This window comes from Candidatus Nanosyncoccus alces (genome assembly GCF_004138395.1).
Taxonomy (GTDB): Bacteria; Patescibacteriota; Saccharimonadia; order Saccharimonadales; family Saccharimonadaceae; genus Nanosyncoccus; species Nanosyncoccus alces.
Genome location: NZ_PRLM01000002.1, coordinates 1 through 114,544, shown reverse-complemented (window position 1 = coordinate 114,544; position 114,544 = coordinate 1). Strand labels below are relative to the sequence as shown.

Annotated in this window: 109 protein-coding genes, 6 tRNA genes and 3 pseudogenes; 44 read left to right on the top strand and 74 right to left on the bottom strand. The window is 43.1% G+C overall.

Annotated features, from left to right (window positions below; genetic code table 11):
* Positions 1-118 precede the first annotated feature (118 nt).
* Both G3RUM_RS01510 and G3RUM_RS01505 read right to left on the bottom strand, forming a co-directional pair.
* Positions 119-2,326, bottom strand: a complete 2,208-nt coding sequence (locus G3RUM_RS01510) for a hypothetical protein (RefSeq protein WP_129734699.1) — start codon at positions 2,324-2,326, stop codon at positions 119-121.
* Positions 2,327-2,432: 106 nt separating this feature from the next.
* Positions 2,433-3,248, bottom strand: coding sequence for a prepilin peptidase (locus G3RUM_RS01505; RefSeq protein WP_129734697.1), 816 nt, complete (start codon positions 3,246-3,248; stop codon positions 2,433-2,435).
* A 78-nt stretch (positions 3,249-3,326) separates the two neighbouring features.
* Here G3RUM_RS01505 and G3RUM_RS01500 point away from each other — a divergent pair, with 78 nt between their 5' ends.
* On the top strand, positions 3,327-3,899 hold the full coding sequence (locus G3RUM_RS01500; RefSeq protein ID WP_129734695.1) for a type II secretion system protein: 573 nt from the start codon (positions 3,327-3,329) through the stop codon (positions 3,897-3,899).
* 290 nt (positions 3,900-4,189) lie between these two features.
* Here the strand turns inward: G3RUM_RS01500 and G3RUM_RS01495 are convergent, their stop codons facing one another.
* The 21 genes from G3RUM_RS01495 to G3RUM_RS01395 all read right to left on the bottom strand — a co-directional run bounded on the left by G3RUM_RS01495 (position 4,190) and on the right by G3RUM_RS01395 (position 26,828).
* Entirely contained in the window at positions 4,190-4,855 is a 666-nt protein-coding gene (locus G3RUM_RS01495) for a type II secretion system protein (protein ID WP_129734693.1), read from the bottom strand.
* Positions 4,856-5,147: 292 nt separating this feature from the next.
* Positions 5,148-6,353, bottom strand: a complete 1,206-nt coding sequence (locus tag G3RUM_RS01490) for a type II secretion system F family protein (RefSeq protein ID WP_129734691.1) — start codon at positions 6,351-6,353, stop codon at positions 5,148-5,150.
* Position 6,354: 1 nt separating this feature from the next.
* Positions 6,355-7,437: a type IV pilus twitching motility protein PilT gene (locus tag G3RUM_RS01485; protein ID WP_129734689.1), complete on the bottom strand. Its 1,083-nt coding sequence runs from the start codon at positions 7,435-7,437 to the stop codon at positions 6,355-6,357.
* 21 nt (positions 7,438-7,458) lie between these two features.
* Complete coding sequence (locus G3RUM_RS01480; RefSeq protein ID WP_129734687.1) at positions 7,459-9,222, bottom strand: GspE/PulE family protein; 1,764 nt, start codon at positions 9,220-9,222, stop codon at positions 7,459-7,461.
* Positions 9,222-9,509, bottom strand: coding sequence for a hypothetical protein (locus tag G3RUM_RS01475; RefSeq protein ID WP_129734685.1), 288 nt, complete (start codon positions 9,507-9,509; stop codon positions 9,222-9,224). Before G3RUM_RS01475 ends, G3RUM_RS01480 begins: the two co-directional genes overlap by 1 nt.
* Positions 9,510-10,379: a hypothetical protein gene (locus G3RUM_RS01470; protein WP_129734683.1), complete on the bottom strand. Its 870-nt coding sequence runs from the start codon at positions 10,377-10,379 to the stop codon at positions 9,510-9,512.
* Between the two features lies 1 nt (position 10,380).
* Entirely contained in the window at positions 10,381-11,541 is a 1,161-nt protein-coding gene (locus G3RUM_RS01465) for a hypothetical protein (protein ID WP_129734681.1), read from the bottom strand.
* A complete protein-coding gene (gene pilM / locus G3RUM_RS01460; RefSeq protein WP_129734679.1) occupies positions 11,541-12,587 on the bottom strand; it encodes a type IV pilus assembly protein PilM in 1,047 nt (348 codons plus the stop codon). Before pilM ends, G3RUM_RS01465 begins: the two co-directional genes overlap by 1 nt.
* Before the next feature lie 25 nt (positions 12,588-12,612).
* Positions 12,613-13,287: an SAM-dependent methyltransferase gene (locus tag G3RUM_RS01455; protein ID WP_129734677.1), complete on the bottom strand. Its 675-nt coding sequence runs from the start codon at positions 13,285-13,287 to the stop codon at positions 12,613-12,615.
* Positions 13,262-13,822 carry an elongation factor P gene (gene efp, locus G3RUM_RS01450; RefSeq protein ID WP_129734675.1) on the bottom strand — a complete coding sequence of 187 codons (561 nt, stop codon included), beginning with the start codon at positions 13,820-13,822 and terminating at the stop codon, positions 13,262-13,264. Before efp ends, G3RUM_RS01455 begins: the two co-directional genes overlap by 26 nt.
* A gap of 9 nt (positions 13,823-13,831) precedes the next feature.
* Entirely contained in the window at positions 13,832-14,029 is a 198-nt protein-coding gene (rpsR, locus tag G3RUM_RS01445; RefSeq protein WP_129734673.1) for a 30S ribosomal protein S18, read from the bottom strand.
* A gap of 24 nt (positions 14,030-14,053) precedes the next feature.
* Positions 14,054-14,509 (bottom strand): single-stranded DNA-binding protein, encoded by a 456-nt coding sequence (locus G3RUM_RS01440; protein ID WP_129734671.1) that lies wholly within the window; start codon positions 14,507-14,509, stop codon positions 14,054-14,056.
* A 6-nt stretch (positions 14,510-14,515) separates the two neighbouring features.
* Complete coding sequence (gene rpsF, locus G3RUM_RS01435; protein WP_129734669.1) at positions 14,516-14,878, bottom strand: 30S ribosomal protein S6; 363 nt, start codon at positions 14,876-14,878, stop codon at positions 14,516-14,518.
* A 168-nt stretch (positions 14,879-15,046) separates the two neighbouring features.
* Positions 15,047-15,835: a hypothetical protein gene (locus tag G3RUM_RS01430; protein ID WP_129734667.1), complete on the bottom strand. Its 789-nt coding sequence runs from the start codon at positions 15,833-15,835 to the stop codon at positions 15,047-15,049.
* 2 nt (positions 15,836-15,837) lie between these two features.
* Positions 15,838-18,840 carry a hypothetical protein gene (locus G3RUM_RS01425; RefSeq protein ID WP_129734665.1) on the bottom strand — a complete coding sequence of 1,001 codons (3,003 nt, stop codon included), beginning with the start codon at positions 18,838-18,840 and terminating at the stop codon, positions 15,838-15,840.
* A complete protein-coding gene (locus G3RUM_RS01420; protein WP_129734663.1) occupies positions 18,818-19,537 on the bottom strand; it encodes a hypothetical protein in 720 nt (239 codons plus the stop codon). Before G3RUM_RS01420 ends, G3RUM_RS01425 begins: the two co-directional genes overlap by 23 nt.
* A gap of 64 nt (positions 19,538-19,601) precedes the next feature.
* Positions 19,602-20,159 carry a hypothetical protein gene (locus G3RUM_RS01415; protein ID WP_129734661.1) on the bottom strand — a complete coding sequence of 186 codons (558 nt, stop codon included), beginning with the start codon at positions 20,157-20,159 and terminating at the stop codon, positions 19,602-19,604.
* 8 nt (positions 20,160-20,167) lie between these two features.
* Positions 20,168-20,653: a hypothetical protein gene (locus G3RUM_RS01410; protein ID WP_129734659.1), complete on the bottom strand. Its 486-nt coding sequence runs from the start codon at positions 20,651-20,653 to the stop codon at positions 20,168-20,170.
* Positions 20,653-23,790 (bottom strand): hypothetical protein, encoded by a 3,138-nt coding sequence (locus G3RUM_RS01405; RefSeq protein ID WP_129734657.1) that lies wholly within the window; start codon positions 23,788-23,790, stop codon positions 20,653-20,655. Before G3RUM_RS01405 ends, G3RUM_RS01410 begins: the two co-directional genes overlap by 1 nt.
* Complete coding sequence (locus G3RUM_RS01400; protein ID WP_129734655.1) at positions 23,781-24,515, bottom strand: hypothetical protein; 735 nt, start codon at positions 24,513-24,515, stop codon at positions 23,781-23,783. Before G3RUM_RS01400 ends, G3RUM_RS01405 begins: the two co-directional genes overlap by 10 nt.
* Positions 24,516-24,632: 117 nt before the next feature.
* Complete coding sequence (locus G3RUM_RS01395) at positions 24,633-26,828, bottom strand: FtsK/SpoIIIE family DNA translocase (protein ID WP_164998330.1); 2,196 nt, start codon at positions 26,826-26,828, stop codon at positions 24,633-24,635.
* Between the two features lie 153 nt (positions 26,829-26,981).
* Here G3RUM_RS01395 and G3RUM_RS01390 point away from each other — a divergent pair, with 153 nt between their 5' ends.
* The 4 genes from G3RUM_RS01390 (at position 26,982) to tsaD (ending at position 29,988) form a co-directional block, all read left to right on the top strand.
* The gene (locus G3RUM_RS01390; RefSeq protein ID WP_164998329.1) at positions 26,982-28,304 is read left to right on the top strand and encodes a PP2C family protein-serine/threonine phosphatase; all 1,323 of its coding nucleotides are present in this window, start codon (positions 26,982-26,984) and stop codon (positions 28,302-28,304) included.
* A gap of 52 nt (positions 28,305-28,356) precedes the next feature.
* A tRNA-Gln gene (locus G3RUM_RS01385) sits at positions 28,357-28,431 on the top strand.
* Positions 28,432-28,506: 75 nt separating this feature from the next.
* A complete protein-coding gene (locus tag G3RUM_RS01380) occupies positions 28,507-28,938 on the top strand; it encodes a 23S rRNA (pseudouridine(1915)-N(3))-methyltransferase RlmH (protein ID WP_129734649.1) in 432 nt (143 codons plus the stop codon).
* Between the two features lie 27 nt (positions 28,939-28,965).
* Positions 28,966-29,988 carry a tRNA (adenosine(37)-N6)-threonylcarbamoyltransferase complex transferase subunit TsaD gene (tsaD, locus tag G3RUM_RS01375; protein WP_129734647.1) on the top strand — a complete coding sequence of 341 codons (1,023 nt, stop codon included), beginning with the start codon at positions 28,966-28,968 and terminating at the stop codon, positions 29,986-29,988.
* Positions 29,989-30,024: 36 nt separating this feature from the next.
* Here the strand turns inward: tsaD and G3RUM_RS01370 are convergent, their stop codons facing one another.
* The 4 genes from G3RUM_RS01370 to G3RUM_RS01355 form a co-directional block, all read right to left on the bottom strand.
* Positions 30,025-30,555 (bottom strand): hypothetical protein, encoded by a 531-nt coding sequence (locus tag G3RUM_RS01370; RefSeq protein WP_129734645.1) that lies wholly within the window; start codon positions 30,553-30,555, stop codon positions 30,025-30,027.
* Between the two features lie 112 nt (positions 30,556-30,667).
* Positions 30,668-32,953: an HAD-IC family P-type ATPase gene (locus G3RUM_RS01365; protein WP_129734643.1), complete on the bottom strand. Its 2,286-nt coding sequence runs from the start codon at positions 32,951-32,953 to the stop codon at positions 30,668-30,670.
* 8 nt (positions 32,954-32,961) lie between these two features.
* Complete coding sequence (locus tag G3RUM_RS01360) at positions 32,962-34,035, bottom strand: lipid II:glycine glycyltransferase FemX (RefSeq protein WP_129734641.1); 1,074 nt, start codon at positions 34,033-34,035, stop codon at positions 32,962-32,964.
* A 77-nt stretch (positions 34,036-34,112) separates the two neighbouring features.
* The gene (locus G3RUM_RS01355; protein WP_164998328.1) at positions 34,113-35,045 is read right to left on the bottom strand and encodes a lipid II:glycine glycyltransferase FemX; all 933 of its coding nucleotides are present in this window, start codon (positions 35,043-35,045) and stop codon (positions 34,113-34,115) included.
* A gap of 428 nt (positions 35,046-35,473) precedes the next feature.
* Between G3RUM_RS01355 and G3RUM_RS01350 the strand changes: the two genes are divergently transcribed.
* Both G3RUM_RS01350 and G3RUM_RS01345 read left to right on the top strand, forming a co-directional pair.
* Positions 35,474-35,680 (top strand): hypothetical protein, encoded by a 207-nt coding sequence (locus G3RUM_RS01350; RefSeq protein ID WP_129734637.1) that lies wholly within the window; start codon positions 35,474-35,476, stop codon positions 35,678-35,680.
* 87 nt (positions 35,681-35,767) lie between these two features.
* Positions 35,768-36,043 (top strand): hypothetical protein, encoded by a 276-nt coding sequence (locus G3RUM_RS01345; protein ID WP_129734635.1) that lies wholly within the window; start codon positions 35,768-35,770, stop codon positions 36,041-36,043.
* 65 nt (positions 36,044-36,108) lie between these two features.
* On the opposite strand, the gene G3RUM_RS03865 is transcribed toward G3RUM_RS01345, so the two are convergent.
* Together G3RUM_RS03865 and G3RUM_RS03860 are read right to left on the bottom strand one after the other, a co-directional pair.
* Positions 36,109-36,537, bottom strand: a complete 429-nt coding sequence (locus G3RUM_RS03865) for a hypothetical protein (protein WP_206660889.1) — start codon at positions 36,535-36,537, stop codon at positions 36,109-36,111.
* Positions 36,538-36,567: 30 nt separating this feature from the next.
* Positions 36,568-36,954, bottom strand: coding sequence for a BRO-N domain-containing protein (locus G3RUM_RS03860; RefSeq protein ID WP_206660888.1), 387 nt, complete (start codon positions 36,952-36,954; stop codon positions 36,568-36,570).
* Positions 36,955-37,154: 200 nt separating this feature from the next.
* Here G3RUM_RS03860 and G3RUM_RS01335 point away from each other — a divergent pair, with 200 nt between their 5' ends.
* Positions 37,155-37,961: a hypothetical protein gene (locus G3RUM_RS01335; RefSeq protein WP_129734633.1), complete on the top strand. Its 807-nt coding sequence runs from the start codon at positions 37,155-37,157 to the stop codon at positions 37,959-37,961.
* Positions 37,962-38,017: 56 nt separating this feature from the next.
* Here G3RUM_RS01335 and G3RUM_RS01330 read toward each other — a convergent pair whose 3' ends face one another.
* A complete protein-coding gene (locus G3RUM_RS01330) occupies positions 38,018-40,819 on the bottom strand; it encodes a valine--tRNA ligase (protein WP_129734631.1) in 2,802 nt (933 codons plus the stop codon).
* 202 nt (positions 40,820-41,021) lie between these two features.
* Here G3RUM_RS01330 and G3RUM_RS03800 point away from each other — a divergent pair, with 202 nt between their 5' ends.
* Positions 41,022-41,159, top strand: coding sequence for a hypothetical protein (locus tag G3RUM_RS03800; RefSeq protein ID WP_164998327.1), 138 nt, complete (start codon positions 41,022-41,024; stop codon positions 41,157-41,159).
* A gap of 60 nt (positions 41,160-41,219) precedes the next feature.
* Here the strand turns inward: G3RUM_RS03800 and G3RUM_RS01325 are convergent, their stop codons facing one another.
* From G3RUM_RS01325 to G3RUM_RS01305, 5 genes are all read right to left on the bottom strand, one after another.
* Positions 41,220-41,663, bottom strand: a complete 444-nt coding sequence (locus G3RUM_RS01325; RefSeq protein WP_129734629.1) for a TM2 domain-containing protein — start codon at positions 41,661-41,663, stop codon at positions 41,220-41,222.
* Positions 41,664-41,707: 44 nt separating this feature from the next.
* On the bottom strand, positions 41,708-42,082 hold the full coding sequence (locus G3RUM_RS01320) for an HIT family protein (RefSeq protein WP_129734627.1): 375 nt from the start codon (positions 42,080-42,082) through the stop codon (positions 41,708-41,710).
* Positions 42,075-42,554, bottom strand: a complete 480-nt coding sequence (locus G3RUM_RS01315) for a phosphatase PAP2 family protein (protein WP_129734625.1) — start codon at positions 42,552-42,554, stop codon at positions 42,075-42,077. The genes G3RUM_RS01320 and G3RUM_RS01315 overlap by 8 nt, the downstream gene beginning before the upstream one ends.
* Before the next feature lie 92 nt (positions 42,555-42,646).
* Positions 42,647-42,723, bottom strand: a tRNA-Arg gene (locus G3RUM_RS01310).
* Between the two features lie 142 nt (positions 42,724-42,865).
* On the bottom strand, positions 42,866-43,432 hold the full coding sequence (locus tag G3RUM_RS01305; protein WP_129734623.1) for a DUF6512 family protein: 567 nt from the start codon (positions 43,430-43,432) through the stop codon (positions 42,866-42,868).
* An 82-nt stretch (positions 43,433-43,514) separates the two neighbouring features.
* Between G3RUM_RS01305 and G3RUM_RS01300 the strand changes: the two genes are divergently transcribed.
* Positions 43,515-43,604 (top strand) — tRNA-Ser (locus G3RUM_RS01300).
* A gap of 100 nt (positions 43,605-43,704) precedes the next feature.
* A complete protein-coding gene (locus G3RUM_RS01295) occupies positions 43,705-44,814 on the top strand; it encodes a Fic family protein (protein ID WP_129734621.1) in 1,110 nt (369 codons plus the stop codon).
* A 139-nt stretch (positions 44,815-44,953) separates the two neighbouring features.
* Here G3RUM_RS01295 and G3RUM_RS01290 read toward each other — a convergent pair whose 3' ends face one another.
* The 4 genes from G3RUM_RS01290 to G3RUM_RS01275 form a co-directional block, all read right to left on the bottom strand.
* Positions 44,954-45,799 carry a hypothetical protein gene (locus G3RUM_RS01290; protein WP_129734619.1) on the bottom strand — a complete coding sequence of 282 codons (846 nt, stop codon included), beginning with the start codon at positions 45,797-45,799 and terminating at the stop codon, positions 44,954-44,956.
* Positions 45,800-45,882: 83 nt separating this feature from the next.
* On the bottom strand, positions 45,883-46,470 hold the full coding sequence (locus G3RUM_RS01285) for a hypothetical protein (protein WP_129734617.1): 588 nt from the start codon (positions 46,468-46,470) through the stop codon (positions 45,883-45,885).
* A gap of 108 nt (positions 46,471-46,578) precedes the next feature.
* Positions 46,579-49,920, bottom strand: coding sequence for a TrbL/VirB6 family protein (locus tag G3RUM_RS01280; protein WP_129734615.1), 3,342 nt, complete (start codon positions 49,918-49,920; stop codon positions 46,579-46,581).
* Positions 49,910-51,016, bottom strand: coding sequence for a hypothetical protein (locus G3RUM_RS01275; protein WP_129734613.1), 1,107 nt, complete (start codon positions 51,014-51,016; stop codon positions 49,910-49,912). The genes G3RUM_RS01280 and G3RUM_RS01275 overlap by 11 nt, the downstream gene beginning before the upstream one ends.
* An 83-nt stretch (positions 51,017-51,099) precedes the next feature.
* On the opposite strand from G3RUM_RS01275, the gene G3RUM_RS01270 reads away from it, so the two are divergent.
* Positions 51,100-51,846: a Mur ligase family protein gene (locus G3RUM_RS01270; protein WP_129734611.1), complete on the top strand. Its 747-nt coding sequence runs from the start codon at positions 51,100-51,102 to the stop codon at positions 51,844-51,846.
* On the opposite strand, the gene G3RUM_RS01265 is transcribed toward G3RUM_RS01270, so the two are convergent.
* The 5 genes from G3RUM_RS01265 to G3RUM_RS01245 form a co-directional block, all read right to left on the bottom strand.
* Positions 51,830-53,074 carry a UDP-N-acetylmuramoyl-L-alanyl-D-glutamate--2,6-diaminopimelate ligase gene (locus tag G3RUM_RS01265; protein WP_129734609.1) on the bottom strand — a complete coding sequence of 415 codons (1,245 nt, stop codon included), beginning with the start codon at positions 53,072-53,074 and terminating at the stop codon, positions 51,830-51,832. The genes G3RUM_RS01270 and G3RUM_RS01265 overlap by 17 nt on opposite strands.
* Positions 53,075-53,090: 16 nt before the next feature.
* Positions 53,091-54,323, bottom strand: a complete 1,233-nt coding sequence (locus tag G3RUM_RS01260) for an ABC transporter permease (RefSeq protein WP_129734607.1) — start codon at positions 54,321-54,323, stop codon at positions 53,091-53,093.
* Positions 54,323-55,141: an ABC transporter ATP-binding protein gene (locus G3RUM_RS01255; RefSeq protein ID WP_129734605.1), complete on the bottom strand. Its 819-nt coding sequence runs from the start codon at positions 55,139-55,141 to the stop codon at positions 54,323-54,325. Before G3RUM_RS01255 ends, G3RUM_RS01260 begins: the two co-directional genes overlap by 1 nt.
* A 19-nt stretch (positions 55,142-55,160) precedes the next feature.
* A tRNA-Ser gene (locus G3RUM_RS01250) sits at positions 55,161-55,250 on the bottom strand.
* Between the two features lie 29 nt (positions 55,251-55,279).
* Entirely contained in the window at positions 55,280-56,479 is a 1,200-nt protein-coding gene (locus G3RUM_RS01245) for a class I SAM-dependent RNA methyltransferase (RefSeq protein ID WP_129734603.1), read from the bottom strand.
* A gap of 61 nt (positions 56,480-56,540) precedes the next feature.
* On the opposite strand from G3RUM_RS01245, the gene G3RUM_RS01240 reads away from it, so the two are divergent.
* The gene (locus G3RUM_RS01240) at positions 56,541-58,778 is read left to right on the top strand and encodes a hypothetical protein (protein ID WP_129734601.1); all 2,238 of its coding nucleotides are present in this window, start codon (positions 56,541-56,543) and stop codon (positions 58,776-58,778) included.
* A gap of 1 nt (position 58,779) precedes the next feature.
* Here G3RUM_RS01240 and recF read toward each other — a convergent pair whose 3' ends face one another.
* The 3 genes from recF to dnaA all read right to left on the bottom strand — a co-directional run bounded on the left by recF (position 58,780) and on the right by dnaA (position 62,509).
* The gene (gene recF, locus G3RUM_RS01235; protein WP_129734599.1) at positions 58,780-59,787 is read right to left on the bottom strand and encodes a DNA replication/repair protein RecF; all 1,008 of its coding nucleotides are present in this window, start codon (positions 59,785-59,787) and stop codon (positions 58,780-58,782) included.
* A complete protein-coding gene (gene dnaN, locus G3RUM_RS01230) occupies positions 59,784-60,887 on the bottom strand; it encodes a DNA polymerase III subunit beta (RefSeq protein ID WP_129734598.1) in 1,104 nt (367 codons plus the stop codon). Before dnaN ends, recF begins: the two co-directional genes overlap by 4 nt.
* A gap of 263 nt (positions 60,888-61,150) precedes the next feature.
* The gene (dnaA, locus tag G3RUM_RS01225; RefSeq protein ID WP_129734597.1) at positions 61,151-62,509 is read right to left on the bottom strand and encodes a chromosomal replication initiator protein DnaA; all 1,359 of its coding nucleotides are present in this window, start codon (positions 62,507-62,509) and stop codon (positions 61,151-61,153) included.
* Positions 62,510-62,736: 227 nt separating this feature from the next.
* Here dnaA and rpmH point away from each other — a divergent pair, with 227 nt between their 5' ends.
* Genes rpmH through G3RUM_RS01205 form a run of 4 tightly spaced genes read left to right on the top strand, consistent with a single transcriptional unit; the run spans position 62,737 to position 64,804 of the window.
* Positions 62,737-62,874, top strand: coding sequence for a 50S ribosomal protein L34 (gene rpmH, locus G3RUM_RS01220; RefSeq protein ID WP_129734596.1), 138 nt, complete (start codon positions 62,737-62,739; stop codon positions 62,872-62,874).
* Positions 62,875-63,234 (top strand): ribonuclease P protein component, encoded by a 360-nt coding sequence (gene rnpA, locus G3RUM_RS01215; RefSeq protein ID WP_129734595.1) that lies wholly within the window; start codon positions 62,875-62,877, stop codon positions 63,232-63,234.
* Positions 63,227-64,336 (top strand): YidC/Oxa1 family membrane protein insertase, encoded by a 1,110-nt coding sequence (locus tag G3RUM_RS01210; RefSeq protein WP_129734594.1) that lies wholly within the window; start codon positions 63,227-63,229, stop codon positions 64,334-64,336. The genes rnpA and G3RUM_RS01210 overlap by 8 nt, the downstream gene beginning before the upstream one ends.
* A gap of 3 nt (positions 64,337-64,339) precedes the next feature.
* Positions 64,340-64,804, top strand: a complete 465-nt coding sequence (locus G3RUM_RS01205; RefSeq protein WP_129734593.1) for a Jag family protein — start codon at positions 64,340-64,342, stop codon at positions 64,802-64,804.
* 156 nt (positions 64,805-64,960) lie between these two features.
* Here the strand turns inward: G3RUM_RS01205 and G3RUM_RS01200 are convergent, their stop codons facing one another.
* The gene (locus G3RUM_RS01200) at positions 64,961-66,616 is read right to left on the bottom strand and encodes an LCP family protein (RefSeq protein WP_129734592.1); all 1,656 of its coding nucleotides are present in this window, start codon (positions 66,614-66,616) and stop codon (positions 64,961-64,963) included.
* A 19-nt stretch (positions 66,617-66,635) separates the two neighbouring features.
* Here G3RUM_RS01200 and G3RUM_RS01195 point away from each other — a divergent pair, with 19 nt between their 5' ends.
* The 3 genes from G3RUM_RS01195 to G3RUM_RS01185 all read left to right on the top strand — a co-directional run bounded on the left by G3RUM_RS01195 (position 66,636) and on the right by G3RUM_RS01185 (position 69,560).
* The gene (locus G3RUM_RS01195) at positions 66,636-66,962 is read left to right on the top strand and encodes a LexA family protein (protein ID WP_129734591.1); all 327 of its coding nucleotides are present in this window, start codon (positions 66,636-66,638) and stop codon (positions 66,960-66,962) included.
* Positions 66,963-67,074: 112 nt separating this feature from the next.
* Positions 67,075-67,623 (top strand): hypothetical protein, encoded by a 549-nt coding sequence (locus G3RUM_RS01190; RefSeq protein WP_129734590.1) that lies wholly within the window; start codon positions 67,075-67,077, stop codon positions 67,621-67,623.
* Entirely contained in the window at positions 67,620-69,560 is a 1,941-nt protein-coding gene (locus G3RUM_RS01185) for a LasA N-terminal domain-containing protein (protein WP_129734589.1), read from the top strand. Before G3RUM_RS01190 ends, G3RUM_RS01185 begins: the two co-directional genes overlap by 4 nt.
* Before the next feature lie 125 nt (positions 69,561-69,685).
* Here G3RUM_RS01185 and G3RUM_RS01180 read toward each other — a convergent pair whose 3' ends face one another.
* Positions 69,686-71,071 carry a glycosyltransferase gene (locus tag G3RUM_RS01180; protein ID WP_129734587.1) on the bottom strand — a complete coding sequence of 462 codons (1,386 nt, stop codon included), beginning with the start codon at positions 71,069-71,071 and terminating at the stop codon, positions 69,686-69,688.
* 117 nt (positions 71,072-71,188) lie between these two features.
* Here G3RUM_RS01180 and wecB point away from each other — a divergent pair, with 117 nt between their 5' ends.
* Together wecB and G3RUM_RS01170 are read left to right on the top strand one after the other, a co-directional pair.
* Positions 71,189-72,298, top strand: coding sequence for a non-hydrolyzing UDP-N-acetylglucosamine 2-epimerase (gene wecB / locus G3RUM_RS01175; RefSeq protein ID WP_129734585.1), 1,110 nt, complete (start codon positions 71,189-71,191; stop codon positions 72,296-72,298).
* On the top strand, positions 72,282-73,625 hold the full coding sequence (locus G3RUM_RS01170; protein ID WP_164998326.1) for a glycosyltransferase: 1,344 nt from the start codon (positions 72,282-72,284) through the stop codon (positions 73,623-73,625). Before wecB ends, G3RUM_RS01170 begins: the two co-directional genes overlap by 17 nt.
* A gap of 30 nt (positions 73,626-73,655) precedes the next feature.
* Here G3RUM_RS01170 and G3RUM_RS01165 read toward each other — a convergent pair.
* From G3RUM_RS01165 to G3RUM_RS01150, 4 genes and pseudogenes are all read right to left on the bottom strand, one after another.
* Positions 73,656-74,420: pseudogene (locus G3RUM_RS01165) on the bottom strand (ABC transporter ATP-binding protein); the annotation flags it as partial.
* Positions 74,420-75,229, bottom strand: coding sequence for an ABC transporter permease (locus G3RUM_RS01160; RefSeq protein WP_129734579.1), 810 nt, complete (start codon positions 75,227-75,229; stop codon positions 74,420-74,422). The pseudogene G3RUM_RS01165 and the gene G3RUM_RS01160, both read right to left, overlap by 1 nt.
* A 36-nt stretch (positions 75,230-75,265) precedes the next feature.
* Entirely contained in the window at positions 75,266-76,099 is an 834-nt protein-coding gene (locus G3RUM_RS01155; RefSeq protein ID WP_129734577.1) for a glycosyltransferase family 2 protein, read from the bottom strand.
* Between the two features lie 7 nt (positions 76,100-76,106).
* Positions 76,107-77,066 carry a glycosyltransferase family 2 protein gene (locus tag G3RUM_RS01150; RefSeq protein WP_129734575.1) on the bottom strand — a complete coding sequence of 320 codons (960 nt, stop codon included), beginning with the start codon at positions 77,064-77,066 and terminating at the stop codon, positions 76,107-76,109.
* Positions 77,067-77,135: 69 nt separating this feature from the next.
* On the opposite strand from G3RUM_RS01150, the gene G3RUM_RS01145 reads away from it, so the two are divergent.
* Positions 77,136-78,503 (top strand): DUF6056 family protein, encoded by a 1,368-nt coding sequence (locus G3RUM_RS01145; RefSeq protein ID WP_129734573.1) that lies wholly within the window; start codon positions 77,136-77,138, stop codon positions 78,501-78,503.
* 4 nt (positions 78,504-78,507) lie between these two features.
* On the opposite strand, the gene galE is transcribed toward G3RUM_RS01145, so the two are convergent.
* Positions 78,508-79,503 (bottom strand): UDP-glucose 4-epimerase GalE, encoded by a 996-nt coding sequence (gene galE, locus G3RUM_RS01140; RefSeq protein ID WP_129734572.1) that lies wholly within the window; start codon positions 79,501-79,503, stop codon positions 78,508-78,510.
* The gene (locus tag G3RUM_RS01135) at positions 79,500-80,027 is read right to left on the bottom strand and encodes a GtrA family protein (protein ID WP_129734570.1); all 528 of its coding nucleotides are present in this window, start codon (positions 80,025-80,027) and stop codon (positions 79,500-79,502) included. The genes galE and G3RUM_RS01135 overlap by 4 nt, the downstream gene beginning before the upstream one ends.
* A gap of 78 nt (positions 80,028-80,105) precedes the next feature.
* On the opposite strand from G3RUM_RS01135, the gene uvrA reads away from it, so the two are divergent.
* The 6 genes from uvrA to groL all read left to right on the top strand — a co-directional run bounded on the left by uvrA (position 80,106) and on the right by groL (position 87,416).
* Complete coding sequence (gene uvrA / locus G3RUM_RS01130; RefSeq protein WP_129734568.1) at positions 80,106-83,036, top strand: excinuclease ABC subunit UvrA; 2,931 nt, start codon at positions 80,106-80,108, stop codon at positions 83,034-83,036.
* 19 nt (positions 83,037-83,055) lie between these two features.
* Entirely contained in the window at positions 83,056-84,252 is a 1,197-nt protein-coding gene (locus tag G3RUM_RS01125) for a hypothetical protein (protein ID WP_129734566.1), read from the top strand.
* Positions 84,239-84,853, top strand: a complete 615-nt coding sequence (locus G3RUM_RS01120) for a TylF/MycF/NovP-related O-methyltransferase (protein ID WP_129734564.1) — start codon at positions 84,239-84,241, stop codon at positions 84,851-84,853. Before G3RUM_RS01125 ends, G3RUM_RS01120 begins: the two co-directional genes overlap by 14 nt.
* A gap of 4 nt (positions 84,854-84,857) precedes the next feature.
* Positions 84,858-85,424, top strand: coding sequence for a hypothetical protein (locus G3RUM_RS01115; RefSeq protein ID WP_129734562.1), 567 nt, complete (start codon positions 84,858-84,860; stop codon positions 85,422-85,424).
* A gap of 72 nt (positions 85,425-85,496) precedes the next feature.
* Complete coding sequence (locus tag G3RUM_RS01110; protein ID WP_129734561.1) at positions 85,497-85,751, top strand: GroES family chaperonin; 255 nt, start codon at positions 85,497-85,499, stop codon at positions 85,749-85,751.
* Positions 85,752-85,799: 48 nt separating this feature from the next.
* Positions 85,800-87,416 (top strand): chaperonin GroEL, encoded by a 1,617-nt coding sequence (gene groL / locus G3RUM_RS01105; RefSeq protein WP_129734559.1) that lies wholly within the window; start codon positions 85,800-85,802, stop codon positions 87,414-87,416.
* A gap of 44 nt (positions 87,417-87,460) precedes the next feature.
* Here the strand turns inward: groL and G3RUM_RS01100 are convergent, their stop codons facing one another.
* Both G3RUM_RS01100 and G3RUM_RS01095 read right to left on the bottom strand, forming a co-directional pair.
* Positions 87,461-88,057, bottom strand: a complete 597-nt coding sequence (locus tag G3RUM_RS01100) for a hypothetical protein (protein ID WP_129734557.1) — start codon at positions 88,055-88,057, stop codon at positions 87,461-87,463.
* A 48-nt stretch (positions 88,058-88,105) separates the two neighbouring features.
* Positions 88,106-88,573: a hypothetical protein gene (locus G3RUM_RS01095; protein WP_129734555.1), complete on the bottom strand. Its 468-nt coding sequence runs from the start codon at positions 88,571-88,573 to the stop codon at positions 88,106-88,108.
* A gap of 120 nt (positions 88,574-88,693) precedes the next feature.
* On the opposite strand from G3RUM_RS01095, the gene G3RUM_RS01090 reads away from it, so the two are divergent.
* A tRNA-Ser gene (locus G3RUM_RS01090) sits at positions 88,694-88,786 on the top strand.
* A gap of 29 nt (positions 88,787-88,815) precedes the next feature.
* Positions 88,816-89,244, top strand: a complete 429-nt coding sequence (locus G3RUM_RS01085; RefSeq protein WP_195157057.1) for a pilin — start codon at positions 88,816-88,818, stop codon at positions 89,242-89,244.
* Here G3RUM_RS01085 and G3RUM_RS01080 read toward each other — a convergent pair.
* Positions 89,221-89,913 carry a ComF family protein gene (locus tag G3RUM_RS01080; protein WP_129734552.1) on the bottom strand — a complete coding sequence of 231 codons (693 nt, stop codon included), beginning with the start codon at positions 89,911-89,913 and terminating at the stop codon, positions 89,221-89,223. The two genes, G3RUM_RS01085 and G3RUM_RS01080, sit on opposite strands and share 24 nt — an antisense overlap.
* Before the next feature lie 65 nt (positions 89,914-89,978).
* Here G3RUM_RS01080 and G3RUM_RS01075 point away from each other — a divergent pair, with 65 nt between their 5' ends.
* Entirely contained in the window at positions 89,979-90,488 is a 510-nt protein-coding gene (locus G3RUM_RS01075) for an Hsp20/alpha crystallin family protein (protein ID WP_129734550.1), read from the top strand.
* 109 nt (positions 90,489-90,597) lie between these two features.
* Here the strand turns inward: G3RUM_RS01075 and G3RUM_RS01070 are convergent, their stop codons facing one another.
* The 4 genes from G3RUM_RS01070 to G3RUM_RS01055 are packed head-to-tail and all read right to left on the bottom strand — an operon-like array spanning position 90,598 to position 92,562.
* Positions 90,598-90,960, bottom strand: a complete 363-nt coding sequence (locus G3RUM_RS01070) for an Mbov_0395 family pilin-like conjugal transfer protein (protein WP_129734548.1) — start codon at positions 90,958-90,960, stop codon at positions 90,598-90,600.
* Between the two features lie 21 nt (positions 90,961-90,981).
* Positions 90,982-91,278 carry an Mbov_0395 family pilin-like conjugal transfer protein gene (locus tag G3RUM_RS01065; protein WP_129734546.1) on the bottom strand — a complete coding sequence of 99 codons (297 nt, stop codon included), beginning with the start codon at positions 91,276-91,278 and terminating at the stop codon, positions 90,982-90,984.
* 35 nt (positions 91,279-91,313) lie between these two features.
* Complete coding sequence (locus G3RUM_RS01060; protein WP_129734544.1) at positions 91,314-91,781, bottom strand: Mbov_0395 family pilin-like conjugal transfer protein; 468 nt, start codon at positions 91,779-91,781, stop codon at positions 91,314-91,316.
* A gap of 13 nt (positions 91,782-91,794) precedes the next feature.
* Positions 91,795-92,562, bottom strand: a complete 768-nt coding sequence (locus G3RUM_RS01055) for a pilin (RefSeq protein ID WP_129734542.1) — start codon at positions 92,560-92,562, stop codon at positions 91,795-91,797.
* Positions 92,563-92,805: 243 nt separating this feature from the next.
* Between G3RUM_RS01055 and G3RUM_RS01050 the strand changes: the two genes are divergently transcribed.
* The 4 genes from G3RUM_RS01050 (at position 92,806) to G3RUM_RS01035 (ending at position 99,861) form a co-directional block, all read left to right on the top strand.
* On the top strand, positions 92,806-96,132 hold the full coding sequence (locus G3RUM_RS01050; RefSeq protein WP_129734540.1) for an O-antigen polymerase: 3,327 nt from the start codon (positions 92,806-92,808) through the stop codon (positions 96,130-96,132).
* A gap of 95 nt (positions 96,133-96,227) precedes the next feature.
* Positions 96,228-97,148: a PrgI family protein gene (locus G3RUM_RS01045; protein ID WP_129734538.1), complete on the top strand. Its 921-nt coding sequence runs from the start codon at positions 96,228-96,230 to the stop codon at positions 97,146-97,148.
* A 3-nt stretch (positions 97,149-97,151) separates the two neighbouring features.
* Complete coding sequence (locus G3RUM_RS03855; RefSeq protein WP_206660887.1) at positions 97,152-98,042, top strand: TraC-like domain-containing protein; 891 nt, start codon at positions 97,152-97,154, stop codon at positions 98,040-98,042.
* A complete protein-coding gene (locus tag G3RUM_RS01035) occupies positions 98,035-99,861 on the top strand; it encodes a VirB4-like conjugal transfer ATPase, CD1110 family (RefSeq protein ID WP_129734536.1) in 1,827 nt (608 codons plus the stop codon). Before G3RUM_RS03855 ends, G3RUM_RS01035 begins: the two co-directional genes overlap by 8 nt.
* A 128-nt stretch (positions 99,862-99,989) precedes the next feature.
* Here G3RUM_RS01035 and G3RUM_RS01030 read toward each other — a convergent pair.
* A pseudogene (locus G3RUM_RS01030) lies at positions 99,990-100,808 on the bottom strand (DnaJ C-terminal domain-containing protein); the annotation flags it as partial.
* Between the two features lie 155 nt (positions 100,809-100,963).
* On the opposite strand from G3RUM_RS01030, the gene G3RUM_RS01025 reads away from it, so the two are divergent.
* From G3RUM_RS01025 to G3RUM_RS00995, 7 genes are all read left to right on the top strand, one after another.
* Positions 100,964-101,158 (top strand): hypothetical protein, encoded by a 195-nt coding sequence (locus tag G3RUM_RS01025; protein ID WP_129734532.1) that lies wholly within the window; start codon positions 100,964-100,966, stop codon positions 101,156-101,158.
* A 118-nt stretch (positions 101,159-101,276) separates the two neighbouring features.
* A complete protein-coding gene (gene rny, locus G3RUM_RS01020; RefSeq protein WP_129734530.1) occupies positions 101,277-102,794 on the top strand; it encodes a ribonuclease Y in 1,518 nt (505 codons plus the stop codon).
* Positions 102,795-102,849: 55 nt separating this feature from the next.
* Positions 102,850-103,557 carry a DNA alkylation repair protein gene (locus G3RUM_RS01015; protein WP_129734528.1) on the top strand — a complete coding sequence of 236 codons (708 nt, stop codon included), beginning with the start codon at positions 102,850-102,852 and terminating at the stop codon, positions 103,555-103,557.
* A gap of 54 nt (positions 103,558-103,611) precedes the next feature.
* On the top strand, positions 103,612-104,094 hold the full coding sequence (locus tag G3RUM_RS01010; protein ID WP_129734526.1) for a hypothetical protein: 483 nt from the start codon (positions 103,612-103,614) through the stop codon (positions 104,092-104,094).
* Positions 104,087-104,347 (top strand): DUF1653 domain-containing protein, encoded by a 261-nt coding sequence (locus G3RUM_RS01005; protein WP_129734524.1) that lies wholly within the window; start codon positions 104,087-104,089, stop codon positions 104,345-104,347. The genes G3RUM_RS01010 and G3RUM_RS01005 overlap by 8 nt, the downstream gene beginning before the upstream one ends.
* Before the next feature lie 3 nt (positions 104,348-104,350).
* On the top strand, positions 104,351-104,674 hold the full coding sequence (locus G3RUM_RS01000; protein ID WP_129734522.1) for an MGMT family protein: 324 nt from the start codon (positions 104,351-104,353) through the stop codon (positions 104,672-104,674).
* Positions 104,675-104,771: 97 nt separating this feature from the next.
* Positions 104,772-104,848, top strand: a tRNA-Lys gene (locus G3RUM_RS00995).
* Positions 104,849-105,414: 566 nt separating this feature from the next.
* Here G3RUM_RS00995 and G3RUM_RS03910 read toward each other — a convergent pair.
* Positions 105,415-106,389: pseudogene (locus G3RUM_RS03910) on the bottom strand (recombinase family protein); the annotation flags it as partial.
* A 64-nt stretch (positions 106,390-106,453) separates the two neighbouring features.
* Positions 106,454-106,609 (bottom strand): hypothetical protein, encoded by a 156-nt coding sequence (locus tag G3RUM_RS03795; protein ID WP_164998325.1) that lies wholly within the window; start codon positions 106,607-106,609, stop codon positions 106,454-106,456.
* A gap of 313 nt (positions 106,610-106,922) precedes the next feature.
* Here G3RUM_RS03795 and G3RUM_RS00980 point away from each other — a divergent pair, with 313 nt between their 5' ends.
* On the top strand, positions 106,923-107,219 hold the full coding sequence (locus G3RUM_RS00980; protein ID WP_129734519.1) for a hypothetical protein: 297 nt from the start codon (positions 106,923-106,925) through the stop codon (positions 107,217-107,219).
* Between the two features lie 11 nt (positions 107,220-107,230).
* On the opposite strand, the gene G3RUM_RS00975 is transcribed toward G3RUM_RS00980, so the two are convergent.
* The 9 genes from G3RUM_RS00975 to G3RUM_RS03905 form a co-directional block, all read right to left on the bottom strand.
* Entirely contained in the window at positions 107,231-107,563 is a 333-nt protein-coding gene (locus G3RUM_RS00975; RefSeq protein WP_129734517.1) for a hypothetical protein, read from the bottom strand.
* Positions 107,553-109,670, bottom strand: coding sequence for a hypothetical protein (locus G3RUM_RS00970; RefSeq protein WP_129734515.1), 2,118 nt, complete (start codon positions 109,668-109,670; stop codon positions 107,553-107,555). The genes G3RUM_RS00975 and G3RUM_RS00970 overlap by 11 nt, the downstream gene beginning before the upstream one ends.
* On the bottom strand, positions 109,670-110,440 hold the full coding sequence (locus tag G3RUM_RS00965) for a TRM11 family SAM-dependent methyltransferase (protein WP_129734513.1): 771 nt from the start codon (positions 110,438-110,440) through the stop codon (positions 109,670-109,672). The genes G3RUM_RS00970 and G3RUM_RS00965 overlap by 1 nt, the downstream gene beginning before the upstream one ends.
* Before the next feature lie 5 nt (positions 110,441-110,445).
* A complete protein-coding gene (locus G3RUM_RS00960; protein WP_129734511.1) occupies positions 110,446-111,300 on the bottom strand; it encodes a type II restriction endonuclease in 855 nt (284 codons plus the stop codon).
* Positions 111,301-111,313: 13 nt separating this feature from the next.
* Positions 111,314-112,378, bottom strand: coding sequence for a DNA adenine methylase (locus tag G3RUM_RS00955; protein WP_129734509.1), 1,065 nt, complete (start codon positions 112,376-112,378; stop codon positions 111,314-111,316).
* Positions 112,379-112,541: 163 nt separating this feature from the next.
* Positions 112,542-112,874, bottom strand: coding sequence for a hypothetical protein (locus tag G3RUM_RS00950; protein ID WP_206660886.1), 333 nt, complete (start codon positions 112,872-112,874; stop codon positions 112,542-112,544).
* A gap of 172 nt (positions 112,875-113,046) precedes the next feature.
* The gene (locus G3RUM_RS00945) at positions 113,047-113,688 is read right to left on the bottom strand and encodes a CatB-related O-acetyltransferase (RefSeq protein ID WP_129734505.1); all 642 of its coding nucleotides are present in this window, start codon (positions 113,686-113,688) and stop codon (positions 113,047-113,049) included.
* Positions 113,689-114,014: 326 nt separating this feature from the next.
* Positions 114,015-114,389 (bottom strand): MmcQ/YjbR family DNA-binding protein, encoded by a 375-nt coding sequence (locus G3RUM_RS00940; RefSeq protein WP_129734503.1) that lies wholly within the window; start codon positions 114,387-114,389, stop codon positions 114,015-114,017.
* Between the two features lie 2 nt (positions 114,390-114,391).
* A partial coding sequence (locus G3RUM_RS03905) for a cyclophilin-like fold protein (RefSeq protein WP_206660890.1) occupies positions 114,392-114,544 on the bottom strand: 153 nt, incomplete at its 5' end.

Sequence of the window (114,544 nt, the reverse complement as noted above, 5' to 3'; positions counted from 1 at the left end):
GTTTATTATGATATTGCTATCGCTCATAAACGAAACCTCTCTTTTTATAACCTTTCTCTATTGTTTAGATTGTTGTATAACCTTTATGGTTTGATTTTACTGAAAATGCTTATGCTTGTCAAGACTTTTGCGCGGACTCTTCCTCCTCTTCGTCGTCATCTTTTTTACGTTTGAAGAGAATGATAAAGAAGAAGAATGAGAATAATGATAGTGCTAAACATGGCAAAATGATTTTTAGTATATCCCAAATTCCATTACTGCTGTTGTCCCTACTAGTGACACCGAGCGGATCGGTTTTTTCAAGAGAATCGGAATTGTTGGTGCTGCTGGTATTATTTGATTGACCGGATGTCGTAGCTACTTCTTCCGTGTCGTTGTTGTCTGTTGGGGTAGGATCTACATTTGTAACGGTATTAACCCTGACAGTATTGTTGCTGTACGTGACGCTTTGGACTTCATATATTACTGCGTTGTCGCCCGTTGAAGAGTTGTCGGCAATATTGGATGAATTATCCTCTGAAGGTGCATCGGACGGATTGTCCGTAGGATTATCGACAGGTTCATCCGTGGGATCGTCAGAAGGAACCGGGTCGATAGGGTCATCTGGATTATCTGGATCGTCAACAGGGTCTACTGGAGGTACATAGGAAGGATCTGTAATGTAGGCTTCGTGGAGGTCTAAGTCCTCTTCTACTGTGATTACGGAGTCTCCAGCATAGCAAGTGTTTATATCTGTGGAGTCTTTGCACCATAGATGAAGGTAACCTTCTTCTGGTTCACTGAGAGCTGGAAGGGTGGTTTCTTCACCAACTGGCACTTCCCTTTCCTCTAACAAAACATTAGCTTGGTCGTAGAATGAAATTTTGTTAGTTCTAACGTAATTTGGATCTTCGATATAAGACTCGTGCAAACTCAAATCTGCTTCTACTACGATAGTAGCGCCGCCAGCATGGCATGTGTTTATGTCTGTACTATCTTCGCACCATAAGTGCAAGTAACCTTCTTCTGGTGCGGTAAGGTTTGGTAATATAGTTTCTTCGCCAACTGGGACATCTCTTTCTTCAACTATCTCACCGGCTTGATTATAGAAAGAAATTTTATTGGTCCTAACGTAAGATGGATCCTTGAAGAAAGCTTCGTGAAGACTTAGATTATCATCTCCCACGACAATGCTAGAATCACCCTCGTAACAAGTGGTGAGATCCACAGTGTCTGCACACCACAGGTGGAGATAGCCTTCTTCTGGCTCACTCAAAGTGGGGAGAGTGATTTCCTCGCCGACTGGGGCTTCTTTTTTGTCTACTAGACTATTGTTTTGGTCATAGAACGAGATTGTGCTAGTTTTGACGTAAGTTGGATCGACAATGTAATTTTCGTATAAACTGAGGTCGTCCTCTTCTACGATGATAGATGCCCCACCGCCGTAACAAGTACTATCGTCGCTAGCGTCTTCGCACCATACATGTAGGTAGCCTTCTTCTGGTTCGCTAAGGTTTGGCAGAGCAAGAGCGCCGCCTACGAGAGCTTCTTTTTCGTCTACTAATTCGCCGTCTTGATCGTAGAAATAGACTTTGGTAGTGTTAGTTTCGGTGAGTTTATAACTTGTAGTAAGGTTAGCAGTTTCACCACCAGAAACATTGCCGTTCCACGACCATGCTGCGGCCGTATCTACCTTGTCTGCTACGGTGTAGGCAGAGACGGTGCCATCCGTGTATTTATTGGCGGCTCTGTTTTTGTAATCTCCTAACCAAGAAGTGTTGACGCTTGGAGTAAAGTCGATAAACACTTTAGCACCATAATCTTCTGAATTGGTGGCGTCGTCTTGAGTTACCACTAGCCCGGAATGATCCTTTTTGTAGATTGCGGCGTAGTCGTTGGAACCTAGCTGAACATCTGCAGTCATGGCTACACGGTAAGTATGTTCGCCGTTGCTTTCGGGGTTGTAGATGTGGAGGTGCACATCTAAGCCATTATTAGTAGTTTCAGAAATCAAAGTGAGCTGCACGCCTTTATTAGTCACGGTGGTGCCGTTGCTAACCCGTTGCACGGAACGATTGACGCCGTCTACTTCGAAATCTACTGTGTAACCGCCGTTTTTATAGGTAGTTTGAAAATTGTAAGTGTTGCTACCATTGATTTTGCCACGAACATCAAAAGCGCTAGTGACGTTAGCGATATAGTGGTATTCGGTAGTACTACCAACGAAATAGGCTAGTCCGTCAATGGTGACAGCCGAAGATTTGCCCGGTACCAAGAATACCAGCCCGACTGCAAGTATTGACGCGATGATTTTTTTGCTCAATGAAATATGTTTTCGTTTTTTCACGTAATTACCTCTCTGTATGACCATGTAATATATATAATATAGCATAAGTTTTATAAAAATGTGGAATTTTTATAAAACTAGAGCTGGGAGAGGTAATTTTGGCGATTTACATGCCGATGGCGTAGTAGAAAAAGTCAGCAAAAGTGAGAGTGATTATAAACGCGATAACCATAAAAGGGCCAAAATAGATGCGTTTATTTTTGGATTTTTTGACGACCGGGGCCATAACGAGACAAGCTAAGACGTTGGCGATAAATAGAGTTATAATAGAAAGCCACGGGCTAGCGAGCGCGAGACCTAGTGCGGTGCCAAGCAACCAATCGCCATCTCCTACCCACTTGCCATTGGAGACAAGATAAAGAATTAGATAAATCCCTCCGAGAATTGCCGCAGAAGCTAGGGGCTCGAGAATATTTTGTGGCGAAAAGGCAGAAACGGAGAGACTAGCCCATTCTTTCAGAAATGATATCAGTATGGCACAAATAATAGATAGCACCAAGTATTTAGTTGGGAGTTCTCCGTAAGAACCGTCATAAATAGCCAAAAAGCCTAGGCTTATTGTAAGCGCTAGCGTGGTAATGAATATAGCCCATTCCATGATGTTTGCGGTTACTGGATCTATAGTAGTGCCCAATGCGAGAAAGGCTAGCGCCAGTCCTAATTCGGAAAGGATTTCAGCAAAGCCGATTTTTTTCTTGCATTTGCGACACTTGCCGCACAGGAATATCCAGGAAATAATCGGGATATTATCGTACCATTTTAGTTGATAGTCGCAGTGCAGACAGACGGAGCGAGCATTGAATTTTTGCTTGGTCTTCCCCTTTGCGGTTTGTTTGAGATGCAGGCGACGAGCTTGACAACAAAGAAACGAGCCGAAGCAAGCGCCGAGGATAAAGAGTAAAGTTAAAAATAGAATTTGCATGACCTTATTGTAACACTTTATTATGACGCAGGGTTGCGTTTCATGAAAAATAATCTATAATTAAGCGTAAGGAGAATTATGAAAAAGGGTGAATTAAAGAAAAAAACTGGTTTTACGATTATTGAAGTATCCTTAGTACTGGCTATTGCCGGGTTGATATTTTTGATGGTGTTTATTGCCCTGCCGCAATTGCAACGACAACAGAGAGACTCCAGGCGACGGGACGATATTTTGAGCTTCCTCGAAACGGTGAAGAAATATCAGACGAATAATCGGGGGGCGTTACCGTCCTTGTCTGGACTATCGAGCACCAGGGTTATGTGGGATAGAATTATTACGGACGAAAGTGATGAAGACTATAGCGAATGGGAAGGATTTTATGCTGATTACTTGGGTGATCGTTTTGTAGATCCGGATGGAGAACATTATAAATTGTACGTATTAAATTGTAGCGCAACGAGGGCGGGGCAAAATTGCAGTAATAGCGAATTGTCTGGCTTAAGCGACTCGTCATTCCCTAATGATTATCAGCTATACGTAGTGTTGCAGGCTGAGTGTAGCGGAGAGAGTGCCGTAAAGACTTCTAACCCACGGAAGATCGCAACACTGTATAGGCTTGAAGGAGCTGGGGTCTACTGCGCAAATACATAGGTCTGGTTGGGGGTTGAATGTTTTTGGTGCCCGTGCTATACAGTGGTGCAGGAAGCGGGATTGGCGTAGTTTAAAAACGTGGTAAGGAGAAAGGAGGTTGGAATGGAAGTTAATGTTGAAGAAATAAAAATCAATATTAAACTGAAAGTTGCTCCTCAAAAGAAGAGCAACTAAAACAACCTTAAGTTGATCCTACCATACGCATGCGCAGAAGTCAATCTTGCTTCCTTTTCCGCATACAAAATACTCCCGACAATTGGGAGTATTTTGTTGGATTAGCTCGGCTAATTCTACTGATCGTCGATACAGTAAACACCTGCACCTTCAAGACGATACATCACTGCAAAGTGACGAGACGTGTCCGGAACAACATACTCACCATCACATTTGCCTCCAGGAATTACAAATACAATATGAGCCTTATAGTCAGCGCCTACTGTAAAGCCCTTAGTGCTATCTTTTGTTATTATTGCCGCATTTGCGCTTGGAACACTTGTTTCCGCTTGAGCTATAGTCTTACCACCTATATTTCCAGAAATGTACATACTGTAAAATACGCCATCTGGATCTTGGAAAGTATTTGTAGTGGAATCCGTACCAGCGTTGAGGTATCTTCTGACGAACTCCCTAGCTACGTCTGGGTTTTCTGAACCGCCAGAATTACTTTCTGCGGTACAATTGGTCGTAAAGCCTCCGTCTTTACATGCAGCCCAGTAGCTCGGCCCTTGAGGTAAAGCCGTGGTATTATTACCGGCAGACATGTTATTTGTCTGATACTGCACCAATGAGGTATCTACTCTAGACATATCATTACGTCTTTGAGTATCACGCTGCGAGCGCTGCAAGGCTGGAAGCGCTACGAATACCATCAAGAAAATCAAACCCGCGATAGCCAACACGAGCACGACTTCGATGATGGTGAAGCCTTTTTTAGAGTTAGTATTTTGTTTTGCCATGTTAAATCCTTTCTAGATTTTTAAGCTTTACATCGCACAACAGTGGTTGAGCGATGTAACCTTTATTTCATGATAGCAAATAATTTTCAAAAAGCAATAGCTTTTTAAGGTATTTTTAATGATTTTATAGGTTCTGTTTTGCGCTAAAATGTTTTCGCTTTTTTAGTCAATTTTTTTGATTCATCTCTGTTGGAATGTCTTAAAACCACTGCTCTGCGACATTTGTTTTGTTCCCTACCCTAATAAAAAACTCCCTTTCACGGGAGTTTAAGCACAGAGCCAGCTTGATGAATTATGTAGCGACTGAGTTCACAAGTGAGTAAATTGGAAGCAGAGTACCGCCCACCACTACACCGATTAAACCGGCCATGATCACCATAAGGATTGGTTCGATCATGGTGGAGATGCTATTGATTTGCTCATCCAATTCGTTTTCATAAACTTGGGCAGCTTTGCCAAGCATTTCGTCGATTTTACCAGATTGTTCACCGATAGAAGACATTTGCGGCACAAGTGGCAACATATATTCGCGATCTTTTAGAGCTTCGGAGAGAGGTTTGCCGCCTTTGATGGTTTCGAGCGACTTGCTGTATTCTTCTTCTACTACTACGTTGTTAACTGCACCAATAGCAATTGTAATAGAATCCAACATTGGCACGCCGGTGGCAAGCATCATCTCGGCAGTACGAGCAAACCGCGAAACGTAAAGCTTACGGAAGAGTCCGCCAAAGATTGGGACGTGAATTTTGAAAGAGTCCATGACCTTGCGACCGATTGGTGTTTTTTTGACGAAATAAAAGATTCCGCCGCCGATGGCGCCAAGTACAATAAGGACTAACCACCAAAAGTTACCAAAGAAGTCTGTCATATTAACAAGGAACTGAGTAAGACCCGGTAGTTCTTCCCCCATGTCTTCGTAGAGATTCTTGACCTGCGGAACCACGGCAATCATCATGAAAGCAAGCACAGCAATAATCACCACCAAAATGATAGCCGGGTAGACTAACGCACCTTTAATTTTGCTCATCATGGCGGCGTCTTTTTCTTCCTGATCAGCTAAGCGTTTGAGCGCAAGATCAAGAGTACCGGAAGTTTCGCCAGCACGAATCAAAGCCAGGTAAACACCATTAAAGACGTCTTGGTGATTAGCGAAAGCATCATAAAGGCTCTTCCCTGATTCTACGTTAGTCAGAATCTCCTCGGCAATGGCTTTCATGCCTCTACCTTGAGTCTGGTCGATTACGGTACGTAGTGAAGTAGCAAGTGGCAACCCGGCGCCAATCAAAGTAGAAAGCTGGCGAGTAAAAGTGATTCGGTCCTTATTAGTGACGCGACTTTTGCCACCGAGAAGCCCTTCGCCTTCCTCGACTACAGATTGAGGGACGTAGCCTTGGTCAATCAAAAGCCGTCCGGCGGTTTGTTCGTTTTCGGCCTGGATATTGCCTTTGACGACTTTGCCAGTTTCTTTCTCCTTGGCTTTGTACTTAAAGCGCTTCATTTTAGCCCTTGACTAACCTATTTAGTTCGTTAATGTCTACGGCATATTCGCGGGCAGAATCATAAGAGATAACACCGGTTTGGATAAGTTTGGCGAGAGTACGATCCATAGTCTGCATACCTTGATCGGCGCCAGTCTGAATAGCGGTATCGATTTGGTGAGTTTTGCCGTCACGGATAAGAGTGCGAATCGCAGAGTTAGCTACCATAATTTCGGCAGCTACCACACGACCGCCGCCGATGGCCGGGACAAGCCTCTGAGCACAAATCGCCATTAAAATATTAGAGAGCTGAGAACGGATTTGTGGTTGCTGGTGGGCCGGGAAGACGTCAATCATACGGTCGATAGACTGGGCAGCCGAGTTGGTGTGAAGCGTAGCAAACACCAAGTGGCCAGTTTCGGCGATAGTGATGGCGGCTTGGATGGTCTCGAGATCACGCATCTCGCCGATAAGCACTACATCAGGATCCTCACGGAGGACCGAGCGAAGTGCTGCGGCGAAGCTGAAAGTGTCGTAGTGGACTTCGCGTTGAGCGATAACACTACGTTGGGATTTGTGAGTAAATTCGATCGGGTCCTCAATGGTAATGATGTGGGTAGATTTTTCGCGGTTGATTTTATCTACTAAAGCAGCTAGTGTAGTAGACTTACCTGAGCCAGTCGGGCCCGTAACAAGGACTAGGCCGCGTGGGAACTCTGCAAAAGTTTCAACGATGGCAGGCATACCGAGTTCATTGATTCCCTGAATTTTATTGGGAATTAAGCGGAAAGCGGCGGCGAGTTTGCCACGTTCGTGGAAGGCGTTAACGCGAAAACGGGCGATATCACCAAAAGCAAAAGAATAGTCGAATTCTTTATCCTTTAAGAGGATTTTTTGCTGGTCTTCATCGAGAGTGGCGAAGATTAGGTTGCGGACCATCTCTTCATTAAGAGCAGTAGTGCCAGCTACGGGGGCTAAAACACCATCGACACGCAAAATTGGTGGTAAGCCATATTGCAAATGCAAATCTGAAGCATTGCGTCGGACGCATTCTTCAAGTAAAGTTTCTATTTTGACTATGTTTTGCTGCCCACTGTTTTCCATAATGATATTATACCATAAGTATTACGATAAATCACTCGCAACGCGATTAACTTCTTCCATAGTAGTAATCCCAGATAAAGCCTTGAGGAAGCCGTCCTGGCGCATGGTGACAGTTCCCTTTGATTTAGCCAGACGCATAATTTCGTTGGCGGTAGCGTGGGAGATGATTAATTTTTGAATGTCTTCATCTACATCGATGGTCTCATACAAACCCGCACGACCAGCATAACCACCTGGCGTTTCTTTGGAGTCCATACCGTGGGCCAACATGTAAAACTCGTCACTACGGATAGGAAGGCCAGGGTAGCCCAAATCTTCACTGACGTCTGCGACAGATTCTTTGTCCTTAGGTAAGAGATCGCCGACAACAGAATTAATGGCTTTAGTTTCAATCTCGGAGGATTTATACATTTCGCGCTTTTCAGTAACGCGGCGTACCAAACGCTGGCCGATAACTACGTTTAATGTAGAAGCAAGGAGGAAAGGTTCGATGCCCATATCCAAGAGACGCGGCAAAATACCGGCAGCAGAGTTGGTGTGAAGCGTAGAAAATACGAGGTGGCCAGTAAGGGCGGCCTGCACAGCAAGCGAAGCAGTCTCGGAGTCACGAATCTCACCGACCATTACTACGTCTGGGTCCTGACGCAAAATAGAACGCAAACCAGAAGCAAAAGTTAGTCCAGCGTCAACGTTAACCTGGATTTGGTTGATGCCGTCCATTTTGTACTCCACTGGGTCTTCCAAGGTAACAATATTAATAGCTTCAGATTTGATTTTTTGGATGAGCGCATAGAGGGTGGTAGACTTACCAGAACCCGTTGGGCCTGAAGTCAGAATCATGCCGTTTGGCTTTTTAATGCCTTCGAGTACTGAACGAAGCGCCCGACCGGACATGCCCATTTTTTCGATTTCCATGCTAACGCCTTTTTTGTCGAGAAGACGGATCACCACTTGCTCACCCCAAGTAACTGGCGAAATTGCAATACGGAGGTCGATCTCTTGGTCATCGACTAAAACCGTGAACTGGCCGTCCTGAGGAATGCGGTGCTCATCAATTTTGAGGTTAGAAAGAATTTTGATACGTGATACCAAGGCCGGAGCAACAGTCTTGGGGAGCTCCATGATTTTTCTTAATACGCCATCAATACGGCACCGGATGATAAGTGAGTTTTCGAGCGGTTCGATATGGATATCTGAAGCTTTAGTCTTAGCGGCATAGCTCAAAATAGTAGTGAGAGCCTTAGAAATCGGCGAATCTTGGACGATGGTCTTGACATTACTTTGGGCCTCGGCAGCGGCTTCTTCCCCGGTCTCGCGCACTGCCTCTTTGACGCCAGAAAAGTCACCGTGATATTGTTCGAGGGCCTCGCGGATGCCACGTTCAGAAGACATCCAAACTCGAATTGGCTGATTAACTAAAGTCGAAAGATAATCGGTAGCCTGGACGTTAGTAACGTCAACCATGGCAACATTTAACATGCCGTCTTTTTCACCGAGCGGAACAGCCATAACGCGGGTCGAGGCTTCCATGGGAATCTTTGATAAAATATCTTGATCAATGTCGATATTTTTGAGCTCAACATAAGGAACGCCGATAATGAGAGCCGTAGCGTGTGATACCATATCGTCGCTGATGATTTTGCGACGAGTGAGCTCAGAAAGAGTCGGCTTATTTTCGCGGATTGATTCTTCTTTGACGGCTTGGACTAAATTTGGGTCTGCTAAACCTTCACTTAATAAAAGATTAATAATCTTTTCTTCGGCTTCTTTGGTAAGCAGGGCCATTAGTTTGTCTCCTGCGTGTTCGTCCCCGAGCTAGTCTCTGTTTCATCTATACACATGCCGGTAGCATCATATTCGGTACACTCACCAACGTAAACCTCTACCGTCGGGTTGAGGGCACGATAATTAAAAACTTCTGGATTAGGATTTACAACTTCTGCAGTAACGGTAGTATCAACCGTTTTGTAAGTGACTTCTTCGATAGGGCCAATAAACAAGTTAGTCACGAAAAAGGCAATCAAAACACCAGCAATTGCAGCTACTATAGATGTAAACAAGTCTGTTTTCATTTATTTATCCTCCGCCTTTAATGTTTGTGTGGTTTCAGTAACGGTAGACTCATCCATATAATAAGCTGTGGCTTGCGCTTGCAGGGTGAGTGTATTATTGCTGCCCCATTCGATAGTAGCGCGCTCAATATCAAATTCGCGGATGGAGCGTTCAATATTATCAAGAACGTTCATGGTAGTACTAGTATCTGCTTCTACTGATAGACTGACTGATATAGTATTGAGCCCCGGAGCGAGAGTGGAGGTGCTGCTAGAGCCGCTCGGGCTGAGAGACTCTGGCTGCCAACCGGATTCGATAAATAATTTGTTCAAACTAGCGAGTAAAGCCTCTTCGTTACGGAAGGCCGGGAGGGCGTCTGGGATAACGCGAAGAGCAGAACAGCTTTTAATGAGCTGACTAGCAGCGGATAGTTCGGTAGCACCGCTGGCGTTATTGTAAATTTTGTTAAGATCTGCGTAGGTGTAGTTTTTGCCAGTTTCCGGATTAATACATGAAGAGCTGGCTTCTTTTGGCACGGAATTGAGAGCGTCGCTAGCAGCAAGATTTTCGAGAATGTTGGCGCGAAGTGTGCCAGGGATTTCGGAAGTCTCGATGCTGTCAGGATCGCATTTTTTTAGTTCATCATCGGAGTAAACGTCTCCCTTTGGGCTTTTACAGATACCTGTGTTTTTGATGATGTTGGAATATGAGACGATTGCTTCATCCTCGGCCATGATAACTCGAGTATTGAAAGAGATTTGCTGAATAAAATGAATAACGAGAGAAATCGCTACGCCAAGGACGACAGCGGCGCCTAACACCGAAAGCAACATGTATTGTTGCGCTTCTGAGATTTTTGCACGTTTGCCAATTGCTACTTCTTTGGCCATTTTAGTTTTCTCCATTCACGTTGTTAGTGTTGGTGCTACAGACAGTGTCACCCTCCGCACAGTCTCTAGCGCGTTCACCGAACATAGCTTGAATCTGGACATAAGAATCGGTCACATTATGACGACCGGACGGTGCAATCGCGAGGACGTGTGAGTTGGTGAAATTATAAACTTCTGGAGCTAGCGAGATTACGGCCGAAAAGCGCAAGACTAGTTCGTCGCCGGCACCACGACCGTTTGATGAATCCGAGACGGCGATACCATCAATGCCGCCAGGGACCAAAAGACAAGATTCGTTAGATTCGATCCATTTCGGGTTAGCGCTATTTTGGCTAGCATTCCCGGTATAAGTAATACAGGAGCTTTCGAAGTGTTCCACGCCAGAGATTTGACCGTCTAGACTCATGTAAGGTTGCCCGGCGACTTCGGTTTGTTTGTACCAATCATTGTATTGTGGGGTGCGCCAAATTCGAACTACCTGCTCACCGTTATAGTCTTCGGTATTATAGTCACCAGTCTTGGTGTTGGTAGATGGGTTACAGCCTTCGGCATTGATAGTCCAAAAAGCGTAAATTCCTCTGCTAGAGTCGGTGAAAGTAGCACCATCTTGACCAGATTCAATCATACAATAAGCCGGGATGATTGCGCCGTTTTTATCGACATAGTTACCATAGTCATAGCGCATGTATTGCATGCTCTTTTTGAAAGAGTCTAGGACATTGTAGTCAATGAAAGGCTCTTTGCCGGCATTAGCTTGAGCATCAAACGAGAAAGTAGGTTGATCACCAGAAAGACTAACATTTAATTCTGAAACTGTGATGGTATCAGCGCCAGTCGGAATGAGAGCGGACAATATATTGAAGGTGCGCGAAAGGACTTTTTTGTTGTTAGTTAACGTGTTGATGTTGCCAAGCTGGTCCTTGATAGTCAGAAAATCATCTAGATCGCTATAAGAGTTAAGTTTAGTAGAAAGGCTCTCGAGCGTAGATTTTTTGCTGTCTAATGCTAGCTGCTGCCCACCCATAATCAGGCCAACAATAGTAGTAACGCCGATGCTAGCAGCAGCTACAACAATACAGAGGAAAAAGATAAAATTCCTAAGTTTTAGGGTTTTGATCATTTCGCTTTTGATATCTGGGACAAGGTTGATTTCGCGAGCCATTAGTCGTTGCTCCTTTCCGATAAGCCGATCGCGACGGCAAATTCACTAGAAACGTTAGCTAAGGTGCGTTGCTGGTTGGAAGTAGTACGGACAAATTGCCAAGGGTTGCCGCGCATGGTGGGAACGTTGGTTTTGGCTTCAATATATTCGGGGAAAAGCGGAATCATACTGGCATAGCTGGAAAGTACGATGCCACCAACTCTACCGTTGATATACTTAGTCTGGAAGAAACGGACAGATTTGGCAAGTTCTGCAGCATAATTGTCGAGGTGGGTGCCTAAGATCTTGAAGACCTGACCTTCGACTTGGTTCTCATCTAAACCGAATTTGAGGATAAACTGTCTGGCTTGGTCAACGCGCACGTTGAGGCCGTTGGCTACGGCACGGATTAATACATCTACACCACCGGGGATAGAACGCACTAGGCGAGGTTTGTCCTTGTACATAATAACGATGTCGGTAGAGCCTTCGCCGAGATCCACCACCATGGTAGCATCGATAGCACCAGGTGTGGTGAGTGCCCTAGCTAAGGCAAGTGGTTCTGGCTCCATGGCTACGATGTTTAGACCGGTTTTTTCGATCATTTCCATGGTCGACTCAGCGTATTCTTTAGCAACGGATGAGACTAAGACTTCGGTCTTGGCTGGATCGTTGGGACTGGGGCCGAGGATGACATAGTCTGCCTTAGCGTCGCTCATGGCCATCGGAACATATTTGTCGATTTCATACTTGAAAGACTTGGCAAGTTCCTTTTCGGGTAAGGTCTCCGTCTCAACAATAGAGGTAAAAGTTTTGCTAGCAGGAAGACCGAGAGCAATGTTCTTGGTTTTGATACCAGCCTGATTGACAGCACCAAGAATAGCCTCGCCGAGACGTTTTTTGCCTAAGTCAGAAGAATCTTGCGTAAGCTGTTGAGTGATCGGAACATAAGCATATTTCTGAAGAGTCCAACCGTGTTGGCCACTACCAGAAAGTTGCACGATTCGCATCGAATTTGTCCCAATATCTAGGGAGAAAAAGTCGCCCACGCCATGCAATAAGTTCATATCTATTATTATATGCTTATGCTATTTATTTTGCAAGCTTTAAATAATAAAATCTTTCCAAGTTGCCATTTTTGCCGGCCAAGTCGTTGTCGCGTTTTTTGACAACGATAAAGCCGTGGGTCTTGAGCCAAAATTCGAAATTTTTAATGATTGCGCGACGCAATTTTTCGTTTTTGACGACACCCTTATTTAGTTGGTCTGGGCGAGCCTCGAACTGAGGCTTCAGCATTACTAGGAAATCCGTATTGCTACTGGATAGGTGCTTTTTAGCGTAATCGAGGATCTTTGTTAAGCTTAAGAAGGATACGTCTGCGACAATTAAATCTACATTATCGATAACCAAAGAATGGGCAGCAACTGCAGCGTGTCCTCCGGACACGCTCCGGGCCGCTCTGGCCAAGTCTTTATGTTCCGCAGAACACATTGCAGTTGCTGCTGATTCTTTGGTTGTCACATTGAAGATGTCGGTTTTTTCGTGTAATTCTATTCTGGGGTCGTAGCGGAGAGGGGATTTCATTTGATTAGTTCCCTTTTCCACTGCTATGACTTTTTTGGCGCCGTGTTCCAAAGCTATCTCGGTAAAGCCACCAGTAGAAGAACCGATGTCTAAAACTATTTTGTCTTTAAAATCAAAATTGAAGGCGCACACGGCACCTTCAATTTTGTAGTATCCTCTATTTTTTTCGTTCGCGATAGGCATAAGTATCTGTATCCACCGAAACAATATCGCCTTCTTTGATGAAAGCTGGAACTTTGATAACAACACCGGTCTCTAGAGTAGCATCCTTCATGACCGAGCTAGTGGTATCACCTTTGACCGCATTCTCAGTGTAAGTAACGACAAGCCAAATGTTTTTAGGCAGAACCAAGTTGATTGGTGTGCCATTGTAAAATTGGATTTCCATTTCGTCGCCGTCTTTCATGAAATCTTTGGAATCGCCAACCATATCGGCACTAAGCTCGTATTGTTCGAAACTTTCCGGGTCCATGAAGTAAAACTTTTCATCATCACGGTAGAGATATTGAACTTTGCGAGTAGTAACTTCGGCCGGTTCGATTTTTTCTTGGCCCTTAAAAGTCTTGGGGAGAAGCGCACCGGTAATGAGGTTTTTAACCTTAACATTAACGATGGAGCCGCCGCGGCCCATAACTTTTTGAGAATACTCAACTACTTTATACGGTTGGCCGTCTAAAGTAATCAAAGTGTTTTTCTTTAGATCTGTTGGTCCGTACATTTTATCTCCTTAGTTATTTGAAACAAATGGCAAGAGAGCCAAGTGGCGTGCACGCTTGATAGCGGTTGCAAGTTGGCGTTGTTGCTTGCTTGATAAGCCGGTTTTGGAAATCGGCTCGATGCGACCATAAGCATCGACGTAGCGTTGCAAAGTTTTGACATCGCGATAATCGAAATACAAATTTGGATCGTTTTTTACCCTTCTCATAAAATCTCCTTCGCTTTAAGTTTATTAGAATGGGACATCACTGAGGTCGATTTCGCCGTCAGGAATGTCGTCAGGGATATCGCTAGGCGCAGAAGCGTCTGCCGCACTAGAAGTCCCAAAGTTATTAGAACCGTTGCCACCGTTGTCGCGTGCGCCGGTGAAGTTGAAGTCTTCGACAACAATTTCGACACGAGAGCGCTTGCTACCGGTGGTTTTGTCTTCCCAGCTGCGTTGGTCAAGACGGCCGGAAACTAGGACGCCGGTGCCCTTCTTGGCATATTGGCTAATCATTTCGCCGAGCTTGCCCCAAGCTGAACAATCAATAAAGGAAACGTCCTCCTTTTGTTCCCCACTTGCATCACGATAGGTACGGTTAACTGCTACCGAAAAGCTACAGACGCTAGCACCGTTTGGTGTGCTACGAAGCTCTGGATCACGAGTAAGGTTACCTGTGATGATTGCTTTAGAAAACCCACGCATAATAAATTATTCTCCTTTTTCTTCAGTTGTTGCTTTATCCTCTTCGGGATTTTTGGCGTTGCGGCGAGCTTCGAGCTTAGCCTTACGCTCATCTACGCGGACGAGGAGGTAACGCAAAACTTCGTCGGTAATGTTAAGCACAGACGATATTTTGGCGGGAGCCTCAGCCGGCAGAGCCACGTCGAAGTAATAATAAATGGCAAAATCTTGGCCATTGATAGAATAAGCGAGGCGCTTCTTGCCGTCGTTTTCCTCTTTGTTGATTTTGCCGCCGTTTTGTTCGATAATCTTTTTCACCTTATCGAGGGCGGGGTCGAGATTCATCTCTAAATCAGGATGAAACAAGACCGAGAGTTCGTAGTCTTTCATAAAACTCCTTTGGTTAAAGCAAACGCTGCTCTTGCCCTGCTTGGACAGTTGGCTCGTTTGCTGAGCTAATATTATGGGGTGATTATAGCATAGATTGGGGCAGTTGACAAGGGGTGGAAGGTTTTCTGATTGACTTTGTAACTAGCTAGATTTTGTTCGATGAAAAAGCTACTGCAATGGATAGAAATATTTGATTTCTTCGGGGTTCATAACGTTGTAAGTAAAAATATCTGGGGGAATACCAAGGGAATCTATGGCATCTTTGACCTGTCGGATATATGCTTCTTTTGTACTAGCGGCTAGTTCGTCAAAAGTGTAAGGAGAGATCTCTATTTGATTGAAACCGCGTTCATAGGTGTAAATGGGGGCAAAATCGTTAAACTCGAAATAGGAAATAAGATTTGATACTAATTCGTACCGGCCATTGAGACCAAAGTCGTCTTGGCAATTAAAATCTGGGTATAAAATTTCTTGTGAATCTTCAAGACAGAATATTCTGTAGAACTTAGAGTAATCTATATATTGGTTGGGTTCTTCGCTCGAATATTCGCTGTAAAACCAATATGATTGTTCAATCTCGGGAATATCTACAATTGCGCTAAAATAATTGAGATTTTGTTTTTCAAAATACACCGTTTTAATGCTATTCTCGCGGATGGTAGCATTAACAGACGTGGAGATGTCTTCGCCTGGGGAATTTCTAAGAATTAGATCGAACAAAGTTGCCTCTATAAGTTTAACGTTCTCGGGATAATTTTCTGAAACTACAGAAGCAAAATTATCAATTGTAGCGACTGGGATGCGGTCGGGATCATCGTCAGTAATTTCGTCTGGTTTGTATAACCCAGAAATGGAAATTACAAGAAAGATAATAAAAATGATCTGAATAACGATAAAGATAGTGGTAGGCATATTAAGGCGAATCTTGTAGTCTGACTGGTTCTGGCCTTCTTCCATTATTAACTCCCTATGATTTCCTTTAATGATTTATTACCTAGGTGGCTTTCATTCGGAGTAAAATGGTCGCCAGGATAAGCGAGAATACCTACACCATTAGAGAAATATGATGGCGAACGTGTCATCACGCGGGCATCCCACTGACAATATGCCGCCTCTATGGTAAGGATATTGCCATCGTCCGTTTCACCGACGACTACACCAGTGTGAGACCAAGCACTACTCCCTGCACCACCAAAGATGCTATAAGGCGTTGGATCGTTGCCTGTTTCCCAGCCGACGCTAGGCAAGCCGGTATCAGCTATGTAAGACCCGTCGCCTATTATACTGGATGTGACTCCCTCTTCGGATGCGTCTGTAAACGCCGACACAAACCAATAGCTGAATGAGACACAGTTGACTTTAGCGCAACTTGATGGGATTACCCCATCAATGAAGTTTGATGCTGTAGCTTCATTGTTATAATAATCAGCAACCTTTTGAGCTTGATCTTCGGTTAGGCCGTCCATACTGACAGAACTATTTGAGCTCGAATTATTGCAAAAGTCGTCATCACAACTATTTTTGCCGTTGTTGCCTCCCTTTATTGCAGTAAATATATTGAAATTTAAAGCATTTGCCATATCGTCAAGAGAAGCCTTCTGATGGACTTCACCCATGCCAGAATTTGCTTGAGTGACTATATCATTGTCATCTATGTCAAAGAGTCCAATGACGTGACCTGCCGTACAACCACCGGACGCATAGATAAAGCCTGGGTAACATCCTTTGCCAGTGAAATGAATCATGTAGCCTTTTTTGAGGTAATCGCGCATTTTGGTTTTTACGTCTTCGACGCCTGACGTATTTACAACTTCAACGTCGAAACCGTAGTGCTCTCCTACTATAGGATCAAGTGTAGCTATGCTCACTGAATCATAATATTGGTTGCCTAAAAGATCAGCGATATCGTCCGGATAAATATCCCGGCCAGTGGCCACGGTAGCAAGCATCGCCATGGATGCTGCACCACAACCGCTACCACAGATATTATCGCTACTATAAGGATAGCTTGACCAGCTCTCGCCGCATTGGTTATATTGTGGATATTCTCCTTCATATGTAGTACATTTATCTTCGCAATTAGAATCCACTATTCTGTAGACCTGGAACGGCACATCTACACATTGGAATGCAGTCTTCCCGCCCCATTCAGTGCACCATTCATTTTCCAGACTTCCGATGCGACCATAATGGATTCCTTTATTTGCAGCGGCAACTTCGCTGTTGCCTAAATATATAAACGTATAGTTATATCCGACTCCTTCTACTGCTGATACTAAGATGTCTCCTGCTTTGAGATCAGATTCCTTTTTGGCCGTAATTTTCTCCCATTTGTCGGAGTTGTTTAGATATTCAACAAAACCAACTTCTTTTTCTGTATTTTTGCTTGTTAATTTTGCATCTTTGTCTGCACCGGATGATAAAATTACGGTTTTTACAAATGTCAAGCAGTCATCCGTTCCATCAGTCCCCACATTTTTCGAAGCCTCCGAAAAATTGGTCGTCGGATTGGATTTCGCCTTTTCTGCATCGTTCTTTGACCACGCTAAATCCTTGGCTTTTTTCGCGATAGTATCGCCGTCTATACACTCAAAATTAGATAGCGCATCCGATATCACTCCCACCCATTTCTCGTATCCTGGAGAATTGTTTGGGTGTATACCGTCATCAAAATATGATGCATTATAAACGGTAGTCCAGTCTGCAAGGCTAATATTGTTATTTGAATCAGCAAGGGCTTTTAAACGCTCGTTACTTTTAGTGTAGCTGTCTTTTGGTATTTTTGAGGTGACTACCACTGCTTTAGTATTCGTTTTCTTCAAAAGGTTTTCAAAATTGGTTATATCTTCATCTTCCCAACCCCAGTTGGTGCCGCAAGCGAAGACCAGGTATGGGCGCAGATCGCCTTTGTCAATGATTTTTTCAAGAATATCTAGACATGAAGGACCACCATCATCGTGCGAAACTGATTTATTGCTCCTAATATAAGAAGATTCATCACCTATGCTTGGACCTACATCCACTCCAGGGAAAGTCTTAGATATATAATCGTTATAGGCAAGGACAGAATACGAATCACCAATCCAAGTGATATCGTCTCCAGATACTTTTTGATCGGAACTGGAGCTAGAAGAAGACGAGGAAGATGAGGAGGTTGATCCGCTGTAATTACCAAATTTTTGTACAATTGCTTGTCCTTCTGATGAGTCTATGTATGCTTGCAAAGCATCTATGGAATCTTTCATTCCTTCAATAGAAGCATATCCCGCTCCGTTAGGGTCTCCTTGCACCCATAGTGGCCCTAGTTTTTCTAGATATTCTTTTGGGTCTGAAATTCCGCGAGTTGGAGAGTACCAATCACTAGACAGGGTTTCTCCATATTGAACAAAACCTTCACCTAAATTTTTCCCTTGTATAGTTGAGGCACCGCAATAGCTGCTATGGTTCGCATCGCAACCATTACCCCAAAAATTATTTGCACCACAACATGACGATGGGTCTTCATATTTCATTTGAACTAAGATAGCGACCCATGGTGCACCTGCAGCATCACCTAGCTGATAAGCTAAATCACCGTAGTTTTCTAATAGTCTCTTCATGCCTTCCTTATCACTATCGCCCCAACCTGCATACCATTGACTACTACTACTGACGTTAAAAACATATTCATCAGCATTTTTGGCTTTTAGAACCTTAGCAAAATCTCCGCTTGCAGTTAAAGTCCCGCTGCTGCCGGGTATGATGCACTCTCCTGGATTGTAGAAGAGGATGTTATTTTGAGCGAATTCGCTAAACTGTGTATCAGTGAGGCCTTGTTGCTGGCTTGCAGCACTAGCGGAAGGAGTCCCCCAAGTTCCAATAGTTCCTAGGCAAAAAGACAATATTCCTATAATAATGCCTATTAAGGCTACACTATGGAAAAGTATTATTCTTCTATGATTATATTTCCGTGTCTTGCTCATATATGTACCTATAATTGTCTAAATTGTAACCTCTACTAGATAACTGGTTGGTCAATTCCGTAATAACATCGTTAGTTAATTCTTCTTTTCTACCTTTAATGATTAAACACTTCTGGTTGTCGCATTTCTCTGAATAATCATATGTCACTTCCACCGCATCACAATTTACGCGCGTGGCTGGATTTTCACAGATGGCGAAACGGATTGGAGTAAACTCGCTAATAGAATTCTTTTGTTCCTGCTGCAAGATAAATTCCTCAGCAGAAGTGTCGTGGTCTGTGGTTTGGTTGTTGTTGGGGGAGGCAATTCTCTCGAGCATTAAGTAGGAGCTATAGTTATCTTTGAGTTTGTAAAAATCAAAGATGCCATCTTCTGAGAGAAAGGTGGTAATTGCAACATCACTATCAGGCTGAAGTTCAATAATAAAAGTTTTAGGATCAAGGCTTTCGTGAGAAATAGTCACTTCGTAAGTACCTGGGTGAAATTGAAAAGAACCGTTGTGGTAATTACTGTTGCCGTTTACTGTGATTGTGGCGTCGATAGGGGCAATAGTAAAATCGATAATAGCATTCTTGGTGAGGTTATATATGACTACTGTGACAATTCCGATGATAGCGAGTATATCGACAGCCAGGATTGCCCGAACCCATTTGTTACGAAAAAAGTTTCCAATCGGCGATACGCTCCCATCCTGCATATGGCTAATTATACCCCCCCCCAGGAAAAGTCAAGACCACTCCCTATTGGACTATTCTATCATGTTATTCGAACTCAAAGTTTTTGATGATTTCTTCAGCTTGACTGGCATAGCGATCGTTGCAATTTTGCTCTGGATAGATTATTTGGGATTCTTCTGGACAATAAACCATCGTTCTGTACTTAATCGGTAAATTGCCATTATAACTTTTTGTAGTTGAATAAAGATGCTGGACTTGATAAGTTTGCTCAAGCTCTGGAATGTCTAGGACGAAATGTACCTGATATATTTCGTCCTTTTTAAAGATTTCTTTTTTGACACTTCCATCTCGGATGTTAGCATGAATGATCTCAGGGATTTTGGCGCCGTCTTGGTTGTTTAGCCATACTGCGTCGTATACCGAAAAGTTGATATCTTTTAGACCGTTTCTGTCTATACTAGAGATTTCTTGCCTAAAGTTGGATATCTCTACATTATATCGTACTGAGCTATCTTGATCTCCAGAGGAGTTTAATAGGTTTACTGCCATGTTTATGGCTATAGCAATCAGCAAAGCTTCAACCAAAATAATTATAAAAGTCACTGGGTTAGCTTTTCTAAATTCTTTGTCAGTACTCTCCATATTGGCTCCTACCTTTCAGCCTCTTTTATAAAGGGTAGGTCTTCCTCACAGCCGAAGTCTGGGTAGATCATTTTGTTGCCGGATATACAGTATATTAGCACTTCATAGCCACCTGTAAAGGCTTCTGGATCTTCATTAAAATTAAAATTGACGAGGTAGGACTGTTGGATTGCTGGTATGTCCACTATAAATTCACCAGAATATCCATCATAATTTATGTTGTAGTCGTAAAGATACGGTTCGGCGCTGCGAATGATTGCTCCGTCGGTGGGGATATCTCCAGAGACGTTTTTTCTAATGGTATTGTTGAGCGTAGAAAAGATTAAATTTTTGGTTTTCTGCGGAACGCTGTAATAGTAGTCATTAAAATTATCTATCGTTGTGTAATTGGATTTGTCTGTAAAGTAATCTATCAGGAGTACTGATATTATTCCTAATGTGGCCACAATAATGCAACAGGCGATAGTAAGTTTAATTTTTGTATTTTTACCCATCATTGATTAATATAATTCATTAATTTAGTATAATCTAGTTCGCTGTCGAGATAGGCGTACCAAATATTCTCTCCAGAAACATCGGTGTAATCGAAATAGGTGGCGTTTAGACTTGGATAGCCGGCCTCTATGGTGGCTATACTGCTACCTTGTACGCCTACGACTACTCCGGTGTGATTACCGGATGGGGTGTGATAAGTGTTAGTAGAGAAAACTGCAAACGGTTTGGGTTCTGTACCAGTCTCAAAGCCGAGCTCTTTTAATGTATCTACAACGTTGATGCCGTCTGGCCATCCTCTTTGGCTTACTCCGGCAAACATTTCAGCAAAGAAAGCCGAGAACAAAGTACAGTTGCTATATCTGCTGGCGCAGCTACTACCTTGGCAATAATTCCCTTCTGCAGCTACTGTGCCATCCCAATTACCAACGTTGTTATTATAGTTACTAGCTAGCTGTTCTGCTTGTTCAGGTGTCAAGCCGTCGCCGATGCCGCCCTTATATCGCCAGATATGCCAAACGGTATCATTATAGATATTGCCAACTTGAGCTACACGCTCGTCAAGGGAAGCATCAGCAATGTTGCCATAGCTACCACCATAATCACCGACGTAGAATAATATGTGGCCAGTGGAATGCCCCAATGCCGCGCCATTGGCAAGCAATACATCCCCCGGTTTCATGCTTTCCACACCGTTGTTTTCTATTTGTTCCCATTCATCAGATGGCTCAAAGTAGTCACCTTCCATGTCGTAGGTACTCGTGATATTATCGATTGCGCCAACGTACTGTAATACCGTACCTACATATACGCCACAGTCCATGCCGTCTTGTCTACGGCCTTGTTCTATGAGCTGTTCGCGGTAAAATGCGCGAGCGTTTGTCTTACAAGGTCTCTCTGCAGTGGTGAAGGTGATCCAATTCCCGCTGGATTCTTCACATTCGCCAACGTGTGAGTCATCACCCTGTCCGGCTTGAACTGGCCAAGCCATTTTAACTGCGGCTTGAGCAATCTGCTCGCCACCCAATCCACTGCCTTTACTGTCGTCTGGACAATTGCCGTTATTTTGAGAGTTGCTAGCTACTGTGTCTGTAGGCGGGTTGTCTTCAAAATATCCCATTGGATCGCCTACCCCAGCTTCTCCGCCCATCCAACCATAAAAGATGTATGTGCTACCATAAGCATTGTGGATCTTTGTCTGGCCGGCTACGTAATAACTGTTGTCATTTAAACCTTGTCCGGCACAATTTCCTGGATTTGAGGCATTGTGTTTTTCTCCGTTGACTTCTACCCATTCCAGGTCTCCGACACAGTCATGCTCTAGTATTTGAGTCGGCAAAGTACGATTACCTTTCATTAACACATCCCTGGTGGCATCCAAATATGTGTTGCTGATATTGTCATCATGTGAGCCATTAATGTAATTTGACGTAGCAAACCAGCCGCCAGTACCAATGTAATTCCAGAGATTGTACCCGCTGATGGAATCATTGCTATTATACTCGAACAAATTAGCCATAATGGATAATTCGTTCTTAAAGGCGGTTATATTTGCGCTATTCTCATGCATTGCCACTTCGGCTAAGTCCCATAGTTCAGCATCAGTAAGGTCATCATATTTATTATAGCCGCCAGATGAAGCTGCAGTTATGTTTGAGTTAGATGTTGTTGTGCTTGAACTCGTAATCGTAGTCGGGACAGTCATGCTCGAATATCTGTCATAGAATTTTTCCGCGTAATTTCCTCGGCTTTCTGCTCCCTGCCATCTTTCATGCCCTCTACTAATCCCAAACGATCTTACGCCAGGATCTTGTGGAGCTTCACCTGGGGTAGCAGATGTTTCATAGGCTATTTCAACTGTGATTAAGAATAGCTCAGCATAAGACCTAGCGCTATTTTTATTTGTTATGACGTCGAAATGATCTATAAAGTCCATGAATTCGGTATGGAAAGCTTGGTCACTAGCTTTTTCACCGTTGATTTCGCCGAGGACTAGAAAGTCTAACTCCATTTTGATGGCTGTATCGATGGCGTCTTGAGGAACGTTATTATTAAGTAATACATTATCAGCGCAACTGCTGCCATCTGGATAATCACTTACGTCACACCACCAACCGTAAAAGGACCAATAGTCCGCCCCGACGGAAGACGAAATAGCGTTCCACAATTCTCCACCGTTGTCGCTATTCAACATATAAAGTCCGCGATAATAATTGCCGGTACTGCCGTTCATAAATGGGTTGAGTCCACTTTCCGTATAGAGATTACCCATAATGCCGGCAATGGCGGCAGCGTTGTTTGAAATACCGTCTATGTCAGCTTGAACGAAATAGTTCCAAACTTTTTCCGCGACATTGTTGCCGGGCAATAGACCAGCAGTACAGTCTTGAGGCAAAGCTTCTTTAATTGTATTAACCCAAGCTTCATATCCCCCATTACTCATAGGATGGGTACTGTCATCTACGTAATAGTCTGGTTTTGCTACGGCAGCCCAGTCGGCCACATAAAAGTTGTCATGTGAACTAGCAAAATTCTTTTTAGCATTATTTCCACCACTATAATCACTATCATCAGTAGTATAAGCCGTGGTCAAGATTACCTTCGTGTTTTGGCCTACTAAGTTAGCAATTTCTTCTAAAGTGCTGGTCGTGTCGGATTCACTCATTGTATCATTCGTACCAAGGGCTAATACCAGATACGGTCTCAGAGTGTTATTGTTGACAATTTCTTTCAAGATTGTAACCCCAGAAGGACCGCCAGCAGCATCATGGGTATTACTAGAAGAAATCCAATCTAAGTGTTTACTATACTGAATATTGTAATATGGAGAATATGAATTCCCAGAGTCTTCGGCGCCTAAATCTATACCAGGAAATGTCGTTTTGATTTGTTCCAGGGATTCAACAGAATAAGAGTCCCCAATCCAAGTAATATCTTTGCCGGAAGGTATAGTGCAAAAAGTTGTGCCAGAGCCGTCATTACATTCGTATGGGTCATAGAATAGAATGTTGTTTTGGGCGTATTCCTCAAACACGGATTGCGGTATCGTACTTGCGGTCACGGCACCCACTTGTGCCTGGGGTAATACGGTGACTATCGCGCACAAGAATAAAATGACTCTCTTAAAGATTACAGACATGTGTCGTAGGCCTCCATTCTAAAGTCGTCCGGGTCTATGTAGAGAGTTTTTATCCAATTCCGAGCATAGTCCATCGCTGAATCAATTAAATCTTTGTCTTTGCAGGCGTTAATATATACTAGTAAGCGGAAATTACCGCCTGTACTACTTTCGTCTATATGAACCCGATAACCGTTATTTAGATAGTAATTATGCGGTAAATAGCGGCGAATTTGGGCAGTGGGGAGTTCTGCTACGCATTTGGTATCTGTGTAGATTACGTCGGTATAATATGGGCAGCGGATCTTTATGGACGGATCTGAGTATACCTTTTGCCCCTTGGGCCAAGATAAACTCACTTCAAAGGAGTATCGCAGCTCTTCAATATCTATAATAAAGTCAGCGCTAGAAATATTGTTGTTGGTCTCTTCATGGTAAGAGCCTTCTCTGATGATTGCTTGATAATCCGAAAAGTCTGGTATAGGCTCGTTCTGCTCAATCAGTTGCCAAATGAGTTGTTCCGTACCAATTTGATATTCTTTTGGCGCATTAGAAATCTCTGGGAAATTCGATACGTCAATGTGGGTATCATCTTCTTTTTTCATACTCATAGTTGAAATTACAGCTAAGACTATTGCGATGAGAATTAGTACAAAAAACAAAACTATAGCGATTTTGGCCCAGACAGAAGAATTGCTAATAAAATTCTTTACGACACCTTTCGGCGACACGCTCCCATCCTTCATATGGGTTTATTATAACATAAACCTAAAAATATTTTAAGTCAGTACGGGCGACAATACTAGGTGTTTGCTAGCGCGCCGACCTGCTGTGCAGGTCGTCCAGCGTCGCTTGTCTAGTACTTACTGCGCTAGGCTGTCGAACTCGTCCATAGACGAGATGAGGAGGTCGCGAGGTTTGTTGCCGTTTTGGGGACCAATGACGCCAATTTCCTCGAACCAAATGGCGAGGCCGGAAACGAACCCGTGGCCTTTACCGAGATAAGTTTGGAGCATGGCAGTACTGAATTTGCCTTTGTTTAGCGAAATTTCTACGGCTTTACGTACAATAGGATCATTTGGATCATAACGGCGACCAAGGTCACCAATGCTGCCACCGCCAGCAGGGCCCATACCTTTGATTTGGACAGCCTGAGCGACTACTTCTTTATTGTACTCTGGTGGGCGTTGCGAGCGGAGAAAATCGGTAACCTTAGAGATGTCTTCATCGGAAGCCCAGGCGCCCTGGATGCGACGAGGTTTGCCCATCATTTCGGTAGTTAGGAGCAACATGTCGCCTTTACCGAGTAATTTCTCGGCACCACCTTGGTCTAGCATAATGCGAGAGTCCATTTGTGAGCCCACAGCAAAGGCGATGCGGCCAGGGATATTAGCTTTGATAAGGCCAGTGATAACTTTGACTTCTGGACGCTGAGTAGCGAGCACTAGGTGGATACCAGCAGCACGGCCTTTTTGAGCAATGCGGACAATTAACATTTCGAGATCTTTTCCGGCCATCATCATGAGATCGGCCATCTCGTCGATAATGATAACAATGTATGGCATTTTGCCTTCTTTTTCGGGGTCGGAAGATTTTGCCATTTTGGCATTGTAGTCGGCAATGTTTTTGACTTTTTCTTCAGCCATAAGAGTGTAGCGCTTTTCCATCTCGCCGACGGCCCATTTCATAGCAGAAAGAGCTTTGTCGGTTTGAGTAATGATAGGGGTAAGCAGGTGTGGGATATCTTGGTATTGGGCCATTTCTACCTGTTTAGGATCGACGATGATTAGCTTCATGTCGGATGGCGCATTACGGTATAGTAGTGAGCTAATGAGCGTATTAGTCATCACGGACTTACCAGAACCGGTAGTACCAGCAATAAGAAGGTGAGGCATTTTGGCGAGGTTTGCCACCACAGCGCGGCCGGAGATGTCTTTCCCTACTGCGAAAGTGAGTGGGTCGTTAGACTTTTTCCATTCGGTAGACTCTAACACACCGCGCATGCGGACATCGGCAGAGCGGGCATTAGGAATCTCGACACCTACGCTTCTAGTGCCAGGAATAGGGGCCTCGATACGAATCTTATCCACGGCAAGGTTAAGAGCTAGTTCTTTATCGCGAGCAAGAATTTTACTCAAGTTGACGCCAGCAGGAGGACGCATAGTATACTGGGTGACGCGTGGGCCAACGTTGGCGCCTTCCATTTCTACTTCGATGCCGAATTCAGCAAGAGTAGATTTGATGATGTAAGCGTTTTGCTGGATATTGCCGGCATCGGCAGGAGATTGCTTCTTCTCTAATAAATCAGTGGAAGGCATCTTCCAGTCGGGGTCAGAGATGGCGGTAAGGGCAGTCGGTTCTTTGGCCGGTTCGGGAGTGGGGGCAGGTTTTTTGATAGCGGATTTGTGCAAAAGCTTAGCCGAAGACGAAGCAGCAGATGGCTCAACTGCGCCGAGACCAGAGTTGACTTTGATTTCGAGCTGACCAAGTTTTTTCTTTTTGGGGAAGTCTTCGTCATCGACAGAAGGTTTTTTACCTGATTTAACGAGGTTTTTGGTACCCTTAAAGAAAGTAACTGGAGACAATTGGAGGATAAAAGCAGTGGTGATAAGGACTAGGACGACATATATTAGAATGACTACGCCTTGGTCTAAAACATTAGTCATTAAAGAATTGAGCCAGCTGCCAACTATGCCGCCGTTTTGCCAAATGGCAGCAATGCCGGCAATCCAAAAAATCATAAGAAAGCTAGCAACATAGACCGGTACAGCTACGCGATTGTCCTCTGATCGAAAGATTTTTACAGCAAGGTAAACAAGCAAAGCTGGAATAAAGTAGGCGGCAAAGCCGATAATATTTAAGAAAAATTTGTGCACTTCGTTTAGTACGGTGCCACCGTGGCCAAACCAAGTGATAACGAAGAACAGCGCGAGCGCAATCATGAGAACAGCGGAAGTCTGGCGCCAAAAACCGCCAGGGAGCTCGTGCTCTGGCTTGGCTTCTTTGACAGTACGGCGTTTGGTGTTTTTGGATGTTTTTTTGCGCTTCGTATTAGCCATGTTTCCATTATAGCACATTTTAAGGAAAAGCACAAGAGGTATGGGGCTACTATGATGGGGCTAAATTCTGTGTTATATTCCCTGTTGGATTTTTGGCATAAGATTAAAAAAGTTGCTAAATTTTTACCCGATAGTGTTAAAATGATAATAGTTATGTTTAATAAAAATGGCCCAAAAAGTGAGCAAAGCCCTGAACGGGCAAATCTTGAACGGCAAAAACGAAAATTGACGGGGTTTTATCTGTCTGGTGGGGACGAACGCTATATTTTTGAATCTGATAGTGAACCTTTTAAGGAAGATAAGGTGACGGCGGCGGATGAAGCAGAAGTGTTGAACGTGCTACAAAACGACCCCAATATGAAAGATCGCGAATGGCGGCTTTTGGTGCGGATGGCTGGGCCAGGATTGCATCTTAGTGATGACGAAATGTTTGGGCGGATGGCTGGAGACAAACACCAGAAGCGCATTCTGGCTTATATGACGGGGGTGGACTGGAATGGCTATAATGCTACCTCTGGCCAAAACGTGGCGGATTTTCTCAGTAGGTATCCGACCCCGATGGATTTTGACGAACACTCTGAAGATTTTTTGAGGATGATTGGCGACTACAATGGCGAGGAGAAAGCCCGGGAATATGATGAAGCGATGGAATCTTTTAAACTGGGGATGTATGGCAAAAAGTACGAATACTATAAAGCGATGCGCGAGTTTCACCAAGAGGCTGAGGAGCGGCAGACACGTGACGCGGAGCAAGCGCGCGAAGCGACACGGCGTGGTAGAAGATTCTTTGAAATTTTTAACAAGGGTGAATTGATTAGGGATTCTGGACTCGCGATGGTGGATAAAGGTACGATTGCCGGCGAGCAAGGCCGACAAAATGAGGATGCGGCCTACTACAACCCGGCGCTAGGGCTGTTTGCGGTGTTTGACGGAGCTGGCGGTATGGGTGGGGCAGCTAGAGCCTCAGAGCTGGGAGTGGAAGCGACAAACCAGATGATTAGTCAAAAAGTCCCTGAGAGAGCAGAAGATTTGGCGGATATTTTACGTGTAGCAAGCGACGCGATAAAACACGATCCCGCGGCAGGATATTCGACTGGGGTGATAGGCAAGATAGTGGAAAGAGAAGGTAAAAAATCTTTGATGTACGCTTCGGTGGGCGATTCGAGAATTTACGTGGTGAGAGGTAAAGAAGCGATACAACTAACACAAGATGAGGGGTGGGGCAATAAGATTACGAATTCCTTAGGGCTAAACGAGTGTCGCGTGAAACAGATGGGTGAATTTTCGTTAAGGGGGGGGGACAGAATTGTGTTTTGTTCTGATGGGATCACCGGAGATTATGAACCAGATTTTATCCCAGATGACGAATTTGCTCGAATAGTGAAAAAGGCGGCTACGGCAGACCTCGCGGCCTGGGCATTAGCAAATCGGGCAACGAAAAGAGATGACCGGACTGCAATAGTAGTGCAAGTTTAGCCAGTGGGCAGGGTTTACTGAGCTTAGTTTTTGTGGTAGAATGTTGGAGGATTAGGCCGTCGCCAAGTGGTAAGGCACTGGGTTTTGGTCCCAGCATTCGCAGGTTCGAATCCTGCCGGCCTAGCCATGAGTGATTTAATGCCTTTAGAGGGCGTTTTTTTGTGCGTAGAGGATTCGGGCCCTCGGTGATATAATAGGGGGTATGATAAAGATTATCGCTGGGGGAAAGAAAAATGCGGGATGGGTAGCCGAAGCATGTGCCGAATATGAGAAGCGGCTGAGGAAGCCGTTTGATGTGTCATGGAATTTTATGTCAGAAGAAAAACTAGATAAGTATTTGGCGGAATGGCCATTTAGCGGACGAGAATATGTAATTTGCTGTGATGAGCGAGGCGAAAATATATCATCACCTGAATTTTCTGCTAAGTTGGAAAAAGCTTTTGGGGTTGGGCAGGAAGTGGTGATTCTGATAGGCGGAGCGTATGGGTTTTCTGATACCGTACGAGAAAAAGCAGATTTTGTATGGAGCTTTTCCCGTTTAGTATACCCGCACGGCATAGCACGCGTCGTGTGTATAGAGCAAATATACCGGGCTTCGCAAATTTTGAGTGGAGGGCCATATCATCACGAGTAAATATTCATTCTGTGATATAATAAAGAGATGAAAATACTGGGGATAGAGACAAGTTGTGATGAGACCGCGGCGGCCGTAGTGGAGGATGGCGCCCGGATTCTTTCTAATGTAGTGGTCTCTCAGATTGATATTTTTGCGGAGTACGGCGGAGTAATACCAGAAGTAGCAGCACGTTCGCATCTTGAAGTGATAATGCCGGTAGTAAAAAAGGCTTTGGCTGATGCTAAATGTGATTGGGATGACATAGATGCGATAGCGGTGACGCATGCACCGGGGCTCTTAGGCTCCCTGTTAATCGGCACCTTGACCGCACGGACTTTGGCGATTTTGCACGATAAACCCCTGTATGCGGTACATCACCTAAAATCACATGTGTATGCGAATTGGCTTACCGGTGAGAGTCCTATCTTCCCTTTGCTAGCACTAGTAGTGTCGGGTGGACATACGCAAATTCTTTATATGCGAGCGCATAATCAGTTCGAGATCGTTGGGACGACGCACGATGATGCGGTGGGAGAGTGTTTTGATAAGGTGGCAAAGATTTTGGGACTACCTTACCCGGGTGGGCCAGCTATTGCGAGGGCGGCTTTATCTGGCGATGCGAATAAGTATAAACTGCCGCACCCGAAGGTAGAGGGGCTAGATTTTTCGTTTTCAGGACTAAAAACCGCGGTTCTTAGGGCGGTGCAAAAAGAGTTGGGGCTGCCAATCTCGTACCCTTCACATGATCTAAAAAATCACCTGTCTAGGCAACAGGTGGCGGACTTTGCAGCATCATTCCAAAAAACGGCGGTGGGAATACTGTGCGAAAAACTAGCTTTGGCGTTGGAACAATATCCGGACGTACAATCGGTAGTAATAGCGGGTGGAGTAAGTGCAAATAAAGCTCTAAGAGAGGCACTGTTGGAGGCGTATTTCCCTGCTCCTTCGCTTTCTGGCGACAATGGAGCGATGGTGGCTGTAGCAGCGTATTATGAGATTATTTCAGGAGTGAAGCCAACAGACCCGTATAGTTTGAACATTTATCCGAGAATTTCGATTGAAAAATAAAATACCCCCAAGCTAGGTTGGGGGTATCTAAGGTGCTTAGCCGTCGTAATCTACGACTTCGGGAATGACGAGAGCTTCATCTTGGCCGAAAGGCTTGTTAGGGATGTCTTCATCTTTCTCAGGTTCGGACATCTCAATCCACTTTCTCGCCCAAGGTTTGGCGCGTTGCACCATACCGGAACGATGAAAGCGTTGGTAATGTTTAGCGTTTGTCTGAATCCACGCGGTGGGACCCATAAAAATGCCTTCGTCGCGTAGAGCTTTGCCGTAGGCACAAAGGAAAGGATCGGCAGTGCGGTCCAGTTCGCAAAGGGCGCTGGCCAAGGTGGTAGCAAACACACTTTCTGACTTGATTGCTCCGATGCCGATCAGTGCATCTAAGTGTTTGACGATAACATCGCTCGCGTCACGATAGCTAAGCTCTTGCAGAGCAGGAATTGCGAATGCGCTGTTGGCGAATCGCAACCCATAGACAAAGAGCTTTGCGACGCTAAGCTCAAAATTATCGGCACTTTCGGCCTTGAGAGTTTTTAATCCCTCTCTGATGGTAATGTTCTTGGTATTCATAAGATACCTCCTTGCGTTTTTGCCCGCCGGCAAATTTTGGTGAGGAATAAAAATCCGGTGAGGATTTCGGACCTCGGCATAATATTAGCATATTTGTGCTGATTTGTCAATGTTAGAGGTTGAGGTGGGGGCTAGCGTTAAAAATGCGTGTAGTGATTTTTTGCATAATACGGCGCATAAGTTCGAAAACAACTAAGCCGGCAGCAATGATGGCGGCCATGACGATAAGATTAGCTGGAGTGAGAAAAATAAATTCGAAGAAGTCACGAATGAGAGGGATGACGAAGGCGGCAGCCATAATACCAATAATAGAGATAAGGAGGCCAGCGCGGAGCTTATTGAGAGGCTTGGAAATCCAGTAAATAAGGACCAGGTCAATAGTAAAAGTAACGAAGACAGAGATGGTGGTGAGTTCGGGATGGGAGAAACCCTGGAGATGGGAGACGATAGAGAGAGCGGCCATACAGAAAGAAACGGTAAGACCAATTGGGAAGGAATAAGTAAGAATGTTTTTAGTGAAGTTGTTTTTGATGCGATCGGTGTTGTGTTCTAGGGAGAGGACGAGACCTGGGAAGCCAATGCAGGCAAAGTTCAGTAGTGACATTTCGATAGGAGTGAAGGGATATTGCATGGGGAGGAAGACGAAGATGACGGCGAGGATAGAAGCATAGACGGTTTTGGCAAGGAAAAGGGCCGTGGAACGCTCTAGGTTATTGATAGACTGGCGGCCTTCAGCAATGATACTGGGTACAGCGGCAAAGTCAGAGCCAAGCAGTACGAGTTTGGCGCTGCGACGAGCAGCATCGGAACCTTCGCCAATAGCAATGGAACAATCCGCCTCTTTCATGGCGAGAATGTCATTGACGCCGTCGCCGGTCATAGCAACAGTCCTGCCCTGTTTTTTGAGAGCTAAGATGAGGGATTTTTTCTGGGCAGGTTTGACACGAGTAAAAATATTATAATCTTTGACTAATTTTTCGTAGTTGATATTTTTGAGGGTAGAAAGGTCTACAGCTGAAGTGTTGGAAAGGCCAACGGTGTTGGCGATGTTCTGAACGGTGGATAGATTATCGCCAGAGATGATTTTAACGGCAACGTCATTTTCGTTGAAGAAGTCAATGATTTTATGGGCATCGCGGCGGATTTCATCTTCCAATAAGGCAAAACCAATAAGCGTTTCTTTGTCGGCAGATTTTTTTATAACGGATATAATGCGATAATTGTTTGGCAATTTCCTTTCTTGGGCAAGAAAATCGGGATTTTGGGTGATAAACTCCATGGCTCCCATGAGATAGGTGGCGCTTCTAGTAACGATACCGGAGTACTTACGGTCAGAGGAAAAGGGGATGATTTCGACAACTTGCTCTGTGGGCTTAAATTTGGCCGTTTGAGGCAGTTTTGCCTTCAAAGCGGTGCTGGTGGCGTTGTCGGCAGGAACTTGGCTTAAAATAGCCATAAGCGTGCTTTCAAGCGATTTTTGAGACTGACCTTTAGCTGGTATGAGTTCTTTGACTTTCATACGGCCAGTAGTGAGGGTGCCGGTTTTGTCTAAACAGATACAATCTACGCGAGCGAGAGTCTCGATAGAATAAAGATCTTGGACGAGTACCTGTTTGCGGCCAAGGCGAACAGTAGCAAGTGCAAGCACGCTAGAGGTAAGAAGAATCAACCCTTCGGGGATCATATTGATTAGGGCGGCAACGGTAGAAGTGACGGCGACTTCAGTAGTAGTGCCAGGAACACGAAAACGAGCCCAAAGCAAAAGCAGGCCGATAGGTATAAGCGCAAAAGAAATATATTTGACGATGTTGTTCATGATAGTGAACAACTTGGATTTGGTTGGCTTGATGGCGTGGGCAGTGGTTTCTAGTTTGGTAATAAAGCTGTCAGCAACAGAGACGGAGGCGACGGCCTGACAGGTGCCAGAAACTACAAAACTACCAGAAGTCAATTTATCACCAGGGTGTTTGACGATATTGTCTGATTCCCCAGTGATGAAAGATTCATTAACTTCTACAGTTCCCTCTTTGACGGTAGAATCAACGAGAATTTGGTCACCCAGGGCAAGGATGATGACGTCGCCTTTTTGAATATCTTCAGGATTAATTTCATAACTTTTGCCGTTTTGCAAAATCGTGGGGTGTTTTTCGGAAATAAGGCGCATTTTATCGATAATTTTCTTGGCACGGATTTCGTTGACAATGCTGATTAGGGTATTGGCGACAGCAATAAAAATAAAAAGAAGATTTTTGTACGAACCAACCGCAAAAATCATAACAGCAAGGATAATATTGACAAGATTGAAGATGGTAAAAGTGTTACGGGCAATAATTTGGCCAATAGAGTGGTTTTGTCTGGTTTTGGTAGTTTTTTTGCGCGTAAGACCAGGTAAATTCATGGATATGATTATAGCACGATGTGAGCTTTGCGAAGTTTGGAGAGAAGAGAGTGGAGGTAATAGAGAGGACTAAGAGGTAGTTCGTAAGAGCCAAGTAGCTCTACAACGTGACCACCGAAACCTTTTTTGAACTCATAAATGCCGTAATCTTTGGCGTTGGGATCTGGCAAACCTTGGATGCCGTAGAAATTGTATTTTTTGTAACCGTGCTCGGCGGCATATTTGATCATGTGCCATTGAATAGCATACTGGGCGTTGTATTCGCGCATGTATTTTTCGTCGCTACCAGAGAAGAGGTAGATAACCTCGTCGCCATAAGTCATAAACATAGCGGCCGAGAGAGGCGTTAGCTTATCTCCTATTTTGGCCTCTGCCACCATGAACTTAACTTCACCTCTATCGTGGAAGAGATCATACATCTGTTGATAATAAGCGAGCGGGCGGTCAGTAAAATGACGGCGTTCAGAGGTGGCTTTGGTGATTTGCTTGAGCTTATCTAGCTCTTCCCTTTCAAGTTCACGAACTTTGACGCCCATTTTTTCGGCTTTGCGGACATGGTTTCTAGTATTTCGTTTAAAGCTCATAAGGAGTTCGTCGGGAGTGCGGTCGTTAATATCCAAGACGAAGAGATATTTGGGTTGGCTAGAGGTAGGAAGAGAGCAAAAGCCAAGAGTTTTGAGATTAGCAACAGCTTTTTGATGGTCAAAACCATTTTCTACTAGCTCGCCATTGCGGTCACGCTCGATCAGCTCGTAGTAAGGATCAATGTGAAAAACGTAGCCATTATGGTGCTTCATATAATTTTTGAGGTTTTTAGTGAAAAAGCTTAAGAGCCCGAAGTCTTCATAGTCTACCAAAGGCCCACCAGGCGCATAAAAAGTAGCTTTGCCAAGAAAAGTAGGCTTGGCTACCACTAGAGTGGCGGCTATTATTTTGCGGTCTTTTTTGACACCAAAATAGTACGGAACCCAGCTATTTTGTTCCCTTAAGTGGGCGATTTCGGGGGTTTGCATGAAGGATTTTTCGGGATGCTGATCAGCAAACTGACGAAATTCTTCCTCCGATAGCGTGACAAAATCCATGAGTTTATTATAACATAAAGATTTTGCAGATAAGATATGCTATTTTATTAGATTCGTTTGGGTTCGTTTAGGATTATTTAGGCTCGGCGGAGAAGACGATTAAGTTTGCGGAAAAGTTGATAAAAGTGGTATTTGGTGGGGTTGATAATGATATCGTAAGTACCGGCATAGTCGACTTCTTGCCCAGCAAAGGTCTTTTTGAAATTAGTGAAACCGGCCCAGGGGTGACTTGAGGGAGCGTTTTCGGGAGCGATACCCCAGAAATCGAAAGTTTTGAGGTTTTTGGCTTTGGCGTCTAGGATTAATTGAACGGTAAGGATACCGGTAGCATGGAGTTTACGACCAGTAGCGTTTTGGGCGCCTTGAAGGTTGTAGCGGGTATGAGTGTCATCAAAAACGAGGCCAGCGGCAATGATTTCTTTACTGTTAGTGTCAGGATTTTGATATTTGACCAGATAGAGAGTGGCGAACGGTTGCTCCAGTTCGGTTTGCAAATATTTTTCGGAGAAAGTATTAATTCCCTTCTCGCTAGCGAGAGCTTTTTGGAGAGCGAGCAGATACTTGATGTCCTGAGGGTCGTGGGAGGTCTCAATAGTAATTCCCTTTTGACTGGCGTTTTTATGATAGCGAAGTAGTCTGCTTGGGAGTTTTTGCTTTAACTCTGTATCGTCCCCTGTTAAATCTAGCGTCCAGGTTTCCTTAGGGTTGAGATCGGTGGACTTTTTGATATTTTTGGGAGCATAAGAGAGGAAATCTGAGTCCTGAGGTTCGATTCTGATAAAAATGGCGTTGTGATCTTGAGCGAGAGCCTGGAGTGATTTTAGAGCCTTATCAAAGCCATGTTTGCTATCAGTAACAGGACCATAAGGTAAGTAAAAATAGTTCCCTACTAAGGCCTTTTTGAGGATAGCTAGATACTGATAATCCGCAGTTTTTTCAAAAAAATTGGCTTCACCAAGGTCATTTTGGAGATTTTGCCATTCTTTGGATTGCGTAATCGGAATATTCATAGTTCTATTATACATCAAAATACTTCACACCTCTTGGAACACGTGATTTTTTTTGACTGCTTAAGCGTTTTATTTTGTGCTTATGCAAAACTTCCGGCCTAAGTTTAGTCGGTTGCTAAAATAATCACCGAATTCTCCCAACTGCGTGTGAGGTCGCCAGTTGTTAGTTTGATTTTAGCGGAAGCGGAATGGTTTGTCAACCCGGGTTGCCAAGGCTTTCGGTTGCTAGGCATAAGGGGAATATTCAGAAAGTGCTTGCGGTTTCTGTGGAAAAAGGTGGGGAATTGCTGTGTATATTTTGGTTTACAGCCTCTCTTGGGGCGCGTCCAGCCGGCCCGTCGCCACGGGCGGCTGGCGCTATTTCTCGCCTTACCAGGCTCCGAACCCCCTTCGAGAGGCTGCAAACCAAAATATGCTATAATTAAGCCATGGCTTATATAAGGAAGTTCAAGACGACTTCAGGGGCGACGGGGGTACAGGTGTGCTACAAAGAGCAGGGAAAAGTAGTGCGGACGGTGCACGTAGGGTCGGCCATGTCTGAAGCGGCTCTAGAGAGACTGATACGTGAAGCACAGGGAATTATAGACGGGGACAAAAAACCACTGTTTGATTTGAAAAAATTTGATAAAAAATAGTTTATGGTTATATAACTCTTGCAAAAGTGTAAATATTGTGATAAAATATAAAAATTGCACTTTACAATATTTTAAGGGGGAATTAACATGAATCCTGTTATCGATCTTACTGGTTTCACGCTGTCTGCCGGCAACGGCAGATGCGAGATTGGTTTTACCGGCGATTACACGCCTGACGACCAGCTCGTAAGCACTATCCAGAAAAAGATCCAGGAAGAAGACCAGTTCGACGTTGAGCTGCGCGCAGACAAAAAGAAAGGGTTGCTGGTATTAATTATCGGTGTGGCCGCACAGGCCGTAGATTTACTCTTGTCTTTTATCCTGCGGACAATTCGCGAAACTGGTTACGGCGTCGCTGCATAGCGGCGCTTTTGCTTGAAAAATAAAATGGCTGGGGTCGACCGGATTTTTGTGGCTATTTTGTTATATTAGTTCAGATAATTTTCTTTTGAGATGACTGAAGCACCGAGCTGCTCTTCGGCAGATTCCCTAGCGCTTTTTACTACTTTGCCAGCACTTTTGGTGTCACGCTTTAGCTCGTCTAAGCCATAGCTATTGTTCTTTTGATGCAACTCTGCAGCCGTAGCTTCCACAAGATTAGTGAGGGCAAGCTCCATGTTGGACATAGAGTCTCGGAGATTTTGAGGTTTAGATAGATTTTTATAATCTTTGTATTCTCTAGCGGTAAAACCAAAACCGGTTTTATAGATTTCGTTTGTGAGAATAGCATAATCTTTACCGTTTTTGGCTCCACGATTATCCCACTCCTCGGTAAGACGATGCCTGGCGGCGACGCCGCGCTCGCGTTGTTCTATCCAAGACTTTGAGTAACCTTTTTGCTTATATAAGTCATGCATCCGCTTAGCGGCTAGTTCTGGGTTGGATATTTATGCGATGCGTTCACTGCCGACCCTCGCTAACCAACGCTTAAAAGGCTCGGCCTTGGGCGAGGGAATAGATTCGATGATACGGAGAATTCCTTCGGTGTCGGCGACGTCGGTGGTATATTTTTTACCGTCCGTCGACTGCAATTTCAGTTGTCGACAATTTGTCGACAACTCAACTTTTTCTTCTTTACTAGCACGTTGTTTTAACCTATACCAGTAATCACGTGGTTTGTTACTATCGGTAAGAGCCCCGACGACATCGATGACAGAAAAAAGCCATTTTTTGTGGTCGTCGTCCCAGACTTTGCGGATTTCTTTTTCTTCGAAAAGTGCTATTTTGTTGAAATTTTGCGGCGTAGAACCTCCATTTGGATTAATAATAAACACTCTTCCTCCGTTAGAGATATTATATCCTGTTTTTGGGAAATGTGGTATACTGGAAGTGCGAAATCATGATTGTTCATTTTTCTTATGAAGAATAAAATGCGGCTATTTACGCTGAGCGTTCTTCATAAGGACAATCATGGTTTCGCGACTAAGTAAATAGTCGCATTTTTGTTTAGGTGCGGCGGAAAGAGAGGAAAAATATGAGCGGGGAAAAATTGGGCGAGAATAGCAATGAAGATGCAGCACGCGCATCAGCGTGGGATATGTTAACTAAACTGAACCAAGAGGACCCGGACGAGCCAAGCGAACCCCCAGTAGGGCCTTCTAGGGAGTTCAAAAAAGAATCGCAGGCGTACCGGGAGATTGGTGAAGAGTTTATCCCGAAAATGAGTGAAAGGGCAAGAGAAGTAACTGGCGTGCGAGATGGACAGGATTTGGGCGAAATGCTACAAGAAAAGGCGTCGTGGGAAAGGCAAATTGATAGAGGCGTGAGCGATCTAGGAAGGGAAATTCCGTTTGTGGACAGAGTCTTAGAAGAACAGGCCAGAAACAGCGAAAGAGACCCGATAACTGGCGAGCAAATAGAAGATACAGTCTTTGCAAAAATAGAGGAACCAGGGTTAAGGGCTCGGACGAGGGAAGGATTTCTTAACTGGCAAAGTGACGATGTGCGTTCATTTGCGCGCGAAAGCTTAGATGCTTTGATATATCTGGCGGCTGGAGCAGAAGCCCCAGTAGTGGACCCAAATGAGAGAACGAGGAAGGCACTGGAAGATAGCGTAACCGCTAGGTTTATGGAACAAGTGCGCGGAGACGAAGAGAGATTTGGAGAGCTAAAGGCAACACCAACTTACAAAACGGTGGAGAGAATGGTAAGAATTTGGAAAGATAATAAAGAGGGAAGATACGAACCGGTCGGTGGGGAAAATACGACATGGGACGCGCGAGTAGCAACAAAGCTCTACGATGAGGTAGATAGAAAGTTGTCTAACACTGGTAAAGAATAGCACTGTAAATATTTCAAAATAGCCCCTCCTAGGGGCTATTTTGATGACATGGTTCATTAGATGAGGTTGAGCTGGGTTTTGAGGCGGGAGATGAGAGATTCTTTCTCTCTGATCTGATCCTCAGTTTCTTTGACGAGATGCTCGGGGGCTTTTTCCATGTAATTAGGGTTGGCCATACGAGCATTTAAAGCGTCTAGCTCGCGGCCGACAGAGAGGATTTTCTCAGTGAGAGCGTCTTTATACTCCGTAACAATCTTTTCAGGAACATCTAGATAGAGTTCGTGATTAGCTAGAGCGAGGCGTAGACCTCGTGGGTGGCCGTCTAGGCCGTTGATAGCCGGTACCTTAGTGAGGGCCTGAATGAGAAGCAGGTTGTCCTCTACGAGGCTGTCATTGTCGTACAATAGACTATATTTTTTGCTGTTATTGGTGCCTGGAAGGGCCGCACAGGTGCCTCTGACTTCGGACACGACTGATATGAGGCTTTCAAACTCAGCAGCGCTGATAGAGTCATATTTGAGCTTGGCGGGCCAATTGGTAGTGGCGATAAAGCCTTCTGTCCAAGAAAGATTTTGCCAAATGGCCTCAGTAACGAATGGCGCAAAGGGATGAAGAGCAATTAAAATAGTCTCTAGAGTTTTCTTAAGAAGGTCGACGTTTTTGAAGATTTTTTGACTCTCTAAGAACCAGTCAGCATATTTGTCCCAGATAGTTTGATAGAGAACTTCGACAGCTTCGGCAAAACGGTAAGTTTTGATTGAGTTTTCAGCCTGGCTAAGGCACGCGTTGATTTCGCGACAGATCCAGTCTTCGCCCATGTTATCCGTAGTATACGAGCTTAAAATAGCTCTTTCTCGGGGCGCGTCCGAAACCCCTGTCGCCACAGGGGTTTCGGCGCTAATGCTCGCCTTGCCAGGCTCCGCACCCCCTTCGACAGAGCTATTTCTAAGCTCGTCGTTTTCATCTACAATAGACTGGACTAATCTAGAAATGTTCCAGAGTTTGTTACAAAGGTTGCGGCCGGCGATGACGGAATTTTCGGAGAAAGCTTGGTTCATACCGGCAGAACGTCCCCTTAAAATACCGAGACGGAAAGCGTCAGAGCCGTATTTAGCTACTAAATCCATTGGGTTAATGACATTACCTTTGGACTTGCTCATCTTTTGACCATGGGCATCAAGCAAAAGCCCATGGAGATAGACTTCTTTAAATGGGACTTCATCAGTAACATAAAGCCCCATCATAATCATCCGAGCGACCCAAGCAAAGAGGATGTCGGCGCCAGTTTCCATGACGTTAAGAGGATAATAAGGATTGAAATTGTCTTCCGACCAATTAGTACAAACGATTGGCCAATGGGAGCTGGAGAACCAAGTGTCAAAAGTATCCTCGTCGCGGACATAGGTGACGCCGTTTCTCTCAATTTCCTTGAGATGAGTGCGGCGGTCAAAAATCCAGTCGGGCTCGTCGGTGGCAGTATCAGTAACACGGCGGAACATAGGAATAGCAATCCCCCAAGGAATTTGACGAGAGATATTCCAGTCCTTAAGATTTTTCAGGTAATTAATGAGAACTTTTTGTTTGCTTTCTGGGTGGAATTTGATTTCGTTGTGCTCTAGGTGCTTGATGGCAGTGGCGGCGAGCTTTTCAACATCCACGAACCACTGTTCCTTGAGAGTAGGCTCAAGAACCGTTCCACATTTGTAGCAGTGAGCAACGGAATGGACAAGCTGTTTTTCGCCTCTGAAGAGGTCTGCAGCTTTGAGATCTTTAAGAACTTGTTTGCGACATTCAGCAGTGGTGAGACCGTAGTATTTTTCCGGGACGCCCACCATGGTGCCATCTTCGGCAATAACTTTGATACGGGGCAGATTGTGGCGCTCACCAACTTCGAAATCGTCAAAATCGTGAGCAGGGGTAATTTTGACAGCGCCGGTGCCGTATTCTGGATCAGCATGCTCATCGGCGATAACGGGAATTTCGCGGTCAGTAAGAGGAAGGTGTACGGTTTTACCGATGAGATTTTTGTAACGTTGGTCCTCAGGATTGACTGCTACGGCAGCATCGCCAAAGAGAGTTTCCGGACGAGTAGTAGAAACGATGATTTCGCCGCCATTGTAAGTGTAGGCGATGTCCCAAAGGGTGCCTTTTTCGTCTTTATGTTCCACCTCTATGTCAGCGAAAGCGGTCTGATGTTTGGGGCAGAAGTTGACCAATTTTTCGCCACGGTAGATTAGCCCGTCGTTCCACATTTTTTCAAAAGTAGTATAGACACGGTCGATAACATCTTCGTCTAAGGTAAAAGTGAGGTCGCCCCAAGAGCAGGAAGCGCCAAGAGCGCGAAGTTGGAGCTCCATGTTGCCGCGCTGTTCGGCCACAAAATTCCAGACGCGCGAATAAAGCTCGTCACGACTGTATTCAAAACGGGTATGACCTTGTTTTTCGAGATTTTTTTCGTAAACAACCCAGGTTTCGAATCCGGCATGGTCGGCGCCAGGGATGTACCAAGTGGATTTGCCTTTCAGGCGATAGTAGCGAGTGAGAGAATCTTCGAGAGCAATAGTGAGGCCGTGGCCGATATGTAGATTGCCGTTGGCGTTGGGTGGAGGCATGACGATAGAATAAGAGGAGCGGTCAACGAATTCATCTTCCTCGGACGCGCTCAAGGGCGCTCGCCCAAGCTTACGGTCCTCGGAAGATGATTCGCCTGGCCGCTTCGCAAGTCGATCATCTACGCCGTCGCCGTCGTTATCTACCGGGACGGTAGGGACAGGTGGGGCAAAGATGCCGCTGGCTTCCCAAGCACCGTAAATGTCACTTTCATATTCTCCTGGTTCGTAACTACTCGCAAATTTCATATCTTAATAATAGCATATATCTTGAAAATATGATAAAATTATGGTGGAGGTTTGATTTTGAGGCTCTAAAAATATTTGAGGGGGAATAAAAATGACAGAGCGTTTTATTTCGGTGGAAGAAAATGGCGCAGCAGGAGCGCAGCGCAAAGCGGGAATATTAATAGAGTAAGGTTATGCCATCATATCTATTATACATACGCAAGTGCCGCAAGCCGGGTCCACATCTACGCCGTATGCGCGCAACTATGGCAAAATGGAAAAAGGATATTCCATCTTGGCTGATGATAAGGGATATCCTGACGGTGTGACGCCGACTATTCCAGAAATAATTGAGTGCTAACCTCTTAGCCCCGCTTTGATAGCGGGGCTTTTACTTGAGTTTAATTTATTTTGAAGGAAATTATTTAGTGTAGTTGCCGGCGGCATCAAAGGTGATTTCTTCGACGCTACCATAAGCACTGCCATAAGCTTTGGTCAAAGCAATAATCCAGTCAACCAACTCCCAGATGCCTAGGGTTAACCAGCTAAAGAGGAGTTTGCAAATACCGACGCCGATTTGACCACGCAAGAATCGGTCTACACCCAAGCCGCCAAAGAGGAAAGTGCCAACCCAAACAAAAAGATGTTTGTTAATCTTTTTACCGCCACCGCCATCTTCCTGGTAAATACCACTAGTAGGATTAGCCTTTTTGATGATGTAATTTTTGCCGTCCTGATAAACGTTGACAGTATCGTTTTCGCGCGGATCGGGATAAGCGATACTGCTAATTGGGACAGTGATAACTTTGCCATCGTTGGTGCCAATCTTTACTTCTGAACTATCGATTTTGAGAATTTGTGCCATATTGCTCCTTATTTTTTATATAATAACACGTATTTTGAGAATATTTAAAGGGCCAGCTTAGCGCGCAAAACTTCGAATTCTTCGGGGGTAGTTTCGATTTCGCGGCCGTGGAACCAGGTTTCATCAAAAGGCTCAAGATGGACGTGAGCGTGAGGAACGTCGGTGCCAACGACCTTCCAGAGAGTACGTTTACCTAGGACTTTTTCCATGTGTTTGGATAACTTCTTAACGGTAGCCATGAGCGCTTGGTAATCTGCATCGGGAAGGTCATAGATTTTGTCAACTTCTTTTTTGGGTATTACCAGAGTGTGACCGGGAGTTTCGGGGTGGATATCAAGAAAGGCAAAAGTTTTATCGTCTTCGTAAATTTTGTAGCAAGGGATTTCACCCTGGATAATTTTAGTAAAAATACTAGCCATTTTTCTTTCTCCTGATAATTAAATAATAAATAGCAGCAAAAATAACGGCAAAAATGAGGCCGCCAATTACGTCGGAGGCCCAGTGCATATTGGCAAGAACGCGACCGACACAAACAAGAACTAGGAAAGCTAGCATAAATAAGTCGAGCACGACACAGGCAAATTTAGATTTGATGTACCTTGGCAAAACAATGGCGGTGAGAAAAAAGATAGTGGCTACAACCATGGTATGAGTGGAAGGGAAGGATGGCTCACCAGAGCCGTTGGGGCGGGTGTTAAGGACAAGGAATTTATCAAAAATAACATAAGTAGCCGCCATGAGGGCAAGAGGAACGAGCATGGCGAGCAGGGGCTTGTCTACTTTTTTGAGAGATTTGCGTTTGATCCATTGGCAGAGCCCAAGGATGGCAAAAACGCCAAGCGTGGCAAGCGCCGTAATCAGAATGATATCAGTGACTTTGGACCATTGCATAGATTAATTATAACATGGTGAGTAATAGAAAAACGCGAGACACAAAAATAAGACTCCTTAGAGTCTTCTTCATTTTGGTATGCTTCCATTTTTGGTATGCCCGACAGGATTCGAACCTACGACCTTTTGCTCCGCAAGCAAACGCTCTATCCAGCTGAGCTACGGGCACACACTTGTGTGGTGCATTGTGCGACCTTTAGGGGCGGACAACACATATGTGGATGTTTTTGACGACATCCACCTAGAAATTAAATGAGCATCACCATAGAGGTGACGGTTTTATTATAACATAATTTTGAAAAATGTGTGAATTATTTTTTATGTTTCTTTTTTAGGTTTTTGAAGAAATTACGGTGGGCGCGAAAGCCATATTTGCCAGTGATGGGATCCTTGAAAATGGGGGCTTTAAGCGGAGCGAGCGTGAGGGTCATATAACAGCCGAAAAAGACAAAGAGGCCAATGCAAGAAAGGTAAGTGAAGATGTGCCACATAGGATTTAGACTAATGATGGCATAGAAGGTGGCTTGGCTGAGAATAATAGCGGCAAAGAAAATAGTGATATCTAAGGGGAGGATAGACTTTTTGGTAAATTTCCGATAGATATAAAAAGCGACGGGGATGAAGATAACGAGCACGAGCAGGCTAACAAGTTTGGCACAGAAATAATTGGCGTTTTCGCCATAGTAATAACCGTCGTAGAGGGCCCAGAGCAGGGAAGGAGTGATGGCGATTTTGATATGCTCCCAAACGGACTCATTGACGGCGGCGAAAAGGCCGATTGGGCGTTGCTCGCCGGTGAGGTCATAGAGAAAATGAGCAAGAGTGCCAGTAGCAGAGATAGCAATGATACTTAACCACATGATGAGAGTATTGTCCATAGCTATTATTATAGCATAAGTGTTTTGTGGGGCACTGCTTGCGCGCTTGTAGATTGGGGTAAATTATGGTATGATGAGAAGCGGAAGCGTGGCCGAGTGGTTGAAGGCGCACGACTCGAAATCGTGTGGGCGGGTGACCGTCTCGGAGGTTCGAATCCTCTCGCTTCCGCCATAGTTTGGAATAGCCGAAAGGCTATTTTTTCTTGCCGATAAGCGCGATGCGCAAATATACATATTTACAACTATAAATTTTTTTATTATAATTTTATAGTATGAATGTTTTCAACCCGGAAAAACCGAATAATAATTTGCCGCTCCTACCTCCTAATTTTGATTTCAAAGATACCGACGTTCTGCTTGCAACTATTGAAGTCGCAAAATCAGTTTCGCAGTTAAGAACGCGGCTGACTATGAGCAAACGGTCGGTTGCAAATACATTAGATTTATTATCACCTCTTTTCGTTCCTGAAGCGGTGGCTAGCTCAGGAGTAGAGAATATTATTACGACAAATGATAGTGTTTATTCTGCTAAACTTAAGGAAGATCATGACTTGAGCCCGGCAGAAAAAGAAACTATGAGATATACTGATGCCTTGATGCTTGGCGCGAAAATTCTTTCGAAAAAAGGCTTTCTGGCTACGAATGATTATATTGCGATACAAGCCATGCTGGAACCAGACAAGCGTGGCATACGGAATTTGCCAGGAACACAATTAAAGAATCCGGAAACCGGTAGAGTATACTATACTCCACCAGTTGGCGAGAAACTTATACGTGATAAATTGGCTAATCTTGAAAAATATTACAATGAAGATGCCCCCACGGCAGAAATATATGCGAGGATGGCCGTAATACATTATCAACTTGAAGCAATACACCCATTCTTTGATGGCAATGGAAGAACGGGCAGAATATTGATGCCATTATACTTAACATTGCAAGGAGAATTGCCGGTCCCGGTTTTGTTTATAAGTCAATATATCCTAAAGAACAAAGATAGCTATTATAAAAATCTCCGTGCCGTGACTGAGAGAGGAGAGTGGAAACCGTGGGTCATGTATATTTTGGACGCTACAAGAAGTCAAGCTGATTATACTACTAATGTATTAAATAGGATACAGACTAACTTAAGCAGAGTAAAAAACATCTTGAAGGATCAACATAAGAATATGTATTCTTCAGAACTTGTAGACTTTTTGTTTTCTAGGGCATATTTTACAGAAAAAGAGTTTGAGAAAGAATTGAGAATTAGTTTTCCAACAGCTAGAAAATATTTAGCAAGGTTAGAAGAAGAGAAGATAGTAAAAAGGAAAAAACAAACTGGGCGCAACCGCTACCTGTATATTAATTTGCATTACACGAATATTTTACTAAGCGCATAGTACTATAAAAAAAATGGTAAAACTTTTATAGTAAAATAAAAAAAATGGTAAAACTTTTATAGTCCTAGCTCTAGGTGGTCAACAACAATGCTAGCATTTTAGCATTATAGTTCGAACTTCGTCCAGACGTCCTCGCCAATTACGCATTTTTAATGCAGATGCGTTTTTTTGTTTTTTGTGGGATTGGTGGATCTAATGCCATGGTCTTTACAAATGGTAATGTAAAATTTATTTCATATTGCTTGTTTGGTTCGCACTCTGTTAACCAATTTGTTATATTGGCACAATTATCAAGAGTGTCTACGTTTTTTGGGTTACTGGACTTTTGCTTTAAATATAATCCTATATAAAGCGATTCTATCCCAGCAAAAGTATCGACAATATTTGGTAGTTTTAGAGTTGCTATGGTCGAGAAGAATGCGCCATTTCCGTAACATAGACATAAGAAAATTGAGAAATCTGAAATTGAGGGAACATAGTTCTTATCTAATATGGCTTTTTGTATTTCTGGAATTTTATCGGTCAGACCGGGATAGTCTATAGAACAGAACATTGCAAGGATTCTTTTTGCAATGCAAAATGGCCTTACCTCTTTTATGCCAAATTTTAACCATTTTCCGCTTAACTCATTTTTGGTCTGGATTTCACCGCTATCTATTAATTTCTTGATTTCATCATCAACCCCGATATTGAGTGCCTTATAAAATTTGCTAAATTCTTTATCGTACCACCTACCAAGTTTGTTGTTGCACTTACTGCAAATAGTCCGTGTAGCAGTTCCGTTTTGTTTAATTTCCCCATATGCTTTTTCTGGATTAGTGATTAGATCTGATGTATTATACAATTGCATTTTCTCTCCGCCACCAGCAGACCTAGGGATAACATGCTCTAAAGAAAGTGGGCCAGATTCTCCGCAAATACGGCATCTACCGACTTTTTCTTTGGTCGACAGAATAGAGAGGTCTGAATAATTGGCTGCGGGCATATGCCTTTATTGTAACATTCCATTAGTAGGTTACGGTAAAGATAGCACTGTTGACTTTAGTTATGGTGCCCGTCATAAAACCCTTAGATCACCAACTCGGATATGTTAAATCTTTTGCCCGTTCTACAATGATCAAAGAATTTTTGATCGTTGATGCCGAATGCCGGCTTGGTGTATCCATATAATGAGAATTTGTCGGTACTTAGATTCTTTGGTAGCGTTCCAAATTCGGTACTAATCCTGCACCATGTTCGGAAAAAGTCCTTCAGCAAAGCCATTTCAGAACCGTAGACATGAATGCCGTGAGCCTCTGAACTTTTGCCAAACATTGGCTCAAACCAAAAGTATTTGCTATCCTGCTGATAGGTAGCAATGGAATGCGAAGGGCAACTATTGTCGGAGAGGCAATAATATAGAAAGAAAGTCTTAGGATGGCAACCGTTTTGCTGTAGAAATTCGCGATGCAGTTCGGTTTGGTCCCAACAAATACCGATTTTGCTATTCAATAATTGTTCAGGAGGCTGTAGAGTATAGTCCCTGTTATTATTGACGCCAGTGTGCCGCTGGCCATTTTTATCAAGCCAGCCGTATTCTATCTTCTCGCAGAACTCAAACAAATCTTTTATAGTTTCGATTCCGTATTTTTTAAAATTTACAGCACCTGTTGTCATAGATGTATTATATCACTCTGTGATGCGATGATTGGGTTCGTCTCCTGTGTGAGGGCTAGGATTTATGGATCCGTCGCTAGCCCTCGCAGAGGAGGCGAACTAGGTTTGCTAATCCCAGGTTGACGTATCGTCGTCGTATCCGCTGGGCTCTCTGTAATTACTGCGCAGGTTGACGTCCACAGGCTCGATTTGTCTACCGCCGCCTCGGAAGTTTTGTACTACATTAACGGATTGCGGAGTGGCAGAAGTGAGGGCTTTCGCCATTTCGCTGGACATGCCTTGGATGAGAGTACTGGCATCATCTGGCTTCTGCGCGACAGACTTGGCGGCTTCTTTAAATTGCTCTGCAGTCATGCCGCTAATATCCAAGTTATTAGCAGCGGCGCCGAGCATAATTCTTTTATCGTTAGAAATGTTCGGGTTCATAGCAAGCATTTGCTGGGCCATACCTTGATCTAGTACGCCAGACTTAATGAGACCAGATAGGGAATCGCCGGAAAGTTTAGTGACATCTTCTTTCTTGATATCTGTAGCATCCATGTGGCCAGCTTTAGCGTAATCTCCGTAGTTGCCCAGGGAAGAGATTTTATTACCGGATTTGTCTAGGCCACCTTTTTGCATGAAGTCTTTGAGCTCGGCATCAGTAGAAAGGAAACCGCTGCCATACTTTGTGGCCATTTCGCGAAAGACATTAGCCATAGTACCATCGTTTCTAATTTTAATGTTGCCATCGTTGATATGTTTTCGCATAAGATCCGCAATATCTTTTTCTTTGATTTGACCAGAATTTACCATAGCAGCAACCACGGCATTTACGTTGTTGGCACTGCCTGATTTGCCAGCTTTCTCAAGCATATCACCGTAATAGCCTTTAACGTCGCCTCCCTTCTTGGCGATACCAGACACAGCTAAAGCTTGCTCGACGGAGGCTCTAGATTCAACCTCTTCGTCCACAATACCGCTAACGGCTTTGACGCGGGCAGACTGTAAGCCGCCATAGCCTAATGCTCTAGCAAAGCCAGTTTTAGCGAATCTAGATTTTAGCCTACCTTTAGCATTTAATCTGTCATTTCTTCTACTGTAGCCAGCTTTGGACCTGACCGACCGATCTAGACCCTGTTGCTGGACGGCTTTGTAACCTTCGGATTTCCGGATTTTGTCTGTGGCGGCGCCACGGGCAGTGCGGCCGAGGTTGGCAAAAGCGGAACCAATATTTCCCATGGCGGCAAAAGCGCCTTTGAGAACGGTAGGAATGAAGAAGATTGGAATGATGCCGACAACCATAGTGACGAAGCCCATAAAGAAATTGCTATCTGCAAACCCAATTGAAAGCAATAGCCTAGAGACGAAATCTCCACCGCCAACGAGAAGCCCACAAATTGGGTAAACTAACAATAGTCCTTCCCAAAATTTAAGCCATTTGTCAAAGAATTTTTTGGTATTGGGTAATATGTAGCAAACGAATGCCAGTGGAGATATAACCGTTAAGACAATGATGGCAGCTTCGCGCCCCGCCAAGAGAACGAAGAGGAAGAGTATGGCTATAAGCACACCGAGTGCTGAGACGAGAAGCGATAGCAAAAGAGCCGGGTTGTGCCAGATGGCGATGAAGCCGCCAGCCAGAATGGCAACAAGAGCGACTGCCGTAAGTGCCGTGGCGCCAGCGCCTGAACTGGTAACAACTTCTTCGCTATGGGTTGAAGTCACGCCATTATATTCATCTATAAACGTGGCGGCAGATCCACCTGGATCTAGACCATTGAATAGGGACTGGATGCCATTTCCGGCAATATTAGAAATATCTACACAGATTAGGCAAATCAGATAAGAGAGGTTGATTAGCACAGCCGCGACGACTAGTTTGGGCATAATTTTTTTGATGCCATAGTTATCTATGCCGACACCAGTAAGCTGAGAGAAAATTACAAACAAGAAGAGAATAATGAAAACTATGTTTGCCATACTCTGGAAGATGCCCCAGGCATGAAAAGTGCCGACATCTTCATCGTTGGAAAAGAATTTAGAATCGACCTGCAAAAGGGGAGCTACAGCGCTAGAGTAAATGTTTTGCACAGAATCAGAAACCCAATCAAGAATAGGACAGGCGATCCAGCCGAGTGAGCCAGCGCCACCAGAGTTCATACAGGTGTCTTCGGGTTTGGTATCATCGTTGTCTTCTGTCGTAGCCTCACTTGGGAGTTCAGACTCATCCATGCCATCGACTAAACTATTAATGATTGCTACAACTGACGCTAAATCCATAGCACCAACAGTACCATTAGCGGAAAAATGATTACTCCTATCGAATCCATGTATGCCATCAGAGTTCGTAGTATTTTCTTTGTTGACGCCGCAGTCGCCGGCGGTATTTTTGGCTCCAGTGGAAGGATTAACGTTGATGATTATATATTGGCTATTAAGTGAGGGGTTTTCAGATATACCACACTTGTAGTAGTCATCGAGGGATTTGTTTTTATAGAACCAGTTAGTGATTGTGTTTTCATAGTACCAGAGTTTTTCTTGGTCTGTAAACGCAAGACTACCATATAATGCATATGATGGGTTTAAGAATTTTATGGCAGTCACCGCCGCGGATTTACCATCGGAAAAGGTATAGGTAACATCACCATCTGTGCTCTGTGTGTTGTCACTCTTTTCACTGGAAAATCTATAGGTGAATGCATCGCCGCCTTCTGGGCTGTAGAAATCGGAGGACATTGTAGTATTAAGGTCACTTCTGAACTTGTCCCAACTGCCAGAATATGTGACTTTTTCCTCTTTAGTCCATAAGAAGTCTCTAATAGTTAATGTCTTGCCGTTGGCCTGGAACCCTATTGGGGCCATACAAATACCTGAATTATTCCCACAGTCTCTGTTGTTTGTTTCGACAGATAACTCCCCGTTAGACAAACATACTTTATCGGTATACGACTCGCCGTCGCCAGACGGGTCATTGTTAGTGTAAACGTAGTACACGCAGTTTTTCGTGCTTGATGTAGAGCCAGCCGAATAGCCCATACCTTTTAATAGGGTTGTTTTTTTCGTATCACTAGTTATATTTTCGGTATATTCTGTTTTTCCAAACATTTTGAATAGCCCATCAAATGATCCCGATTCAGTAAACAAACCAACTGAATCACCCATGAAAAGCCCTTTGCAGCTAATATTGTTATCGTTTATACCCGTAAGACCAGCCGGAAGTGCTATGTATTTTCCATCACTATCCCCTCCTATAATTAATGTTTCAAATTTGTGGAAAGCTGATAGAGCACCAGCGTCTTTATTGATGGCTCCTGTAGTATAGCACCTATATAGCCCCTGTAAAACAGATTTTTCTAAGACGGTTTCCTTGGTGCCGGCAAAAGCAGAGTTGCAAGAAAACAAAAGACCACAAATGGAAAAGATAAAGAAACTTAGCAACAGTTTTATCTTCTTATTTTTATTGTTCATTCTCCTCCGTAACATTTAGTTCTTCATATAATGCCTGGGATAATGAAACTACATCGTTTGTAATGTGATAGTCGATATCGTCGAGGGCGGAGACATAGCTATCTAGAAGAACTTTGTTGCTAGTATATGATTCAGAAAGGGCAGCATAACCTAAGCAGTCTTTTATTATCTCGCTGCCGTTTATGCATCCGGCATTAGTGTATTCACCATATACGTCCGAAATGAGAACTGCAGTTTTAATTTCAAGTTCTATATATTCTCTGATCTGTGAGTACTCAGACGAAGTAATGTTGTTATAGGAATCCTTTGCCATTTCTATCAACTTCTCTCCTCCTTGCGACAGGAAGATCTCCACCATGTTTACTACGCTATATCTATTAAGTTCTGAATAAGTTTTAAGAGTTTCGAGGGCGGAAGTTGCGTTATTAATTAAACCATCAATGATGAGCCCCTCATTGTCTTCTAAGTTTTCATCTTGGCTATCTGAATTTGAATTATTTGATGAATTATTATCACCCTTTTTAATTTCTGCGGAAAACTCATTAAATAAATTGAGTAGATTCGAAAAATAGGCCGTACTTTCATTCTTGTTTGAGTTTAAGTTTTCTAGTATTTTGTCGTTTGACCAGGTATCTATGTTGGGGTTATTTGAGTCATTTTTTTCAAAAAGAAGGTAGTTTGCATAGATATTAAACGAAGTTTTTACATCGGCGGCACTAGAAGATTTAGAACTGGGTTTATGAAAGAGAAGAAAGATACAGGATATGGTTGCGACCAATATTATGGAGGCTGCAACAATAATTATCCATTTTCTAGACTTCTTAGGCTGGGTAGGAGACAAAATTATATCGTTTGTGGCAGGTGTGATTAGTTGAGCAGGGAACTGTGCTGGTTGTTGAAATTGTTGGAAGGGTTGATTGTATGGTTGTGGTTGGGGTGCTAAGCGATTAAGCTGTTGCCCCCCCCCAGTGGTATTAGATGGTGCAAAAGTAGTAGTAGAAACTACCGGTTGTTGTATACCGGGATTATTGGTTGGTTGGGTATTATTAGGATTTATTTGAGACCCACCACCAAGAATTGGTTCACCTTCCTGCATATATGTTTTTATATTATCATAAACAGTTTGGTGGTGGCAAGGGGGAAGTTTGTGATTTTAGGGAAAGGTGATAGAATTAAGGTATGAAAAGGCGCGAGAGAAGTAACCAAGCGAAAAATAAAAAAGGTGGAGTAAAAGCGAGTTCACAGAAAATTAAAGCGAAGCTTTTGAAATCTTATTATGGTAACCCAGCTAAAGATATGAAGCTGATCGCGATTACCGGTACGACCGGTAAGACTGTGGTTGCTCATTATGTACACGAGATTTTGCGCGCAAGCGGGGAACAGGTAGCAGTACTAGCAAGTGACCAACCCTTCAAGATGGGTATGTTGCACAAGTTTTTGAGCGATGCCTGGAAGGCGGGAGCGAATTATGTGATTGTGACGGTACCAGCGGAAGGTCTGCGCGATAATATATTCTATGGTTTGCCGGTAAATGTAGCAGCGATGACCAACTTTGTAACGGCTGGACTACACGATATGGAGCCGGAAGAATACCTAGATAACGAGAAGACGTTGTTTGACATGAAACCGGAAATTGTCGTGCTAAATAGTGACGACATAAACTACGATACGTTTGCAGAGTTTAAGGGAACTAAAGAAACTATTAGCTTCGGGCAAAGTGGTGCGGAAGTAAAGATTTTGAATTCAAAACTTTATCCAAAAGGAACAGAGGCAACATTGTCCATCAAATCTGAAGTAATCTCGGTGGCAACTTTTGTAGCTGGAGAAACGGCAGTATCATATATGGCTTGCGCGACAGCGATTGCGAGTGGGCTAGGGATTTCTACTGACAATATTATTGACGGTATTGCTAACTACGAGCTTTAAGTAGTTTTTGGGCGACTTTGATATCTTCAAAATCATGTGGGCCGTCAGCACGGAGAATGGTTTTTTCATGGCCTTTGCCAAGAATTAGGACAAGGTCACCTTTTTTGGCCATCTTGATAGCTAGTGCGATAGCTTTGCCACGGTCTAGTTCTTTGAATAAATCTTTATCTATGACTTTACCGTGTTTTTCGGCACCTTTAATAAAACCGGCAGCGATAGCTTCGGGATCTTCGTCACGCGAATCGTCTTCGGTAATAATAACAATATCGGAATGTTGAGCTAAAATTGCACCACGAATAGGGCGAGTGGAAGAATCCCGCCGCCCAGCACCACCGTGCACCGAGATGATACGGCCTTTATGGTCTTTGACGGAGTCAAAAACCTTTTCTAGAGCGTCTGGGGCATGAGCGTAATCTACAATAACCGTGAAAGGTTGGCCTTCATCAATAATATTCATGCGACCTTCGACGGCTTCTAGGGATTTGATGCCGTCATGGATTTGTTTGGGGGTGAGACCAAGTTTTTGCCCAACAAGAGCAGCAGCCATGGAATTGTATACGTTGAACTCGCCAGGGATTTTGGTTTCGATATTTATATCACCAAGTGAATATTTGACACCGTTTACTGTTAATTTAAGAGACTCGGCACGATTTTGGCCAGATTTTATACCATAGGTGGTATATTCTTGGGCGAGAGTTTGATAATATTTGGTAGCTGAATCGTCGGCATTCAAGATGCTGAACTTGGCTTTTTTGAATAGTTTACCTTTTGCGGCGCGGTACTTGGTGAGGGTTTTATGATAGTCTAGATGATCGTGGGTGAGATTGGTGAATACGGCAATCTCAATAGGAATACCAAGAGTACGGAATTGGGCTAAGGCATGTGAGGTGACTTCAAGGACAAGAAATTCAGCTCCCTGGTTTTTGATATCAGCAATGCGGCTATTTAGGGTAAAAGCATCTACTGTAGTCATGTGGCCTAGTTCAGGTTTTAGCTTATTGACACCCCAAGCTACGGTGGTCATGAGACCAGTTTTGAAGCCAGCGTGATTTAACATTTGCCAGACCATAAAAGCGGTAGTAGTTTTACCATTGGTACCAGTAATACCGATAACGCGAAGATTTTTCCCGGGGAAATGATATTTAACCCCAGCAATAGCAGATTGTGCGAAATGATAGGGGAGCACCGCTTGGTTGTAAAAGGGTAATTTTTCTAAGAGTTGTTTCATGGTTACTATTATATCACTAGCGGTAATGCTTGAGAGATTCGATAGGATCTTTGGAGGCAGCTTTGAGAGCCGGGTAAATACCGAAGATGATACCGACTATGAGTGTGGTAAGGAAGGTAATGGCAAGAATTTCCCAACTAATAAACGGAGCGAAAGGAGTAATAATAGAAAGGAGGAAAGCTAAAATGTAGCCGAGAATTAAGCCAAAAATGCCACCGAGAACAGAGAGGATGAGGGCTTCAAAGAGAAATTGCATCAAGATATTGCGAGATGAGGCGCCAACGGCTTTGCGGATACCGATCTCGTGAGTACGTTCTGCTACGGATACCAACATGATATTCATCACACCAATCCCACCGACTACGAGCGAAATAGCAGCAACGATTGCCAACATACCGGATACGATGACAAAAAGGGAACTAGAAGGGTGAGTGATGTCATCGCCGTAGGTAACAGTGAAGTTTTCGTCACCAGATTTGCTATTTTTGAGCGTAGTCTGGATATTGTCTGAAATGGCAGCTAAGCTGTCGGTGTTAGTGGCTTTGATATTAATCTGTTGAATCTGAGTAGAGCCGATTAGTTTGTCTAGGGTGCCGATATCCATGATGAGTGCGTTATCGAAATCGACATTGTCGAAGTTAATCGACTTATCAATTTGGTCAAGTACGCCTACAACCATGAATTTTTCACCCATAATAGTGATAGTTTTGCCGACTGTACTATTAATAGTATTAAAGAGAGCTAAAGATAAGGTATGCCCGAGTACGACACCGTTAGTTTTGTTGTTATCGGTGAAGAAAGTACCGTAACGTAAAGCGAGCGGCTCAATTTTTTCAAAATCTGGAGTAGTACCTAGAATCGGTACGGAAGAAAAGTTATTCTTTTCTGAATCTATAGTATTAGTAGATAGCGCAATTGGTGCGACAGCAGAAATGTTTTCTATTTCGGAAATGGTCGAGACATCAGAGAGAGACAAGCTGGATTGCTGGAAAGTATTAGCTGAAGTAAGCTCTTCGATGATATTAGTGAGAGAATTTTTAGCGGAGCTAGGTCGCACTACAATGAGGTCTGAGCCGATTTCGCTAACTTCTGATTTGATCAAGTTAGAGATACTGCCCATAAGAGAAAGAATCAAGATGATACTAGCTACACCAATTGCAATACCAAGACAAGTTAAGAATGAACGAGTGCGATTTTCTTTGATGGAGGTTTTAGCAAGCTTAAAATGAGTTTTGAGAAGTAAAGCCATTATTTTTTTCTCCGGGATTTTTTACGTTTGCGTTTTTTGGCTGGTTCGATTTTGCCTAAGATGACCTCTGGTTTTTGCTTACGTTTTTTGATTTTGACGTCAATCGGTTGAGGAAGATCTTGGTCAGCGACGGTTTTGGTGTCGGTATCAATGTGGCCATCCAGCATATTAATGACACGTGTAGCATAAGTAGTAAGGGCAGGGTTGTGCGTCACCATAATGATGGTATTACCTTCGGCATGGATAGCTTTTAGCTCTTCCATAACAGTATGAGAAGAACGAGAATCAAGATTACCGGTAGGCTCATCTGCCAGGATAATTTCGGGGTTACCAACAATGGCACGAGCAATAGCTACACGCTGTTGTTGGCCACCAGAAAGTTGGTATGGTAGATAATACTCACGCTCTTGGAGGTTAAACCTCTTAAGAGCCGAAGAAGCATTTTTGAGTCGGGCAGTTTTGGAATATCCAGTATAAACTAGTGGCAGAGCTACGTTTTCGATAATTGGCAAGTCTTCGATAAGATTGAAGTTCTGAAAAATGAAGCCGATTTTTTTGGCACGAAGACGAGCCTGGCGACGAGCAGAAATACCAGCAACATCTTCACCGTTGAGGAAATATTCGCCGCGAGTAGCGCGATCCAATAGACCAATGATATTAAGCAGGGTAGTTTTGCCACAACCAGAAGGGCCCATAATCATAATAAATTCGCCCCGTTTGATTGTAAGATCAAAATCTTTGAGGGCGAAAGATTCGGTATCGCCGTAGCCATACCGTTTAGTTAAACCTTTTAATTCTATGACAATATTCTCACTCACCTTCTGCTCCAAAATTTTATGGCGGAAAGGACAAGATTCGAACTTGCGGAACCCTTGCGAGTTCACACGCTTTCCAAGCGTGCGCCTTAAACCACTCGGCCACCTTTCCGTCTAGACTTAGTTTAGCATGTTTTGGGGTTATTTTAAAGATAGAATTACGAGATTTTCGATGTGTGGAGTACGAGGAAAAAAGTTAAAAGTCTTGATATCTTCAATTTGGTATTTGTCTAGTAACATCTTAGTATCGCGAGCCTGGGTAGCAGGGTTACAAGATAAGTAGATGATTTTTGGTGGAGCAGCCTCAAGTAGCTTATTGATTAATTTGACGTCGCAACCGGCGCGAGGAGGATCAAGGATGACGGTTTGGTTGGAATCAATAAAGTCTAGCGCATCTTCCGATTTGGCTAGGATTGGCTTAGGCAAGGTAATATTACTTCCGAGGGAGCGTTCCGAAGAAGTAGTATCACCTTGCTCGATAGAACAATTTCTTTCTAATTCTTTATAGGCGCTCTTATCAACTTCAACCAAAACCAAGCGCTTGCCTCGGGCGACGGAAAGACCGATGGTGCCTACACCAGAGTAAAGGTCTAAGACGTTGTCGGTATTAGTGTGTTTTTGAATTTCTTGAAGGGCAAGCTCATAAACTGGGAGGTTGATTTGAAAGAATCCATTGGGCGAATAAGAATAAGTACGGCCTAGGATTTTATCGGTAAGATTTTTAAAAACTGGGTGAGGTTGGTGATTTTCATATAAACCACCAGAAACTTCACCTTGTTGATTGCATCTCAATAAAAGCGACTGATAGCGGCGAGCTTCCTCGTGTGCGGAATTTAATTTATCTACAATAGCCTTTGCAGCAGAAAATATCTCGGGCCGTTCAATGGAAGAAGTTTGGATTGGGGTTTTACGATGAGATCCGCGAGCATGGAAAGCTAACTCAATTCTGTTTGATTCATTATTCCAATAAAGGGCATACTCCATTTTGTTGCGGTAATAGTATGGTTGGTTGTCTGTAAAGATTTTTGGCTGATCAATATCAATATGGTGTTCATGAAAGACTTCAACGACTAGTTCGGCTTTGAGCTGGTTTTCGTAATTCCAATCAAAGATTTGCCAGGGAGAAGTAGAGAGAAAACAATCATCTTTGGGGTCTACGCGATATTTGGACCGGTGATCTATTTTGGTAGCAACAGCTTCAAGATAGTGTGATTTTTGTTTGGTAATATCATACTCAGTAACAACTTCGCCAGGTAGAGCATTCCAAAAGAAAACTTTACGGCCATCTTCATGCGTACCTAAACCAAAGCCACCCGGGATAATCTTTTCGACTTTAATCATACGGTATATTATAGCATGTTTCTTTACTTTTCTCTTAAGTATGTTATAATTATAATTAATTATGTCGGCTGAGGAAACTTTAAGGTCGAGCGAAAGGTCTGCACTGAATAATAACCAGTTTGTTTCGCATGTGACTGGTAAAAACTCAAAAATAAAGTCTACAAAAAAATTGAAATCTTGGGGGGCGGCTGGTTTTATTACGGCGATGATTGTACTGGTGGCAGTAGTGTTTAGCGCGGGGAATATTATCCCAACTACGATTTACGAAGGATTAATAGAAGAGACTGATATGCAATGTGCAGACATGACAGCGAGTAAGAATTTGGCCTTTCAGCAAGCTTTAGAGAGTGGAGAAATCCCAGATGGTACTGCGGAAATTTTGAAGAGAAAAGGGATATTAGTTGGTTATGTTGATAATAACGGTGAGTTCGTAGAGGATAATAATGAGGCTGGGACAAGTTTATCGTTAAAAAAGGACGGCGAAATTATCAGTGCGGGAGACTTTATGGATAAAGTTGGCACGGATATATCCTTATATAGCGGAGTAAACGATGCCACTTACAGATGTGCAGCCTACTATTACGACGAGGACGCCTACGAAGTATTTGACGAAATTGGAACCAAAAGAAATAATTTCACCAGCGAAGATGATTTTAGTGAAAAAATGAATACTCTGATGGGGGACGGCAGTAATATTAATATAAATAGCGTATCACTAGTACAAAAAACTGAGACAAATTCTGAAACTGGTGAAACAGAGACTTATTATGAATATGTAGAAAATGGGACTAAAGCAAATTCTGGCACTGATGCAACAGATTTTATTGAAGCGGTGAAAAATAAAAATTCTGCAGCCGATACGGATACGGCAACCTTAAACGCAGCAGATCAACTTAAAGTAGCTGATACAACATCAAGGGAACAGAGATCAAGTTTATTTTTTGCTTTGTTTATGGAGAATGTTAGCAAAATGAAGGCGGGGGACGGGAGCGAATCAAAACTTAATGACGCAATGAATTATTTATATGATAAAGAAGAAACTGAGGTAGTGGATGTAAAAACCGGAAAGGTGACAAAGGTAACCGGAACAGCGTTAGATTCTCCAAGTTTGTATGCGATTTTGTCGGGAAATAAAGTTGATACAGAAGCGGTAGAAAATTATTCAAACGAGAGAATCTTGAAAACCGTGGAAAATCAGGTAAATACCGTGGGTGGGAGCGAGACGATAGAAAACACTGTAGCTTCGGTTAATTCACAACAAAAAGGCTCGATTGGAAGGTTTATCGAAGATGGGATCGAGACGGCGTCTAGCGCTATACTGTCACTCGTTGAACCAACAGTTAATAGTTCACTAGTTGATAATTCTTACGAAACAATAAAGGGTGTAGATGCGGGAGAGATGTTGGTAGAAGGGGCAGTGGTAGTAGGGAGTAAGCTAGCAAAGAGGAGTGGCGCAACAGCTGGAGATGCAGCGGCAGTAGATTCGTATGCTAGATTAAATAATAAAATTGTTGCTATGAATGCAGAAGAAGATCGACTAAATCGGAGCCCATTCGATATTACCTCTAAGAACACTTTCTTAGGTTCTATTATTTATAAGTTTGCAATAGGTAGTGCGAAAATCGTAGGAAATTTGGCTAATGTGAGAACCTTTTCTACTGTTGTGAGCAATGCAGTGGCTTCGCTACTTCCGGTTTCTTATGCGGATGCGTCGGATGGATATTTGACTACGTTTGGGGATTGCGAAACATATGCTACGATCGGTGCGGTCGGTTCGGCACAGTGTGCAGAGATTGCAACCTTTGATACTTCTACGCTTAATGATCCCTTCAATGATCCGGGGTTTATTGAGTTTGTAAATAATAATACGACTTTGACTTCCTCTGGAGTGAGAAAGATTAATGAGGGCTCTACTTTGGCGGATTTTATTATATATAACAACGAAAGAAAAACTCCTTTAGGAGTGACGGATGGAGGGATATTAGATTCAATTAATAAAGATTCTAACTCAGTCTCGTTTGTATCAGATATTTTAAGAATGATAGAGGTATTCTTGGGATCATCAGACCAGGATAAGAGGGTTGCTTCGGGTGAGGCGTTTGTGAATTCTAGTGCCAACCCAGATTGGCAAACTTACAAATATGCACAAAGGTACGTATCACTAGCTAGAGCCACTAGTGCACTAAGGCGATACGCCAACGATAAAACTGCTTATACTAATTTGAAATTTTTTGAAGGGGAAGAAAACCCTGTACTAGCCTTTATTGAACAATATAATAAGACATTAGCAAACAAATAGGCTATTCCGGTTGAGTGATGTTTTCTACACTCGTGATAATCACTTGATTGTTTTTGAAATTTTTAATTAAGCACTTGCGACGAGTTTCGTCTAGCTCAGAGAAGACATCGTCTAGCAAAATAATTGGTTTAAGATTGGTTTTTTGGTAGATGAGATCAGCCTCGATAAATTTAAGAGCGAGGATAATAGAACGCGATTCGCCACGTGAAGCAGAGCCGTCGGCGTTTTTGTGATTAAATTCGAAAATATAGTCGTCGCGATGAACCCCAAAGTTAGTGTGGCCAAGATAACTGTCTTTTTCGAAGTTACGTTCGAGGGTTTGGAGATATTCATTATCGTCTGCACTATTAATATCGGTTTTATAAATAATGCTAATCTCATCATTATTTTCAGCAATAGAACGATAAACATCTGTGACATGTGAGTTGATTTCTTGAATAAACTTATTACGAGAATTGTATAAATCTATGCCATATTTAGCGAGGAGGATATTCCAAGAAAAAACAGACTCTTTAGTAAGATGCTCGTTTTTTAATAATTCGTTACGTTGTTTGAGGGCTTTTTCATATCTAGAAAGATTAGTGGCGTAATTTTCGTTAAATTGGCTAAAAATACGGTCAAAATAATCACGACGACGCGAAGGGGAATGGCTAATAAGATTAAGGTCTGAAGGCTGAAAAAGAACCACCGGATATTTATTCTTTTTAGGTAAACGACGGGACTTTTTATCTGTAATGAGGAAAGTTTTATGATTACCATCATAAGTCGCAATATTAGTTTCGCCGTTACTGTATTCAATTTCGATACGATAGAATGTGGTGCCTCGTTTGAGGATTTCAGGATCTGTGGCGCGAAAACTTTTACCACGAGTAAGGATATAAATCGCCTCTAAGACAGAAGTTTTGCCGCTGCCGTTTTCACCGAGAATCAAGGAAATTTCATCTTCACATAATAATGAATACTCGGTATGGTTACGAAAATTAAATAATTTAATGGATTTTACGATCATGAATTTAGTGGCATTATAATGTGAGTATAATTGTTGTTCTTTTTATTTTTTAGAACAACTGGAGCAATACGATCAGAGAATTCAAATTTAATTTCTTTTTCTTCTAAAGCATTAAGGGCATCAATTAAAAACCTAGAGTTGAGATTAATTCTACCAGGAGTTTCAACCTTGGTTTCAATCACTGAATCGTTTTCACCAAATTCATTAGCGATAGATTTAACCAAGAAAAGATCTGGGGCCTTGGTTTCACAAACAATAGATCCACCGACAGAACGCGCAAAGAGGGCAGCTAGCTTAGTAACACGTACTAGTTCGTCGCGATTTAGTACAACTTTAATATTATTTTCCTTAGGGATTAGTTTTTGATAATCAGGAAAGCTAGCATCGATAAGTTTAGAGATAATCTCTACTTCACCAAGTCGAAAACGAACCAGATCCTCATTGAAGGATACTTCGACTTCTTCCATCTCGTCATTAATAGAGCGAAGAACTTCTTGTAAAGAGTTCGATGGAACAATAGCTTTAACTTCGCTTTCTACCTTATCGATGAGCTTCTTTTCGGCTAGACGATAACCATCGGTAGCGGCAATTGCAAGAGCATTATCGTCTGTAGTGTTAAAATACACGCCAGTAAGAGCTGGACGAGTAAGATCATTAGAACTTGCTATAATAATTTGGCCAACACTATTTTTGAACTCGTTGACGCCAATTTTATAAACTACTGCGGTTTTTTCGTTGATTTCGGGAAGTTCTGGAAAGTCATCCGCTAAAGTACCATTGATAGTTGAAGAATATTTACCAGACGAAATGGTGACTTTAGTATCATTAGAAGAGATTTCGATCGTCTCACCTTTGGGTAGGTTTGAGACAAATTCAGCAAGGAGTTTGGCTGGAACTGTAACTACACCATCTTCGGAGCTGGAGACTGGAAGAAAATCAATGATTGCCATATCTAAATTGGTGGTGATTAGAGAAACTTTTTTATTGTCTACACGGATAAGAACATTATTAAGTATAGGTAAAGTTACTTTACCTATTGCAATGCGACTGACATTATTTAAAGCTTTGCTTAGTTTTTCTTGGGTGACTTTGATTTTCATATGAACTCCTTTTTAAAATTCTTTACTATATAAATATATTGTAGTCGTAATAGTAGGGGGTGTGGAATAGTGGAAAAGACAGTATATTTATTGGGGTAAAATAATTGCGAAAAACTTGGTGGAATGAATGGGAAAATGTGGTGAATAAATTATTTTTTGCACAGGTGTTATAAAAAGAGGTAAGTTGTACACATTTTTTTGCGCTAGATTTGCACGGAGATTTCCAGGTGGTTTTGCACAGGTTTTCCACTTGAACAAAATTATTAACCATAGATTTTCTCCTTGATTTCTTCGATTTGATCACGGAGGGTGAAATCTAGCTTGAGGTCCTTTTCGATTTTTTTGACGCCGTGCATGACTGTGGTGTGGTCTTTAACGCCAACTTCGGCGGCGATTTTGTTGGTGCTGAGGTTTAGCTCTTTAGAAAGAAGGAACATAGTGACTTGGCGAGCGGTTTTGATATGAGCGACACGAGATTTGCCACACATTTCTTTGATTGGCAGATTGTAATATTTGGCAACTTTTTCGACAATTTGTTTAGAAGAAACGGGGCGGAGTTTGGAGGATTTATTAACACTAACAGAACCGTTCTCGATGAGTTCTAGTGGAGTGAGGCCACGGACTTCAGACATGAGAAGAATGGTGGAAAGTTCACCTTCGAGATCACGGATATTAGTGTTGACGTTTTCAGCAATGTATTCGATAGCTTCGGGTTCGATTTCGGCACCCATGAGTTCGGCTTTGGCACGAAGAATAGCGCATTTATCTTCGAACTTGGGGAGTTGAAGATCGAAAGCACCAGCCATAGCGAGACGAGAAGTAAGACGTTCGTCGACGGATTTAATTTGGTTAGGTAAACGGTCGGAAGTAATAATAATTTGCTTGTTGAGTTGATAGAGGCTATTAAAAATATTGAAGAATTCTTCTTGAGATTTTTCTTTATTGACGATGAATTGAATGTCGTCGATGATGAGGCAGTCGAGATCTTGGAATTTACGATTGAATTCTTTACCTTTACCGTTGCGGACGGCGTCGACAAAATCGGAATAAAAGTTTGAAATAGGAGTGTAGAGAATTTTGAGATTAGGGTTACGAGAAATGAGAGCGTTACCGATAGCTTGGACGAGATGGGTTTTGCCGAGCCCCGGTCCACCATAAAGAAAGAAAGGGTTATAACGGGTGCCAGGAGCATCAACGATGCTTTGAGCAGCCGCGACAGCTACATCGTTATTGGAGCCAACGATGAAACTTTCTAAAGTGTATTTTTCATTAAGACCGGTGTTGGAAGTTTGAGGTTTGAGTTCTTCTTTGACCTTTTTGATGCGAGTTTTGACGGTAGTATTGGTCGGAGTGATTTCACGAGGGCGGACTTTGGGTTTGGCGTTAGATTGGACTTCAAAATCAATAGTAGAAACAGAGACGTTGTTGTTTTGTAAGGCGGTTTTGATGAGGTCTAAGTAGCGATTACGAAGTTGTTTGACATAGAAAGAGTTTTTGACACCGATTTTGATTTCACCATTATCGGTAGAGATAAGGGAGGTGTCTTGGAACCAGGTGGAAAAATTAGCAGTGGAAATTTGCTGTTCGATTTCGGCAAGCACGTTTTTCCAAACGTCATACATCTGAATTTGACCTCCTTTTAGGATATTATAGCACAGAGGAGGGAGTTTTCCACAGGTTTTTTGGGGTGAGAAAATATGGTGTAATATGTTAGCAAGAAAATAGGGGTGTAGTTTTCCACAAGTTTTTGAGTTTCTCTAGAGAGAGTGTGGAAAACTGCTTGAAAATTGTGGAAAAATGCGGTATACTATGAAAAGAATTTGAAATAAATTAAAGTTTGAGGAATAATATGCCAAAACGAACATATCAGCCACACAAAAGGCAGCGCAAGCAAGAGCATGGCTTTATGAAGAGGAATGCTACGAAAAATGGACGAAAGGTATTGGCTCGGCGACGTTTGAAGGGTCGTGCAAGACTTTCTTATTAAATGTTGAATCGGAAGTATCGGTTTCACTCGCGGGGAGGGGTGAGGTATGTTTATCAGAAAGGTAAGACGATTCGTAAACCGAAGATGTCTTTGGTTTTTGCGGATAATACGAGGGGGTTTACGAGGGTGGCAGTAGTTGTGTCTAAGAAGGTAGAGAAGAGCGCCGTAGGGAGGAATAGGATTAGGAGAAGGATTTACGAAGCGTTGAGATTGAATTTTGAGGATATACCAAAAAAACGTGATTATATATTTATAGTGTATTCGAAAGATTTGGTGAAGATGCCGTTTTCGGAGTTAGAGAAGCTGTTGGGGGAGCTAGTTATGGAAGCTAAGGTGTGCTATAATAAAGAGAATGGATAGAAAGAGTGTGAAAAAGTATATCTATTGGGGGATATTTATTTTGTTCGTGATTGGGTCAATTGCGACAGGGAGTCCGTTCAATTTGATTGATATGATTGTAGTACGGCCAATTGTGAACATTCTATTTGTGATATTTAATCTAGTACATGATTTTGGATTGGCGATTATTATCTTTACGATATTAGTGAAATTATTGATGATGCCGCTAACTAAGAGGCAGTTGAATCAGACAAAGTTGATTCGGAAAATTCAACCAGAGTTAACACAGATTAAAAAGAATTGTAAAGGCAATAAACAATTAGAGTCTTTGCAGACGATGGATCTTTATAAACGATATAATGTAAAGCCGTTTGCTTCGATTTTGACTCTAATTATACAGCTGCCAATATTTATTGCGATTTTTTCAGCAATACGGGTAATAGCAACGCCGTTGCCGCAAGATAATTTGATGAACCGAGCGTACGATATTGTGGCATATGAAGGTTCAGAGATTAAAGATTTAGAGGAAAAGCAAGAAGTGTACTTGGCGGATTTGACGAATACGGAGATTCCGGCAGAGGAGAAAGCAGCTTATGATTTTCAACCACAGCTTTTTGGGTTAATTAACTTGAATGTAAAGGCCAGTGATGCCTTGATGGGGAAGTTTAGTTGGTCAGCGCTCTTTATATTGGTGTGTGCGGTGATGGCGTCGGTGGTACAGTATTGGGCTACGAAGCAGCAAATGCCATCTGGTAAGTCCGAGAAGAAAAAGAAGTTTCGTGATATTTTGAAAGAAGCGAAGGATGGTAAAGAGATTGACGAGTCGGATATTAGTAGCATGACGACTGGGCAGATGTCGGCGATGATGCCAATTATGATGTTTATCATTATGTTTAATCTGAATGGTGCGTTGGCATTTTATTATTTCCTTAGTAACGTGATCACGGTGATACAACAGAGGTTAGTACTTAAAAAGGTTGATGCGGAAATTGACGCTACGACTGATAAGGCGGTGCTAAAAGAACTTAGAAATATAAAAGAAGCTGAGGTGGTGAAAAATAAAAAAACAGGTACAAAAATAACTAGAATCTCCGCAAAAGATATTAAAAAGAAAAGGAGATAAATAATGAGTAAAGATGAATCAATACGATTTGCAGCACGGTATTTGGAAGATCTGCTAAGCTTTTTTGGGATCAATGTGGCAGTGACTTCAACGATTGATGATGAAGTGATTCAGTTGTCGGTGCCATCTACTTCGTTGAACTCGTTATTAATTGGGCGGAATGCGGATAATTTAAGAGCTTTACAGCATGTGGTATCGATGGCGTTGATATCAAATGGTGCGGAAGTGACACGAGTGAATGTAGATGTGGCAAATTATAAAAGGCAACGAGCAGATAGGATTGCGGAAAAAGCAGAAGAATGGATTGCGAAAGTGCGCCAAAATGGCGAACCGATGGAGATTAATTTGAATGCAGCGGATAGGCGTGTGGTACATAAGGTGGCGCAAGATTATTCGGATATAGAGACTCATTCGGAGGGGGAAGGGCGAGAACGAAAGCTAATAATAAGCAAAATTGCAACAGAATAAACTTTCTAAATGGCTTTGACTTTTGAACTTGTTGTTTTTACAACATAAGGCAAGAAAAATCTCCTTAGTTGCTACGCTAGGGAGATTTTTCATTGTTAAGTTGTGAAAACAACGTTCAAAAATCTGGTCTAAATCTCATTATGCCATTTAGAAAGTTTATTCTGTTACGGTGTTTATTATTAGCACAAAGTCGTAGTCGTGGCTGATTGAATCGGGGAGGGTGTCGGTGGATTGGGCGGTTAAACCGTATTTTTCTTCGAGGAGTTTTTTGGTACCGGGAGCAGTATCGCTGAGAGAGTAAAGAGTGTACCCTTCTGCGTATTCACCAACTGGGGCGTCGTCTATATAGATGTTGTCATAGCCGGCTTCTTCTAGGGTGGTTTGTTCAGTAGAGGCGAGGCCGGGAGTTTCGGTAGCATTGAGGACTAGAATGGTGTAATCTTCGTAAGAGCGTGGGTCGCTAGAGAACATTTTGGCTACATAATTTCGGATGGCGTTGTAATTGCCGACGCCGGCGGAAGGTAAAACGTAAGAGATGCCATTGATGGTGCCAGTGGTCATTAGGCGTTCTGGTTCGAGGAGAGAGACTTGGCGCATGTTTTCTAAATCAAAGACAGAAGAGAGATGAGCTAGAGTCCGCATTTCTTCAATAGAGAAATTGGTGCGGAGATTATCGCCAAGAGTAGAAGCAAGGCTGAGGAGGTCGGTAATGGAAAGTTCTTTTTCGAAGGCTTTGTTTTTGATGCCAATAAGGATTTTTTGCTGAGAGGCACCGCGGGAAAAGTCACCACTAGTGGTGCCGTGACGAGCACGGGCGAGACCTAAGGCCTGCTCACCATTAATAGTGTATTCGGTACCAGCCTCAAATACGGCGCCAGTGTAGTAATAGTCGGCAATATCTTCGTCTAGAGTGACGTTGATGCCACCTAAGGTATCAACAATTTGGACGAGCGACCCCCAGTTGAGATGAGCGTAATATTGGAAGTCTACACCGAGGATACTGCTGACTTCAGACATGAGAGCTTCGGCGCCAGCCTGTTCGTTATCGCCATTCATGTTGTTACACCAGTAGACTTCGTTGATTTTGCCGGTAGCGGTACAAGTAGGGGAAGCTTTGAGGTCGCGAGGTAGGGAAAGCATGGCTACGTCACCAGTTTCTTGATCGAGGCTAATGACCATAATAGAGTCGGTGAGTTGAGCACCATCGTGAGTGCCGTTACCTTCGTCGCCTTCCATGTTGTAACCGCTAGTGCCGAAGGCGAGGATGTTAGTGCGACCGTTTTCGTCGGTTTTGAGGGGTTCGTAACTTTCGACGAAGAGGTCAAATATAGTACCTTGGCCGCCGGTGATTTTGGCAATGATGTCGTTGCCCCAAATAATAAACCAAATTACGGCGCCAATGAGTAAAAATACGATGATAAGGGAGGTCCAGGTGATAATTTTGCGTTTTTTTGACATAGGTTTTTTCTGCTTTTTAGATTTTTTGGTGGATAGCGTATCGGAAGGATCTTTGGCGGCTTTTAATTCACCGCTTTGTTCGTCAAAATCAAAGACTTGAGTGGGCTTAAGGAAATCTTCGGTAATATCGGTCTTGGTAGGAGTTGGCTCTGGGGTAGGTGCTGCTGATTGAGTAGGTTTAACATTCTCAGTAACTGGAATTTTAACTGGTTTGGATGTCTTGGTCGTTTTAGCGGATTTGACGGTTTTGGCAGAGGTGGCGGATTTTTTGGAAGATGATTTTTTGGTAGTGGAAGTAGGCGCTTTTTTAGAGCGACGAGGAGTAAGACCGTCAATTGATTTATTTTTTTCCATTGTTTATAATTATAACATAATGGCAGTTAAGCTTACAAAAAAACAATTAGCAGTTTTGGATTTTTTGCAGGATTTTACAGAGGAAAATGGGTATTCACCGTCTTATCGTGAGATTATGACGGGGCTAGGACTAACGTCGGTATCGGCAGTGGCGGAACATGTGGAAAACTTGGTGGAAAAAGGTGTTTTAAAGAAGGTGCCGGGGGCGGCACGATCGCTGGAAGTTTTGGATTATAAACATGAGGAAACGGTAGGGTTGTTTAAGGCGAGGATGGTGGATTGTACTGAAGAGGAAAAGAAGGTTTTGGGGCAGGCAGCGGAGATATTGGGGTTGGACCTAGGTTAGAGTTTTTGCTTGTATGGAAGTAAAAACTATGGGAACGGGAGTTGCATATTAGGAATAGGGGTTTACAAGATAAGAGAAAATGCTTATAATTATAGTAGGAGAATTGTAATTTATGGCACAAAAACGGAAAAAGAACAAAAAGAAGTTGTATTGGATAGTGACATTGGTGCTTTTTGTGACAGCTGGGGTGGTGGCTTACTTAGTGTGGGATAATTACTTCAAAGATAAGAGCGAGAAGAAGGAAGATACTATTGAGATAGTGGAGGGGAAAAAAGAGAATGATGACGAAGGTAAGGGCTCTAGCAATGCTGAAGATGAGGAAGTAATAGAAAAAGAAAAGATAGTGTTATATGAGGGCGATGATCCAAACGAGAAAGAAGGTTTGACTGGTGTGGTGACTTACGCGGGAGTTTCGGGCGAGTATTTGATGATAAGGGTAAACATTGACCAGTATTTGGATGGCGGCAGCTGTGAGCTAAATTTGGAACAGAACGGAGTGGCGTATAGTGAGGTAGTGAGTATTGCAGGGGGAGCGACGACGGCAACGTGCGAAGGTTTTAATGTGCCGGTAAGTAGGCTCGGTGTAGGTAGTTATCAAATAAAAATAAAAATAAGTTCTGGTGAGAGAACTGGAACGATAAATGGGGAGGTAAACGTATGAGGATAAGGCGAAGCAAACGGATTTGGGCAGTGGCGCTAGGAGTGTTTGTGGCGGTGTTTTTGTTTACGTTTTTGACAGCGAAATTTAAGGATAATGAGGAAGCTGACGCGGCAAATTTGGGGGCGTTTGATGCGGGATATATTATATCGGATTATCAGATGAGCAATTATAATGCGATGAATGAGGCGGAGATTCAAAGTTTTTTGACTGCGAAGAATCCTTGCGCGAATAATAATTATAGTTATTATTTGCAACTTTCGGCGAACAAGAATTATACTTGGCATTGGGCGAATGGACATTTTGTGTGTTTGTCGGAAGAAAGGTTTGGTGATGGAGAGACGATTGGGTCGGGCGATACAGCAGCGCATATTATTTGGCAAGCAGCGCAAGATTATCGGATTAATCCACAGGTGCTGATAGTACTATTGCAGAAGGAAACAGGGCTGATAACAGACCCAATCCCAAACAATGGTGATTATCGGAAGGCGACGGGGTACGGATGCCCAGATACGGCGGCATGCTCGTCGAAATATTATGGGTTTAAGAACCAAGTGAGGAATGCGGCAGCACTATTTCGGACAGTGTTAGACGGGGGGTGGACGAACTACCCGTTAGGAAATAACTACGTGCAGTACAATCCGAACGCAGGGTGTGGGGGGAGTGTGGTGAACATAAGGTCGCTTGCGACTTCGGCGCTGTATAGGTATACACCATATCAGCCGAATGCAGCAGCTTTGAATGCTGGGTATGGGTATGGCGACGGTTGTTCGGCCTATGGGAATAGGAATTTTTATAGCTATTTTGAGGATTGGTTTGGGGGGATAAAGAGTGAAGGAAAATTAGGTGTCTTTGGTAATATGGTGGTACCAAGGCTTTTATATGTGAAGGCAGGCGCTAGATATATAGACCCAAACAACAATATGGTTGGTGTTAGAGCCTTTTCGAGCTTTGAATATTTTACTCATCTTAACTATTTTGGGGATAGATTGTGTTTGTCAATTGGTAATAATAAAGATTGTTATATCTACTCAGATTTAGAGGAGATAGAGATTGATGAAACTGAGGTGATGGCAAAAAAGCGAATACTGATCGTGTCTAGCGATACTAATTATCTGGATTATAAAGGAAGATTATTTGGAGATAGAGTTACTAATAATTCTAGAATTGTGTTTACGAAGAAAATCAATATAAACGGGCAACTTTGTTTACAGACCGATGAGGATGTAAAGATGGGAAGATGTGTTCCGTATTATAAATTACAAGAATTACCGAATTTTGAAATTGACGGAATGGCAGTCCCAAGGGAAATTTATGTAAAAAAGAACGCAGAAGTAATAAACTTGGATGATGGAATTTCGGAGAAGATTAATGGTGGGGAAAGAGCTTACTTTACTGGACGCGCTAGTTGGTTTGGCGAACTATGTTTGCAAAGAAAAAGCGATGAGGGGACCAAAAAATGTATACCTTATAGTAGTCTACGAGAGGTTGTGGGGATAGATTTTTCTAATATGACGGTACCTAGATTCATGAAGATTAAAGTTGGCGCAAAAGTTATAAATGCGGCTACTGGTGAAGGTGCTGGGATCATTGAGAATGAGAAGGTAGTATTTTTTGATAAAAAAGTAAATATAAATGAAGGATTGTGCCTAAAAAGTAGTGACGAGGATTTTATAAGTAAAGATGCTTGTGTGTTATACAGTGATTTGGGGGAAGTTGAGAATTTTTCAAAAATGGTCATACCGAGGTATATTGTTGTAAAAAGTAGCGCACGATACCAAGAATTAGTTAGTGGTAAGCAAAATAATATTTCAATAGAAAATAACAAGATGTATTTTGTGGATAAAATAAACATAAATGGTAATTTATGTTTAAGAACAGAAGCCGATGCAAAACAAAATCTATATAGATGTATAATGTATACTGATCTGGAAGAATGAGAGTGTTGGAGTTTTGATGCGATTTTCTTGATAGTTTCTGTAAAATTGTGACGAATTTTGTTAAGAGAGTGAAGATATTGCAAATATTGATAATTGTTTAAGAATAGCAATTTGGTTGAATAATTTTAGTGTAATTTGTTTAGAATTTCACGTAAAGGCTTGGTGGCTTTCCAGAAACCGGAACTTGTAATGTTATTTAACTCTTTCTTGAGAGTATCGATTTCGATTGTCTTCGAGATGTTGCTTTGTTTAAGTTCGTTGACTTTGATTGCTTTTGAGCCGTTTTTGATATTTTCTAAAAAAAGTTGATAAACGACGTCATTTTGCATGTTTGGTAGATCAGTCTTGGAGAGAAAATTTTTGAGGTCTAGTTTTGCGTTGTGGTGGTTATCGAGCAGGTAGTTGAGGGTATTAAAAATTGGTTTTTCCGAATATGTAAAAGATTCTTCGGTTTTGAAATGAATGTCCCAAATATTGCTTTGGTTGAATTTTGAGATTTCTTGGTAGGATAATAAATAATCGTCGGGATTTTTTTTAAGTTTTTGCAATTCTTTTTTTAAGTCTGTTTTGTGGGTTTTCCAGTCTGTAAAATTATTTTCTGCAAAGTAGGAAAGGTTTTTGTCTCCATTAATGAGACCAGCAAAGCCGCCGTAACCTAAGACGCCTGCTGGAGTGTTAGAGTTGAGTGCTTCTAAGACGACTTGCCCCATTCCAAAAATAGCGGCATAGTGGTTATTGGCGAAAACTTGAGGCAGGTTTCTTCCCCAGCCTTTTACGGAGATCTTATTGAAGTGATTTTGATTGACGAATGTTTTTAATGGATCTAGTTGGTCACCATCACCAAAAATATCGACATGTTGTGTTTCTGGCAAAGCGTGGAGGGTTGGCAAAAATTCTTTAATAAGCTTCGTCTTAGGAACGTCTAGTCTGGATGCTATGCAAAAATATCCATCGTGTGGAGAATAGGGTGGTCTAGGTTTTTCTGAAACATCGATGCCGTTTCTTGTTATGATTATGTTTGAAGATAGATATGAGTATTGTTTGAATAAATATTCGGCGACAGCGATAATTTGGTCGAAGCCGTATTTGAGGGTGAGATAATAGATGGTACGGAGCCCGATGTTTGTGAGTGATGGGTTAATGAAGTTTCCAGAAGCGACTCCATGTAGAGTACATGTAATAGGAATATGAAGTTTTTCGGCGGCTAGGGCTGTTGGTAATAGACACCAGTATGGATGACATTCTATGATGTCAATGTGATTTTCTTTGCAGAAATTGATAATTTGATCTCGCGTTGCAAGTATATTTTTTGTTTTGATAGAGTCGCTATAGTCAGAAAGAGGATGTTTTAATATGAGGACCTGTTTAAAAACATTGTATTTATGGTTATAATCGATACAAGCAAGAAAGACGTTGTAATGATGTTTTTTTGCTTCGATCAGTTCTCTTAATGTTCTCGTTTCGAAGCCGCCATATAAAAAACCGTCGCTTACAATGAGAATGTTCTTCATGTTGATATTATATCATATCATATTGCGGTGGTAATTAAGCTACTAAAATCTAAGAGGTATAAAAATGGTTAATTTGTGAAAGTTGGAATCTTATAGTGGGCGTGTTATAATTGAGGGATGAGAGTTTTATCTGTTTTTGGGACGCGTCCAGAAGCTATTAAGATGGCCCCGGTAGTAAAAGAATTGGAATCTCGTGGCGGGATTGAATCGATAGTTTGCGTGACTGCGCAACATAGGGATATGTTGGATCAAGTTTTGGAAATTTTCAAGATTAAACCAGATTACGATCTTAATATCATGAGGCCTGGTCAGACTTTGACGCATATTACGGCGGAGGTCTTGAAGGGGATTGAAGAGGTAATAATAAAGGAAAGGCCAGATTTGGTGTTGGTGCATGGTGATACTACTACCGCGATGGCGGCGGCTCTCGCGGCATTTTATCAGCGGGTTAGAGTGGGGCATGTAGAGGCTGGATTGAGGACTTTTGACAAGTACTCTCCGTTTCCGGAAGAAATGAATAGACAGATTATTGACAGAATTGCTGATTATTTGTTTGCACCGACAGAGGTGAACGAGAAGAATTTGAGTGAGAAGTTGAATAAAGGGCAGAAGATATTTGTAACAGGGAATACTGTGATTGACGCATTGAGGACAACGGTGTCAGAAGATTATTCGCATCCTGATTTGGAATGGGCGGCGGATAGTCGATTGATTTTGGTAACGGCACATCGGCGAGAAAATTTGGGTGAGCCGATGAGGAATATATTTAAGGCGATTAGGCAAATCGTGGATGACTTTTCGGATGTGAAGGTAATTTATCCGGTGCATTTGAATCCGAAAGTACAAGAAGTGGCTAAAGAAGTACTTGGTAATAGTGATAGGATCAGATTGATTAAGCCGTTGGATGCGGTGGACTTTCATAACTTTATGGAGAGAGCATGCCTGATTATGTCTGATAGTGGTGGGGTGCAAGAGGAGGCCCCATCTCTTGGTAAGCCCGTATTGGTGTTACGTGATACGACTGAACGGCCAGAGGGATTAGCTGCCGGGACGTTGAAACTAGTGGGAACTAGCGTAAAGGATGTTTACGATATGGCTAAGACTTTGTTGTCTGACGAAGCGGCATACAAAGAGATGTCTGAAGCTAAAAATCCGTATGGTGATGGGTTTGCAAGTAGATATATTGTAGATGCGATTTTGGGAGGTGATAATGATAAAGCAGAATAAGAAGAATAAGTTGTCTCAAGAGGAAGTTGATGCACTGATTCGTGAGAATGAGATTTTGAGAAGGGAAAATAAGTATCTGAAAAAGTTAACAAGTTCGAAGCGTTTTAAATTTGCGGAAAGAGTTGCTAACGGATATAATGGGGTTTTCCCGAAAAATACAAAGCGGCGTAATGCGATAGAGAAGGTTGGCAGTGTGAGTAAAGTTGTTGCTGCAAAAAAAAGAGAGCGGCAAATTAGGGAGATTGCAAAAAATATTTCAAAGATGGCCAGTAAGTACGAGAAGGTTATCGTATTGAATAGTGTGCCGTGGGATTTAAAGCTGAAGCAACGTCCGCACCACTTAGCGACAGAGTTTAGCAAGAAGGGCTTTTTTGTGGTCTATCTAGAATATGACAATGTTTTGCAGAACTTCCGGACGATAAAAGACAATTTGATAGTGGTAAATTCAGAGGTGTATTTGGGAAAATTGCCGGAAGTGTGTGAAAAATGTTATTTCTTGTCACCTAATAATATGCCAACCAGATATAAAGTTTTGAAAAAAATGAAGGATTTGGGCTTTGGTTTTATATATGATTATTTAGATGAATTTCATGAAGATATTTCAGGTGATTTGAGTATTCAAATGGAAGTTTGGGATAAATTGGCCGATTTGGATCCAGTGTTATGTATGGCTACTGCTACGAGGCTACACGATGAACTTAAAAAACATTTAGGTAAAGATCAGAAGATTGTGATGGCAAGCAATGCAGTAAATGTGCGACATTTTGATTTTGAAAAAAATAAAACTACAGTACCACCAAATGACTTGAGGAATGTTGTCAAGAAAGGGAATCCTATAGTGGGATTTTATGGAGCTTTAGCGCCATGGATAGATTTTGAGCTGTTGAACGACGTAGCAGAAAAGCATAAAGAATGGTCTTTTGTGTATTTAGGAGTGGATTACAACGGGGCCGCAGTGGACTTGAAGAAGGCGGAAAATGTCTATAATTTAGGAGCGAAGAATTATGAGATGTTGCCTAGGTATGCAAAGTACTTTGATTGTGCGTTGATACCGTTTAAACGGGGAGAAATTGCAAAAGCGACTTCGCCAGTAAAGTTGTTTGAGTATATGGCTGCTGGTTTGCCTACGGTTTGTACGAGGGACTTGCGAGAATGTGAGGGATATGATTTAGTTTATATGTCGAAAGATGATAAGGAGTTTGAACAAAATATAGGTAAGGCCATTGCGGCATACGGAAAGATTGAAAATAGGCGAAAACTTTTGGCTCAGGCGAACGAAAATACTTGGGAAAAGCGGGTGCAACGAGTAATAGAGGCGTTGAGTTGAGATTCTTTAATTGTTGTGGATAAACATCTTTGTGTAGTGGTTGGCGACTTCTTTGGGGTCGCCATCTTTGATGATTTTGCCATTTTCAATAAGTATGCCTCGGGTACAGAATCTGGTAACATTTTCCATGGAATGTGTTACCAATATAACGGTTTGATTCTGCTCTTTGAGTGATTCGAAGTAGTCGTTGCATTTTTGTTGAAAGGCAGCATCTCCAACGGCCAGGACTTCGTCTAAAAGAAGGATGTTCCCCTTAGCTCTAATGGCGATAGAGAATGCAAGACGGACCTGCATTCCGGAAGAATAGTTCTTGAGCTTTTGATCTTGGAATTGTTCTAGCTCGGCGAATTTCCAGATATCATTGTACATTTTGTTCATTTCTTCATTAGAAAACCCGAGAAGAGCTCCATTTAAGTAGACATTTTCTCGGCCCGTTAATTCTGGGTTGAAGCCGACACCGAGTTCGATAAACGGTATAAGACTTCCATTTATCGTAATGTCTCCTTTTTCCGGATAGTAAATTCCAGCGAGAATTTTCAGTAGTGTGGACTTTCCTGACCCATTACGACCGACAATGCCAACGAACTCGCCCTTTTTGATTTCGAAGTTTAGTCCTTTTAGGACTTTTTGCTCTGTGTATCCTTTAACTCCACGTAGACGGTTAAAGATAGCCTGTTTTAGACCGAAAGCTTGTTCAGTGGGGAGTTTGAAGCTTTTATGGAGATTTTCAACTTTTATGGCTGTATCGTTTTTGTTGTCGTTAATTTCTGTACGGTGGCCGATTGGTTGTTTCATTAGACTTCCTCTGCAAAAAATTTAGATTTTTTACGAAAACTGAGCGCTCCGAAAATGAGAATACTTAACGTGATGATTATAGGTGTAATGACTAATGGATTTGAGATGTAATTCCATGTAGTAATGGAGTCGTGGGTGATAAGACTGAAACGAATATCTTGGATGGTTTGGGCTATGGGATTTAGAAGGATGATTTTGGCAGCAGTAGTGCTGGTGTCGGCTACCATAGAAATAGGATAAATGATTGGTATTGTATAAAAAAGCGCTTGAACAAATACATCCCAAATGGAGGTGATGTCTCGGTATTTGACGTTTATTGATCCTAGCAGGAAGGCTATACCGAGGGACAGGATATATAGTTCGAGGATGGCAGGGATGGTTAGGAGCCAGCTCCAGTCTGGAGAAACTCCGTTTATTAGTGCAAATATAATTATGACTACAAGATTGATTAGCATGTTTATGACTGCAGTTAGGGTGGCTGAGACTACTACAATGTATTTTGGAAAACTAATTTTACGGAGTAAATCACCACGAGCAACGACGGCTTGGATGCCTTGAGAGGTGCACTCGGTGAAAAAGCTCCACATAGTAGTACCACAGAGTAGGTAGACTGGATAATGCGGAATATCTCCGCCGATTTTTAGGAGTTTAGCGAAGACGATATAAAGTATAGCGAACATCATGAGCGGGCGAAGAAGAGCCCACAGGTATCCTAAGACTGATCCTTGGTAGCGGAGTTTAAAGTCTGTCTTTGTCAGTTCTTTAAGGAGGATTCGATTTCTGCGATTGAGAACTAGCGGAATATTCATATGATATATTTTACCATACATTATGGATTATATTTATCATGCCCTGTTGCGTTTTTTTGCTCGAATGTGGGATATATGCCAACGACATAAGATAAGAAAGAGCCAGAACCTTTCCTGAAGAGTTGGTGAAGGTCCAACCCATTGGTTGAGATTTTTGTAAGAGGTTTGCCAATTCTCCCAGTTAATGGCAGTCTTTTTGAGTGTGCTGGTTTCGGTACCGTAGTTATAGTGGCAAAGAGGTTTTAAAATGAAAGAGATTTCGGAGTGTTCGGGGGTGTTTTTGAGATAGTCGAGGACGAATTTAGTGTCTTCGGCAAAATTGATATTCTGGTCAAAGTGTATGTTTTTTAAGAATTCTCTACGGTAAAGTTTATTAAATGCGGAATAGAGGCGGCCATCTACGGTAAGTAAGTATAAGATATAATTGGTCTTTGATTCGTGTTTTTTGCGTTTACGGAGGGGGTTTAGGAACACGTCTTTAGTAGTGTTGGTTTTAAGCCAGTGATATCGAAGTCCACAGACTGACAGAGAAATATTGGAATCTTGGAGGTATGGATTAAGGAGTTCTTTGATGAAGGTTTTGGATACCGTATCATCGGAATCTATAAAACTAATGAAGTCACCAGTAGCTTTTTTGAGCCCTGTGTTACGAGCAGCTGATTGTCCGGAGTTTTTTTGGTGTATTGTTCTGATGCGAGGATCTTTTTTTGCGTATTGATTAATAATTTGAGCAGAATTGTCAGTAGAACCGTCATCTACTAGGATGATTTCTGTGTTTTGGTAGGTTTGGTTTAGAACGGTATCTAAACAAGAACTCAGGTATTTTTCGGTATTATAAACTGGAATGATAATAGAGATTTTAGGATTCATGGGAGAGCTAATTAAGGTTACGAGATTCTTTCTCATCTACGACGAAAAGCGGGCGATTTTGGGTTTCGGCGTGAATGTGTGAAATATAGAGGGCTGTAATGGATTCAGAAATCATTAATAGGCCGATGAGAAATGTGATGAAGATAGCCAATTGTACGGACCCATTCCAATATAATTGTAATGGGTCGCCTAGTATGTATTGATTAATTATGCAAAAGAGACCAAGAATAAAGCTACCTACGGTGATGAAGATACCAAGATAACCAAAAATTACGAGTGGTGTTGTTGACATGGACACAAAACTATCGATTGCTAGGTGGAACAACTTCTTGATATTATATGAGGGTCTGCCGGCGGCACGGACACCGTAAACATATTCTATGTACTCTTGTTTAAAGCCAAGCCAGTCGATAAGGCCTCTTGTGATGCGGTTGTGTTCAGAAAGTTTGTTGAATTCGTTTATTACCACGCGGTCTATGAGTCGGAAATCGGTTGATCCTGGAACTGTACTTTTGTTGCCCATTATATGGAGAAGTTTATAAAATAGTTTGCTGCCTAGTTTTTGGATAAGACCGTGTTTGGTGTATTGGCTGCGCACACCGGTTATAATTTCTGCGCCTGAATTCCATTTTTTGATGAAATCTGGAATTAGTTTGGGAGGCTGTTGTCCGTCGGCATCAATAGTGAGCGCAGCGTCTCCTTTTGCATAGCGAAGACCGGCGGATAGGGCGGGCTCTTTGCCGAAATTGCGAGACAAAGAAAGAATTTTGATTTTTGGGTTCTGATTGGCAAGGATTTGGATAATTTTTAGGGTGTTGTCGGTTGACCCGTCGTTAACTATGATAAGCTCATAGTTTAAATCAAGCTTTTCGGCGACTGGTACTAAGGAATCGTTTATGAATTTCTTGATCCCTTCGGCCTCGTTATGGACTGGGGTAATGATAGACAATAATTTCTGCTTTCCCATAATGATTTTATTATACCATATTTGGAACTAGTCGTTGCTTGCCTAGCTGTTTTGTGTTAGACTGGTGTTATGATAAAGAGAGGTGAGTTAGGTAAACGTGAAAGGTGGTTGTGTATTTTTGGGTATGCCTTAGTGCCGGTGTTTTTTGTGATTTTATATTTCTTGATGACAGAAACTTATGAAGATATAATGCAGGGTAATTCGGAGGCGTTATTGTCGGTGGGGGGGATTATGAATAAAATTTACCATTATATACCTCGTTTGGGAGAGTTTTACCAGCATATTGCGGTTCATTCTATGACGCCACAATTGTCATTTGGTTGGGATATGGTGTTTAGGCTTATTACTGCAGCAATTGCATCTGGTGTGGTGTATTTGTCCGCTGTATTTGTCTTAGGGAGAAGGCTAAGGTTGCAATATAAGGATGTGATTGTTTATTTGGGTGTTATGTTGTTGATTATGGTTTCAATTTTTAGTGAGGCATTTACTTACCGGTTTAGCTATGCGAACAATTATGTGTTAGGACTTTTAGTTGCAGTAGGGTTTTTGGCATTGTTCAGGCTAGGAGCGGCGGGCGATAGATGGTGGAAGCTGTTGGGCGTAATTGTCTTGGGATTTGCTTTTGGAATTTCTACGGAATTGGCGCCTGTGGCATTCTTGATTTTGATTGGATTATGGACATTAATAAAAATGATAAAGAAAGAGGTTGCTTGGAAAGATTTGTGGGGGAAATATAAGTTGCAAAGTTTTGCAGTAATTGGGTTGGTTGCTGGGTTGGCGTTCTTTTATCTAGGTGGTGGTATGGGCGCTCGGACCGGAGGGGGGTATGCTGAGGTCTATGAATATGTTTCTTTGAAGGGATTGTTGCGGGCTCCGGTGGAGACTTTATATACATTGGCGCATCATTTGTGGTACAACATCAGGTACATATTTTTTGCAATCCCACTGATGTTGATGTATATTTTTGTGGAAGTAGCGTTGTTTAAAAAAGAGAAGGTTAAATACTTACGGTGGCAAGTATTATTGTTTGGTTTTTGTGTATTGTTTGTGGGGGCAACGTCTTTGATTGCGGTACACGACGACTTATATCCAAGGTTTATGGTCCCAATGTTCATAGCTATATTGTTGGCGACTTTGCTGTTCGTAGAACATGTGATTGAGCGAGCGAAACTTTCAGAAAAAGTCTTAAAGAGGTCTGCTGTAATAATGATTATATTGAGCGGGGTATTAGTTGTGGATATGACTTTCGCGTTTGGCTTATATCATTGTCAGATGGCTTCAAAACTGAACGCAATTGAGTTTAATCCGGGAGGGGATTTGGTGATTGCACCGGTTGATGGTGGCTATACGATGATGCCGTCACCAGTATTCAACTTGAAGCAGTTGCCGCCGTTTGATTGGGGCCCGAGCGCGGAATATACTAAATTTGGATTATAAATAGCTAGTTGTGTTGCAAGAAGGCGAGGGTGTCGCGGAAGGCATCTTCGATGGTGAGCTTTGCTTCCCAGTTTAGCTTTTGTTTGGCGAGGGAAGGATTGGTCCAGTATTCTGGTAGATCGCCGGGACGGCGAGCGACAAATTTGTGTGGCAGAGGTTTGCCAGAAACTTTTTCGAAAGTTTTGACCATTTCGAGGACCGAAGTTGGTTTGCCTGTAGCTAGGTTGTAGGCCCTGAAACCAGGTTTTAGAACATTAATGGCGGCAAGGTGGCCTTTAGCGAGGTCAATGACATGAATGTAGTCGCGTCGGCAGGTGCCGTCGGCGGTAGGATAGTCGTTGCCATAAATGGAAAGTTCTTTTAGCTCACCTTTGGCGACTTTCATGATGTATGGCATAAGGTTGTTGGGGATACCGTTAGGATCTTCGCCGATGAGGCCAGAGGGATGGTTGCCAATGGGGTTGAAATAGCGAAGAGCGACAGCGCTGAAGCTTTTGTCGGAAAGGGCTAAATCCTTGAGGATTTCCTCAATCATATATTTGGTTTTGCCGTAGGGGCTAGAGATATTTTGGCCGGTAGGTAAATTTTCGGTGTATTCTGGGGTACCTGGATCGCCGTAGACAGTGGCGGAAGATGAAAAGATAAAGTTTTTGACTTTGTGTTTTTGCATGGCTTCGAGTAGGTTGATAGTGCCGGCGACATTATTTTGATAGTATTTAAGAGGCTGTTTGACAGATTCGCCAACGGCTTTGAGCCCAGCGAAATGCATAACTAGGTCGAAGTGGGTGCTTTTGAAAAGATCGTCGAGACTAGGTTGATCGAGTAGATCAATTTGGTGAAAAGTTGGTTTTTTGTTGGCGATTCTTTGGATTTGATCTAGGGCGGTAATTTTGCTGTTGACGAGATTGTCGAGAATTTCGACGTCGTAATCTTGATTTAAAAGTTCGACGACGACGTGTGAGCCGATATAACCTGTGCCGCCGGTAATCAAGATCTTCATGCTTCTTCTTTCTGTGATTTTTTGGATTTGCCAAAGACAAAACGATCATAGAAGAGGAAATTAATAAACATGACGACAACAGAAGTAAGGACAAAAGCCCCGGTGGTAAGAATGAATTCGTAAGTGAAAGGTAGGCTGATGGCTTGAAATACATTGAAGGCAAAATCATAGAGTGGGGTGATGAGGCTGAAGAGTTGAGTGAGTAGTGGGCCAATAGCTACAGCGAGAAGAGCATTCCAGATGAAGAATTTGTATTTGGCAGATTTGGTGATGGGTCGTTCCTTCCAGGTGATTTTGGAGTGGAGGATGTAGGCTACAATTGTGGTGATGGTGGTAGCAATAAGGGTAGATAGCCAGAGGAGGTCGTTATTCTTGATGATTAGGTTTGAGAGGATAGTGTACAAGACATAGTTAAAAATGGTGATAGAAATCCCTACTATCAGGTAACGTACGGCATGTTTGGAAGTTTTGACGTCTTTTTGAGCGCTGGAGGTAGCATGTTTTTCAGATTTATCAGTTTCCATTGTTTAATTATAGCATGGTCTGGACTTTTGCTCGGTTTTGAGGTATAATATGTGCGTTTACTTGAGTGAGGACATATAATGGCGGAAGATGAAGACAAGAAAATAGAGCAGATAGAAGGGGGGATTTTTGGTGATGAGAATATGATCCGAGTAAGGGGGGCGAGGCAGAATAATTTGAAAGATATTGATGTAGATATTCCGCGCGATAAACTGGTGATTATTACGGGGTTATCTGGTTCGGGGAAGTCGTCTTTGGCGTTTGATACGGTATATGCAGAAGGGCAACGGCGATATGTGGAATCGTTGTCTTCTTATGCGCGAATGTTTCTTGGGATTATGGATAAGCCAGACGTGGATTCGATTACGGGGCTTTCGCCGGCGATCTCGATAGACCAAAAGTCTACATCGCGAAATCCACGTTCGACGGTGGCGACGGTGACGGAAGTATATGATTATTTGCGACTTTTGTTTGCGCGAGTAGGGGTGCCACATTGCCCGATTTGTCACAAGCCGGTATCAAGGCGTTCGGCGGAGGATATTGTAAACGAAGTGATGAAGCTGCCACTAGGTTCGAAGCTAATGCTGTTGGCGCCGATTGTATCTTCTAAAAAAGGTGAGTTTTTGCATGTTTCGGAGCAGTATTTGGCTAAAGGGTTTTCGCGAGTGAGGGTGGACGGGATAATTTATGCCTTGGACGAATTTCCAGAATTAAATAAAAATGAAAGACATAGTATAGAAATAGTAGTGGACCGGTTTGTACTAAACCCGGAGCTCAAGACACGAATTGCGGGCTCTATAGAACAAGCGTTAGAGATGGGACAGGGGATTATCCAACTTTTGCGCGTGACGGATAATGCGACGGCAGTAGGCGAGAAAAAGATTGGCACGGAAAATACGGAAGTTTTAACTTACTCGCAACGATATGCGTGCCCAGACCATCCAGACGAATTAATACCGGAGCTTTCGCCGAGGTTGTTTTCTTTTAATGCGCCGGAAGGAGCGTGTCCGACTTGTACGGGGCTAGGGTCGCGGATGGAAATTGACCCAGGGTTGGTATTTAATAATAACCTGACGATTGCGGAAGGCGGGATTCGGCCATTTAACCGAGTGGGGCAGGATTCGTGGTGGTTAAAAAGGTTGATGCAAGTAGGGGTAAAGCATGGGTTCAATGTATATACACCGATTGGTGAATTGTCTGAAGATATAAAACATTTGATTTTGTACGGAACGGGTGATGAAAAATATGAGATGAAAATTACCGGTAGTGGTAGATTTGCGGATGGTACGGTGTATGAGACGACTTATGAAGGGGTGATCCCGACTTTAGAGCGGAGATATAACGATCCGAAGATATCAGAGTTTATGAAACATGATATTGAGAGGTTTATGCGAGTACATAAGTGTCAGACTTGTAATGGGGCAAGGTTGAAACCGGCGGTGTTAGCGGTAACGGTGCATGATCTTAACATTGTAGACATGTGTAATTTGGATGTAGATGCAACTTTAGAAGTGCTGAATCAGGATTTGGGCTTTACTGACGCTGAAGAAATGATAGCAAAGCCGATTTTGAAGGAAATTCGGGAACGAGTGAAGTTCATGCAAGATGTGGGGCTGGGGTACTTGGAGCTTGGGCGAGCAGCAAATACGCTTTCTGGTGGCGAAGCGCAGCGGATAAGATTAGCGACGCAGATTGGCTCGGGACTGCAGGGGGTGCTATATGTGCTAGATGAGCCATCGATCGGACTGCATCAACGAGATAATGATAAGCTGATTGCGACTTTGAAACATCTTAGGGATCTTAAAAATACAGTATTGGTGGTAGAACATGACGAAGATACGATGCTTTCATCTGACTATATTATAGATATTGGTCCGGGAGCGGGATCTAAGGGAGGACTTTTGGTAGCAGCGGGGACGCCAGAAGAAATAATGGAAAATCCAGAGTCTATAACCGGTAAGTATTTGTCTGGAGAAATGACGATTGCCGTGCCGAAGAAGAGAAGAAAAGCGAAAAGAGGTCAAGAGCTGGTGGTGGTGGGAGCCAGGGAAAATAATTTGAAGAATATAGATGTGCATTTCCCGTTAGGGGTGATGACGGTAGTATCGGGTGTGTCGGGTTCGGGAAAATCTACTTTGGTAAATAACATTTTGGCGAATGAGCTTTTGGCGAGATTGCACCGAGCGCAAACAGTGAGTGGTACGCATGAAAAAATTGAGGGAATTGAAAACATTAATAAGGTGATTGTAATAGATCAAAGCCCGATTGGGCGGACGCCAAGGAGCAACCCGGCTACTTACACCGGAGTGTTTACGGCGATACGAGAGCTATTTGCTGCGCAGCCAGAGGCAGAAGTGCGAGGATATAAAGCAGGACGGTTTAGTTTTAACGTTAAAGGTGGGCGGTGCGAGAATTGTCAAGGCGATGGCGTAAATAAGATCGAAATGCACTTTTTGCCAGATGTATATGTGACTTGTCCAAAGTGTCATGGGCGAAGGTATAATGCGGAGGCGCTAGAGATTAAGTACAAAGGTAAAGATATCTCGCAAGTGTTAGACATGACGATAGACGAGGCGGTAGAGTTCTTTGCTAATATCCCATCGATCGCCTCGAAGCTTCGTACGATACAAGAAGTGGGGCTAGGATATATACGTTTGGGCCAACCGGCAACGACGTTTAGTGGTGGGGAGGCACAGCGAATTAAACTAGCAACGGAATTAGCGCGGCGGTCCACCGGTAAAACTTTATATATTTTGGATGAACCGACGACGGGGCTACATACATATGACGTGAAGAGGTTGCTTGCGATATTGAACAAGTTGGTGGACGGGGGGAACTCAATGATAATTATTGAGCATAATTTGCACGTGATAAAGTCGGCGGACTGGGTGATAGATATGGGGCCGGAGGGTGGCTTAAAGGGGGGCACAGTGTGTGCGGAAGGTACGCCAGAAGAGTTGGCGAAAAAAGCCAATACACCGACTGGTGAATATCTGAAGAAGATGTTATAATTTTGGCAAAGGAGTTTATATGACAAACAATACAAAAGTTTTTTTGGTTCTTAATTCGGGATCGAGCAGTGAGAAATTTTCACTATATGAGGGAGAAGATGAGATTTGTTCACTGTATTTTGAAGGTGTTGAGGAGGACGGGAAGAAACAGTTTATTTGCACATTGACGCGGGCAGACGGGAGTGAAGAGAGAATTGACAAAACTTGGAATTCGCTGGATGTGGCCTTTAAAGAAGCGAAGGCGATTTTTGAAAAAGAGGGATTCATTAATGAAGCACATCCGCTAGATGGGATTTTGGTGCGAGTGGTGGCAGCGGGGAAGTATTTCTCGGCCAACCACATTGTTGATGACGAAACGATGAAAGAGCTTGAGAAAGTGCAGGTGACGAATCCGTTGCACGTGCCAGGCACGGAGCGAGGGATTAAGAACGCCAGAGAAACTTTTGCTGGAGTGCCGGTAATGGTAATGAGCGATTCGGAGGCTTTGACGCGGGATAGTCGACGTGACACAGAATATGCATTGCCACGTGAAATTGTAGATGAATTTGACTTGGGACGTTGGGGGGCACACGGGGCGAGCTATGGCTATATGATGGGCCGGATTCCAGAGTTAGGGTTGCTTGAGAAAAAAATGGTAGTATGTCATTTGGGCTCAGGTTGTTCGGTGACGGCATTGGTGGATGGTAAACCAGCTTACACTTCGATGGGTGAGACACCGCTCGAAGGGCTGATGTCTTCTACTAGGACGGGTTCTATAGACCCAACGATTGGGGCGTTACTTGGTGAAAAGCTAGGTGCAGCGGAAGCGATCAAATTGATGAACAAACAGTCTGGTCTTTTAGCAATGGCAGGATCTAATGATATGCGAGAGATTATTGCTGGAGCGGAAGAGGATAACGCAAATGCGGCAGCAGCGTACAATTTATTTATTGACGGTGTAGCGGGGAAAATTGGTGAATTTGCGGCAAAAATGGGCGGGATTGATGCGATTGTATTCACAGCGACGATTGGAGAAAGATCTATACCGGTAAGGAATTCGATTATTTCGAAGTTGGAATTTATGGGCTTTAAGATCAAAAATGATGTGAAATTGGACAAATCTAAGGGATATGCGAATGCGGCAGAAGAAGATTCTAAGCCGATCTATATTATCCCGACCAATGAAGCGGCATATATGATCAAAAAAGCCGGCGAACTATTGGATGACTTGGCATAATGATCAGGTTTCCGCTAAGGAGACAGAGAAGATAATATCTATCGCTAGGGAATGTCTAGCGATAGAGGGGGATTTTGTGGAGTTGGGTTGCTACAAGGGTGATACTTCCCTGTTGATTGCGGAGGTTTTGCGAGACTTTGGCAGTAATCCTGTGGAAAACTTGGTGGAAAAGTCTGCGAAAAAGCTGTGGATATATGATTCCTTTGAGGGGTTGCCGGAAAAAGGTAAGGAAGATGAGTCTGAGATAGGGAGAGATTTTAGGAAGGGGGAGTTGATGGTTGGGAAAAAGGAAGTCAAGGCGAGATTCTTAAGAGCAGGGCTTCCGGTGCCGATAATTAAAAAAGCTTGGTTTAGTGAGCTAACTGGAGAAGATTTGCCAGAGAAGATTGCATTTGCTTTTTTGGACGGGGATTTGTACGGCTCGATCAGAGATAGTTTAAGGCTAGTTGAAGACAGAATGAATGCTGGGGGCGTGATAATGGTGCATGATTATACAAACGAGGCTTTACCAGGGGTGGCGAAGGCGGTGGATGAGTGGATGGCTAGCAAAGATTATAAGTTAATGAGGTACGAAAGCTTGGCTGTAATAGTGATAAAATGAGAGTGTGACGAGGCAAATTACCGACAAGAAGTTGGGTAACCAAAGATTTAGGCAAACGGAAGAGGCTATTTTAGGAGCCTTTTTTGGTAGTAAGAAGGTGTTAAATGCACGAATAATAGTAAAGCGGGCGAGGATTTCGCGTTCTACTTTGTATCGTCATCACAAGACAGTCTATGAGATTGTGCCAGATTACGAAGAATATATTTTGAAAAAATACGATAATCTGATGAGGGGATTAATAAAAAGAAATATAAGATTAAAAACAGCATTTCACCAGATGCTGATTTTTATTTTGAGGAATAAAAGAGTGTTTAAGATAATTATGGATAAAGGTAACGAAAATATATTAGAGAAGATGATTAGGAGGATGGAACCAAAGATTATGAAAATTTATAGGTTGCCAGAGGATTGTGGCAAAATGTTGAGGATATACGAAAAGGAGATTGCAGGGGTGATAGACGGTTGGAGAAGGGGTGGGTTTGTGGAGGACGAAATGAGGGTGCTAGCGGATATTATGTATTTAACAGCGACGATCCGACAGAGGTTGGGGGCTTTGACAGAGCAGGTTTAATAATTGGCACTCGGGGGTTGTAAGTGCTAGTTTTTGTGCTATAATGGGGGTAGAAAAAAAAGGAGAACAGATATGGCGTTAAAACCGTTGAAAGACAGAGTAGTGGCGAAAGTAGAAAAGCCACTAGAGAAAACGAAGTCAGGGATACTTTTGGGAGAGGCAAAAGAAAAACCGGCTTATGCAGTAGTGGAGTCAGTGGGGCCAGAGGTGAAAGTCGTAAAAAAGGGAGATAAGATTGTATATAAAGAATATTCTACGACCGAGATTAAGGTAGATGAGACTGATTATATTATCTTGAAAGAAGAAGATATTTTGGCGACTTTGTAAGCGCTAGATTTGGAAAAACTTGTGGAAAATTTTTAAAAAGGAGAAAATATGGCAAAAAAGATTTATTACGAAGCGGAAGCCCGAGAGAAAGTTTTATTAGGGGCAAAACAGCTGTATGATGCGGTAAAGGTAACTTTTGGACCAAAAGGCAAGAATGTAATTATAGAGAAAGAATACGGTGCTCCGGTGATTACGCATGATGGTGTAACAGTAGCAGAAGCAGTGGAATTGCCAAATAAAGATGAAGCTTTGGGTGAGGCAGTGGGGGCAAAGTTGATTAAAACTGCTGCGCAAAAGTTGAATAAGGTAGCCGGTGACGGTACTACTACAGTGACGGTGTTGACCTATAATATTTTGAATGAAGCGAATAAATTGATTGCAGCTGGGGTGAATCCGATGGAGCTTCGACGTGGTATTGAAAAGGCCGGCGCGGAAATTGTAGCAGAAATTGATAAGATGGCCGAGAAGATTGAAGGGGATGACAAGAAGGTGGCTGAAGTGGCGACGATTTCGGCAGGCGATGAGAAGATCGGTGAGCTGATAGCAGAAGTAATTTCGAAAATCGGTAAAGACGGTGTAGTGACAGTGGAGGCTGGGCAAGGTCTAGAAATGGAAGAGGAAATCGTAGAAGGCTTTAGCTATGATAAGGGGTATTCTTCGCCATTCTTTGTAACTGATGTTAACCGTCAAGAAGCAGTGTTTGACAAGCCTTTGGTACTGGTTACTGATAAGAAGATTTCGGCGGCGAGTGATATTTTGCCACTACTGGAAAAATGCGCACAGGCTGGGAAGAAAGATTTAGTGATTATTGCGGAAGAAGTGGAAGGTGAGGCTTTGTCGCTACTAGTGCTAAACAAGTTGAAAGGCGTGTTTAATTCGCTAGTTTTGAAGGCTCCATCTTTTGGTGACCGTCGTAAAGAGGTTATGGAAGATATCGCGATTCTGACGGATGCGACGGTGGTGTCGGCAGACAAAGGATTGAAGTTAGAAGAAGTAGGGTTGGAAGTGTTGGGCTCAGCGGCAAAGGTGTTGGCGACGAAGGACGAAACAACAATTATCAAAGGTGCAGGTGATGCAAAGGCGGTAGCGGATAGGATTAAGTTGATCCACGCGCAGGCAGAGATAGCGAAGTCTGATTATGAACGTGAAGAGTTTGAGAAACGAGCGGCAGCTTTGTCTGGTAAGGTAGCGGTGATAAAAGTAGGTGGTGCGACTGAAACGGAAATTGACGAGAAGAAATTCCGAGTAGATGACGCAGTGGCAGCGACAAAGGCAGCGCTTGCAGAAGGTATTGTGGCTGGCGGTGGCGTAACGTTAGTAAATTTGGCTGAGAAAGTGACTGGTGCGGATGACGGGGCAAAGATCGTAAAGAATGCTCTGAAGGCACCATTCGTACATATTATGGAGAACGCGGGGTTGAATGCGCAAGCGTTGTTGGCTGAAGCGGAAAAATCTGGTAAGGTTGGATTTGGTATTAATGTGATGGCTCCAGAGAAAGGTTTGATTGATTTGAAGAAGTCTGGCGTGATTGATCCGGCAAAAGTAACGAAAGAAGCGGTAAAAAACGCTACTTCTATTGCGGCAACGGCAATTACGATGGGAGCGCTGATTTGCGAGATTCCAGAAGAAAAGCCTGCTGCCCCGGATATGGGTGGAATGTACTAGAAAAAATAACCCCGAAAGGGGTTATTTTTTGTTGGGAGGAAGTTTTACATTTTGTCGATAGATTCGACGAGATAGAGGAGAGCTTCAGCGCGTTCGGTTTCATCAGGGATTTCGGAAGCGGCGCGATAAGCTTGCTCTAGGACTGTATAATCGCGGAGATCTTCAAAGATGTTTCGGCAGATGTTGAATTTTTGTGAAGGAGTCATGTTGATGTGGTCGAGCAAGGGAATGAGGTCGCGCAAAGCAGCTTCCTTGACTTGGTGGGTGTTGAGGCCCGCTGGGGCTGGCGCAGTAGTGTTGAAAGTGGTGGGAGCTACTGAAGGAGTTGGCTCGGGTGTTGGAGCTGGTTGAACCGTAGGTTCTGGCATGGGTGGCATTGATGGAGTGGCTGGAGTAGGAGCGCTAAGATCTGGAATATCGATAGGCTCAAAAGGAGCAATGGGTTCTGGACCGGGGGTGACCATTTCGACTTTGGGTTCTGGGAAAGGGCCGACTGGCTCGTCGAGCTCGCCGGTATCACCTTCAGGTACTGAGGATGGTGCTGCGACGGGATCCGAAAAAACGGGATCAACATTGGTAGTGTTAGTGATGTCGTCGATAGCTTTTTGTAGATCGTTGTCTACGGTTTGATTTTGGTCCATTTGCCCACCTTTTTATATTAAACTTATGTTTATAATAGCACGGATACTCTAAATACGCAAGAAATTTACGATTTTGTCGAGGAAATCTAGTTTGACTTCTTCCATAGGAAGACGTGCGCCTAAAGCGTCAACGATAGCTTCACCGCTGCCACCAGGGAAATATACTTTGACTTGAAGGGCGAAACGCTTCTTGGGAATGAGGACGGCAGAGAAGTGGGAACCTTCTTTTAAGATGCCGAAGGCGCGGAATTCTTCGTATTTGTGAAGTTTGCCGCCTTCGGTGAGGCCGTCTTTATCGAGAGTGTATTGGATTTTTCTAGGTGGACGAGTGGAGGTGACAAGGATGGCGATAACACAGACAACGATTAGTGCGATGAAAGACCACCATTTTAAGAAGAACGAAAGCACACAGAGCCCAGTACCTACGGCGAATAAACCAACGTACCACCAAACATTACGATCGCGGGTAAGATATTCCTCTGCCTCCCAAGAGACAGTCTGTATAGCTTTTGCCATAAGTTTATTATAGCATACCTGAACTTTCTTACAAGAAAGAAAGTTGGTGGGTGGGGCGAGTGCTTGATGCGTTATTACAATATTGCGAAATAGGTTGTAAAATGATAAAATTAGGGGAACGGAGGGTTACCCAAGTGGTTGAAGGGGTCTCATTGCTAACGAGATAGTCCGGAGCAATCTGGAGCGAGGGTTCAAATCCCTCACCCTCCGCCAAAATTTTGAATATGTGGTATAATTGTGGTATGAAAAAGATTTTGAAAATCGTTTTACCAATGTTGATAATGAGTATAGCTGTGGTGGCGTTAGCGTCCGGGAGCGTGTCGGCGTTGACTTTGCAAGAGGGTGCTGAAGCAGCGAGATGTGATGGCTGCCCGAAGGATTTGTTCGGTGATACGGGAGTGTTTAAGCAGATTACAAATACGATTCTTTATATCGTAGGGATTGTGGCGGTGATTATGCTGATTATTGGCGGGATTCGTTATGTGACTTCTGGGGGCGATGCAAAGAAAGTGACAGATGCAAAGAACACGGTGCTTTATGCGATTATTGGATTAGTGATTGCATTTTTGGCGTTTGCGATTGTGAACTTTGTAATTTCGGCTTTGCCTTCTAGTACTAATAAGGCGGAAGAAACGTCGACTTCGGTTTTAATCGATGTTGCTGACTGCTAAGACTGCGATAAAGATGTTTTGGACTCCGGCTTGCCGGAGTTTTTTGACGGCTGCTTGCATACTGGCACCAGTAGTCCAAACATCATCTAGGAGTAGGTAGGTAGATTTGGGATCTACGATGGTGTTGGGGGCGATGGCATAGGCAGTGGAAGCCTGAGAGAGACGGTCTTTGCGTTTGGAACCGACCTGAACGGTGTTTTGATTGCGGATGAGGATTCGAGAAACTTTGGAGTTGGGCTGGAATTTAGTAAGATGTTTGGCGAGAAGATAAGTGTGATCTAGGCCACGTGCGCGGACGTGACGGCTAATGGTGGGGAGTGGAACTATGATGGTTGGGTCGGTAGTGGCGGGGAGGGCTTGGTGCAGAATTTCGGCTAGGGGAGCAGCAAGAGCGCGGACGGAATTGTATTTGAAATCGTGGATGAGTGCGTCGATAAGGCCAGTGCGGTAGTCGACAACAAAAGTGGGCGGTAAAGGATTGCATTTTGGGCATTTGCCGGTAGGACTGGGAGACTTGCAATGAGGGTAAAAATTATGACGGTGAGAAATAATGTCATTTTTACAACGATCGCAAAGGACAGTGCCGGTATGACCACAACCCCTACAGGAGTGAGGCGCGAGGAGGTCGAAGAGGCTCGGAAGTGTTGTATTTTTTACAATAAAACTCATATTTCTCTTGATTTTACTATGGAAGTGGTCTATAATAAAGCATAACAAACATAAGTGGAGGAAATATGGCTCGTACAAACAGTGACGATTTGCTGATGGAAGACGATCTCGCTGCTGCGTTCTTGGGTGGAGACGAAGAACTTGCTGCTCCGGTAGAAACGGAAGAAGAGGTAGTGGCAGTAGAAGAAGAGACCCCAGAGTCTAGCGAACCAGTCGAAGATGAGTGGGAAAATACCGACGACTTTCCGGGACAACTTGCTGTAGATGTCTACGAAACCGCCGATAAATTAGTAGTAAAAGCCCGCACTGCTGGCATCTCAAAGTCGGATCTTGACGTAAGTATTTCCGACAATATTTTGACGATTTCGGGTGTGTTGTCTGGTGGTGAAGACGAACAAACGACGCGTTGGCACATTCAAGAGTGCTATTGGGGAGAGTTCTCGCGAACAATCGCTTTGCCGGTACAGGTGCGTGAAGACGAAAATAGCGTGAAGGCAGAGCTTAAGGATGGTGTGCTTACGATTACCTTTGAGAAGGAAAAGACAGAAGCGCCGAAGAAGATTGCGATTCAATAATCTTTGAGATCTTAAAAAAGCACCTGGAAGGGTGCTTTTTTGTTGGTGAGTTATAGAATAGTGTAAAAAATATCTCCCGGAGGGGAGATATTCGTAAAGACTTTGGTTGTTAGTCGGCAACACAGGTTTTGGTTGTTGCATCCCAGTGTGTGCCTTCTCCGCAGCTATTTGACATGTTGTTGCCTAAGATAGTACCTATGACGAAATTGACGATTACAAAAGCTAATGCGGCAACGATAAGTCCGATAAGACCGTAGAGAATAGTCTTTTTTCCTTTTTCTACTTTGCTGGCGTCTCCGGTAGATGTCATATATTGGACGCCGCCAATAATCATAACTACGACACATGCTACACCGAGTACGGCAATGATGTTTGAAAGGATAGTCGTGACATTGCTCTCTAGATTACTACCAGCTCCCTGGATGGGGTTTACTGTGCTGCCCACGGCTAATTGCGAAACAATTGTTTTCATGTTACCTCCTCGCGATTAGCGCTAGTTTTCTAGGATAGTATTGATGACAAATTGGACTAGTGCAAATGCTAGTACGCAGACGATAAGTCCGATAAGACCGTAGAGAATAGTGTCTTTGGCTTTTTTAACTTTACCAGCATCGCCAGAAGAAGTCATATAGTTGACACCGCCAATGATCATAACTACTACACAGACGAAACCAAGTACTCCGATGATAGTGCTAAGAATAGTGGTGACATTGTCTTTTAGCGTATCTTCTTCGGTGACTGGTTTTAGTTCGACACCAATTTCTGCGAACTTTGTGATAAGATCTTTCATTTTTATCCTTTATTTAGCTTAATTTTATTTTATAACTATTTCTCTGAAAAAGCAATGGGTAATTCAATGAGACCTGTGGGCGGAGTTTTCTCCTCTTCTTCGGTAGTCTGGGCTTGTCCTAAGATGTTGTTGATTACAAAATTTACGATAATAAATGCGAGGGCAGAAATTATGAGGCCAATACATGCATAGAGGATGGTTTTTTTAGCTTTTTCTATTTTGCTTGGGTCCCCGCTGGATGACATATATTGGATGCCGCCGATAATGATGTAGATAACGGAAATGAGCCCTACTACACCAATGATTGCACTGAGGATGCTGGTAATTGCTGATTGTAGTTCGTTTTTGTTACCACTACAACCGGCGGCTTCATATACTTCATTTGGAACTACTCCTTGTTTGGAACATACGTCATCGGCGGCAAAAACTGGTGGCGCTATAAGTGTGGTAACTCCTACGAGCCCTAAGATTATAGAAAGTGATATTTTAACAATTTTTTTCATGTTAGCCTCCTTGTTATGTAGCGTTGTTGATTATCCCGGTGACGAATGCGGTGATGATTTGGGCAAGCGCGACGATAGCCAAGCCAATGAGGGCGTAGGTAATCATACTTTTGGCTTTTTGTAGCTTGCCAGGGTCGCCTGCGGATGTAGCGTAGGAAATGCCGCCGTAGATTACAAAGATAGCGGATATGACACCTGCGATGCCTGTAACCCAGGTAATGGCATTGCTTATGGCACTAGAGGCTATAGTTTCACATCCTTCGTAAGTTGGGGTCACCGTGCCAATTACGTTCGGGTCGCTGCTGGTGTAGTCTATGGATATGCAGTTATCTAGTTTGCCGCTAGTACCGAGGAGGGCGAAGCGGATGGAGCTCATGATTACGTAGGCTAATAGAACAATAGCTAGGCCAAGAAAGGCCTGGTAGAGAGTTTTTTTGCCTGTAGCAACTTTGCTTGGGTCACCGCTAGAGAAGGTATAGAGATAGCCGCCATATATAACATAGCCTAGTACAAGGTATGCGGCTATTATTGTGATATCGATGGCAATGTTGGCAGCGATTTGCCAGATATTATTTTTGAGATCTGTGTCGTCTTTGATTGCGCCTACATTACAATCCCATGGTTTGAGCCCGAGAAAGCCTTTTTCACAGTCTGCGTCGTTTGAACGCCCTTCGAAATAGCCATCAGCATATGAGGGCGCAGATACTAGGGTGCCAACAGTAATAGATGAAGTTAAGACAATTGCGATAATGACTAAGATTTTTTTGAATAAGTTTTTCATATGGATTAGTTTATTTGATTTTATATTACCATATATTTTGAAAAAGGCCAAAAGTTTTGTTTTGACATAAGCGGTAAAACGTGATGTTGACTATTGACAAAAAAGCTTATGCGTGCTATAATAAAAGCACGCCCTGAAAGGGAGGCGGGTTTATCTATGATAGTGAAAAAAAGATCGAAAAGAGACCTCTTTAGAGCTGTTTTTGGCATTTTTTTCGTTGTGATAGGAATGGTTGTGGGGTTGATGAGTCCAGTGGTAAACACTGGTGACGTGTATGCTGACGAAGAGACAAGTGAGACTACGGAGACGGAGAATAATGAGGGGAATACGGATAATGGTGAATCTGGTGAAGAGGGTTCAGGCGACCAAAGTAGCTCTAGCACGACACTGAGTGCGACGGGGGATAGCTGTAAGAATAGTTTGGGGGAAATTAGTTGGCTGGTGTGCCCGGTGACTGGGAAGATTGCCGAGGCAGTAGATTGGCTTTATGGGAAGTTGGAGGGGATCTTGGAGATTGACCCAGTATCAATGGAGGATGGGTCACCGATTTATGAGATTTGGAAATATTGTTTGAGCTTAACAAACATAGTGTTTGTGATATTTTTGCTAGTGGTGATTTATTCGCAGATTACAGGGGTGGGGATATCTAACTATGGGCTAAAGAAAGCGTTGCCGAAGTTGATTGTGGCGGCGGTATTAGTAAACTTGAGCTTTTTGATTTGTTCGCTAGCGGTGGATGTGTCTAATATTGTGGGGCATAGTCTGAGGGGGGTGTTTACGACGATTGAAGAGTCGGTAGTAGCGAATAGCGCAGGTGGCGGGATGACAACAGCGACGGGCGATTTGACTGCAGAAGCGAAATTATCTTATGCAGGAATGTATAGTTCGATTGCGGGTGGTGCGGCGTTGACGATTGGTGGCGCGGTGATTGCGTTTGAAACTGGTGCGATTTGGATGTTGATACCGGTAGTGTTGGGGGCGATCGTGGCAGTAGCGTCGGGGTTGATTACGATTGCGTTAAGGCAAGCGGTGGTAGTGCTACTGATTATGATCTCGCCGATGGCGATTGTAGCGTATATCTTGCCGAATACTGAACAATGGTACAAAAAATGGAAAGATTTATTTATAAAAATGTTGGTGTTTTACCCGATGTTTTCTTTGTTGTTTGGGGCGTCCAGCCTGGCGGGTTTTGCGATAATTGCTAGTGCAAAAGATGGATTTGGCGTGCTGTTAGGGACGGCGGTGCAGATTTTCCCGTTGTTCTTCTCTTGGAGCTTGATGAAGATGTCCGGAACATTTCTGGGGACGATCAACGCGAAGATGCGGGGGTTGGCAGAGAAGCCGTTGGCGACGAACCGGGCGTGGGCAGATTCGCATCGGATGGCGACGAAACAGAAGTATTTGTCTTCGGGGAGAGCGTCTACTCCATCGCTTAGGTTGATGCAATTTGTGTCGGATAGACGGATTGCGCGGGAAGCGATGATTGATGAGCGATCTGCTGCGGCAAAAGAGAGAGGGTTAGCCTACCGGGCACGGAGAAATTATAAGAATGGAGATGTGGAGAGTGGGATTTTGTCGAAGAAGGGTGAGGAAGCCTATGAGCGACAGGCCCGGGTGATGGAATATCAGAGGACTAGCTTGAGAGATAAGAATAACTTTAATAAAGGTTTCTCGTATCTTGCGGCAGAGGGAACGTCTAGACATAAGAGGCTATACAACTTGGATATGGCCAATGTGAATGCTGCGGATATGCTGAAAGTGGAGCAGGCGCGTGGCGAGAAGATTGAATACGAAAATGCAGTAGGTTTGCATAAGAGGATGGAAGATGCAATAAACGTGCATATGGACGATATAAACGGTTATACCACGGATACTAATACTGGTCAGAAGGTGAAGAGGGGAGACTACGAATTCCATTTTGCGGATACACAGGCTGGTGCAGAAGCGAGAGCGCGGTATAGTGCCATGAGTAAGATCATGGAGGGGAATGCTCAGGATGTACAATATGCGGCAGCAACAGCGGCGCATGCTTATGATACGCAGAAGAAGATTGTGGAGACTAAGATGCAAAAGTACTTTGAGCTGACTCCACCGACGAAGGATGTGGAATATAGATTGTCTGAGTTTACTAAGGATAGTAGTGCGATTCAGAATATAGACCAAATCATTGCTGGCATGAGGATACTGAATCAGCGTGGTGATACGGACTTGGTGAGAGAACAATTGGAGAATGTTTTGAGCCATGGAGTGGATTTGGGTTCACATGCGTCACAGTCTTTGGCAAGTTTCTTGATGTTTGAAGTGAAGGATAACGACCCGTTTCTCAGACGGTTTGGTAAGTATATTAATTTGGAGACGGCGCAAGTTTATAATAAGAGTAAACGTAAAAATCATACGTTGACGTTGGATGAATATGTGACTGGTGAATACGAAGAGGAAGACCCAAGTAATCCAGGAGTAATGGTAAAGAGGCAAGCTAAGCGGCCGATGGCAGTGTTGATGGAAGGTACGTCACTTGACAACATTGAACGGACGGCGATGAAGAACTTGGATGATATGTTGGTCGGCGCATATAGTGATAAAGATGGTAATTTGGATGTAAGAAAATATTTGGCACAAAGAGATAAGATCGAAACTGCGATTGGACCACAATTTATTTCGGCCAGCTTGAAGTATTTGTCTGGTAGTGAGCAGCTGAAGAGTATGGTGAGCTTCTTGACTGGTTACGATGGTAGTGGAAATGCACGTTGGGCAGATGGTGGTGATTTGTCTGGCGATGCGGCATTTGCAGAGGAATATTTCCGGGGGAAGACTTTGAAATATTTGAAAGATCAGACTCCAACGCAGCTTTTGGGGTTGAGGTCGGACTACTATAATCCTTTGATGGAACATTTGGCAAAAGAGTATGAAGGCAGTGATATGAAAGGCTGGAGCGATGAAGCTAAGGAAGAACGTAGGGAGTATATGGCGGAGCTTGCGGATATCCAAACGAGGTATGGTGATTTGCCGGCCGAGAAGGCGCAAGAACGACGTGCAGCGGATTTGAAGAAGTTGAGAAACAGTATGGCGGGCGCGCAATTTAGACAGTTGTTGGATTCGCGCGGTAAGTTGAATCAGATCTACAGGACGAGACGTTCTGGTGCTGCCAACAATGCAAAAGACTGGGTGCGTGAGTGGTTGGATCTTGATAATGAAGTATTGATTACGATGAAGCTAGAAGAAGATAAGAGGAGAATGAAGGCAGAGGTTGAAGAAGAAAGAAGGAAAAAAGGAATAGAGAAGAAGTCTGGTAGCGATACTCCTGAAGAGGTGGAAGGACACAGTGGCATTTATAGCGATGTGGATAGGGCGGGATTTGTCTCTCATATAGATGATCTCTGGAATAATTTGAGAGAAGAGGATGATGAGGTCTTTTACAGAGAATCTCTTGAATACATTAATCAAAATCTAGGCGAGGACAGTTTTATTGCCGCTATGTATAAACACTTTAGGAAGAACGATCCTTATGCGGATAGCCATGCTATGAAAGAGTTCTTGGAAGATCTTTTGAACGACCCGGATAATTATTAGGGTGAATTGTGGCGGATTTTGGCAGAGCTGCTGGACTTAGTCCGGCAGCTTTTTGGTTATGTCTAAATGGGTAAGTATGTTATAATATATGGTATATGGCGCAGTATAAAGTCCCTCAAGACGTTGAGGCCGACGATAAGCTCTTAGGCCCGTTTAGTTTTCGGCAGTTTGTTTATCTTTTGGTTGCCGGAGGGTTGATCGCATTAGCGGTTGGGCTTTTTCAACTTTTTCCGTTGCTAGCGATAATACCTTTGCCGCCGGTGCTGTTGTTCGTAGCGCTAGCGTTGCCGTTGAAAAAAGATCAGCCGATGGAAACATATTTAGCGGCGATAGTATCGTATTATCTGAAACCACATACTAGGTTGTGGGCGCCGGGGCAGAGGGAATCCACGATTAGGATTACCGCGCCGAAGATTGTAGAAGAAAGCCGGACGCGGGATATTACGGGTGAGGAAGCTACGCACAGGTTGTCCTTTTTGGCAGATATTGTGGATACTGGTGGATATGCAATTAAGGGAGCAAGTAGTAATCCGATGCGAGAGGATTTGGTGGCAGAAGCCAACGCGACGGTAGATATGTTTGAAGGGCATCATTTTGATAGCTTAAATAGTGTAATTCAGAAAGATGAGAACGAGAGGCATCAAGAGGTTGTGCGGGAAATGCGCGAAGCGATTGATAAGACTGAGAGTATTGCGGCTAGTAACGCTGCTGTGAAACGGAGATTTGAAGAGTTGAAACCTAGTGTTCCGGTGGCGCAGGTGAGGAGACCGAATGACCCGACGGATATCTTTAGCTCACCGACAGTGGTTTTGCCAAATTCGCCGGTGGTGGAAAAACCTGTGGAAAAGTCCAACCGAGTAGTGCGGGAACCGGCCAAGAAAATTCCAGAAACTCCACCGAAACCTAGTATAATTGAATTAGCAAATAATGATGATTTTTCTGTAGAGACGATTGCTAAGCAAGCTAAACGTATAAAAGAAAGGGACGAGGGCGAGGTTTTTATATCGCTACATTAGATTATGAATCCACAAGATTACGCAAATATGCAAGGCGCGCCACAAATGATTATGCCAAATCAGCCAGTGAATAATCCTGGGATGATGCAGGCTGGGCCGCAGATGATTATGCCAAATCAACAGATGCAACAACAAAATATGGCGAACTTAGGCGCAGCGGCAGTGGCGGCGAATCAGGCGGCACCGGTGTCGTCGAATAAGGATGTGCCGACTTCGACGCAATCTACTTTGTTGATTTCGGAGTTGCGGGATAATGTGGTGATTATGAAAGACGGATCGTTCCGCGCGGTGGTGGCGTGCAAGTCAATCAACTTTGATTTGATGAGCGATGCGGAGCGGGAAGGGATTGAGTATTCTTATCAAAACTTTTTGAACTCTTTGAAATTTACGACCCAGATATTGGTGCGGTCACAGAGGGTAGACATTGGGCCGTACATTGAGCGGCTGTCTGAGATCCGGCGCAATAACGATAATATGTTGCTCGGTGTATTGATGGACGATTACATCAACTTTATCGATATTTTGTCGCAAGAAGCAAATATTATGGACAAATCATTCTTTATCGTGGTGCCGTATTATACCTCGGCTGATGCAGAGAAGGTTTTACAACAGACAAAGAACTTCTTTAAGACTTTATCAAAAAATAAGGCGCCGGAAGTGACGCGAATTGATCGTCCTACTTATGACAAGGCTTTGTCCGAACTAACTAATCGTGTAGATACGATTATTTCTGGGTTGTTCCAGATTGGGATCAGTTCGGTGCGTTTGAATACGAGAGAGTTGGCAGAGCTTTATTATAACTTTAATAATCCAGATACTGCAGTAAGGGAGCCGTTGGTGGACTTTTCTAAGCTAGCAACTATGTATGTGAGGAAGGGAGAGAATAATGGCTAAAAAGAAGAAATTGACGGCGGCAGAAATTGCGGCGCAAAATGAGGCAATGGAAGCGGCGCAAATTCAGCAGGCGTTTGAGCAGGGGACAAACACTCTAAGGGATTTGATTTCGCCGTCAGCGATTGAAATTCATTCGGATTATTTTAGGTTAGGGAATAAGTATGGGCGGACTTTGTATGTATATGGTTACCCGCGGTCGCTTTATACGGGGTGGATTTCACCGATTATTAACATCGATGAAGTGATTGACGTGTCAATGTATATTTACCCGGTAGAATCAGCGGTGGTGATGAAAAACTTGCGGACCAAGGTGACTCAGCTAGAAGCGTCGATGAATATCAATGCGGAAAAAGGACGGGTGCGTGATCCGGAGCTTGAGGCGGCGATTAACGATGCTGAGGAATTGCGTGACCAGTTACAGGTGGGGGCAGAAAAATTCTTCCGGTTTGGGCTGTATATTACTTTATGGGCGGATTCTTTGGATGAGCTAAAATTTGTACAACAGAAGATTGAGACGATTTTTGGACAGCAGATGATCTTTTCGAAGGTGGCGAATTCGCAACAAGAGCAGGGGATGAATTCGATAATGCCGCAATGTACGGATCAGCTACAGATTCGACGAAATATGAATACTGGTGCAATTTCGACGTCGTTCCCGTTTACTTCGGCGGATCTTACGCAGGACAAGGGCATATTATATGGTATTAATATGCATAATAATGGCTTGGTGATATTTGATCGGTTTTCTTTAGAGAATGCTAATATGGTGGTATTTGCGAAGTCTGGTGCTGGTAAATCATTTACGGTGAAACTTGAGGCATTGCGTTCGATGATGGTGGGGAGCGAGATTTTGATTATTGACCCAGAGAATGAGTATCAGAAGTTGTGTGATGCGGTGGGCGGATCTTATATCAGATTGTCGCTAAACTCGGACGTGCGGATTAACCCGTTTGATTTGCCGAAAGTAGTGGATTCGGAAGATGCAAATGATGCTCTGAGAGCGAACTTGGTGACTTTGCATGGGTTGTTTAGACTAATGTTAGGCGGGAATCAGATGTCGGCGAGCGGCCAAGTAGTGCCGGCTTTGACGGCTAATGAAGAAGCGGATTTGGACCAGGCGTTGATTGATACTTATGCGCGGGCAGGGATTACGTCGGACCCGTTGACGCACCAGTCTACTCCGCCGACGATTATGAATTTATATGATACGCTTTTGCATATGGAAGGTTCGGGACCGCAGTTGGCGCAACGGTTACGTAAGTATACTACAGGGACCTTTGCAGGGATTTTTTCACAACAGAGCAATGTAGATATTAATAACCAGATGGTAGTGTTTAACATTCGCGATTTAGAGGATGAGCTAAGGCCAGTGGCGATGTATATTGTATTGTCACACATTTGGAATATTGTACGTGCTGAGCAGAAGAAGCGGTTGCTGATCGTGGATGAGGCTTGGCAATTGATGAAATACGAAGATTCTTCAAATTTCTTGTTCTCACTAGCGAAGCGAGCGCGTAAGTACTATTTGGGGCTCACTACAATTACGCAGGACGTAGAGGATTTCATGGGTTCGAAGATGGGACGTGCGATTGTGGCAAACTCGTCGATGCAGTTGCTCTTGAAACAGTCGGCATCGGCGGTGGATGTGCTGTCTGATGTGTTTAAATTGACTGAAGAAGAAAAAAGACGGCTGTCTAACTTTCCGGTGGGTCAGGGGTTGTTCTTTGCTGGACAAAATCATGTGCATATCCAGATTATTGCATCAGAGACTGAGGAAGGCTTGATTACTACGAATCCAAATGCTAAAAGGACCGTATAGTTTACGGTCCTTTGTGGGGGTGTTTTTTGCAGGGGGTTGTTCTAGCCCCAAAAGCTGCGTTTTTTGGAGTTTTTGAACTCTTCGAGGAGTTCTTTTTGTTTTTTGCTGAGGTTTTTAGGAGTTTCTACAATGATGGTGACGATGTGTGGACCACGATCGCCGTCAGAACGAAAAGGCACACCGTGGCCAGAGAGTTTGAATGGGGTGCCAGATTGAGTGCCGGCGGGGACTTTCATAGTGATTTTGCCGTCTACGGTTTCGACTTCGATTTCGGTGCCAAGTGCGGCGTCCACCATATTGATGTGCTCTTCGGATAGGATGATAGCGCCTTCGCGGGTGAGATGTTTGTGGGGTTTGACGCGTATGCGGATATAGAGGTCGCCTTTTTCGCCACCTTCGGGAGCGTCGCCACCCTTGCCGCGTAAACGGATAGACATGCCATCGTCGATGCCGGCAGGAATTTTGACTTTAATGTCGCTGCCGTTATGCGAGATGGTTTTGGTGGTGCCAAAAATGGCATCTTCGAAACTGACAGTAACGGAAGTCTGATAATCTGCGCCACGACGGGGGCGTCTAGCTCCACCGCCGAAGCCAAAAATACTGCCGAGAATGTCGTCTAGACCGCCGCCACCGAAATCGAAATTGAAAGATTGGCCATTGAAGTTGAAATTGCCACCGTTGCCGAATGGATTGCTGCCGCCAAAGGGGTTGCCAGTATTGCCGCCCACGCCGGCGTGGCCAAATTGGTCATAGCGGGCACGTTTTTGTTTGTCACTTAAGACTTCGTGTGCTTCGGAAACTTCTTTGAATTTGGCTTCGGCTTCTTTGTCGCCGGGGTTTTTGTCTGGATGGTATTTAACAGCTAGTTTACGATAGGCTTTTTTGATTTCATCATCAGAGGCGTTTTTGGAGACGCCAAGAACTTCGTAATAATCACGTTTAGACATAGAATAATTATAGCGCGTTGGCACTCAAAAAGCAAGAGTGCTAAAATATGAGATTATTTATGCTAGAGCTTGATTTTTCTGGGTGAGTAAAATAAACTAGGAAAAATGTTTTAATAAATAAGAGGGAGAAATCGGTGCGGTTAGAGGAAATGCTTGTGAGCAATGGTGTGATCTGCAAGATGGCAGATGGTACCAGTTCTCATATAGAAGGAAGTTTATTATCAAATTCATTAGTGGTAAGAAATTCTTCTGGATGGGTGACGCATAGAATAGAACGTGCGTCTAACGGAGTGGATTTGGTGGTGCGAAATACTTCCACGGGGTTTGTAGAGATGCGCATTGCGGCGTAGTCTTATGAGTTTGATTATTTTCGTGGTATAATAGATAGTGGAAATTTATTAATTGATGTTATTTGTTAACCCGCTGATATAGAGAAAAATATCAGCAAAAACAATTAGAAAGGGAATTATGGAAGTAGTGATCCCAATTATTGCCGCAGTGGCAGGACTTGCTGTTGGTGCGGGCGGGATTTTTGCTTATAATAAGCGGAACGAGAACGGGGGTAAGAACAAGGCGGATGATTTGGTGCGTAAGGCTAAGCACGAAGCAAGTGAAATAGTTTTGAACGCCAAAAAAGAGGCTTCGCGTTTGACAGAGAAGAACCAGGCGGAAGAAAACGATCGTCGTAAGGAGTGGCGTGCGACCGAAAAGCGCTTAACCGAGCGGGAGACGACGTTGGATGCAAAGTTGGATCAGCTAGAGAAGAAGACGGAAAAGTTGAATAAAGAAGAGCGAGAATTGGAAGAGTTGAAGAATGAGGTACGGGAGATTCGGGCGAAGCAACATGAGAAATTGGAAAAGATTGCTGGATTGTCAAAGACGGAAGCGCGAGACAAGTTGATGAAGATGACGGAGAATGATATCAAGCAAGATTTGGCTGGACTCGTGATAAAGGAACAGAAGGAGATTAAGCACGAGATAGATGAAACAGCGCAGGCAGCGTTGCTTACAGCGATGGAGCGGATGAGTTCGGAAGTGACGGCAGATCGTACGATTACGGCGTTGAAGTTGCCAGATGATGATATGAAAGGTCGAATTATTGGTAAAGAGGGGCGAAATATTCAGGCTTTGCAGCGGGCTACTGGTGTAGATATTATGGTAGACGATACGCCTGGGATGGTAGTTTTGTCGTCGTTTGATCCGATTCGCCGCCAGGTAGCGCGGTATGCGTTGGAACGTTTGATGAAAGATGGGCGAATTAACCCTTCGTCTATTGAGGATGCGGTAGCAAAAGCTGAGCGCGAGATAGAAAAAGAAGTAGTGCGGGCTGGGGAGGATGCAGCACGTGAGGTAGGCGTAGTAGGTATTCCGCGAGAGATTTTACACTTACTGGGCGAGTTAAAGTTTAGGACTTCTTATGGGCAGAATGTGTTGCTTCATTCTATTGAGATGGCGCATATGGCGGGCATGATTGCGGAAGAGATTGGCGCGGATAAACGGATAGCGAAGACGGCGACGTTGTTGCACGATATGGGTAAGGCAGTGACTCATAAGATTGAGGGTAAGCACGCAGAAATTGGTGCGGAATTAGCGAAAAAGTATGGGATGCCGGATGAAGTGGTGCATGCAATTGCGGCGCATCATGAAGATATTGAACCGACTACGCCAGAAGCGGTGATTGTAAAGATTGTGGATGCAATATCGGCAGCACGGCCGGGAGCTAGGAACATTTCGGCGGAGAACTTTGCTGAGCGGATGCGAGATTTGGAAAATATTGCTACTTCGTTCCCTGGTATTGAGAAGGCTTATGCAATATCAGCAGGTCGTGAAATTCGTGTAATTGTAGAGCCAAAGCAAATTGATGATTTGTCGGCGTTGAAGTTGGCACGCGATATTGCAAACAAGATTGAAGCGACGATGAGTTACCCGGGTGTAATTAAGGTGAATGTGATTCGTGAGACCCGCGCGGTAGAATACGCGAAGTAGCTTCGATTTATTTGTTGTTTATAGTGTTTGTGTAATGTAGAGTTGGTATTTTGATATGAAAGAGATTAGGGAATATCGTGAGTTACGTGAACAACTGGCTTTTTATGCGGAAGATGAATACAGGGACTTTATAATCAAGGGGATCCCGAGTGAAAGGCCGTTTCTGGGAGTGAGAGTGCCTTTGATTCGGAAAGTAGTGGACTTGGTACCGCGCGATTTGTATGAGGATTTTTTGAGAGTTCAACCGGTGGCGTTTGAGGAAGTGATGGCGAGGGGAATGCTGGTTTGCAAGTTGCCGTATGAGGAGATGCTTAAATGGTTTGATTCGCAACTTAGGCATATTGATGATTGGTGTGCGTGTGACACGTTTTGTTTGGGGGTAAGTCGGGTGATTCGTGGGCGCAAAGAAGAGTTTTTAGATGGTAAGATTGAGGGGCTGCTAGACGGTTTGCGAGGACGTGGAGATGAGTTTGCGGTGCGGGCGGGGTTGGTGATTTTGAAGTGTGCTTATGTAGAGCCTGAATATTTGGGTTTGATTTTTGATCGGGTGGAGAGGCTGAAGGGACGTGAAGAGTATTATATACGGATGGCAATTGCGTGGTTGATTGCGGAATGCTTCGTAAAATTCCCGGAGGTTACTTTGGGATATTTGCAGGTTTCGCAGTTGCCGAGGTGGACATTTAATAAGACGATATCGAAGATTTGCGATTCGTATAGGGTAGATGAAGATATGAAGGAAGTGGTGAGGAGGATGAGAAAATAATTGTAGCTTAATGGGTGAGAGTTGTTGAAGGAACTAGAGTGATATAATAAAAGCATGGATGAATATATAAAACAAAGTATCAGTACGCGAAGGGATGCGATTGAAGCATTCTATGGGGCTGGTGCAGAGGGCAAGAAGAAAGTCGCTGGCTTGTTTGATGAAATTGAAGAGTTAGGTGATAAGTGTAAAGATGTGGGCGAGTTTGAGGCAGAATTTGCTAAAAGTCCACTAAATCAGAAATATTTGGATTTGTTTACGGAACTGTCGATAGTGGGTGCTGGTGCGAGTGGTGGCGGTATGGCTGGAAATTGTGCTAGTGCTGTAGTTGATGGAGTAATGGAAGGGGTGGCTGACAGAGCTTTAGATGAGGCCAAACGAGCGGTATTGCCAACGCGGGCGGCGGTGCACCAGAAAGCTTATGATGAAGTGAGGAAAGTGTCAGGGTTAGGAGACGCAATAGATATTGGAGAAAAAGCGAGTTACGCCATGCATCTGGGAAAGTTATTCAAATCGCGAAAGAAGAAACAAGATGAATAATGATGGTAGATTGAAGCTTGGGCGGGTATACCGGCATTTTAAGGGAGATTTGTATTTGGTAGAAGATATTGCAGAACATTCGGAAACGAGGGAGAAGATGGTGATTTATCGGGCGCTATATGGGGAGGGTAAATTGTATGCGCGGCCTTTAGAAATGTTTGTGAGTGAGGTGGACCATGAGAAATATCCGGAGATAAAACAGAAGTACAGGTTTGAACTTACGGAAATTGAAAGTAAAAATACGGGAAAATAGGCTTTGAACTTTCGAGAAGAAGTTTATGCGGCGGTGCGGAAGATTAAGCCTGGTCGTGTGGCGACATATGGCGAGATAGCGTCTTTGGTTGGGAGACCGGGTGCGGCGCGAGTGGTGGGGAATGCCTTGCATGTGAATCCGTATGAGTGGGGTTCTGGTTCGGTGCCGAAGGAGCTATGGGTGCCGTGTCACCGGGTGGTGGCTAAGGATGGGCGGCTAGCGGTTAATTTTGGATTTGGCGGGGTAGAAGAGCAGAGGGCTAGGTTGATGGCGGAAGGGGTGAAGGTAGGTGAGGACGGAAAAGTGGTGTTAGATGGTTGCGATTGATCTTTTGAGCGGTTACTGTGGCGATGGTTTTTGGGCTTTTTAAAAGAATGGTTTTGTGATATAATTAAGAGAGTTCGTATTTTGGCGGACTGTGAGTGGGCCGGTAGCTCAGCTGGTTAGAGCACGAGCCTCTTAAGCTTGGTGTCGTGGGTTCGAGTCCCACCCGGCTCACCAACAGGGGAACCTGTGGAAAACTCAGGTTCAAATAGGAAATTAAATGGTGATTTATATCTGTAAATCACCCTTTTTTGTGCATCAATTTCAAGGTTCGAAACCATATTTCTGACTAAAATGTCCTTTTCAACGAGATCTCCTTTTTCTAACCTGTTAATTAGCGAATTTAGCGAGTTCGAAAACTTTTCGATGGTCATGCGTAATTTTTCAGGATTCTTGATTTTAGCTTCAATTTGCTTGATTCTTTCGTCTATATTTACAACATCATTTTGCAAATCCGCCATGTCCTTTTTGAGTTTGTCTTTGACGGCTTTTGGCGATTCTTTGTCAAGTTCGGCATACTTTTCGGCGAGGTCGTCGATTTTTCTTTGTTTCTGTGTTTTCTGGCCGAGTAGCTCGTGTTTTTCGACGGCAAACTCTTGCATCTTCTTGTCAGCATATTCGCTCATATCGTCGATAAAGCTTGTAAAATCGTATTTCTGGCTGATACGACCAAATTCTTCGTAGAGTTGGTCCATGATCACATGCATGCGTACATTGTTCTTTGGGCGCGTACAAGCCTTGTTATGGCAACGGTAGTTAAGGTAATACGTGCCAGAATGTCCGCGGTTTCTGGCCGGAATCATATAGTGGCCACACACCGAGCATTTGATAAGGTGGCGGAACGGCAAGAAGTATTTGCCATGTGTGGCTTTTTGGTTCTCGTAGCAGGAAGATTGGATCGAGCCGCGGTCTTTTCTAAACATGTGTTGTACTTGGTTGAATTCTTCTTCAGTTACCATTGGTTTGAAGTTTGGCGTTACGACACGCAAGTCTACGCAGCTCCGGCCCTGTTCGAGAATTCCATAGTAGAACGGATCGTGGAAGATGCGGTTCGCGGTGCTTTCGCAGACGCCGTAGCTTCTGACATGCTTATTTCGGCGCGATAGTTTTGTAGAACGTTCTACATTATTCATCTTCCAGTAGCGATAGACTTCCATTTGTGACGCGCCGTTTAGAATCATTTGCCAACCTTTCTGGATCATCTTGAAGTTCTTGTCTGGTTTGTAATAACCGGACACGTCGTCTCTAATATAGCCCCACTTTGGCATACCGCCGGACTTGCCTTGTTCGAGGTTAGAATCGACGCCGCGTTGCACGCTCTCGGATAGATGCTCTGAATATTGCTTTGATAGGGCAAAGAGCATGTTCAGCGTTAGCTTGCCGCTTGAATCGTTATGGAATTCGAAAGTCGGGAAACGTAAGTCTTTAATGACTCCGTTATCGACCATATCAACAACCATTCCGGCTTCGAGCGAATTTCTCGATAAGCGGTCTGGGTGCCAAGCGAGAATAGCGTCGTATTTACCTTTCTCGATATCCTTTAGCATCTGCGAGAAAAGTGGACGGTTACCGGATTTCTTCGCGGATTTAGATTCTTGGATCGGTTCGCCAACTAGGAGCAAACCATGATTATTCGCATATTCTTTACAATCTGCGATTTGGTCTGGTAATGATTTGGCTTGGGCTTCGGCATCTTCGGAAGATTTACGTACATACATAACGTAGCGTAGTGGCTTCTGAACTATGCCGCTATTTGCATTTATTAGCATTCTGTTCATAGTTTTAGAACACGACAACTACTCCGTCGTCGCACACTCCTTTCTCTTTGTTGGACTCGCGGTCTGGCGAATCGTCTATGTCGTCCAATGCGCAAAGTAATTGCACTAGGTTTTTGACGGCTTCTTTTCGGTCTTCTACGACCGGCTGTTCCTTTTGCATTTAAAGTACTAGTTACTTTCTCCACCCAAGGTGTTGCCATTTTATCGGCAAGTGTAACTTGTGACGCAGAGTCCGTGCATAAAATATGAGGGGCTACCCCCTCTTACTCGAGAAAGGCGCAGAGCCTGCGCCGCAATTAACATAAGTATATTACACAAGTTCGAAAAAGCCAAGCATAAGCGCTTTGGAAGTGTGGGGAGATATGCGAACGAGTGCGTTTTAGCTGCTATTATCTCTGTTATTGGTCGGGTTCGAAAACTTGCAATTCTTGCGAAGGTAAGGTTAAATACGCAAAACATTTTAGGAGTTTATTATGGCTATTAAGTTAGAAGATGCCGTCGCGGTCGTACAAAAAGAGATTCGCAAATGGCGCGAGGAATATGAATCCGTCGCGAATGAAGACGGGCAAGACCACCCAATTATGGTCGAGGGCGAAACGTCTGCCGGCTATTTCTGCCAACTTATGGTGAATCCTCAAGAAGTCGCTAAGATTTTTGTCGATTACGACTATGCGCTTTATCGTGTTCTCGGCGAAGATGCGCCGGACGCTATGTGGGATGACTTAGGTCGAAAGTTCGGGTTAGAGCATGTTTGCTCGGTGGATCTATGAAAAAGTCTGAGCTAGACATTATCGGTCTGATTGGATCGAATCATCTTTAGATGTTCATCTTCTTTTAAGCTTTCAATTTCTAACTTAAGCCGCTCAATATATTCTTCGGCAGCATCAATAAACAGCCCATCTTTGTTGCTATCTATCTTTTCCTCATTTACAGAATAATCAAGCTCAATATCGTTCTCGCATAGCTCTTTTGCTATCCTTTGAAAAACTTCTTTTATAGTATTAGTATCATTCGATTCGAGATTTATGTTAACTTGGCCGTCATCGAACTTAAATGTTAGCGTATTGCTATCGTCAACTTTCGTGAGAAATACATATATTGTTTTATTGAGCATAAATATCTCCTCTCTCATTAAATGCTTCTTTGCCACCTTCTAGAATTCGTATACTTTCTTCTCGCCAGTCTTTTGTCTCTCCGCTATCTAGATCTTTAAGGGTACCACTATATAGATTTCCGGTATATGTTGCGTAGTCGCCATCATATAGCTTCAGAATTGTTTGATATGGTAAAGTCCTGATAGCAATGTTTGCATTATGTGTTACTATGACGATTGTTTTCTTAAGTTTTGCTAAATAGTTAACTCTTTCTACGACAGTATCGTTTATATAACTATTTCCTAGGCTTTTCTCTGGCTCATCAAGTATATAGACGTCACTTTCTTCGTTTAGAGCTTCATCTAGTGCTATCATCGTTTCTTCTCCAGTGGATGGAACATATTTCTTTCCGTCTTCAAGCGTGAAATATTTAGATACGCCAATCATCGTGTCTATACTAAAATCGTCAAAACAAGCTATTGAATTCTTATATTCCTTTATATACTCTCCTAAATTCGTATCGAATATATGATTCTTTATATCTACTAAGGCCTTTCTTATTTGGCGCAAATTCGTTATTTGTTCGAAGCCATCTGCAGCTTTACTATCACTTGACAAACCTTGGACCTTCTTTCTTCTATATAGCTTTTTGCCATTGTCTAGCGCTCCAATAAACTCTGGCTTATCGATTATTGACTCGTTTTCGATACTCAGTATTTTATTTGCGGCATTATTTGTCTTAAATAACAACTTAGCATACAAAGCAAAACCAGTAGTGCTAGGTAGTGATTTAGAATCAGTATTTTTGTCTGTTATTTCCTTCATTGTGTTTACGAAGTGCTTGGCGAGCTTTATGCCGAACGAATTAGCGAGCTCTTCTTTATATTTCTGCAGAATCCTTTCGCGTAATCTATCGAATGAATCATTGAAGTTGTCGAGCTCGGCATCTTTTAAGTATGCGCTTGGTGCTATTTCTTCAATAATATCTCTTAACTTCTTAATTAGTTTAAGATGTTTTTCTGTCTCTTCGAGATTGCTCTTATCTTCACCAAATTCTTCATCGGTAATATTTAGTATCTGCATCTTTGCCTTATTGGCGTTTAACGACGCCGTTCGCATATGCTCTTTATAGTCGTCAAATTTCGTGATTTTTGTTGATTCCCAGCTCTCTAAAAAATCTAATTCGCTCTTTCTTGCGTCAATATTGTAGTAGCTGCTTTTTCTTTCGTCTCGAGAAATCGATAACTTTTCTTTCATATGATCGCTCGCTTTTTGAGGGGAATAGTATGAAACGCTGTTATTGAGCCCATCAAAATACTGCTTAACTTCGTCTAGAGTTTGCGTTTTTCCCGAGCCCTTTTCGCCAAATATAATATTCACATCTTGATAAAAACATATTTCTTTTTTGCTGTCTCGGCTATAGGAAATTGGGATTTTTTCATATCTTAATTTATTAAGTATGCTTTCTACTACCTCAGTATCTTTTTTTATAAACCGAAAGAGCATGTCATAAGAATCAATATCTAGCTTTATGCTGGCAAATTTTTGTTTTTGATAGTCTGACCAGTCTTGTATGTCAGAGCCCATTAAAACTCGAAAATTATTGTTAATCATTATCCCAAGCGTTCGATAATTACTTGGTTCGAAAAAGAATCTAAATTTATTATCTAGACCATCTCTAATCTTCAAGAGCGACTTTTCGTCTAATGCATCTCTCTTATGATAGTGGGCCATTATGATGCCAGTATTTAGCTTGTTAGCAAAAGAGATAAACTCATCGATTTCTACCACAAAAGAGTCTGCACTTCTGCTACCTAGTAGCTCTTTTACTTGTTTATCGAAAACGTCCACCTTTGCATTGTCGTAGAAAAATACGATATGACCTCGTTCTTTATTCAAACCAATTACGTCGAGCTCTATGCCTGGAAAGATTATTATTTCGTTCTTCGCTTCTTTTTGAATTTCGTTGAATTGTTCTAGGTCAAAAGAATTATGATTGGTTATAGCAATCATTTTTACATTGGCGTTCTTTACTTGTTCGCAGAAGAATTGGGGGCTAGGTATATTTCTCGATAGCGTTTCGCCATTCTTGGTAGCTTTTGTATGGCAGTGAAAGTCTATAAGCACTATTTCTTCTCCTTCTCAAAGATAAATAAATATTCGTGCGCTAGCAAAAGAAAATTATACTTTATGCTATTCGTTTTCCAATATCCGGTCGCTCGGCAGTTATGTTGTTCTTTCATAATGATTTCTTTTAGCTTGAAACCTGCATCTTCGAATACTCGCATCGTCTTAAAGCTTAGTGGAATTACGTGGCCTTTTTGGCGCGTATCGCCCATTAGAATTGCGCAGAATTTGCCAAACTTTAATACGCGGTAGCTTTCTGACGCTACACTTTTCATTTGTTCTAGAAAATCATTAACTTTAAAGTTTGATAAATCCTGTGGAATATCTTGCCCCTCGCTGTAATGAATGATATTTGCATATGGTGGATGCGTGCATATTAGGTCAATGCTTTCGTCCGGAATTGGTTTTAGATTACGCGCGTCGCATTTCGATACCTTAACTATGCCATCTGCACCCTCATGTTTGAATTTGACTTTTTCGCGACATCTTTTAAGTGCGGTCGGATTAACATCCATTCCAATTATGTTGCGGTTTAATAGTTTTGCTTCTACTAGCGTAGTGCCACCGCCGGCAAATTGGTCTAATACCCAATCGCCCTCTTTTGAATAGCGAAGTAAAATATTTCTCGGTATATATGGCGACCAGTTTCCGCGCCATTTCGCATCGTGGGTAGCCCAGTTACCACGATTGGGGAAACTCCAGACGCTAGTCATTTCTAGTTCAAAATCGTCTGGCCCCCATTTCTTTATTTCTTTTTTCTTGTCGGGCATAGAGACTAAAACCTCCCGATTACGCCACTCTCGAGGTCATTAATATTGTAAACGTCATCCAATACATCAAATGTTTCTTCGAGGTTGTTTCTAGCGCTATTCCAGCCTTTTCCGTCGGTGAACCATGCAAACTTAAAGCCGTCTATCGTTTTAGCTTCAAGTGCAAGTGTTTTGTAACTACGGGCCGTTTCGTTAAGTTTGGAGCCACCGCTACCATAGAAATTTGTCTCAATTCCATAAATATTGTCATTGGTTTTAATTACAAAATCAAATCGTTTTTCGGCTTTGCCTTGGTTAGAGATAGCAGAAAGGTCGATGTTCCATTTATTTTCGATTTCGCTAAGATTCATCTCTTTAAAGTAATTTTCGCCCTTAACGTATCCGGCTTTTTGGATATAACCCTCTACGAGATTCTCCATCAAATGACCACCACGATTCTTGCGACCGTTGGAGTCTAGGCCAGTTTCTACGCCGGTGGCATAATCTACTAGATTACTAATGATATGATTTGCAATAAGGTCAAATAGACCAGTCTTTCGCATGAATACCTTATATTGTTCGGCAGAATAGTTCATTTTACTGAAGTTGTAGTTATATTCGCCATCTTCATCTATCGCATATATTTCATTAGAACGAACTGCCAATAAAATAGGAATGCACTTTAACGTTTCTGGATATTTTGCAATAAGGTCGTCGAATTCTTGCTCAATGTTCTGTGAGCCTACAAGCGCGTTTAGAATGTTTAATTCTACCTTGATAGCGTCTACGTTTTTGTGAATCTTCGGGAAATCGATATAATAGCCATAGTCGGCAATGCTTTCTCGAAACTCTCCTAGCCATTCGTTAAAATTTCTTTTCATTTTGCTCCTTTCTTTAAAAGTTTGATATTAATAATTCGTTAATTTTTCCACGTTTGTCACTATTTCGATTTATCATACGCGTTGCAGACACGCGTTTGATATTCTGTTTTGCGTAGGCGTCATCGAAGAAATTATCATCTTCGTTGGTATTCTTCGGATCAGAATTACTTGCAACTATCTTGGCACCTTTTTGATCTAGCTCCTGAACAAATTTCGCAAGTTCTAGCTGGTTTTTATCGTCAAACATACCCTCTGTATATGACGTAAAGTTGGCGGTTGGCGTCAGTGGGCGATATGGCGGATCAAAGTATACAAAAGTCTTATCGTCTATAAAATCACCAGACTCTTTGTAGTCGCCACATACTATCTTTACGTTTTGTAATTTTTTAGATACAGCCTTTAGATTGTGCTCGTTGCAAATGAGCGGGTTCTTATATGCGCCAATCGGTACGTTATATTCACCTTTGCGATTTACGCGATATAAACCGTTAAAGCAGGTTTTGTTAAGGAATATCATTAGGGCGGCTAACTCAACCCTGTTTTCATTTTTGCTCTTAAGCTCGTTAAAATGCGCACGCTTGGCGAGATAGGCTTCCTTGCGTCCGCTGTTGTCTAATGCTAGGTAATCGCCCTCAAATCGCCTTAAAACGTCCAGTAGTGTATCAATATCATCCCGGATTATCGTGTACGTGTTTATGAGCTCTGCATTGATATCGCTAATATAGACTTCCTGAAGTTCATATTTATTTAAAATGTCGAAAAGTACTGCACCACCGCCAACAAATGGTTCTGCGTACTTTGTGATAGTAACGTCTTTGGTGAAAGGGTAATATTGCTCGATTTCTTTAAGCAGTTGTCCTTTACCGCCGGCCCATTTCAGAAATGGCTTTGCTTCGTTATTAATTAAGGATGCGGCTTTTGTTCGTGCATCTATTGGCTTTACGGCATCGCATGGAATTACCCATGAATTTCCGACGAACATAGCACCGATAATGCGCCCCTCTGAGCATAAAGTAGCTACTCTTCGTTGAGAGATATCCCATTTTGTAGCAGTTTCTTTTGCTGAAATATAATTCATTTTACCTCACTTGTTCTATTTACTATTATATTCCAAATCTAGAATAATACTAGATCTGAAAATGCTTATCTTAAAACATTTTTCACCGTTTCATGTCAAGAAAAAATCCCACCTCTATTTTCTGCACAATAACTTTCAAAACCCGATTGTGCCCAAGTAGATGTTATCTATTGACTAAATGGAAGAATGTTTTGTTGGGATCGTTGCCGTAGTGGTTAATATCTTCCGGCTCGGCCCAAAGCGAAAGTTTGTGAACGCGCCACTTGCCAATGAAGAACATCTGAATTATCGCGTCATTTACTTCGCGGTTATTTAGTGCGCGTGGAATGTATGCGAGGGAAAAGTAGTACCAACTATCATCTTCGGCATCTAACCTCGCAAAAACGCGCTTACCGCGTCCAAAAAGGCGCACATCGAAGCGTTGCGCTAGTGTTTCTAGGGAATAGGTCTTCAGTTCGTGGATTGCGTCACGAACCGGTGATTCTGTAAGTTCCATGCGCTCGAACTTATCGTAATCGCGCGAGTTAAATTTGCCGTTGTGTTCGAGCACGAAACTTTCTAATTGTCGTGCGGTGACCGGTATTGGTTCGCCGGGTTTAGCCTTCTTAAATGGGTGGCGTTTTGTTATAATGACCTCGTTTCTTTGAGGTTGCGCTCCGAGAGCGGTATTATGCTAAACGATTCTTTAGCTCGGTCCTAAGATTATCTAGATTACTAGACGTAAGAATTGGGATAAGGCTATTTATTTCTTCGATACTCTTATCCCACCACTTAAACTCTTCGAGAAGATTGATGAGTTCGTCGTCAAACCTTTTACGCAGTACTTGACTAGGGTTACCGATAACTACCGTATATGGTTCTACGTCGTCTCTTACAACGCTATTTGTGCCAATAATTGCGCCATCTCCAATATGTACGCCCGGCAGAATTACTGCATTTTGGCCAATCCATACATCGTTGCCAATGACGGTATTTCCCTTTATTTGCAAATCTTCGGCAGTCGGCGAAGCCTGCTCCCAACCCTCTAATGTGTAGAATGGAAAAGTAGTAGCAGCATTTCTTTGATGATTTGCGCCATTCATTATAAACTCAACACCAGGAGCTATTTGGCAGAACTTACCGATTATTAACTTGTCGCCGTTGAAATCGTAATGATGAGTGACATGACTCTCAAAGTCCGAATCGGCAATATATGAAAAATCCCCAACGATGATGTTTGGGTTTTTAATTGTCGGCTTAATGTAGATTTCTTTATCGTAACCAGCTATTGGGTGAACTACATTTGGATCTGGAATCTTTCCGTCTTTCATTACTATTATTATACCATAAATGCAAAGTGTGCTCTTGCCATTGACATTGTTATTCTTTTATTTTCTTCATTGTCATTGTTTTAAGCCTCTACGGCTCCAATAGAGTCATATTTACTCGAAAGTTCGAATCTCTTTGCCTGTATATCTATACCTCAGAACTCACACGGCATCAGCACCGGGTAATCCTTTTTAGGTATAACCTTGATCTTCGCCGTGTATTCGGGATGGTCAATACACCAGTCCACCACCATGCAAAGCCGAGCAACAACGTCTACTCGCCCCTCACCAAATGAAAGAATTATTAAACTCGCCGAAAGGCGGTGTTTTTATTTGGCTGAGAGTAAGTAGCTTTTCTTAATGAGTTCAAATATTAGTCCGTCCGACAAAGTCCCATCAAGCCAAATAGTGATCCAGTTGTTCTTATTCATGTGATAAGCCGGGAAGATATGGTCACTCGTTTCGGCGAAGTCATAAGTCTGATTTTTATCGAACTTGAGATTAACAACGTCGATTGCTTTATCATCTTTTAGGCCTAAACTTTTGCTAGAGATAGTAGCAACCAATGCAAACCATTTCTTGTTATTGTCATGGCGGAAGGCTGCGTAACCTGGATAGCGATCTGGCCATAAGAATTCTGGATTTGCTCCATATTCAGATTTAATATGTTTCACTACTATGTTCGCTTGTCTTTTCTCGCTCATTTTTATTTCACGTCAATACTTATTGAGATATTTCCATCATCTAGGCTTGGCAAATTGTTAATATGCCCAATTTTTGAGTAGCTATAACTTGTGTCGAATGATTCATAGAAGATTACGAGACAGTTATCACCAAATAACATTACGTCACCGGCTTC

Bases quoted from the DNA above. Each gene is read 5' to 3' on its own strand.
- G3RUM_RS01505 (WP_129734697.1), bottom strand. From the start codon at position 3,248: ATGCAAATTCTATTTTTAACTTTACTCTTTATCCTCGGCGCTTGCTTC.
- G3RUM_RS01500 (WP_129734695.1), top strand. From the start codon at position 3,327: ATGAAAAAGGGTGAATTAAAGAAAAAAACTGGTTTTACGATTATTGAA.
- G3RUM_RS01495 (WP_129734693.1), bottom strand. From the start codon at position 4,855: ATGGCAAAACAAAATACTAACTCTAAAAAAGGCTTCACCATCATCGAA.
- G3RUM_RS01490 (WP_129734691.1), bottom strand. From the start codon at position 6,353: ATGAAGCGCTTTAAGTACAAAGCCAAGGAGAAAGAAACTGGCAAAGTC.
- G3RUM_RS01485 (WP_129734689.1), bottom strand. From the start codon at position 7,437: ATGGAAAACAGTGGGCAGCAAAACATAGTCAAAATAGAAACTTTACTT.
- G3RUM_RS01480 (WP_129734687.1), bottom strand. From the start codon at position 9,222: ATGGCCCTGCTTACCAAAGAAGCCGAAGAAAAGATTATTAATCTTTTA.
- G3RUM_RS01475 (WP_129734685.1), bottom strand. From the start codon at position 9,509: ATGAAAACAGACTTGTTTACATCTATAGTAGCTGCAATTGCTGGTGTT.
- G3RUM_RS01470 (WP_129734683.1), bottom strand. From the start codon at position 10,379: ATGGCCAAAGAAGTAGCAATTGGCAAACGTGCAAAAATCTCAGAAGCG.
- G3RUM_RS01465 (WP_129734681.1), bottom strand. From the start codon at position 11,541: ATGGCTCGCGAAATCAACCTTGTCCCAGATATCAAAAGCGAAATGATC.
- pilM (WP_129734679.1), bottom strand. From the start codon at position 12,587: ATGAACTTATTGCATGGCGTGGGCGACTTTTTCTCCCTAGATATTGGG.
- G3RUM_RS01455 (WP_129734677.1), bottom strand. From the start codon at position 13,287: ATGCCTATCGCGAACGAAAAAAATAGAGGATACTACAAAATTGAAGGT.
- efp (WP_129734675.1), bottom strand. From the start codon at position 13,822: ATGTACGGACCAACAGATCTAAAGAAAAACACTTTGATTACTTTAGAC.
- rpsR (WP_129734673.1), bottom strand. From the start codon at position 14,029: ATGAGAAGGGTAAAAAACGATCCAAATTTGTATTTCGATTATCGCGAT.
- G3RUM_RS01440 (WP_129734671.1), bottom strand. From the start codon at position 14,509: ATGCGTGGGTTTTCTAAAGCAATCATCACAGGTAACCTTACTCGTGAT.
- rpsF (WP_129734669.1), bottom strand. From the start codon at position 14,878: ATGAAAGACTACGAACTCTCGGTCTTGTTTCATCCTGATTTAGAGATG.
- G3RUM_RS01430 (WP_129734667.1), bottom strand. From the start codon at position 15,835: ATGGAAGAAGGCCAGAACCAGTCAGACTACAAGATTCGCCTTAATATG.
- G3RUM_RS01425 (WP_129734665.1), bottom strand. From the start codon at position 18,840: ATGAGCAAGACACGGAAATATAATCATAGAAGAATAATACTTTTCCAT.
- G3RUM_RS01420 (WP_129734663.1), bottom strand. From the start codon at position 19,537: ATGCAGGATGGGAGCGTATCGCCGATTGGAAACTTTTTTCGTAACAAA.
- G3RUM_RS01415 (WP_129734661.1), bottom strand. From the start codon at position 20,159: ATGGAGAGTACTGACAAAGAATTTAGAAAAGCTAACCCAGTGACTTTT.
- G3RUM_RS01410 (WP_129734659.1), bottom strand. From the start codon at position 20,653: ATGGGTAAAAATACAAAAATTAAACTTACTATCGCCTGTTGCATTATT.
- G3RUM_RS01405 (WP_129734657.1), bottom strand. From the start codon at position 23,790: ATGTCTGTAATCTTTAAGAGAGTCATTTTATTCTTGTGCGCGATAGTC.
- G3RUM_RS01400 (WP_129734655.1), bottom strand. From the start codon at position 24,515: ATGAAGGATGGGAGCGTGTCGCCGAAAGGTGTCGTAAAGAATTTTATT.
- G3RUM_RS01395 (WP_164998330.1), bottom strand. From the start codon at position 26,828: ATGGCTAATACGAAGCGCAAAAAAACATCCAAAAACACCAAACGCCGT.
- G3RUM_RS01390 (WP_164998329.1), top strand. From the start codon at position 26,982: ATGTTTAATAAAAATGGCCCAAAAAGTGAGCAAAGCCCTGAACGGGCA.
- G3RUM_RS01380 (WP_129734649.1), top strand. From the start codon at position 28,507: ATGATAAAGATTATCGCTGGGGGAAAGAAAAATGCGGGATGGGTAGCC.
- tsaD (WP_129734647.1), top strand. From the start codon at position 28,966: ATGAAAATACTGGGGATAGAGACAAGTTGTGATGAGACCGCGGCGGCC.
- G3RUM_RS01370 (WP_129734645.1), bottom strand. From the start codon at position 30,555: ATGAATACCAAGAACATTACCATCAGAGAGGGATTAAAAACTCTCAAG.
- G3RUM_RS01365 (WP_129734643.1), bottom strand. From the start codon at position 32,953: ATGAATTTACCTGGTCTTACGCGCAAAAAAACTACCAAAACCAGACAA.
- G3RUM_RS01360 (WP_129734641.1), bottom strand. From the start codon at position 34,035: ATGGATTTTGTCACGCTATCGGAGGAAGAATTTCGTCAGTTTGCTGAT.
- G3RUM_RS01355 (WP_164998328.1), bottom strand. From the start codon at position 35,045: ATGAATATTCCGATTACGCAATCCAAAGAATGGCAAAATCTCCAAAAT.
- G3RUM_RS01350 (WP_129734637.1), top strand. From the start codon at position 35,474: ATGGCTTATATAAGGAAGTTCAAGACGACTTCAGGGGCGACGGGGGTA.
- G3RUM_RS01345 (WP_129734635.1), top strand. From the start codon at position 35,768: ATGAATCCTGTTATCGATCTTACTGGTTTCACGCTGTCTGCCGGCAAC.
- G3RUM_RS03865 (WP_206660889.1), bottom strand. From the start codon at position 36,537: ATGCATGACTTATATAAGCAAAAAGGTTACTCAAAGTCTTGGATAGAA.
- G3RUM_RS01335 (WP_129734633.1), top strand. From the start codon at position 37,155: ATGAGCGGGGAAAAATTGGGCGAGAATAGCAATGAAGATGCAGCACGC.
- G3RUM_RS01330 (WP_129734631.1), bottom strand. From the start codon at position 40,819: ATGAAATTTGCGAGTAGTTACGAACCAGGAGAATATGAAAGTGACATT.
- G3RUM_RS01325 (WP_129734629.1), bottom strand. From the start codon at position 41,663: ATGGCACAAATTCTCAAAATCGATAGTTCAGAAGTAAAGATTGGCACC.
- G3RUM_RS01320 (WP_129734627.1), bottom strand. From the start codon at position 42,082: ATGGCTAGTATTTTTACTAAAATTATCCAGGGTGAAATCCCTTGCTAC.
- G3RUM_RS01315 (WP_129734625.1), bottom strand. From the start codon at position 42,554: ATGCAATGGTCCAAAGTCACTGATATCATTCTGATTACGGCGCTTGCC.
- G3RUM_RS01305 (WP_129734623.1), bottom strand. From the start codon at position 43,432: ATGGACAATACTCTCATCATGTGGTTAAGTATCATTGCTATCTCTGCT.
- G3RUM_RS01295 (WP_129734621.1), top strand. From the start codon at position 43,705: ATGAATGTTTTCAACCCGGAAAAACCGAATAATAATTTGCCGCTCCTA.
- G3RUM_RS01290 (WP_129734619.1), bottom strand. From the start codon at position 45,799: ATGCCCGCAGCCAATTATTCAGACCTCTCTATTCTGTCGACCAAAGAA.
- G3RUM_RS01285 (WP_129734617.1), bottom strand. From the start codon at position 46,470: ATGACAACAGGTGCTGTAAATTTTAAAAAATACGGAATCGAAACTATA.
- G3RUM_RS01280 (WP_129734615.1), bottom strand. From the start codon at position 49,920: ATGAACAATAAAAATAAGAAGATAAAACTGTTGCTAAGTTTCTTTATC.
- G3RUM_RS01275 (WP_129734613.1), bottom strand. From the start codon at position 51,016: ATGCAGGAAGGTGAACCAATTCTTGGTGGTGGGTCTCAAATAAATCCT.
- G3RUM_RS01270 (WP_129734611.1), top strand. From the start codon at position 51,100: ATGAAAAGGCGCGAGAGAAGTAACCAAGCGAAAAATAAAAAAGGTGGA.
- G3RUM_RS01265 (WP_129734609.1), bottom strand. From the start codon at position 53,074: ATGAAACAACTCTTAGAAAAATTACCCTTTTACAACCAAGCGGTGCTC.
- G3RUM_RS01260 (WP_129734607.1), bottom strand. From the start codon at position 54,323: ATGGCTTTACTTCTCAAAACTCATTTTAAGCTTGCTAAAACCTCCATC.
- G3RUM_RS01245 (WP_129734603.1), bottom strand. From the start codon at position 56,479: ATGATTAAAGTCGAAAAGATTATCCCGGGTGGCTTTGGTTTAGGTACG.
- G3RUM_RS01240 (WP_129734601.1), top strand. From the start codon at position 56,541: ATGTCGGCTGAGGAAACTTTAAGGTCGAGCGAAAGGTCTGCACTGAAT.
- recF (WP_129734599.1), bottom strand. From the start codon at position 59,787: ATGATCGTAAAATCCATTAAATTATTTAATTTTCGTAACCATACCGAG.
- dnaN (WP_129734598.1), bottom strand. From the start codon at position 60,887: ATGAAAATCAAAGTCACCCAAGAAAAACTAAGCAAAGCTTTAAATAAT.
- dnaA (WP_129734597.1), bottom strand. From the start codon at position 62,509: ATGTATGACGTTTGGAAAAACGTGCTTGCCGAAATCGAACAGCAAATT.
- rpmH (WP_129734596.1), top strand. From the start codon at position 62,737: ATGCCAAAACGAACATATCAGCCACACAAAAGGCAGCGCAAGCAAGAG.
- rnpA (WP_129734595.1), top strand. From the start codon at position 62,875: ATGTTGAATCGGAAGTATCGGTTTCACTCGCGGGGAGGGGTGAGGTAT.
- G3RUM_RS01210 (WP_129734594.1), top strand. From the start codon at position 63,227: ATGGATAGAAAGAGTGTGAAAAAGTATATCTATTGGGGGATATTTATT.
- G3RUM_RS01205 (WP_129734593.1), top strand. From the start codon at position 64,340: ATGAGTAAAGATGAATCAATACGATTTGCAGCACGGTATTTGGAAGAT.
- G3RUM_RS01200 (WP_129734592.1), bottom strand. From the start codon at position 66,616: ATGGAAAAAAATAAATCAATTGACGGTCTTACTCCTCGTCGCTCTAAA.
- G3RUM_RS01195 (WP_129734591.1), top strand. From the start codon at position 66,636: ATGGCAGTTAAGCTTACAAAAAAACAATTAGCAGTTTTGGATTTTTTG.
- G3RUM_RS01190 (WP_129734590.1), top strand. From the start codon at position 67,075: ATGGCACAAAAACGGAAAAAGAACAAAAAGAAGTTGTATTGGATAGTG.
- G3RUM_RS01185 (WP_129734589.1), top strand. From the start codon at position 67,620: ATGAGGATAAGGCGAAGCAAACGGATTTGGGCAGTGGCGCTAGGAGTG.
- G3RUM_RS01180 (WP_129734587.1), bottom strand. From the start codon at position 71,071: ATGAAGAACATTCTCATTGTAAGCGACGGTTTTTTATATGGCGGCTTC.
- wecB (WP_129734585.1), top strand. From the start codon at position 71,189: ATGAGAGTTTTATCTGTTTTTGGGACGCGTCCAGAAGCTATTAAGATG.
- G3RUM_RS01170 (WP_164998326.1), top strand. From the start codon at position 72,282: ATGATAAAGCAGAATAAGAAGAATAAGTTGTCTCAAGAGGAAGTTGAT.
- G3RUM_RS01160 (WP_129734579.1), bottom strand. From the start codon at position 75,229: ATGAATATTCCGCTAGTTCTCAATCGCAGAAATCGAATCCTCCTTAAA.
- G3RUM_RS01155 (WP_129734577.1), bottom strand. From the start codon at position 76,099: ATGAATCCTAAAATCTCTATTATCATTCCAGTTTATAATACCGAAAAA.
- G3RUM_RS01150 (WP_129734575.1), bottom strand. From the start codon at position 77,066: ATGGGAAAGCAGAAATTATTGTCTATCATTACCCCAGTCCATAACGAG.
- G3RUM_RS01145 (WP_129734573.1), top strand. From the start codon at position 77,136: ATGATAAAGAGAGGTGAGTTAGGTAAACGTGAAAGGTGGTTGTGTATT.
- galE (WP_129734572.1), bottom strand. From the start codon at position 79,503: ATGAAGATCTTGATTACCGGCGGCACAGGTTATATCGGCTCACACGTC.
- G3RUM_RS01135 (WP_129734570.1), bottom strand. From the start codon at position 80,027: ATGGAAACTGATAAATCTGAAAAACATGCTACCTCCAGCGCTCAAAAA.
- uvrA (WP_129734568.1), top strand. From the start codon at position 80,106: ATGGCGGAAGATGAAGACAAGAAAATAGAGCAGATAGAAGGGGGGATT.
- G3RUM_RS01125 (WP_129734566.1), top strand. From the start codon at position 83,056: ATGACAAACAATACAAAAGTTTTTTTGGTTCTTAATTCGGGATCGAGC.
- G3RUM_RS01120 (WP_129734564.1), top strand. From the start codon at position 84,239: ATGACTTGGCATAATGATCAGGTTTCCGCTAAGGAGACAGAGAAGATA.
- G3RUM_RS01110 (WP_129734561.1), top strand. From the start codon at position 85,497: ATGGCGTTAAAACCGTTGAAAGACAGAGTAGTGGCGAAAGTAGAAAAG.
- groL (WP_129734559.1), top strand. From the start codon at position 85,800: ATGGCAAAAAAGATTTATTACGAAGCGGAAGCCCGAGAGAAAGTTTTA.
- G3RUM_RS01100 (WP_129734557.1), bottom strand. From the start codon at position 88,057: ATGGACCAAAATCAAACCGTAGACAACGATCTACAAAAAGCTATCGAC.
- G3RUM_RS01095 (WP_129734555.1), bottom strand. From the start codon at position 88,573: ATGGCAAAAGCTATACAGACTGTCTCTTGGGAGGCAGAGGAATATCTT.
- G3RUM_RS01085 (WP_195157057.1), top strand. From the start codon at position 88,816: ATGAAAAAGATTTTGAAAATCGTTTTACCAATGTTGATAATGAGTATA.
- G3RUM_RS01080 (WP_129734552.1), bottom strand. From the start codon at position 89,913: ATGAGTTTTATTGTAAAAAATACAACACTTCCGAGCCTCTTCGACCTC.
- G3RUM_RS01075 (WP_129734550.1), top strand. From the start codon at position 89,979: ATGGCTCGTACAAACAGTGACGATTTGCTGATGGAAGACGATCTCGCT.
- G3RUM_RS01070 (WP_129734548.1), bottom strand. From the start codon at position 90,960: ATGAAAACAATTGTTTCGCAATTAGCCGTGGGCAGCACAGTAAACCCC.
- G3RUM_RS01065 (WP_129734546.1), bottom strand. From the start codon at position 91,278: ATGAAAGATCTTATCACAAAGTTCGCAGAAATTGGTGTCGAACTAAAA.
- G3RUM_RS01060 (WP_129734544.1), bottom strand. From the start codon at position 91,781: ATGAAAAAAATTGTTAAAATATCACTTTCTATAATCTTAGGGCTCGTA.
- G3RUM_RS01055 (WP_129734542.1), bottom strand. From the start codon at position 92,562: ATGAAAAACTTATTCAAAAAAATCTTAGTCATTATCGCAATTGTCTTA.
- G3RUM_RS01050 (WP_129734540.1), top strand. From the start codon at position 92,806: ATGAGTCCAGTGGTAAACACTGGTGACGTGTATGCTGACGAAGAGACA.
- G3RUM_RS01045 (WP_129734538.1), top strand. From the start codon at position 96,228: ATGGCGCAGTATAAAGTCCCTCAAGACGTTGAGGCCGACGATAAGCTC.
- G3RUM_RS03855 (WP_206660887.1), top strand. From the start codon at position 97,152: ATGAATCCACAAGATTACGCAAATATGCAAGGCGCGCCACAAATGATT.
- G3RUM_RS01035 (WP_129734536.1), top strand. From the start codon at position 98,035: ATGGCTAAAAAGAAGAAATTGACGGCGGCAGAAATTGCGGCGCAAAAT.
- rny (WP_129734530.1), top strand. From the start codon at position 101,277: ATGGAAGTAGTGATCCCAATTATTGCCGCAGTGGCAGGACTTGCTGTT.
- G3RUM_RS01015 (WP_129734528.1), top strand. From the start codon at position 102,850: ATGAAAGAGATTAGGGAATATCGTGAGTTACGTGAACAACTGGCTTTT.
- G3RUM_RS01010 (WP_129734526.1), top strand. From the start codon at position 103,612: ATGGATGAATATATAAAACAAAGTATCAGTACGCGAAGGGATGCGATT.
- G3RUM_RS01005 (WP_129734524.1), top strand. From the start codon at position 104,087: ATGAATAATGATGGTAGATTGAAGCTTGGGCGGGTATACCGGCATTTT.
- G3RUM_RS03795 (WP_164998325.1), bottom strand. From the start codon at position 106,609: ATGCAAAAGGAACAGCCGGTCGTAGAAGACCGAAAAGAAGCCGTCAAA.
- G3RUM_RS00980 (WP_129734519.1), top strand. From the start codon at position 106,923: ATGGCTATTAAGTTAGAAGATGCCGTCGCGGTCGTACAAAAAGAGATT.
- G3RUM_RS00975 (WP_129734517.1), bottom strand. From the start codon at position 107,563: ATGCTCAATAAAACAATATATGTATTTCTCACGAAAGTTGACGATAGC.
- G3RUM_RS00965 (WP_129734513.1), bottom strand. From the start codon at position 110,440: ATGCCCGACAAGAAAAAAGAAATAAAGAAATGGGGGCCAGACGATTTT.
- G3RUM_RS00960 (WP_129734511.1), bottom strand. From the start codon at position 111,300: ATGAAAAGAAATTTTAACGAATGGCTAGGAGAGTTTCGAGAAAGCATT.
- G3RUM_RS00955 (WP_129734509.1), bottom strand. From the start codon at position 112,378: ATGAATTATATTTCAGCAAAAGAAACTGCTACAAAATGGGATATCTCT.
- G3RUM_RS00950 (WP_206660886.1), bottom strand. From the start codon at position 112,874: ATGGAACTTACAGAATCACCGGTTCGTGACGCAATCCACGAACTGAAG.
- G3RUM_RS00945 (WP_129734505.1), bottom strand. From the start codon at position 113,688: ATGAAAGACGGAAAGATTCCAGATCCAAATGTAGTTCACCCAATAGCT.
- G3RUM_RS00940 (WP_129734503.1), bottom strand. From the start codon at position 114,389: ATGAGCGAGAAAAGACAAGCGAACATAGTAGTGAAACATATTAAATCT.